The following is a 115,343-nucleotide window of genomic DNA, read 5'->3' on the forward strand; positions in this document are numbered from 1 at the left end:
GTCGCAGGTTCGAATCCTGCACGACCCACCAATGTAAAAAGGCGCCCTAAAGGCGCCTTTTTGCTATGCGCGGAACTCAACGATTCGACAAAATTGTCGGGAACAATTTTGAACAACGCGGCGGCGTTGGCCCGCAGGGCGAGTCTCAGGATGAGACGAGTGTCTCTGCAGCAGGTTCGGGTCGAACGCAGTGAGACAACGGAGCCGCTTGCGGCGACGGCCCGAAGGGCGAGGCGAAGCCGAGTCATCCTGCACGACCCACCAATGTAAAAAGGCGCCCTAAAGGCGCCTTTTTGCTATGCGCGGAACGCACGCTCTGGCCACGAGCCTCCCCGTGGCGATAAACCGCTATCAACGCTGATACAGCGGATCTTCAACCCTGGCGGCGGTGAGATTCTCCCCTTCTTCTCGCACGATTTCCCATAAGGCCTGGGCGGCGGTCGACAGCGAGCGATTTTTCCGGCATGCCAGCATCAGCTGCCGCTCCATTATCGGAGTGAGTCGCTTCACCGCCAGATGGCTTCCCTGCGGTAACGGCAGCGCCAGCGCCGGCAGTACGCTGATGCCAATTCCCGACTCCACCATCGGAAACAGCGTTGCCGGATGGCCAATCTCCTGCACAATGTTCGCCCGCACAGCCAGCCTGCTGAGAGCCGCATCAATCAGCGGACGGCTGCCGGAGGCATAGTCCTGCAGGATCAGTCTCTCATTCTGTAGCGCCTGCCATGGCACTTCAGTCAGGCTGGCAAAAGGATGATCCTCCCGGCAGAGCAGCAAAAAAGGTTCCGCCAGGACCACTTCACATTGCAGGTCCGCCGCCGGGCCAGGGTCAATCACAATGCCGAAATCCACTTCCCCCTGGCGAATACTCTCCAGCACCCACTGCTGGGGCCGGTCGTGCAGGACGAAATCGATATCAGGATAGCGACGATTGCTATGGGCAATACACTGGGGAATAAGGTGGGCGGAAATCGTCTGACTGGCGGCAACCTTGACGGTGCCGCTCAGCTGCTGGCCAACCCGACCGGCATCGCGCAGCGTCACCGCCAGCTCATCGAGCAAACGCTCCAGCCTGCCTGCCAGCTGCTGACCCGCCTCGGTGAGGACCACCTCCCGGGTGGTACGGTCGAGGAGACGGACCCCGGTCTGATGCTCCAGCTCCTTGACGCTGTGGCTGACGGCCGACTGGCTTAAGCCAATCATCTCCCCCGCCCGGCTAAAGCTCCTGGCGCGGGCGACGGTAACAAATACTTTTAACTGACGCAGAGAGTAATTCATCTTTTTTATTCATGAATAGATGCAATAAATCAATTTTATTTCTCAAATCAAAAAAAGCACAATAACGCATCTCTTTTCAGGAGCGTTTATGAAACTTTTCCGCATTCTCGATCCGTTTACGGCAACCCTGGTCACCGTTGTCCTGTTGGCCTCATTCTTCCCGGCCCGTGGCGCTTTCGTCCCCTTCTTTGAACATCTGACCACTGCCGCCATCGCCCTGCTGTTCTTTATGCACGGCGCCAAACTCTCCCGGGAGGCAATTATCGCCGGCGGCAGCCACTGGCGTTTGCATCTGTGGGTGATGTGCAGCACCTTTATTCTCTTTCCGGTGCTGGGGGTTCTGTTTGCCTGGTGGGCGCCGGTGAAGGTCGATCCGATGCTCTACAGCGGCTTTATTTATTTGTGCATTCTGCCGGCCACCGTGCAATCCGCCATCGCCTTCACCTCGCTGGCCGGAGGCAACGTCGCGGCGGCGGTCTGCTCAGCCTCGGCCTCCAGCCTGTTGGGCATCTTTGTTTCACCGCTGCTGGTGGGTGCCCTGATGAACCTTCATGGCGCAGGCGGTAGCCTCGAGCAGGTCGGAAAGATCATGCTGCAGCTGCTGTTGCCTTTCGTGCTCGGCCATTTATCGCGGCCGTGGATCGGCAACTGGGTGGCGAAGCATAAGAAGTGGATTGGTAAGACCGACCAGACCTCGATTCTGCTGGTGGTTTACTCCGCCTTTAGCGAGGCGGTGGTGAACGGCATCTGGCATAAAGTGGGTCTGGGATCGCTACTGTTTATCGTGGTGGTCAGCCTGGTGCTGCTGGCCATCGTCATCGCGGTCAATGTGTTCGTCGCCCGCCGCTGCGGCTTTAACAAAGCCGATGAAATTACCATCGTCTTCTGCGGTTCGAAAAAGAGCCTGGCCAACGGCATCCCGATGGCCAATATTCTCTTTCCGACCTCCATCCTCGGCATCATGGTGCTGCCGCTGATGATCTTCCATCAAATCCAGCTGATGGTCTGCGCGGTGCTGGCGCGGCGCTATAAACAGCAAACCGATGCGCGTCTCGCTCAGGAAAAGGCCAACGCAGCCAAAGCTTAACGCGCTTTCTTCAGGGGCTGGACCAGATCGCTCAGCCCCTCGCTTTTAATCAGCAGGGTCAGCGCCATCAGCTCGCCGAGATGGCCGGCAGGGAATTGATCCTTGCGCGCAAACCACAATAAATACTCCTCCGGGACATCGATTAAACGACGCCCCTTGTATTTACCGAACGGCATCTCAGTATTGGCGATCTCGACCAGCTGCGCTTTATCCACGTTATTCTCCCAGCAGACGCATCATTTCGGCTTCGTCAATCACCTCGATGCCGAGCTCCTGCGCTTTCGCCAGCTTAGAACCCGCCGCTTCGCCAGCAATCACCAGATCGGTCTTCTTCGATACGCTGCCCGCCACCTTCGCCCCCAGCGCCACCAGACGCGCTTTGGCGTCATCCCGTGACAGCTGACTGAGGCTGCCGGTCAGGACGACGGTTTTGCCTGCAAACGGGCTGTCAATCTCTTCCGCCTTCACCACCACCGGCGCCGGCCAGTGAACCCCTTCCGTCAGCAGCTGCGCGATGACATCGCGGTTGCTCTCTTCGGCAAAGAAGTTGAAGGTATGGGTGGCGACCACAATGCCGACATCAGGGACCTTCTGCAGCTCCTCAATGGAAGCCTGCTCCAGGGCCTCGAGGGTGCCGAAATGCGCCGCCAGGCCCGCCGCCGTCGCTTCTCCTACCTCGCGAATGCCTAAGGCGTAGAGGAAACGCGCAAAGGTTGTCTCTTTGGCTTTCTCGAGAGCGTTGACCACGTTTTGCGCGGACTTCGGCCCCATCCGATCCAGCCCGGTCAGTTTCCCTGCGGTCAGTCGGAACAGATCCGCCGGGGTATGGACGTACTCTTTCTCCACCAGCTGGTCGATTATCTTGTCGCCCATGCCGTCAACGTCCAGCGCGCGACGGGAGACAAAGTGCTTGAGCGACTCTTTACGCTGCGCGCCGCAGATAAGGCCGCCGGTACAGCGGGCTACCGCCTCGCCTTCCACTCGCTCAACGTCGGACTGACAGACCGGGCAGTGGGTCGGGAATTCAACATCCCGGGCATCTGCCGGGCGTTCGGAAAGCACCACGTTGACCACCTGAGGGATCACGTCGCCTGCCCGGCGAATCACCACCTTGTCGCCGATTTTCAAGCCTAAGCGTTCGATCTCATCGGCATTATGCAACGTGGCATTACTCACCAGCACGCCGGCGACATGGACCGGCTCCAGGCGCGCCACCGGCGTAATCGCCCCGGTGCGGCCCACCTGGAACTCCACGTCCCGGACGAAAGTCATCTGCTCCTGGGCGGGGAACTTAAAGGCCACTGCCCAGCGCGGCGCGCGGGCCACGAAACCTAACTGCTCCTGCAGCGCCAGCGAATCGACTTTGATCACCACGCCATCAATGTCAAAGCCCAGATGGGGACGATCTTCCTCGACTTTACGATAGTAAGTGAGCACTTCCTCGGGGGTATGACATAGGGTGACGCGATCGCTCACCGGTAATCCCCATGCTTTAAACTGCTGTAAACGGGCCGAGTGGCTGGCCGGCAGCTCACCGCCCTCCAGCACCCCAACGCCGTAGCAGAAGAAAGTAAGCGGTCGCTTCGCGGTGATGCGCGGGTCCAGCTGGCGCAACGAGCCCGCCGCCGCATTGCGCGGGTTAGCAAACACTTTTCCGCCGGTGCGTCGAGCTTCTTCATTGATTTTTTCGAACCCGGCCTGCGGGAGGAACACTTCCCCGCGCACTTCCAGGCGTGCGGGAATATTATCGCCATGCAGCCTGAGCGGGATGGTGCGGATGGTTCGCACGTTAGAGGTAATGTCCTCGCCGGTGGTGCCGTCGCCGCGTGTCGCCGCCTGCACCAGCACGCCGTTTTCGTAGAGAATGCTCACCGCGAGGCCGTCGAGCTTCAGCTCGCAGCAGTAGATGAGAGGGTCAGTGCTTTTCAGGCGATCCTGCACCCGCTTGTTGAAGGCCAGAAAGCTCTCTTCGTCAAACACGTTGTCCAGCGACAGCATCGGCACTTCATGGCGGATCTGGCTGAAGGCGGTCAGCGGCGCCGCCCCCACGCGCTGAGTCGGTGAATCCGGGGTAATCAGCTCCGGATGCTGGCTCTCCAGCTCGCGCAGCTCGCGCATCAGCCGGTCATACTCCGCATCGGGCACTTCCGGTGCGTCCATAACGTGGTACAGGTATTCATGATGGCGAAGCGTGGTTCGCAGTTCAGTCAGTTGTTGTTCGATCGGTTCCATATCACACCATCAATGATAAAAAACCCCCGACAGGCGGGGGTTGTGAAGGAGTTGAGATAACGCGGGACGTCAGGCGTTCGCGTCTTTCACTTCGCGAATACGATCCTGGTATTCACGCAGTTTTTGCGGCGTCATCATGCGACGCTGATCGTCAAGCACCACGCCGCCCACTTCATCGGCGATATACTGCGCAGACTGCAGCATCAGCTTGAAGTTCTGCAGTTCATCACCGTAGGAAGGGACCTGCATAAAGATAGTCACCCCAGGGGTCATCATATCCGCCATGCTGTCCGGATTGAAGGTCCCCGGCTTCACCATGTTGGCCAGGCTGAACAGTACCGGGCCGCTGCCGTCCGGGCTCAGATGGCGGTGGAAAATATTCATTTCACCAAACTTGAACCCGGCCTGCTGGATGCTATTGATAAGCACCTCGCCGTTAAGCTGCGCGCCATGGTGCGCGGCAACGTTCATCACGATGACCGTCTCTTTACGCTCTTTCGGCTGGGGCGCTGCAGGCTGCTGCGGCTCTGTCGGCTGCGGTTCAGCAACCGCGGGCTGCGGCGCGGCAACAGGCTGGGGCGCAGGCTGCTGCGGAGCGGCCGGTTGCGGCTGGGCGACGGTCGGGGTCACCGGCTGCGGCGCGACAGGCTGTTGCACAGCAGGTTGCGGCTGGTGTTGCGGCTGCGCGGGTTGCGGCTGTTGCCAGCCAGGCTGCGGAGCCGCATGCGGCGCAGACGGTTGTCCCTGCGGTTGTGCCGGGGCCTGGCGCGGCGGCGCCTGACGAACCGGTTCCTCAGGACGCACAGGCTGCTGCATCTGGCGCTCGTAAGGCGGCTGGTACTGGTGCTGCGGCGCCTGACGAGGGGCTTCATGCTCCCCATGCGCGCCGTGCGGAGCGTGAGTCACCGGATGAACGCGGACTTCACCTACGCCTTCAACATTATCATCAAAGTCGTCGTTTTCCGACTCATCGTCGCGCGACTTCATACGTTTCAGTGGGCGATCGCGAAACATCGAAGAACGTTCTTTACGGCTGGTCCAGAAACCATGTACCAGTAAAGCGATTATGGCGATCGCGCCAACAATGATTAATATCAGACGCAAATCCTGCATCATTATATTCTCTGTTGTTCTAACACCTTGCCACCACGGCAAACATTTACTCACTAAGAGTATTTGCCGATTACCTCAAGTGCAAGTGCGTCGGTCGCTTTCACCACATAAAGATGAACTAAATCGTGCTTTTTGCTGTTTTTTCGAACATTTCCTAACTGGTTATTGTCTGACGACCCGATAAAATAAGCGAGCATTCACACTGGATGTTCAAAAAGGAGCAATGCCTGGCTATGGTTTCATCATCCGCACCGACCCCGCGTAGCGGCGTATACTACTTTTCGCAGGGCTGGAAACTCATCAGGCTGCCGGGCATACGTCGTTATGTCTTCCTGCCTTTACTGGTTAACGTGCTGCTGATGGGCGGTGCTTTCTGGTGGCTGTTTACCCGTCTCGACAGCTGGATCCCTTCGCTGATGAGCCATGTGCCTGACTGGCTGCAGTGGCTAAACTACCTGCTGTGGCCGGTGGTGGTGCTGTCGATTCTGCTGGTGTTTGGCTATTTCTTTTCTACTATTGCCAACTGGATTGCCGCCCCGTTCAGCGGCCTGCTGGCGGAACAGCTGGAAGCGCGTCTGACTGGCGCCACCCCGCCGGACGTCGGCGTCTTTGGCATCATGAAGGATATTCCGCGCATCATGAAGCGTGAGTGGCAGAAGCTGGCCTGGTACCTGCCCCGCGCCATCGTGCTGTTGCTGCTCTACTTTATACCCGGCGTTGGCCAGACGGTGGCCCCGGTACTCTGGTTCCTGTTCAGCGCATGGATGCTGGCGATTCAATACTGCGATTACCCCTTCGATAACCACAAGGTCCCCTTCAGGACCATGCGCGAAGCGCTGCGCAGCCGCAAGGTGATGAATATGCAGTTTGGCGCGCTCACCAGCCTGTTCACCATGATCCCGGTGTTAAACCTGGTGATCCTCCCGGTGGCTATCTGCGGCGCCACCGCCATGTGGGTCGATTGCTATCGCGACAGACACGCCAGCTGGAAGTAACAGCAGCACCTCCCCTGGAGCGGCGAAAGCCGCTCCTTATATCTCACTTATTCCTTCTTGATCATCATTATTTCCCTTCCGCATATAGATATGCTAAATCCTTACTTCCGCATATTCTTTAAGCGGGTATGCTGATGCCGTACCCCCAAATTTCATACAGTTAAGGACGGGCCATGAGTAAGATTTTTGAAGACAACTCCCTGACTATCGGTCATACGCCGCTGGTACGACTGAACCGCATTGGTAACGGCCGTATCCTGGCAAAGGTAGAATCTCGTAACCCGAGCTTTAGCGTAAAATGCCGTATCGGCGCCAATATGATCTGGGATGCTGAAAAGCGCGGCGTGCTGAAACCTGGCGTGGAACTGGTCGAACCGACCAGCGGCAACACCGGTATCGCCCTCGCCTACGTGGCGGCGGCTCGCGGCTACAAGCTAACGCTAACCATGCCGGAAACCATGAGCATCGAGCGTCGTAAGCTTCTGAAAGCGCTGGGCGCCAACCTGGTGCTGACCGAAGGCGCCAAAGGCATGAAAGGCGCCATTCAGAAAGCGGAAGAGATTGTCGCCAGCAACCCGGAAAAATTCCTGTTGCTACAGCAGTTCAGCAACCCGGCTAACCCGGAAATCCACGAAAAGACCACCGGCCCGGAAATCTGGGAAGACACCGACGGTCAGGTGGATGTCTTCATCTCCGGCGTAGGTACCGGCGGTACGCTGACCGGCGTCAGCCGCTACATTAAAAACACCAAGGGCAAAAAAGATCTATTCACCGTCGCGGTTGAACCGACCGATTCGCCGGTTATCTCCCAGGCGCTGGCGGGTGAAGAGCTCAAGCCGGGCCCGCACAAAATTCAGGGCATCGGCGCCGGCTTCATTCCTGGTAACCTGGATCTGAAGCTGGTGGACAAAGTGATCGGCATCACCAATGATGAAGCGATCTCCACGGCACGCCGCCTGATGGAAGAAGAAGGCATCCTCGCGGGTATCTCTTCCGGGGCCGCCGTTGCCGCGGCGCTGAAGCTGCAGGAAGATGAAGCCTTTACCAATAAGAATATTGTGGTTATCCTGCCTTCCTCGGGTGAGCGTTATTTAAGCACCGCGCTGTTTGCCGATCTCTTCACCGAGAAAGAACTGCAACAGTAGTGCCAGCTTGTAAATAATGTGTAAAAAAGCACCTTTTCAGGTGCTTTTTTGTGGCATACGTCAAAGTTTTACCCCTCCTGGCATTGATTCACCTCGTAGGGTCTGGTATTTAACCAGCACATTTATTTTGATGCGCGAAATTATTCAGAAGAGGATTTCCGCCAGCTGAATCGATTTTATGATTTGGTTCAAGTCTTCCTTTCGCGGCATAATGTTTAATGACGTGCTAGACGTCAATGGCCCGCAGGTCTTCGCAGCGCCAGGCGCTGCCGACGCCAAGGCCGGAAACGTAACGCCGGCGCTAACAATACAGGCTAAAGTCGAGTCGTTAGACTAGACTTTAGGTCCACAACACTAAACCTATAAGTTGGGGAAATATAATGTTCCAGCAAGAAGTTACCATTACCGCTCCGAACGGTCTGCACACCCGCCCTGCTGCTCAGTTTGTTAAAGAAGCTAAAGGCTTCACTTCTGAGATCACTGTAACCTCCAACGGCAAAAGCGCCAGCGCCAAAAGCCTGTTCAAACTGCAGACTCTGGGCCTGACCCAGGGCACCGTAGTAACCCTCTCCGCGGAAGGCGAAGATGAACAGAAAGCGGTTGAGCATCTGGTTAAACTGATGGCTGAACTCGAGTAAGTTCACGGGTTCTTTTTCATATCAGTCACAAGTAAGGTAGGGTTATGATTTCAGGCATTTTAGCATCCCCGGGTATCGCCTTCGGCAAAGCACTGCTGCTGAAGGAAGATGAAATTGTCATCGACCGGAAGAAAATTTCTGCCGATAAGGTTGATCAGGAAGTCGAACGTTTCCTGAGCGGCCGCGCCAAGGCCTCCGCCCAGCTGGAGGTCATCAAAACCAAAGCTGGTGAAACTTTCGGTGAAGAAAAAGAAGCCATCTTCGAAGGGCATATTATGCTGCTGGAAGATGAGGAGCTTGAGCAGGAAATCATAGCCCTGATTAAAGATAAGCATATGACTGCCGACGCGGCAGCCAATGAAGTTATCGACGGTCAGGCCACTGCCCTGGAAGAGCTGGACGATGAATACCTGAAAGAACGTGCGGCTGACGTACGTGATATCGGTAAGCGCCTGCTGCGCAACATCCTTGGTCTGGCCATCATCGATCTGAGCGCGATTCAGGATGAAGTCATTCTCGTCGCCGCCGATCTGACCCCGTCAGAAACCGCACAGCTGAACCTGAAAAAAGTGCTGGGTTTCATCACCGACGCGGGCGGCCGTACCTCCCACACCTCCATCATGGCGCGTTCCCTCGAACTGCCGGCCATCGTGGGCACCGGCAGCATCACGGCGCAGGTGAAAAACGGCGACTATCTGATTCTCGACGCGGTGAACAACCAGGTTCTGATCAACCCGTCCAACGAGCAAATTGAAGCGCTGCGTAATCTGCAGGCTCAGGTTGCGGAAGAAAAAGCCGAACTGGCGAAACTGAAAGATCTGCCGGCGATTACTCTCGACGGCCATCAGGTTGAAGTGTGCGCCAACATTGGTACCGTTCGCGACGTCGAAGGTGCTGAGCGCAACGGCGCCGAAGGCGTAGGCCTGTATCGTACTGAATTCCTGTTCATGGATCGCGACGCGCTGCCAACCGAAGAAGAGCAGTTTGCGGCTTATAAAGCGGTGGCTGAAGCCTGTGGCTCTCAGGCCGTTATCGTGCGTACCATGGACATCGGCGGCGACAAAGAGCTGCCGTACATGAACTTCCCGAAAGAAGAGAACCCGTTCCTCGGCTGGCGTGCTGTGCGTATCGCGATGGATCGTAAAGAGATCCTCCGCGATCAGGTTCGCGCCATCCTGCGTGCCTCCGCTTTCGGTAAGCTGCGCATTATGTTCCCGATGATCATCTCTGTTGAAGAAGTGCGTGCGCTGAAGAAAGAGATCGAAATCTACAAACAGGAACTGCGTGACGAAGGTAAAGCATTTGACGAATCCATTGAGATCGGCGTGATGGTGGAAACACCGGCTGCGGCGACCATTGCTCGTCATCTGGCCAAAGAAGTTGATTTCTTTAGTATCGGCACCAATGATTTAACGCAATATACTCTGGCAGTTGACCGTGGTAATGATATGATTTCACATCTTTACCAGCCGATGTCACCGTCTGTACTGAATCTGATTAAGCAAGTTATTGATGCTTCTCACGCTGAAGGTAAATGGACTGGCATGTGCGGTGAGCTTGCGGGCGATGAACGTGCTACACTTCTGTTGCTGGGTATGGGGCTGGACGAATTCTCTATGAGCGCCATTTCCATCCCGCGCATCAAGAAGATTATTCGTAACACGAACTTCGAAGATGCGAAAGTATTAGCAGAGCAGGCTCTTGCTCAACCGACAACGGACGAGTTAATGACGCTGGTTAACAAGTTCATTGAAGAAAAAACAATCTGCTAATCCACGAGATGCGCGGCCCAAATTACTGCTTAGGAGAAGATCATGGGTTTGTTTGATAAATTGAAATCTCTGGTTTCTGATGACAAGAAAGACACCGGAACTATTGAGATTGTTGCTCCCCTCTCCGGTGAGATCGTCAACATTGAAGACGTGCCGGATGTGGTTTTTGCGGAAAAAATTGTGGGCGATGGGATTGCCATCAAACCGACCGGCAACAAAATGGTCGCGCCGGTAGACGGTACCATTGGTAAAATTTTCGAAACCAACCATGCGTTCTCTATTGAATCTGATAGCGGCATCGAGCTGTTCGTTCACTTCGGTATTGATACCGTTGAACTGAAAGGCGAAGGCTTCAAGCGTATCGCTGAAGAAGGCCAGCGCGTGAAAGTCGGCGACCCGGTTATCGAATTCGATCTGCCGCTGCTGGAAGAGAAAGCCAAGTCGACCCTGACTCCGGTGGTTATCTCCAACATGGACGAGATCAAAGAGCTGATCAAACTGTCCGGTAGCGTGACCGTGGGTGAAACCCCGGTAATCCGCATCAAGAAGTAATATCTGCTGCATAAAAATGGCGCCGAAAGGCGCCATTTTTTTATATCGCGTGGGTCACCGGCTGATAGCATTTTTCGCGGGATAAGATACGCAATCCTTCCGGAGTGCTCTCCAGAATTCGCCGCTCGCTGTCAGAGACCAGCAGTTCACACTGATATCCACCGGCCAGGCCGAACAGCGACCGCGCCACGCAGGCATCCTCCAGCGCCGCCTCCCCTGAAGTATCAAAATGACCAACAATGCGTCCCTGCTGACGGATCACTAACCGATAGCTTTTCATCTCTGTTTCTCCAGCGGCGGCAGGATCAGTTCGTCACATCCCTGCGCGGCAGTCCAGTTCATCACCTCCAGCACGCGCTGGGCGGCTGCCTCCGTCGCAGCCCCCAGCGCCAGGCTGGAAAGCAACCCGCTCACCAGCTCGGCGCAGAACAGATCGCCGGTACCCTTTAAATCCGTCTCCACCCGCGGGTGAACCACCACCTCCACCGCATCGGCCGTCACCACCAGCACATTGATCGTCGAATCAGCTTCTCCCGGCGCGCTGGTGATCACCACCCATTTGAGGCTGTCCGACAGCAGGCTACGCGCCGCGGCGACCGCCTCCGGCTGATTGCGACAGCGCCGGCCGCTCAGCGTCTCCAGCTCAAACAGATTAGGGGTGATCCCTTGCGCCAGCGGCAGCAGGTGCTGACGATAGGCGTCCGGGATCTCGGCCTTGACGTAGATGCCGCTGTCGACATCGCCAATCACCGGATCCACCAGAATACAGAGATCGGGATGGCGGTCGCGGACCCGCGTCAGCCACTGCGCCAGACGTTCAATTTGCACGGCGTTGCCCATATAACCGGTGGTCACCGCGCGCAGTTCGCGCAACGCGTCGCGCTCCTCCAGCGCCTGCAGGTACCCGACAAACCACTCCTCCGGGATAATGCCGCCATAGAACGTCTCATAATGGGGCGTATTGCTGAACAGCACCGTCGGCACCGCCAGCACGCGCAGACCGTGCTGTTTAATCGCCGGTACCGCGATGCTGTTGCCGACGCTGCCGTAGACTACCTGCGACTGCACGGCGACGATATCGACTTCCGACGCCCGGCTTTTGTCGTGAAAGAGCACTGATTGTATGTCATCTTGCTGGCCCATCTTTTCTCCCCCCGCTGGACAGCGGGTCACGCTCTGATTATGATTCGTCCTATGCTAAATTTCATTTTGTCATAGGTCAATAATGTTTGCCGGAAAAACCGCCAGCGATATCTTCGATCATATCCGCCATCTGGTGCAGAGCGGTGGCTTGCAGCCCGGAGAGGTTCTGCCGCCGGTCCGCGAGCTCGCCAGCCAGCTTGCGGTGAATCGCAATACCGTCGCCGCCGCCTATAAACGGCTGGTCACCTCCGGGCTGGCCGTCAGCCAGGGACGAAACGGCACAGCTATCAAAGCACGGGATCCGCTGCCAGCGCTGGAAGGCGGTGACCCCACGACGCCGCTGAACGATCTTTCCAGCGGCAATCCGGATCCCGCCAGGCTGCCTGATTTACCACGCTATCTGGGCCAAATTGCCCGCACGCCCCGCCTGTATGGCGATGCCCCCATCGAGCCGCGGCTAGGAGAATGGGCTGAGGCATGGTTTGCCAGGGAGATAACCGTTCCCTTTGCCCTGAATCTCGCCAGCGGGGCGATTGACGCGCTGGAGCGTCTGCTGTGCGCCTTGCTGCTCCCCGGCGACGGCGTGGTGGTTGAAGATCCCTGTTTTCTCAGCAGCATCAATATGGTGCGTTACGCTGGCTTTACCCCCTGCCCGGTGGCGGTGGATGCCGAGGGGATGGATCCAGACGGGCTGGAGGAGGCGTTACGCAACGGCGCGCGGGCGGTGATCTTGACCCCGCGCGCGCACAATCCTACCGGCTGTAGCCTGACGGAAACCCGGGCGCATGCCCTGCGGGAGGTGCTGGCCCGCTATCCGCAGGTGCTGGCGATCGTCGATGACCATTTTGCCCTGCTGTCGGCCACGCCCTGGTTTTCTCCTCTGCCAGCGAGCACCCAACGCTGGGCGGTGGTGCGTTCGATGTCAAAAACCCTCGGGCCAGACCTGCGGCTGGCTTTTATCGCCAGCGATGTCGACACCTCCTCCGCGCTGCGTCTGCGGCTTAACGCCGGCAGCCAGTGGGTCAGCCATCTGCTGCAGGATCTGACGCTGGCCTGTCTCACCGATAAGGCGTTTATCGCCTCGATGACGGAGACCCGCCGTCACTATCGGCAACAGAATGAGAAACTGGCGGCAGCGCTGGCCCGGCACGGCGACAGTCATGCTGCGCCTGGCGATGGCCTCAATTTCTGGCTGCCGCTGCCAACGGCGAGCCAACCCTACGCCTTACGCCTGGCCCGCGCCGGCTGGCTGGTCCGCGAGGGGGAGGTGTTTGGCATCCGTACGCCCTCCCACGGGCTACGCCTGTCGCTGGGCCGCCTGAGCGACGCTGAAATTGCCCGCCTGGCGGCCGATATAGCCCAGGTCTTAGACGCCCCCTGACGCAGGCAGTGCGCCGAACGCATCGGGGAGTGATGGCAGCTGTCGACAAATTACTGAAAAATTAAACGAAAACAGGCGTAGTCTTACCTGCATGACCGGAACGTCGAGACGGATACAACGCTCTCGGTGGCTGACAAATCGCTCACAATAAGGAGCACCAGAGATGCATCACATTGACCTGACGCTAAAAACAGTCATTGAGGCCTGCGACCGCGCTATCTCGCAGGAAGATTACGATACCCTGATGGGCTATTACGCGGAAGACGCCGCGCTGGTCGTCAAACCAGGCATGGTGGTCAGAGGGAAAGAGAATATCCGCAAAGCGTTTATCGCCATTGCCGACTATTTCCAGCACCGGCTGATCGTGACTCAGGGGAAAATGGAGATCATCGAGGGCGGCGGCAATGCGCTGGTGATTATGGAGACCCGGCTGGATATCCCGACGGCACAGGGGATAACACAGGTTACGCGACGCGCAACCTATGTCTTTCAGAAGCAGGGCGAGCGCTGGCTGTGCACCGTCGATAACTCCTACGGCACCGACCTGCTCGATGATTAAATACCCGCTCCCTGGCTAAAGTGTTCCTCGCCGAACACGCCGGTGGAGAGGTAGCGATCGCCGCGATCGCAGACGATCGCCACCACCACCGCGCCTGGGTTTTCGCGAGCGATACGTAACGCCCCGGCTACCGCGCCGCCAGAGCTGACGCCGCAGAAAATGCCTTCCTGTACCGCCAGTTGACGCATGGTGTTCTCGGCATCCTGCTGATGAATATCCAGCACCGCATCCACCAGCGAAGCGTTAAAGATCCCCGGCATATACTCTGCCGGCCAGCGGCGTATCCCGGGAATACTGCTGCCCTCCTCCGGCTGCAGGCCGACAATGGTCACTGGTTTACTCTGTTCGCGCAGAAAACGTGACACGCCGGTAATGGTGCCGGTGGTCCCCATACTGGAGACAAAGTGGGTCATACGCCCCTCGGTCTGCTGCCAGATTTCCGGCCCGGTGGTAGTGTAGTGGGCGTAGGGGTTGTCCGGGTTGTTGAACTGATCCAGCAGTTTGCCCTCCCCGCGCTGAGCCATCTCCAGGGCCAGGTCGCGGGCCCCCTCCATCCCCTGCTCTTTGGTGACCAGGATCAGCTCGGCGCCATAGGCGCGCATCGCGGCCCGGCGCTCCTGGCTCATGTTGTCGGGCATCAGCAGCTTCATCCGGTAGCCTTTCAGCGCGGCGATCATCGCCAGCGCGATACCGGTGTTGCCGCTGGTCGCTTCAATTAGCACGTCGCCGGGCTGAATTTCGCCCCGCTTTTCCGCTTCAACGATCATCGACAGCGCAGCGCGATCTTTCACCGAACCGGCTGGATTATTGCCTTCAAGTTTGACCCAGATTTCGCTGCCATTGTCCGGCCCCAGACGCTGAAGCCTGACCAGAGGGGTATTGCCGATGGTGTGTTCGAGTGTATTCACGATTTTTACTCAATAAAAAAGCCGGGCGGCGCTTCGCTTACCCGGCCTACCAGACGCGTGATAATTCCAGACCGGGTAAGCACAGCGTCACCCGGCAAAAGCACATGGATTTAAGCTATCAGGCCGACTGCGCCAGAGCAAGCTCGCCGCGCGGCTCGATACGCTCGGTACCGTTGTACAGGCGCGCGTTTTGCAGCCCGACGAACAGCCGTTCGCCGCGGGACGGCGCCTCATCGCCCGTTAACACCACGCTCAGCGGTTCGTCATACCACCCCAGAGGCTGGACGACTAATTGGGTGTAGTGACCTTTCGGGCTGGCCTCCAGGACCTGCACCGGCAGCGGCGAATCCAGGCTGGTTCGGCGGCTGATGTCCACTTCCCACGGACGCAGGAACAGATCCACCGGCCCCTGGTAAGCCGGGGTATAGCCTAACGGCCAGCGGTGAGCGCCAACGTGGAACTGTCCGCCGCGGATAACCCCCTGCAGGCGATTCACTTCCCCCATGAACTCCAGCACGAAGCGGGTCGACGGCTCACGCCACACGCGTTCAGGCGCATCGGCCTGTTCGATGTTGCCCTGGCTCATCACCACCACCCGGTCGGCAACTTCCATCGCCTCTTCCTGATCGTGGGTGACGAACACGCTGGTAAATTTCAGCTCTTCATGCAGCTGACGCAGCCAGCGGCGCAGCTCTTTACGCACCTGCGCATCCAGCGCGCCGAAAGGTTCATCCAGCAGCAGAATTTGCGGCTCTACCGCCAGGGCGCGCGCCAGCGCCACGCGCTGTTTCTGACCACCGGACAGCTGCGCCGGATAGCGATCCGCCAGGTGAGCCAGTTGCACCATCTCCAGCAGTTTGGTCACTTTGGCTTTAATCGCCGCGGCGTTGGGTCGTTCGCGGCGCGGCAGCACGGTCAGGCCAAAGGCGATGTTATCGAACACGGTCATATGGCGGAACAGCGCATAGTGCTGGAAGACGAAGCCCACTTTACGGTCGCGGGCGTGCATCCGGCTGACGTCGGTACCGTGGAAGCGGATATGACCGCTGGTCTGATGCTCCAGCCCGGCGATAATCCGCAGCAGGGTCGTTTTCCCGGAGCCGGAAGGCCCCAGCAGCGCAACCATTTGTCCGGAAGGGATATCCAGCGAGATATCATTCAGCACCTGGGTGCGACCAAACGATTTCTTAATATTGGCAATCTCAATGCTCATGATTTCCCTCCTGTTGCGCGCGTTTTTCCTGATTGGCCAGACGCCATTGCAACATACTCTTTAAAAACAGGGTCAGAATAGCCATTAACGTCAGCAGGGCCGCGGCGGTAAACGAGCCGACGGTGTTGTAATCCTGCTCCAGTAATTCAATTTGCAGCGGCAGTGACAGGGTTTCTCCGCGGATCGAACCGGAGACCACCGACACCGCGCCGAATTCGCCGATGGCGCGGGCGTTGGTCAACACCACGCCGTACAGCAGCGCCCAGCGAATATTGGGCAGCGTCACCCGGCGGAACATCTGCCAGCCGGAAGCGCCCAGCAAGACCGCCGCCTCATCTTCATGACTGCCCTGACTCATCATCACCGGCACCAGCTCACGCACCACAAACGGACAGGTGACAAAGATCGTCGCCAGCACCATGCCCGGCCAGGCGAACATGATTTGCAGGTTATGCGCATCAAGCCAGCCGCCCAGCGGACCGTTAGAGCCGTAGAACAGCAGATAAACCAGACCGGCTACCACCGGCGAGACAGCGAACGGGATATCCAGCATCGTCAATAGCAGCTGGCGTCCCGGGAACGTAAAGCGCGTGACCAGCCAGGCCAGCAAGGTCCCGAACACCAGGTTCACCGGCACGGTAATCAAGGCGATCATCACCGTCAGCCAGATGGCATGGAGCATGTCCGGATTGGCCAGGTTTTCCAGCACCGGCATTAACCCTTTGCTGAAGGCCTGGATAAAGATGTAAAGCATCGGCACCACGAGGATGAAGGCGGAGACCAGCATCCCGACGCCAATCAGAAACCATTTTCCCCAGTTGATGCGGGGCGCGTCGTAGCGTTTCAATTGAGTAACTTCCGCCATTAGTGACCTACCACGCGTCGACCAAAGCGACTCTGCAGGGTATTGATGGAAAACAGCAGCAGCAGTGAGGCGGCCAGGATCACCGAGGCGATGGCGCTCGCCGCCGGATAGTCAAACTCCTGCAGTCGAATAAAGATCATCAGCGACGTCACTTCCGTCTTCCACGCGATGTTGCCGGCGATAAAAATCACCGCGCCAAATTCGCCGAGGCTGCGGGTAAACGACAGGGCAATGCCCGCCAGCAGCGCTGGCGACAGCTCCGGCAGCACCACCTTGCGGAAGCTCTGCCAGCGCGTAGCGCCCAGCGTTTCCGCTGCTTCTTCATATTCCGGTCCCAGCTCTTCCAGCACCGGCTGCACGGTACGTACCACGAAGGGGATGCTGGTGAAGGCCATCGCCACGGCGATACCGAGCCAGGTATAGGTCACTTTAATATCGAACTTCGCCAGCCATTCCCCGTAAATGCCGTTAACCGAAAACAGCGAAGCCAGGGTCAGGCCGGCCACCGCCGTCGGCAGCGCAAACGGCAGATCCATTAAGGCATCCAGCAGCGTGCGGCCCGGAAAACGATAGCGGGTAAGGATCCACGCCATCAGCAGGCCGAAGACGCCGTTAAAAATCGAGGCCACGAACGCCGACAGCAGCGTCACCTTATAGGCCGCCACCACCTGCGGGTTGGTGATCACATCCCAGTACTGCGCCCAGCTCATCTGCGCCAGCTGCATCACCAGCGCGCTGAGCGGTAATAACAGAATCAGACAGACAAACAGCAGGCTGGTGCCGAGGCTCAGGGTAAAGCCCGGCAGCACGCGCTTGGACGACACAGCAAACATTACTTACGCCCCGCCGCCAGCAGTTTGTCCAGTTCGCCGCCGCTGGCGAAGTGGGTTTTCATCACCTCAGGCCAGGAGCCAAACTTGTCCTCCACGCGGAACAGTTCGGTCTGCGGGAATTTATCCTTCAGCGAATCCATCACTTTCGGGTTGTTTACCCGATAGTAGTAGTCGGTAATGATGGTCTGCGCCTGCGGACTGTAGAGCCAGTTCAGGTAGGCCTTCGCCGCCTTTTCCGTGCCGTTGGCTTTGACGTTTTTATCCACCCAGGCCACCGGGAACTCCGCCAGAATGTTGGTTTTCGGGATCACCACTTCAAATCCCTGCGCCTCATACTGCTTGCGAATATTGTTCACTTCCGACTCGAAGCTGATCAGCACATCGCCCAGGCCGCGCTCGGCGAAGGTGGTGGTCGCCCCGCGTCCGCCGGTGTCGAAGACTTCGACGTTCTTCAGGAACTGGGTCATAAACTGTTCGGTTTTGGCTTTATCGCCGCCGTCGGCTTTATCCGCCGCGCCCCAGGCCGCCAGGTAGGTGTACCGCGCGTTGCCCGAGGTTTTCGGGTTCGGGAAGATCAGCTTAACGTCGGAGCGGACCAGGTCGTTCCAGTCATGAATGTTTTTCGGGTTGCCTTTGCGCACCAGGAAGCCCATCGTCGAATAGAACGGCGAGCTGTTGTTCGGCAGGCGGCTTTGCCAGTCGGCCGGGATCAGGTTGCCTTTGTCATGCAGGATCTGCACGTCCGTCACCTGGTTGTAGGTCACCACGTCCGCCTTCAGGCCCTGCAGGATCGCCAGCGCCTGCTTGGACGAGCCAGCGTGCGACTGCTTGATGGTCAGCTTGTCCCCGCCATTGTCCTTCGCCCACTGCTGCTCAAAAGGCGGGTTAAGGGCGGCAAACAGCTCGCGGGAGACATCATAGGAGCTGTTCAGCAGCTCCGTCGCCTGCGCCTGCGCCACCAGCAGCATGGAAGCCGCCAGCGCCAGATATCCTTTTTTCAGTGATTTAACGGCCATTGCGCACCCTTATCAAAAATGATCATTTACTGATGATCATCATATTTATAACGGGTACGAAAGGAGTAACGGTTTTATATACCGTTTGGCGATTTGGAAGTCGAAAAGGGAATAAGCACCTGGCAAAGCTTAGCTGAAAGCGGCTGGCAAATAAGGTGATGAAATCGGACGAGGGGCGAACAGCGTGGCACACTTTGTTAATGGAAAACAGCACAAATTACGCCCGGCAGTTGCGCCGCCACCTGACGCCGCAGGAGCGCCGCCTGTGGCACCAGCTGCGCGATCGCCGTTTTGCCAGCTACAAGTTTCACCGCCAGCATCCCGCTGGACCCTATATTCAAGATTTCGCCTGGTGATTGAGCTCGACGGCGGCCAGGATGACAGCCGGACTGAATACGATGCCCGCCGCACAACATGGCTTAAGCAGCAAGGCTGGACCGTTTACGCTTCTGGAATATCGAGTATGACCGGAACGAAACCGGCGTGCTGCAGGTGATCCTGCGCACGCACGAGCAACTTTCCCCCTCACCCCGGCCCTCTCCCTCACGGAGAGGGTTAGGGTGAAGGGAAAGCATTACAGCGCCTGAATACGCTCCAGGGACGGCGCGAAGTAATAGCCGCCGGTCACCGGTTTGGTGAAGCGCAGCATCGCGTCGCGTTTGCCGTCGGTATCGCCGAACATGCTCAGCAGCTGCTGCTCGATGTTGTACAGACGCGCGCAGTAGGCGCAAAAATAGAGGCCATGGGTACCGCTGGCGGTGCCATACGGCAGGCTCTGGCGGACGATTTTCAGCCCTTTGCCATCTTCTTTTAAGTCAACGCGGCTCAGGTGAGACGTGACCGGACGTGCGTCGCCATCGATCTCTTCGTTGGCATCCTTGGTGCGGCCAATCATCATCTCCTGATCCGGCACGCTCATGCGGTTCAGCTGTTTGAGATTATGCTCCCAGCGCTGGACGAATACGTAGCTGCCGCCCGCGTCCACGCCGTCTTTGATCACCGCCACTTCACGACGGGTTTCTTCCCCCGCCGGGTTTTCGGTGCCGTCGACGAAGCCGCTGAGGTCACGCTCTTCCACCCAGCGGAAGCCGTGGATCTCTTCTTTCACCTCGATAGCGTCGCCAAAGGCGGCCAGCGCGGCCTGCGCCACCGAGAAGTTCACTTCATGGCGGGCGGATAAAATATGAATCAGCAGGTCATACTGGGTGGATGGCGCCAGCCCTTTGCCGTAGACCGGAAAATCTTTTAACTCCTCCGCCCCTTCGCCGCCGCTCAGCTGACGCCAGACGGTATTGCCGAACGCCACCACCGCACCGAGTTTAGCGTCAGGGAATTTAGCCTGGAAGGTGGCCACGTTATCGACAAAATTTTTGCTCGCTTCGCGCAGGGCGTTAACGTCCCCTTTGATATTGGCTTCAATCCAAATCGCCGCGCGGCAATGTTCCGGCAAAATGCCGCTCTGAACCTGAGACATCGCTCCTCCTGAAATGATGCAATTACAACGCTGTCGCGTTGCTAACGCGCCATTGTAACCGTTTTTCAGGGCCGTCGTGTCTCTTCAGATCAATTTAGCGACGCCAGATAATTTTGCTGACCTTCCAGTTTTTCAGCGTATCGTCGGAGGGCATCAGCTCCTCCGGGCCGCTCCAGTGACCGGTGAAGGCGTAACTGATATGCTGGCTCCCCTCGGCCTGACACTCGACGACCGCGCCATTGTCATTGCTGCCTTTCTGGCAGTTGCCGAAGGCTTTGCTGTACAGGTCGCTGAACGGTGTGCCGATTTTCACGCCGCTGGCGGTTTTGATTTCGGCATCGCGCACGTCAATCCGGCTGATGGCGCCGTTGTCGCCATTGATGGTCAGCGCCACGCTGTTGTCTTTCAGCGCTTCAAAGTAGTGGACGATATTCCCCTTATCGGTCTTCATTCCGCTGCGCAAACGGTAGTCGCTCCCCAGCGCATCGCTAATGGCCTGTTCGTTGAGCGGCGTGGACGCCGTCAGTTTCCCCACCCCCTGCTCGGTCACCTCGGTGGAAGAACCAAACCAGTTCCACGGATAGGCCGCCGACCAGTTGACCGCGCTCATCGTTGAACAGCCGGTCAGCGCCAGCGGAAGCGCGCAGAGCATTACACGTAGCGATTTCATATCACAATCCTTTCTGAGTCATTCAACGCATGTTGGAGTTCACGATCGGCAAAAAGTGCCATTAAAAGGTGGTCTGGCGAAAACAGGCGCCGAGGCGACGGCTGGTCGCCAGCCACCACAGGGCATAACCATCCGCCGCCAGCAGTCCGATGGTCAGCGAGGAGGGAGATTCGCCGCTCAGCCATAGCATCGGCTGCCACAGCAACAGCAGCACTTGCGATAACACCAGCAGCCAGCGCATCGCCCGCCACAGGCGCGGCAGGCGCTGACGATAGCCGCTAAGCAGAAAGGCCAGCACCGCCGGCACGCCGGGGAGTAGACCGAGCCAGAAGCGGTCGTGATCGGGATAGAACAGATTTAGAATCGCGTCGCCCTGCTGACGCGACGCGCCGGCCATCAAGAACAGCACCCAGGTGCGGGCCTGTAACAACAGCACGCACCAGAAAAGGAAAGGCAGACGCAGACGGCCATGGGCATCAAAATCGGCGGGGATAAACTCAGTATTCTTCATCTTCAATCAGGCGTTTGCCCAGGGTCAGGACATCGGCGTACTCATAGCCCAGCCGCTCGTACATCCCCTGCACCACGTCGTTGTCCTCGCGGACCATAATATTGATTTTCGGGCAGCCGCGAGCAATCAGCTTTTTCTCCAGACGGTTGAGCAGCGCGTTCGCGATCCCCCGACCGCGATATTCCGGATGGACGCCCAGATAGTAGGCCGACCCGCGATGGCCGTCATATCCGCCCATCACCGTACCGACGACTTCGCCGTTCACTTCCGCCACCAGGAACAGGCTGACATCGTGATTCAGCTTGCGCTCAATATCCATCTCCGGATCGTTCCAGGGACGCAGCAGATCGCAACGCTCCCACAGCGTCACAACCTCTTCGAAATCCTGCTGGCGAAAAACGCGAATCTCCATGGTATTCCCCACCATTGACGGTTAAAAACAGTGATTATGGCGCGAATATGACGGATAGCCAATATCAGGCGAAATCAGCGACAAAAAATGGCATAATATGACTTTGTCATGTATTGAAATGAAAAGTAAAACAATTCTTATTTTGAATGGTCGTAACGGCAAACGCGATACGATATAACATTGGACATCACTTGTTTACAATTCAGGCCGAATGAGCACTTTTAAACCCTTAAAAATACTTGCTTCGCGCCGTCAGGTGCTGAAAGCCGGGCTGGCTGCCATGACGCTGAGCGGCGTCACCGCACAGGTCAGCGCAAAAGAGCAGCCACTGAAAACATCAAATGGACACAGCAAACCCGCCGCCAAAAAGGCCGGCGCACGCCGCATTGTGATGCTCGACCCGGGCCACGGCGGCATCGACACCGGGGCTATCGGCCATAATGGCTCGAAAGAGAAGCATGTGGTGCTGGCGATCGCTAAGAACGTGCGCAGCATCTTGCGCAGCAACGGCATTGATGCCCGCCTGACCCGCACCGGCGATACCTTTATCCCGCTGTATGACCGCGTGGAGATTGCCCATCAGCACGGCGCCGATCTGTTTATGTCGATCCACGCCGATGGCTTCACCAACCCGAGCGCTGCCGGCGCCTCGGTGTTCGCTCTGTCAAACCGCGGCGCCAGTAGCGCCATGGCGAAATACCTCTCCGATCGCGAAAACCGCGCCGACGAGGTCGCCGGTAAGAAAGCGACGGATAAAGACCATCTGCTGCAGCAGGTGCTGTTCGATCTGGTACAGACCGACACCATTAAAAACAGCCTGACGCTGGGCTCGCATATCCTGAAAAAGATCAAGCCGGTGCATAAGCTGCACAGCCGCAATACCGAACAGGCGGCGTTCGTGGTGCTGAAGTCGCCGTCCATACCGTCCGTGCTGGTGGAAACTTCGTTCATTACGAACCCGAACGAGGAAAAACTGCTCGGCACCACCGCCTTCCGGCAGAAAATCGCCACCGCGATTGCCAACGGCATTATCAGCTATTTCCACTGGTTCGATAACCAGAAAGCCCATTCGAAGAGACGTTAATGAAACCCGATGCCGCGCAGGTTAAAACTTTTCTGCTCCAGCTGCAGGACAGCCTCTGTCAGCAGCTAAGCGCCGTGGATGGCGCGCCGTTTATTGAAGACGCCTGGCAGCGGGAAGGCGGCGGCGGCGGACGCAGCCGGGTGCTGCGCGACGGCAATGTGTTCGAGCAGGCGGGGGTCAACTTTTCCCATGTCCATGGCGACGCCATGCCAGCCTCCGCCACCGCCCACCGCCCGGAGCTGGCCGGACGCAGCTTTGAAGCCATGGGCGTCTCGCTGGTGGTCCATCCGCTGAACCCCTATGTGCCCACCAGCCACGCCAACGTGCGGTTCTTTATTGCCGAAAAGCCTGGCGCCGAGCCGGTGTGGTGGTTCGGCGGCGGCTTTGATTTAACCCCTTACTACGGCTTTGAAGAGGATGCCGTCCACTGGCATCGTACCGCCCGCGATCTGTGTCTGCCGTTCGGCGAAGCCGTCTATCCGCGCTATAAAAAATGGTGCGATGATTATTTCTATCTGAAGCACCGCCAGGAACAGCGCGGGATTGGCGGTCTGTTCTTTGACGACCTGAACACCCCGGATTTTGACCACTGCTTCGCCTTTATGCAGGCAGTGGGTAACGGTTACGCTGACGCCTATTTACCCATCGTCGAACGCCGAAAAGCCACGCCGTACGGCGAGCGTGAGCGCCATTTTCAGCTCTATCGCCGCGGCCGCTACGTCGAATTCAATCTGGTCTGGGACCGTGGCACCCTGTTCGGTCTGCAGACCGGCGGTAGGACGGAATCTATTCTGATGTCGATGCCGCCGCTGGTACGCTGGGAATATGATTACCAGCCGGAGGCCGGCAGCCCTGAGGCGGCGCTGAACGAGTTTATTAAAGTGAAAGCCTGGATCTGAGCGACGCCAAATCAGACCAAAAAGCCCCGGAGTACCGGGGCTTTTTTATGACATTTACAGCGGTTCGGTTTGCGCTTCGACAACCGCCAGCGCCACCATATTCACGATGCGACGCACAGAGGCGATCGGCGTCAGGATATGCACCGGCTTCGCTACCCCCATCAGCACCGGCCCGACGGTGACCCCTTCCGAACTGGAGACGCGCAGCAGGTTATAGCTGATCCGGGCGGCTTCCATATTCGGCATCACCAGAATATTGGCCGACCCCTTCAGCGGACTGTCCGGCATGCGATCGTTGCGAATGCTTTCCACCAGCGCGGCGTCGCCATGCATTTCGCCATCGATCATCAGCTCCGGCGCGCGCGCCTTCACCAGCTCAAGGGTTCTGCGCATCTTGCTGGCGGACGGGCAGTCGGCAGAGCCAAAGTTGGAATGCGACAGCAACGCCACCCGCGGTTCGATACCAAAGCGACGCACGCTTTCCGCCGCCATCAGGGTGATCTCCGCCAGCTCTTCCGGCGATGGATCGTGATTGACATAGGTGTCAGCGATAAAGGTGTTGCCGCTCGGCAGCAGCAGCGCGTTCATCGCCCCGGCGGTGCTGACGCCGTCGCGATAGCCGAACAGCGGCTGCACCACGCGGTAGTGGTCATGGTACTCGCCAATGGTGCCGCAGATCATCGCATCCGCTTCGCCACGGTGAACCATGATGGCGCCAATCACCGTGGTGTTGCTAATCACCGCCCGCTGCGCCTGCTCCTGGGTAATGCCGCGGCGTTTCATCAGCTGGTAGTACTCGCTCCAGTACTCTTTAAACCGCGGGTCGGATTCATTATTGACGATCTCGAAGTCAACGCCGGCCTTGATCTGCAGGCCCAGCTTCTGGATGCGCATTTCAATCACGCTCGGGCGCCCCACCAGAATCGGTTTGGCCAGCCCCAGCGACACCAGCTCCTGGGTGGCGTGCAGCACCCGGGTCTCCTCCCCTTCCGCCAGCACCACGCGCTTCGGCTCTTTGCGCGCCTGAGAGAAGATAGGCTTCATAAACAGGTTGGTCTTATAGACGAACTCGCTCAGCTTCTCGATATAGGCGTCAAAATCGGCGATCGGGCGCGTCGCCACGCCGGAGTCCATCGCCGCCTTCGCCACCGCGGGGGCGATCTTGACGATCAGCCGCGGATCGAACGGTTTCGGAATAATATAGTCCGGGCCAAAGCTTAAATCCTGATCGCCGTAGGCGGAGGCCACCACTTCGCTCTGTTCGGCGTGGGCCAGCTCGGCAATGGCATGCACCGCCGCCAGCTTCATCTCTTCGTTGATCGCCGTCGCGCCGACGTCCAGCGCGCCGCGGAAGATGAACGGGAAGCAGAGGACGTTGTTGACCTGGTTAGGGTAGTCGGAGCGGCCGGTGCAGATGATGGCGTCATCGCGGACCTGCTTCGCCAGCGGCGGCAGAATTTCCGGCTCCGGGTTGGCCAGGGCGAGGATCAGCGGCGCGCGCGCCATCTTCTTCACCATCTCCGGGGTCAGCACTTTCGGACCGGAGCAACCGAGGAAAATGTCCGCGCCGTCGATCACGTCATCGAGGGTGCGTTTGCCGTCGTCTTCCACTGCGTAGGCCGCTTTGGTTTCCGCCATGTTCGGCTCACGATCCTTATAGATAACGCCTTTCGAATCGCAGACCACGATGTTGTGCTTTTGCATCCCCAGCGCCACCAGCAGGTTCATGCAGGCGATAGCCGCCGCCCCCGCGCCGGAGACCACCATCCGCACGTCGGACAGATTCTTCTCAACGACGCGCAGGCCGTTGAGGATCGCCGCGGTGCTGATGATCGCCGTGCCGTGCTGATCGTCATGGAACACCGGAATATTCATCCGCTCGCGCAGCTGCTGCTCAATGTAGAAACACTCCGGCGCTTTAATATCTTCGAGGTTGATGCCGCCGAAGGTCGGCTCGAGGGCGGCGACGACGTTAATGAATTTGTCCGGGTCCAGCTCATCGACTTCGATATCAAACACATCGATGCCGGCAAATTTCTTAAACAGGACGCCTTTGCCCTCCATTACCGGTTTGCCGGCCAGGGCGCCGATGTTGCCAAGCCCCAGCACCGCGGTGCCGTTGGAGACGACCGCCACCAGGTTGCCGCGGGCGGTATATTTGTAGGCCGCCAGCGGATCTTTTTCGATTTCCAGACAGGGGGCCGCGACGCCCGGCGAGTAGGCCAGCGCCAGATCGCGCTGGGTGGCGAGAGGTTTGGTCGGCGAGACCTGGATTTTTCCGGGAACCGGAAATTCGTGGAAGTCGAGGGCGCTCTGTTTTAACTGCTCATCCATTTTATATTCCTTTCTTTCACGTATCGTTCGTAGGGAAAAAGCGTGATGACCATCCTGTCGTTCACCTTTCAGTGGCAGACAGTATCCCTCCTGGCGGGGCGATAAACTTTGAACACCGCCAAACTCTGGCCATCGCTATGATCTGGTTGTTATCAATTTATAGCGGTTATGTTACCCGGATTCGCCGCCAATAATAGCCCCGTCTGCTATGCTTTTTGGTTATGTACCTCATCAATATTTATACCGCATACCGGCAAGCACTCATGTAACACCTTGTTCCAGGAGGACTTATCCATGAATCAGCTCGACAGTATTAAGCAGTTCACCACCGTGGTCGCCGACAGCGGCGACATCGAATCCATCCGCCACTACCATCCGGAAGATGCCACCACCAACCCCTCCCTGCTGCTGAAGGCCGCCGGGCTGGCGTCCTATAGCGGACTCATCGACGACGCGATCGCCTGGGCCAAAAAGCAAGGAGGCAGCCGCGAAGCGCAGGTAACTCACGCCTGCGATAAGCTGGCGGTCAATTTTGGCGCGGAGATCCTCAAAAGCATTCCTGGCCGTGTCTCCACCGAGGTGGACGCCCGGCTCTCCTTCAACCGGGAGAAGAGTATCGAGAAGGCGCGCCATCTGGTGGCGCTGTATCAGGAGATGGGCATTGATAAGTCACGGATCCTGATCAAGCTGGCCTCCACCTGGGAGGGGATCCGCGCCGCCGAAACGCTGGAAAAAGAGGGGATCCACTGCAACCTGACGCTGCTGTTTTCCTTCGCCCAGGCCCGGGCCTGCGCCGAAGCCGGTGTCTATCTGATCTCCCCTTTCGTCGGGCGTATTTATGACTGGTATCAGGCGCGCAAACCGCTGGATCCTTACGTGGTTGAGGAAGATCCAGGAGTGAAATCCGTGCGCAATATCTATGACTACTTCAAACAGCATAAATACAACACCATCGTGATGGGCGCCAGCTTCCGCCGCACCGAGCAGATCCTCGCCCTGGTCGGCTGCGACCGCCTGACCATCGCCCCGCCTTTATTAAAAGAGCTGCAGGCCAGCGACGCCCCGGTGGTGCGCAAACTGATCCCTGCCAGCCAGATCCTGCCGCGCCCGGTGCCGCTCAGCGAGGCGGAGTTCCGCTGGGAACATAATCAGGATCCTATGGCGGTCGAAAAGCTGGCGGAGGGTATCCGCCTGTTCGCCGTCGATCAACGCAAACTGGAAGATCTGCTTGCCGCCAAACTGTCACTTTAGTCTCACGGAGAAAACTATGTCCCGAAGAGAGCTTGCCAACGCCATCCGCGCCCTCAGTATGGACGCGGTGCAGAAAGCCAATTCCGGCCACCCCGGTGCGCCAATGGGGATGGCAGATATTGCCGAAGTGCTGTGGAACGATTTTCTCAAGCACAATCCGCAGAACCCTGGCTGGGTGGACCGCGACCGCTTTATTCTGTCCAACGGCCACGCGTCGATGCTGCTCTACAGTCTGCTGCACCTGACCGGCTACGATCTGCCGCTGTCAGAGCTGAAGCAGTTCCGCCAGCTGCACTCTAAAACGCCGGGTCACCCGGAGCATGGCTATACCCCCGGGGTGGAGACCACCACCGGCCCGCTGGGCCAGGGGCTGGCGAACGCCGTCGGTATGGCCATTGCCGAACGCACCCTGGCGGCGCAGTTTAACCGCCCCGGTCACGAGATTATCGACCATCACACCTGGGTTTTCATGGGCGATGGCTGTCTGATGGAGGGGATCTCCCATGAGGCCTGTTCGCTGGCAGGCACGCTCGGACTGGGCAAGCTGATCGGTTTTTACGATCACAACGGCATCTCCATCGACGGCAAAACCGAAGGCTGGTTTTCCGACGATACAGCGGAACGCTTCCGCGCCTACCACTGGCATGTGATCGGCGATATCGACGGCCACGATCCGCAGGCCATCAAACAGGCCATTACGGAAGCGCAGGCGGTGAAAGATAAGCCGTCGCTGATCATCTGTCGGACCATCATCGGCTTCGGTTCGCCCAACAAAGCCGGCTCAGAGGAGTCGCACGGCGCGGCGCTGGGTGAAAAAGAGGTGGCCCTGGCCCGCCAGCAGTTGGGCTGGAAATATCCGCCCTTTGAGATCCCGAAAGAGATCTATCAGGGCTGGGATGCGCGGCCACGCGGCGAAAAAGCCGAGCACGCCTGGAACGAGAAATTCGCCGCCTACCAGCAGCAGTTCCCGGAACTGGCCGCTGAGCTGACCCGTCGCATGGCAGGCGCCCTGCCGGAAGATTTTGCCGCGACGGCGCGTGACTACGTGGCGAAGCTGCAGGCCGAGCCGGCGAAGATCGCCAGCCGTAAAGCCTCGCAGAATGCGCTGAACGCGTACGGGCCGCACCTCCCGGAGCTGCTGGGCGGTTCGGCGGATCTCGCGCCGAGTAACCTGACCATCTGGTCTGGCTCGACATCGATTAAAGAGGATGCCGCCGGCAACTATATCCACTACGGCGTGCGCGAATTCGGCATGACCGCGGTGGCCAACGGCATCGCCCTGCACGGGGGCTTCATTCCCTATACCTCGACCTTTCTGATGTTTGTGGAATACGCCCGCAACGCCGCGCGCATGGCGGCCCTGATGAAGGCCCGGCAGATCATGGTCTATACCCATGACTCCATTGGTCTTGGGGAAGACGGTCCGACCCACCAGGCGGTGGAACAGCTGGCCAGTCTGCGACTGACGCCCAACTTCAGCACCTGGCGCCCTTGCGACCAGGTGGAGACCGCCGTCGCCTGGCAGGCGGCCATCGCGCGTCAGGGCGGACCGACGGCGCTGATCTTGTCGCGACAAAACCTGGCGCAGATGCCGCGTACCCCGCAACAGGTTCAGGATATCGCCCGGGGCGGCTACGTGCTGAAGGATGCCGGCGGCAAACCCGACCTGATCCTTATCGCCACCGGCTCGGAAGTGGAAATCACCGTCCTGGCGGCGGAAAAACTGTTGGCCAACGGAGTGAATGTGCGGGTGGTTTCGCTCCCCTCCACCGACGTGTTTGATGCTCAGGACGAGGCCTGGCGCGAGTCGGTGCTGCCGTCGGACGTCAGCGCCCGGGTGGCCGTCGAGGCCGGGATAGCGGACTACTGGTATAAATATGTCGGCTTAAAAGGCAAGATCGTCGGCATGACCGGCTACGGTGAATCCGCCCCGGCGGAGCAGCTGTTCCCGTTCTTTGGCTTTACGGTCGACCATATCGTCGCCACCGCCGAACAGGTGCTTAACGGGTGATCCACAGCGTGGGCCAGGCATCTGGCCCCTGCCAGTTGTCGCACGTCGGCTGCTGTGCGTAACGGGAGAGGCTGAACCGCTGGCCGTCAAAACGCCAGCGGGTCTGGATCCCGCAATCGCCAGACGCGCGCCCCTTGTCCAGGGTCACCAGCTCATGACGACGGTCATCATAGCTGGCGTTAATCAGCTCAATCTCCCGCGGCGCCTCGCCGGGCGGCTGAAATGGCAGCGTCAGCCGCACCTGACGGGCGACATACGGGCGCTGGCGGGAGACCAGCCAGGCCAGCCAGACGGTGTTGTACGCCCCGGATTCGCAGCTGGTCATCAGCAGCACTTTGTCATCCGTCAGCGCAGTGACGCGAATTTCGCGGCGGAACGGATCGAGGGAGCAGTTGCTGTTGCTCATCCGCTCATTGCCGTAGTCCATCAGATCGTTGAGTTCATCACGTCCCAGCGGCGACTGCGCCGTGACCGCGCTCGCCACCGCGCGCAGCGCCGGCGCCGGCGGTACGCTGAGCGGCGGCTCCTCCCCTTTGCCGACCCAGGCCGTTTCGCTGCCCACCCGCTTTTGCCGGGCGTCGATAAATAACAGGGCCGCTTTCAGCCCCTGCAGGGAGATGGTCTGCAGGCCGTTGGCCAGCGAGAGGGTTTTTCCCTCCTGGACCCGCTGGAGGAAGGCATCGATCGTCACGCTGTCGTCGGTTTTAATGAGTTTATCTTCAATGCGCCAGCGCTTGTCGGTCAGGGACAGCGGTTTACCATCCAGCAGCAGGCGCGGCGCTATCGGCGCGAGCGTCGCCACCGGATTGCCGGTGCCGCCCAGTTCGATACGCAGGCTGGCGTCAGTAGCCGCCCCGGCGCTGCGGCTGAGGGTCATCACCAGACCATAATGCAGCCCCACGTTGCGGGTGACGCAGAAATTTTGGTTATTACAGGTGACCTGCCAGTCGTTGAAGCGCTGCTGCGCCGGTGCCGACCATGCCTGTGAGCAAGGCAGCACCGCCAGAAAGAGGAAAAAAATGATGCGAAAAAGCATGAACCGCCCGACCCCAGATAAACCCGACCACGGCGCCTATCCTGGACAACGGCAGCCGCTGACTCAATCGGATTTGTCAGAGTTCCCCAACATCAGGCCGGAGGTTTGCAGATACTGCAGCAGAATGACCGCTTTCCCGTCGCGGATCTCCCCATCAGCGACCATCTGTAGCGCCTGGCTAAAGGGCAGCTCCAGCACCTCGATGGCTTCGTCATCCACCCCGCCGCCGCTGGTGGTTCGCTGGGCGTCGCTGTACTCGGCGATAAAGAAATGCACCACTTCGGTGACGCCGCCTGGCGACATAAACAGCTCAAACAGCTTTCGCACCTCGCCCACTTCATAGCCGGTCTCTTCCACCGCCTCTTTCCGAATGCAGGCCTCCGGCTCGTCGTTGTCCAGCAGCCCGGCGCAGGTTTCAATCAGCATGCCGTCATGATTGCCATTGACCCAGGTGGCGACCCGGAACTGACGCACCAGGACCACCGTCTGCTTATGGCGGTTATACAGCAGCACGGTGGCGCCATTGCCGCGATCGTAGACCTCGCGTTTGTGGCGCACGACGCTGCCGTCCGCCCGCGTCAGCTCATAGGTCATGTTGCGTAGTACGAACCAGTTCTCAGAGAGGATTTTATCTTTAATGACGTGAATATTGAGTGACATACCGACCCCACAGCGTAAAAGGACGCCCTCATACTACGCTGCGGAGCCGGGTTTGTCGTCAGTGAAGCGGCGTCGTTTTCAGCCCCAGATAGTCAAGGATCCCCTGCGCCGCGTGACGGCCTTCCGCCATCGCCGTTACCACCAGGTCGGCGCCGCGCACGGCATCGCCCCCGGCAAAGATCTTCTCCTGACTGGTCTGATAACGGTAACGGCTCTCCACTCCGGCTTTAATCCGCCCCTGGCTGTCCAGCGCCACCCCGGCCGCTTCCAGCCAGGGCATGCGGTGCGGGTGGAAGCCAAAGGCCATGATCACCGCCTCTGCCGGCATAACAAACTCGCTGCCGGGGATCGGCGTCGGGCGGCGTCTTCCGCCGGCGTCCGGCGCGCCAAGCTCGGTGCGCAAAAAGCGAACCCCGTTCACCCGTCCGTTCTCGTCCAGCTCAAGCGTCACCGGCTGGACGTTAAACTCAAAGAGCGCCCCCTCTTCGCGGGCGTTTTTGACCTCTTTTTTCGAGCCCGGCATGTTGGCTTCATCCCGCCGATAGGCGCAAGTCACCTGGCGGGCGCCATGGCGCAGCGCGGTGCGCACGCAGTCCATCGCCGTATCGCCGCCCCCCAGCACCACCACGTTCAGCCCGGCGGTGTTGACATAAGGCTCCTGCGTCGATTCCGCCAGCCCCATCACCTGTTTGGTGTTGGCGATAAGAAACGGCAGCGCATCGTAGACCCCGGGCGCCTCTTCATTCGGCAGGCCGGCCTTCATGGAGCGATAGGTTCCGGCGCCGACGAACACCGCGTCATACTCAGCCAGCAGCGTCGCCAGGGGGATATCTTTCCCCACCTCGCAGTTGAGCTCAAAGTGGACGCCCATCTCGCAGAAAATCGCCCGCCGCCGGGCCAGCAGTGACTTATCCAGCTTGAACGCCGGAATGCCGAAGGTCAGCAGGCCGCCGATCTCCGGATGACGGTCAAAGACCACCGGCTGTACGCCGTGGCGCACCAGCACATCGGCGCAGGCCAGCCCGGCCGGTCCGGCGCCGATAATCGCCACCCGTTTACCGCTCGGCTTAACCTGCGAGAGGTCCGGACGCCAGCCGCTGGCCAGCGCCTGGTCGGATATAAATCGCTCAATATTGCCGATGGTGACCGCGCCGCTTTCATCGCGCAGGGTGCAGGCGCCCTCACACAGCCGGTCCTGAGGGCAGACGCGGCCGGTGATCTCCGGCAGACAGTTGGTCTGATGGGACAGGGCGACCGCGGCGGCGATATCCCCTGCCTTCACCAGCTCGACCCACTGCGGAATGTGGTTATGCAGTGGACAGGTCCATTCACAGATGCTGTGTTCTCCACATTTCAGGCAGCGGGCGGCCTGCTGCCGGGCCTGCGTCGGGGTGAACGGCTGATAGATCTCCTCAAAGTGGCTCTTACGCGCCTCCGCCGCCAGCTTATCCGGCTCTCCGCGCGGCGGCGTCATCGCCATTTGCCTGGCCTTCTCGCCGGCGTCGGGCTGCCTGGCGGGGGCCGCGCCGCGCTGCCACGGCTGCGCCTCCTGGCAGGCCGATCGCAGACGCCGCTGCCTGGCCTGCGTGGACAATGTCTCATCGTCGGCGAGGGTCAACGCCTGCGCCGGACAGTTTTCCACACAGGCCGGTCCCGCCTCGCGGCCCGCGCACAGATCGCATTTTTGCGCGCTGGCTTTCACCTGGCCTGCGGCCTGTGGCGTGACCACGACCTGCATCACCCCGAACGGGCAGGCCACCATGCAGGATTTACAGCCAATGCATTTCTCCTGACAGACCTGAACGCTGTCGCCAGTCTGGGCGATGGCGCCGTTGGGGCAGCTGCGGAGGCAGGGGGCGTCTTCGCAGTGGCGGCAGGTGATGGCGTTACGCTGCCCTTCTGCTTTAATCACGGTGATACGGGGCAAAAAGCGCTGCGGGGTCAGCGCATGTTGCTCCTCGTTATGCGCCATTACGCAGGCCACTTCGCAGGCCTGGCAACCGATACATTTTCGGCTATCGCTCAATATAAAGTGGTTCATGGCTTCCTTTTGTCTTATTGGTGAATAACCCCTTAATACGCATGCCTATTTATTACCCGACAAGACGAGGCCGGAACAATGTTCATTTGCCCAGGATACCCTTTTTCTGGAAAGAATCCGTTTTGGATCAATTTTTTTGACTTAAATGAAATCAGGTTTCACACCGGCAAGGAATAATGCGTCCCCGGGTGCTGCGGGCGAAGCGGAGTGGCCGACCTGGCGGCAGGAAAGTTCGATGTTTCTTTACGATACGGCAAAAGCAACATGATAAATTACACTATCTCCTTAATTTCTCCACGATTGCCGGAGGCGCTGGGGCTAAAGTGGCACAGGCTGTGCAATAACAAGAACATGTGCATATGAGGTTTTTATTCTGATGGCGAATTTCTTTATCGATCGCCCCATTTTTGCGTGGGTACTGGCAATCCTGTTATGCCTGACGGGCACCCTTGCCATTTTGTCGCTGCCGGTTGAACAGTATCCCGATCTGGCCCCGCCGAATGTGCGGGTCACGGCCAACTATCCCGGCGCCTCCGCGCAAACCCTGGAGAATACCGTCACCCAGGTTATCGAACAGAATATGACCGGCCTCGATAACCTGATGTATATGTCATCCCAGAGCAGCGCCACCGGCCAGGCGACCATCACCCTCAGTTTTACCGCCGGTACCGACCCGGATGAAGCCGTGCAGCAGGTGCAAAACCAGCTGCAGTCGGCGATGCGTAAGCTGCCGCAGGCGGTGCAAAACCAGGGGGTAACGGTGCGCAAGACTGGCGATACCAATATCCTGACCCTCGCCTTCGTCTCCACCGACGGCAGTATGGATAAACAGGATATCGCCGACTACGTCGCCAGTAACATTCAGGACCCGCTCAGCCGCGTCAATGGCGTAGGGGATATCGACGCCTACGGCTCGCAATACTCAATGCGCATCTGGCTCGATCCGGCAAAGCTCAATAGCTTCCAGCTGACCACCAAGGATGTTACCGACGCCATCAGTTCGCAGAACGCCCAGATTGCCGTCGGCCAGCTCGGCGGCACGCCTTCCGTCGATAAGCAGGCGCTGAACGCCACCATCAACTCGCAATCTCTGCTGCAAACCCCGGAACAGTTTCGCAATATCACCCTGCGCGTCAATCAGGATGGTTCAGAGGTGACCCTCGGCGATGTCGCTACCGTGGAGATGGGGGCGGAGAAGTACGACTATCTTAGCCGCTATAACCGCCAGGCCGCCTCTGGCCTGGGAATTAAGCTCGCCTCCGGCGCCAACGAAATGGCCACCGCGGAGCGCGTGATCGCTCGCCTCAATGAGCTGTCGCAGTATTTCCCGCACGGGCTGGAATATAAAGTCGCCTACGAGACCACCTCCTTCGTGAAGGCTTCCATTACCGACGTGGTGAAAACCCTGCTGGAGGCGATCCTGCTGGTTTTCCTCGTGATGTATTTGTTCCTGCAGAACTTCCGCGCCACCCTGATCCCGACCATCGCCGTGCCGGTGGTGCTGATGGGCACCTTCGCGGTGCTTTATGCCTGTGGCTACAGCATCAACACCCTGACGATGTTCGCGATGGTGCTGGCTATCGGCCTGCTGGTGGATGACGCCATCGTGGTGGTGGAAAACGTTGAGCGCATCATGAGCGAGGAAGGCCTGTCGCCGCGGGAAGCCACCCGCAAATCGATGGGACAAATTCAGGGCGCGCTGGTGGGGATCGCGATGGTGCTGTCGGCGGTGTTTGTGCCAATGGCCTTCTTCGGCGGCACCACCGGCGCTATCTATCGCCAGTTCTCAATTACTATCGTCGCGGCGATGGTCCTCTCGGTGCTGGTGGCCATGATCCTCACCCCGGCCCTTTGCGCCACCCTGCTCAAACCGGTTAAGCCAGGTGAATCTCATGAGAGAAAAGGCTTCTTCGGCTGGTTCAACCGCACCTTTAACCGCAGCGCCAGCCGCTATGAAACCTTCGTCGGCAAAATTCTTCATCGCTCGCTGCGCTGGATGCTGATCTACGTCGTTCTGCTCGGCGGGATGGTGTTCCTGTTCCTGCATCTGCCCACCTCATTCCTGCCGCTGGAGGATCGGGGAATGTTCACCACCTCGGTACAGTTGCCGAGCGGCAGCACCCAACAGCAGACGCTGAAAGTGGTGCAGAAAGCGGAAGATTACTTCCTCAATAACGAGAGGCAAAACGTGGAGTCGGTGTTCGCTACCGTTGGCTCCGGCCCCGGCGGCAACGGGCAGAACGTAGCCCGTATGTTCGTGCGCCTCAAAGACTGGGACCAGCGCGATCCGCAAACCGGCTCCTCCTTTGCCATTATTGAACGCGCCACCAAAGCGTTTAATCAGATCAACGAAGCCCGGGTCATCGCCAGCAGCCCGCCGGCGATCAGCGGCCTCGGCAGTTCGGCAGGCTTCGATATGGAGCTGGAAGATCACGCCGGTAAGGGGCACGATGCGCTGATGGCGGCGCGCGATACGCTGCTTGAGCTGGCGGGTAAAAACCCGCTGTTGACCCGCGTCCGGCATAACGGGCTCGACGACAGCCCGCAGCTGCAGGTCGATATCGATCAGCGTAAAGCTCAGGCGCTGGGCGTCTCCATTGACGACATCAACGATACGCTGCAAACCGCGTGGGGGTCGAGCTACGTCAACGACTTTATGGATCGCGGGAGGGTGAAGAAAGTCTACGTCCAGGCGGCGGCGAAATATCGGATGCTGCCTGACGATATCAATCTCTGGTACGTCCGCAACAGCAGCGGCACGATGGTGCCGTTCTCGGCCTTCGCCACCTCGCGCTGGGAGACCGGCTCGCCGCGTCTGGAGCGCTACAATGGCTATTCGGCGGTGGAGATCGTCGGTGAGGCGGCGCCGGGCATCAGTACCGGTACCGCGATGGACATGATGGAGAAACTGGCCGCGCAACTGCCAACCGGCTTTGGCCTCGAATGGACCGCCATGTCCTATCAGGAACGCCTCTCCGGCGCCCAGGCGCCGGCCCTGTACGCGATTTCTCTGCTGGTGGTGTTCCTGTGCCTGGCGGCCCTGTACGAGAGCTGGTCGGTGCCGTTCTCGGTGATGCTGGTGGTCCCGCTCGGGGTGATTGGCGCCCTGCTGGCGACCTGGATGCGCGGCCTGGAGAATGACGTTTACTTCCAGGTGGGCCTGTTGACGGTGATCGGCCTGTCGGCGAAAAACGCCATTCTGATCGTCGAGTTCGCCAATGAGCTCAACGAGAAAGGCCAAGATCTGCTCAGCGCCACGCTGTCGGCCTGCCGTCAGCGCCTGCGCCCCATTCTGATGACCTCGCTGGCGTTTATCTTCGGCGTCCTGCCGATGGCCACCAGCACCGGAGCCGGCTCCGGCAGCCAGCATGCGGTCGGTACCGGGGTGATGGGCGGGATGATCTCCGCCACCGTGCTGGCCATCTTTTTCGTACCGCTGTTCTTTGTGCTGGTGCGCCGCCGCTTTCCGCTGAAGGAGCGTCCGCAATAAACCGTCGGGCGTCGGCGGCGAGCCGGAATAACAGAAAAGGCGACCTGGATGGTCGCCTTCTTTATGTGTTCAGAACCATGACGCGCTTATTTACGTCGCGTTATTCCCCTGCTCACATTGCGGAAATTTATTTACGAAGCATGCCTTCAATAAAATCTTTCCAGTTCCCCAGTTCATGTTCAATCATAATAGCCTCTCTTATTATTATGGTCGATTCTATATAACTTCATTGCTGATGGGAAGTTGAGCTCCCCTATTGCTCTGATTGTCTTGTGGACCGCTGACAGAGATAAAACCTCTGGTTGCCGCCACTATGCCGTCTCGTATGTAAAAATTATGTGATGCAGAGCACCATCAGGCAACATTTTCGTAATATTGTTAGTGCCCTCACATCATGCCCGCGACTGGGCGAATTTTAATCACCCGAAAACATGGCATAAGATACCCGGTAAAAAGTTATATTTATTCATCTGAATCACGTATTATTTCAATAAGGCTTATATATTCGGAAATATCTGAGTTAACCGCTTAATTGAATGTTAAAGGTTTATCTATGCTCACCATGTACGGAATTAAAAACTGCGATACCATTAAAAAAGCCCGCCGCTGGCTGGAAGCACATCAGATTGACTATCGCTTCCATGACTACCGCGCCGATGGCCTCGACCGCGCGCAACTGGATACCTTTATTGCCGAACTGGGCTGGCAGGCGCTGCTGAACACCCGCGGCACCACCTGGCGCAAGCTGGACGAATCGCTGCGCAACAGCATCGATAATGCCGATGCCGCCGCCGCATTGATGCTGGAAATGCCGGCGATTATCAAACGCCCATTGCTCTGCGCGCCCGGTCGTCCTATGCTGCTGGGTTTTAGTGAAGCAAGTTATCAGCAGTTTAACGAGGTATAGTCTATGTCTTGCCCGGTCATTGAGCTGGCTCAGCAGCTTATTCGCCGCCCTTCCCTTAGCCCCGATGATGCGGGATGCCAGGCGTTAATGATTGAACGCCTGCGTGCGATCGGCTTTACCGTTGAACCGATGGATTTCGGCGATACGCAGAACTTCTGGGCCTGGCGCGGCCACGGCGAGACGCTGGCCTTCGCCGGCCACACCGACGTGGTCCCGGCAGGCGACGCCGACCGCTGGATCAATCCGCCGTTCGAACCCACCATCCGCGACGGGATGCTGTTTGGCCGCGGGGCGGCAGATATGAAAGGCTCGCTGGCGGCGATGGTGGTTGCCGCTGAGCGTTTTGTCGCGCAGTACCCGAACCACCGGGGCCGGCTGGCGTTTTTGATTACCTCTGATGAAGAGGCCAGCGCCAAAAACGGCACCGTCAAAGTGGTGGAGACGCTGATGGCGCGTAACGAGCGTCTGGACTACTGTCTGGTCGGCGAACCCTCCAGTACCGAAGTGGTCGGCGATGTGGTGAAAAACGGCCGCCGCGGCTCGCTGACCTGCAATCTGACCATTCACGGCGTACAGGGCCATGTCGCCTATCCGCACCTTGCCGATAACCCCGTCCATCGCGCGGCGCCGATGCTGGCGGAGCTGGTCACTATCGAGTGGGATAAAGGCAATGAATACTTCCCGCCGACCAGCATGCAGATTGCCAACGTGCAGTCCGGCACCGGCAGCAACAACGTGATCCCTGGCGATATGTTCGTCCAGTTCAACTTCCGCTTCAGTACGGAACTGACGGACGAGATGATCAAAGCCCGGGTGGTCGCCCTGCTGGAAAAATACCAGCTGCGTTACAGCGTGGAGTGGCGGCTCTCCGGCCAGCCGTTCCTCACCGGACGGGGCAAGCTGGTGGATGCGGTCGTCAACGCGATTGAGCACTATAATGAGATCAAACCGCAGCTGTTAACCAACGGCGGCACCTCAGACGGACGGTTTATCGCGCGCATGGGGGCGCAGGTGGTAGAGCTGGGCCCGGTGAACGCCACGATTCACAAAATTAATGAATGTGTGAACGCCGCCGACCTGCAGCTGCTGGCGCGGATGTATCAACGCGTAATGGAACAGCTGGTCGCCTGACGTACTGACGTAAAGAGGAAGCGCGCATGGAATGGCTTATTAAACACTGGTGGATTCTGGTGCTGGTCTTTTTGGTGGGGGTAATTATCAACGTGATTAAAGATCTGAACCGCGTTGACCACAAAAAATTCCTCAACAACAAACCCGATCTGCCGCCGCACCGTGATTTTAACGATAAATGGGACGATGACGACGACTGGCCGAAGCACGACCAGTCGAAGAAACCGTAAGTTTGCCTTTATCGCGGTACCGCCCGCCTGTAACCCCGCCCGCCGGGGTTACAGCATTTCGATGATATCGTCCCCTTTCGGCGTACTGCCGCTCAGCGCCTCATCAAAATAGTGCTTCGGCACGGTATAGCGCAGTCGCTCAATCGCGAACTGCATGCTGCGATCGTCAATGGCATGCCCCAGATCGTCAACAATATCTAAGGTCACGTCGCCCCCCGCCTGCAACAACGCCTCCTGAGCCGACACCGCCCATGCCAGATCGATAACCCGATCGTCACCACCGTGGATCAGGTGAATGGTGGTGGCCGTCGTTGCGGTGACCGGCAGCGTCGCGTAGCGGCCATTAAAGGCGATCACCCGCGAAGCCAGATCCGGCGCCGCTTTGATGCTCTCCAGCGACATGATCGCCCCCTGAGAGAAGCCGATCAGCGCGGTGGCCAGCGGGCTGACGCCGCTCTTTTCCTGCCAGTAGCGCACAATGTCAATAAAGGTCGGCATAATGGCGTCGATACGCTGCTGACGATTCTCTTCCGTCACTCCCTGCACCGAAAACCACTGCCGGCCGTTGGGACCGCAAGGCTCCACCCCGCCAATGCTAACGATCAGCGCATCAGGAAACTGCGGCGCGAACCAGCTGCCAATTTGCCCCATGGAGACCGGGTTATCCCCCACGCCATGAAACAGCAGCAACAGCTGTTGCGCAGGCGTCGCAGGGCTTTGAACAATAAAATGATCGTGTTTCATGGCTGTCTCCTTTGTGTATGCGGGCAGTGTACGCCGCTCGCCAGATATGACCATGCCATTTAACTGAATGAGTTAGTTAAAAAAATTGCAGGTGCGCTACCTGCTGACGCAGCGCCTCAGCGCGCGCTGCATCGAGGAAGCGCAAAGCGTCAGCGGCCTCCTGACGCCATCTCGCCAGCAGCGCTTTACGCCCTGTTAGCTGCAGCGCGGCGCAGAGTTCGGCCTCTTCGTCCCCCTGCAGGCGCCCGCGCAGCGCCGGCAACGGCATGTCGACCTGCATCAGCAGACGATTGAGGCAACCCAGCGCCGCGGCCAGCGGGCGATGGGCGAAGGCAAAGCTGGCCGCTTCCAGCCAGTCCTCTTCACTAAGCATAGCCCCTGAAACGGCCGGCAGCGGCGCGGGCGCGTCCCGCCACGGGCGCAGCCAGTATTCATCGCGTTGTAGCCGCTGTGCCTCCCGCTGCGCGAGCTGATGCCCCGCTGCAGTCAGCGGGAACAGAGCCATCGCGGTATAGCATCCGCTGCTGGCCTCGCGATGAGTGCCCAGCCGCACGAGGATAAACCCGCAGCGTTGCCAGAAGCGCCACAGCTCAGGGGTATAGCCAAAGCTGACGGAGAGATAGTCATAACCTGCGGCATCGGTGGCGATATCCGCGATCATCTGCTGCCCCAGCCCTTCGCGCTGGCGGGCGGGGTGGACGGCGATCCGACTGACCCGCAGCCCGCGCAGCGTCGCCGCGAGGGGACTGCCGCCATGCGCCGCCAGCGACTGGGCGACCAGGTTCCCTCGCGGCCGGCGAAAACCCGCCCACACCGCCCGGCTGAGTTCAGGAGAAAGTCCCCCCTCGGCCACCAGCCACAGCGCGCCCGCCACCGCGCCGCCGGCGCGTGCACAGCGGAAAGCCTGGCCCGGCGCGTCCATCATGCGCCGCAGATCGAGAGGAGAAGTGCGGTAATGCGCCCCGGACAACAGCTGGTACATCGCCTCCGGCAGCGCCGGCCGCGTTTGCCAGTTGGACTGATCGACCTCTTCCACGGCAACCTCCCCCGTCGGCGCATCGCGAAATGCCTCATCGCTGAAGATCAGCAGCTGACTGATGGCTGACTCCAGCGGACAGCCCGCGGCCCAGCGGATCGGCGCGCTCAGGCTAAACGACTGCAGATGGGGCAGGCTGGCGCAAAATTTCAGCAGGAACCCGCGCCCGGTGCCTTCATAACCCTGCACCGTCGTGGTGAGTAGCGTGCGGGGAAAACGGCTTACCAGCTGCCGGAGAAGCGGAGCCGGAATGGCCGCGGCCTCATCGACAATCAGCCAGGACGCCGTTTCTTTCGATGACAGCAGCGCATCAGGCGCCATAAAGCGAAACGCCTCGCCGGCAAAGCTCGCCAGCACATCGACGGCGCTGCGGGTCGGGGCGGTAACGATGGCCTCGCCCGCGAGCTGGCGCAGCAACATGCCCGCGAGGGCGGATTTGCCACGCCCTCGTTCAGCCGTCACCGCCGCGATACCGGGCGGTAGACGCAACAATTGCGCAAGGATCGCTGCCTGTTCGGCCAGCGGGTGACCCTCGGCGGGATGCCAGTCAGGGCGCGGGACGGCCAGCGGGAGCCGCGGCGAGTCCGACTGCCGCCAGAGCAGCACATCGGGGTCGGCGATAAACTGCCGACAGCAGCGGAGAACAAAGTGGGGGGTAGAGATCGGGTCGGGCGTATCGCTCCAGCGCAGGGAGTCCTCATCCACCCGGGACGGCCAGTCGGCGAAGGGGGGCGTCAGCAGCACCAGCCAGCTTCCCGCCCGCAGGGTACCGCTCAGGGCCGCCAGGGCGGCTACATCAAATCCGCGCCGGGCATCGAAAAAGGCGTGCATGACTTCCCGCCCCAGCAGCGTCTTCAGGGCGCCAGGCGCCACCCCGGGCGCGAAAACCGGCTCGGGGCCCACCCACAGGCCATCGCCGGCGAGCCTCTCCCGCAGCGCCTGCGCCTGCTGCAGCGTCCAGGCCTCGTCGCCGCTGAGTACCAGCAGGCGGCGAATTCCCTCCCGCGCCATCTGCGCGGTGAGGTCAAGCAGCGCGTCCATCATCGGTGGCGATTACAGGGCGCTGCCGAAGGTGTTGCACTGCGCCGGGTCGCCGCTGTCGAAACCGCGTTTGAACCAGGTGTAGCGCTGTTTTGACGTGCCGTGGGTAAAGCTGTCCGGTACCACCCGCCCCTGGCTCTGCTGCTGCAGACGGTCATCGCCGATCGCCTCGGCGGCGTTCAGCGCCTCCTGCAGATCGCCGGTTTCCAGAATATCCTGCTGCTGCATATTATGGCCCCAGACGCCGGCGAAGCAGTCTGCCTGCAGCTCCATCTTAACCGACAGCCGGTTGGCTTCGGCCTCGGTGGCATGCTGCTGTTGCTGGCGGACTTTCGGCTCAATGCCCAGCAGTTTTTGTACGTGATGACCCACTTCATGGGCAATGACGTACCCCTGGGCAAAGTCGCCGTCGGCGCCCAGTTTATTTTTCATCTCATCGTAGAATGACAGGTCGATATAGACCGTGCTGTCGGCAGGACAGTAGAACGGCCCCATCACCGACTGGCCGGTACCGCAGCCGGTACGGGTCGCGCCGCGGTAGAGCACCAGCTTTGGCTGGGGGTACTGGCGGCCCATCTTTTCAAAGATCGGTCCCCAGGTATCTTCGGTGGTGGCCAGGATCACCGACGTAAACTTCGCCGCTTCATCGTCTTTCGGACTGATGGAGCGCTGCGTGGAGGTCTGCTGCTGCGGCATCGGTTCGCCGGTCAGCATGCCGGTCAAATCCACGCCGTAATAGCCTGCCACCAGCACAATAATCAGCAGCACAATGCCGCCCTTCCCGCTCGGCAGCCGGAAGCCGCCGCCCCCGCCGCCAAACGGCGAGCCCGATTGACCGCGTCGATCTTCAACATTGTCGCTTTCGCGACGCCCTTGCCAGCGCATAAGCACCTCATTCCCTGTTATGTATCAATAGCAGAGATCGTAGGCGGTTCAGCGCAGGATTACCACAGGAAACAGCAAGAGACGCCAGAAGATGAGACCATCTTCTGGCGGCGGGCGGGTTAGTCGAGCTTAACGCCCAGGCGGTGAGCCACTTCTTCGTAGGCTTCGATCAGGCCGCCAAGGCTCTGGCGGAAGCGGTCTTTGTCCATTTTATCAAGGGTGTTTTTGTCCCACAGGCGGCTGCCGTCCGGCGAAAACTCATCGCCCAGCACCACTTCGCCTTTGAACAGACCAAACTCCAGCTTAAAGTCCACCAGAATCAGACCGGCGTCATCGAACAGTTTTTTCAGCACGTCGTTGGCTTTGTAGGTCAGCTCGCGCATCCGCGCCAGATTCTCTTTGCTCACCCAGCCGAAGGTTTCGCAGTAGGAGTCGTTGACCATCGGATCGTGCATGGCATCGTTTTTCAGGAACAGATCGAACAGCGGCGGATTCAGCTCGATACCTTCTTCAATGCCTAAACGTTTTACCAGCGAGCCTGCCGCACGGTTACGCACCACGCACTCCACCGGCACCATATCCAGTTTTTTCACCAGGCATTCGGTATCGGAGAGCAGCGCTTCCATCTGGGTAGGGATGCCCGCTTCTGCCAGTTTGCTCATAATGAAGTGGTTGAACTTGTTATTCACCATGCCTTTACGATCGAACTGCTCGATGCGCGCGCCATCACCTGCTGACGTATCGTTACGGAATTCCAGTACCAGCAGGTCCGGATTATCGGTGCTGTATACTGTCTTCGCCTTACCACGATACAACTCAGCTTGCTTTTTCATCTTTCACTACTCCAGTGATATTGAGCCTAAAAATACGTTTCCACCTATACACAAAATCATTCAAAGTGCATCGAGGCGGCAACTGAGCGAATCCCCAGGGGCTTACAAAAGTAAGTGACTGGGTTGAACGAAGGCGGCCAACAAAGAGGCAATTTGAAGGATGATGTGTATACGCACACGTTTGCGTCACTATATATTAAAAGGGCCGGATTGCTCCAGCCCTTTTGATTACTTGTTAAATGCGGCCTGGAATACGGCTACCAGAGCGTCATTTTGCGACTGCGTCAGGGTGTGGCCTTTCGGGTCGATGAACTGCAGGCTACTGCGGTTATCGAGGTCGCCGACCTGAAGTTTGTAGTCACCGGAGACCAGCTGCGGGTCGCGTGCGCCCAGCTCCTGCCAGCTGCTGTCAGACAGCGGCTTGTAGGTCAGCGCCATGCTGCCCTGAGAGCGCGTGCTGTCGGTCACTTTCATCCCCACTTTCTCGAGGGCGCCCGGCAGACGCTGCCACACCATGTTAAACGGCGCGCGAACGACGAGCATTGGCAGGCCAGTATCGTCGGCAGCGCTCTGCACGTCGAAGGTGGCGCCCGCGCTGCGCTGAGCGGCGTTCTGGGCGCTGGTGGCGTTCATGTCCAGGCCTTCCGAAATGACGTTCAGCATGGCGGTGCTGTAGCGCTGCAGTGACGCCGGATCGGCAACCGGTTTACCCGCCTGCTCCAGATTCACCAGCTTGACCACAACCGCTTGCTGATAGCCCTGCGGTTTGACGGAGATTTGATAACGACCGCGATACTGCTGATCTTCATCAAGACGGTTCCACTCAACCCAGTCGGTGTTCAGCGTCTGGCTCGCATCATCGCGCTTGGCGATAACGTAGTTCTTCGACTGAAGAATGCTGGTAACCTGCGCCCACAGCGAACCGCTGCGGCCGTTTTCGACCATCAGCGTCGCGGTATCGCCGTTGAACTGGGTGCGGGCGCCGCTAACCAATGCCAGCGGCTGCGCCGGCGGGCGAATGTCCAGCGCCTTGCCGACCGCGCCGGTGCTGTTGGCCACCGGAATGTTGTAATCACCTACCTGAATCGGCAGGATCATCCCCGCCGGCGCGTGAAGTTCGCTCAACGGTGACGCCTGTAAATAGGCCTCATCACCGCTCACCTGACGCTTATAGCGCGAGTCGGAACTACAGGCCGCGAGGAGTAGAACCAGCGAAACACCCGCAACCTTCGCCAGGCGCGACTTCTGTACTGAGTAAGCCATCAAATCTCCCTAAACTTTACAGCAAACCGGCATGCTTCAGCGCGGCGGTAACGGCTTCACGACCCTGGTCGGTGATAGGCGTCATCGGCAAGCGCAGCGTATCGGTCGCCACAAGACCCAACGCCTTGCATCCCCATTTCACCGGGATAGGATTGGGTTCGACAAATAATTTTGTATGCAATGGCATCAGACGCTGGTTAATCGCCCGGGCTTCGGCAAATTGACCCGCCAGCGCCAGACGGCACATGTCGGCCATTTCGCGCGCCGCCACGTTGGCGGTAACGGAAATCACGCCCACGCCGCCGAGCTGCATAAAGTCCATACCGGTCGCATCGTCACCGCTCAGCAGAATAAAGTCGTCTGAAACCAGCTCTTTGATCTGGTGAACACGACTTAAGTTCCCTGTTGCTTCCTTAATACCGACAATATTTTTAATTTGCGCCAGACGGCCAACGGTTTCCGGCAGCATATCGCAACCGGTACGGGACGGCACATTATACAGAATTTGCGGCAGGTCAGTATGTTCGGCGATAGCTTTAAAGTGCTGGAACAGGCCTTCCTGGGTCGGACGGTTATAATAAGGAGTGACCGTCAGGCAGCCGACAACGCCGCTGTCGTTAAAACGTTTGGTCAGGCTAATCGCCTCTGCGGTTGCATTGGCTCCCGTTCCCGCGATAACCGGGATACGCCCGTCAGCCAGTTCCAGCGTCATCATCACCACGTCGCCATGCTCTTCATGGCTCAGCGTTGCGGATTCACCGGTAGTCCCTACCGAAACGATCGCCGAGGTTCCGTTGGCGACATGGTAATCAATCAGTTTTTTCAGGCTTGTCCGGCAGACATTACCGTTTTCATCCATCGGCGTGACAAGCGCTACAATACTTCCCGTGAACATGGGCCATCCTCAGAGCAGAAGTGCGACAAGATTCTCAATGTTACGTTTGGAGCTGCAATAAAAGCAAGAGACCCGACGCCATCAGGGATGTTGTATGGCGGTTTTTTTTATGCTTTCCTAATGTTACCTCACCTTTTTAAAGGAAGAACAGGTTTGACAGCCTCATTACAACACTATCTGGTTATTACCGCCCTGGGGGCTGACCGTCCCGGCATCGTGAATACGATCACTCGCCACGTCAGCAGCTGCGGTTGTAATATCGAAGACAGCCGGCTGGCCATGCTCGGTGATGAGTTTACGTTTATCATGCTGCTTTCCGGTTCGTGGAATGCGATTAACCTGATCGAATCAACCCTGCCGCTGAAAGGCGCGGAGCTGGAGCTGTTGATCGTGATGAAACGCACCACCGCGCGCCCGCCGCAGGCCATGCCAAACACCGTCTGGGTCCAGGTTGAGGTGCCGGACTCACCGCATATCATCGAGCGCTTCACTGCCCTGTGCGATACATGGAATATGAATATCGCGGAACTGGTGTCCCGCACGCAGCCGGGAGACGGCGATTCCGCGCAGCTTTTTATCCAGATAACGGCTCACAGCCCTGCGACGCAAAATGCAGCAAATATCGAACAAGCGTTCAAAGCCCTATGTACAGAACTCAACGCACAAGGCAGTATTAACATCGTTAATTATTCACAGCATGATGAACAGGATGGAGTTTAACCCATGACCCCACTGAAAGCCGGTGATCTTGCACCGAAATTTAGCTTACCGGACCAGGACGGCGAGGAAGTAAATTTAACCGACTTCCAGGGACAGCGTGTCCTGGTTTATTTTTACCCGAAAGCCATGACCCCGGGCTGCACCGTCCAGGCGTGCGGCTTGCGCGATAATATGGACGACCTGAAAAAAGCCGGTGTGGAAGTGCTGGGCATCAGCACCGATAAACCGGAAAAGCTCTCCCGTTTCGCCGAAAAAGAGCTGCTGAACTTTACGCTGCTGTCTGATGAAAACCATCAGGTTTGCGAGCAGTTTGGCGTCTGGGGCGAAAAATCCTTTATGGGGAAAACCTACGACGGGATCCACCGTATCAGCTTCCTCGTCGATGCCGATGGCAAAATCGAACACGTCTTTGATGACTTCAAAACCAGCAATCACCACGACGTGGTGTTGAACTGGCTGAAAGAAAACGCCTGATGCAAAGCAAGACGCCGGGAGAGAGAACCTCGCCCGGCGTCTTTTTTTATCCTCAATGCCTTAGTCGTCGTCGACGACCAGGCCATCCGGCCAGGCATGCACCACCGCTTTAATTAACGTGGCCAGCGGAATGGCGAAGAAGACGCCCCAGAATCCCCACAAACCGCCAAAGATCACCACCGACAGGATAATCACCAGCGGGTGCAGATTCACCGCTTCCGAGAACAGCACCGGGACCAGCAGGTTACCGTCCAGTCCCTGAATAATCAGATAGACCGCGAACAGACTCCAGAACTCGGTGCCTGCGCCAAACTGAAACAGCGCCACCCCTACCACCGGAATGGTCACCACAAACGCGCCGATATAGGGGATCAGCACCGAGAAGCCCACCAGCACCGCCAACAGCAGCGAGTAGTTGAGGCCGAAAAGGATAAAGCCTATCCAGGTGGCGACGCTGACGACAATCATCTCCAGCACCTTACCGCGAATGTAGTTGGTGATTTGCTGGTTCATCTCCTTCCATACCTGCCCGGCCAGACCGCGGTTTCGCGGCAGCACGCGGCGTACCGCGTTGAGCATCTGCTCTTTATCCTTCAGCAGGAAGAAGACCATCAGCGGCACCAGCACCAGATAGACCGCCAGCGTGAGCAGCCCCACCAGCGAGGCGAGAGAATACTTGACCACCGAGTCGCCCACCGTCAGCATCCGGGTGCGCATATTTTCCGCCATCGCGTCGATGATGCCGGCATCCATCAACGCCGGATAGCGCCGCGGCAGCGTGGCGGCGAAATCAGAGAGCTTGTTAAGCATGCCCGGCATATCGCGGATAAGGTAGATCCCCTGCTGCCAGGCCACCGGCAGCACCACAAAGGCCAGCAAGAGCAGAATACCCACAAAGAGGATTAGCACCAGCGAGGTCGCCCAGGTGCGCGACAGGCCGATGCGCTCCAGGCGAACGGTCGGCCACTCCAGCAGATAGGCCAGCACGATAGCCACCAGTAACGGGGCCAGCAGGCCGCTGAAAAAGAACATGATGCCGAAACCGGCAAGCAAAATAACCAGCAGCGCTATCGCCTCAGGGTCGCTGAATCGACGGCGGTACCACTGCATTAACATCTCGAGCATAAAACCTTCCCTGAAGCGCAACGCGGCGACAAACGGGGGAATTGTATCGAAATGTCACAAAAAAGACTTCGCTTTTTGATGCGCAGCAGACAAACCCGTCTCCGCCGTGAAGAACCTATTTTCAATGCGTCTAACGCCAGCTAAACTCGCTGGGATGCGGCCAGGGAACATTGCGTCGCACAATCGGTCAAACTGGCACACCCACATTACAGGACAGAGGTTATGTTCAGGCAGTTGAAGAAAACGCTGGTGGCGACCGTGATCGCGTCGCTGACGCTGGGTTCGTTAGGCCCTGCTTTTGCTGACTCCGCAGATACCCTGCCGGACATGGGGACCTCCGCAGGAAGCACGTTGTCGATTGGTCAGGAAATGCAGATGGGGGATTACTACGTCCGCCAGCTGCGCGGCAGCGCGCCGCTGATCAACGACCCTCTGCTGGTGCAATATATCAACGGGCTGGGCATGCGTCTGGTCTCGCATGCGAATTCGGTGCGCACCCCGTTCCACTTCTATTTGATTAATAACGACCAAATTAACGCCTTCGCCTTCTTCGGCGGCAATGTGGTCCTCCACTCCGCCCTGTTCCGCTACTCCGATAACGAGAGCGAACTGGCCTCTGTCATGGCGCACGAAATTTCCCACGTTACGCAGCGGCATCTCGCCCGCGCAATGGAAGATCAGAAACGCAATGCGCCGCTGACCTGGGTCGGCGCGCTGGGTTCAATTCTGCTGGCGATGGCCAGCCCGCAGGCCGGGATGGCGGCGCTGACCGGGACGCTGGCCGGCACCCAACAGGGCATGATCAGCTTCACCCGTCAGAACGAAGAAGAGGCCGACCGGATCGGTATTCAGGTTCTGCAACGCTCGGGATTCGACCCGCAGGCCATGCCGATGTTTATGGGTAAACTGCTTGATGAGTCGCGCTACTCAACGCGGCCGCCGGAAATGCTGCTTACCCACCCCCTGCCGGAAAGCCGGCTTGCCGATGCCCGTAACCGCGCCAACCAGATGCGCCCGGTTGTCGTGCAGTCCTCAGCGGACTTCTATCTGGCGAAGGCGCGTACCCTCGGAATGTACACCAACGGCGACAATAAGCTAGGCACCGATCTGCTCAACGCCTGGGATAAAGGCAATATCCGCCAGCAGCATGCCGCGCAGTATGGCCGCGCTCTGCTGGCGATGGAAAGCAACAACTTTGACCAGGCGCGCAAAACGCTGCAGCCGCTGCTCAGCGCCGATCCGCAAAATCCCTGGTATCTCGATCTGGCCACCGATATCGACCTCGGGCAGAAGAAAACCGGCGACGCCATCAACCGCCTTAAAAACGCTCGTGAACTGCGCACCAATCCGGTGCTGCAGTTGAACCTGGCCAACGCCCTCCTGCAGGGCGGACAGCCCGGGGAAGCGGCGACCATCCTGAATCGTTATACCTTTACCTACAAAGAGGATGGCAACGGCTGGGACCTGCTGGCGCAGGCGGAAGGCGCCCTGGGCAATCGCGACCAGGAGCTGGCGGCGCGGGCAGAAAGCATGGCGCTGGTCGGCCAGCTGGAACAGGCGATTTCCCTGCTCAGCAGCGCCAGCTCGCAAGTGAAACTCGGTAGTCTGCAGCAGGCCCGCTACGATGCCCGCATCGACCAGCTACGTGAGCTACAGGCCCGCTTCCGCCCCTACCAAAAAATGTAAGGAGACCCCATGACCGACGCGGTAAAAATTTACCATAACCCACGCTGCTCGAAGAGCCGCGAAACGCTGAGCCTGTTGAAGAGCCACGGCATCGATCCTGAGGTGGTGCTTTATCTTGAGACGCCACCGGATGCCGGGACGCTGCGTCAACTGCTGCAGCTGCTGGGTATGGAGAGCCCCCGCGAGCTCATGCGCCAGAAAGAGGATCTGTATAAATCGCTCAATCTTGCCGACCCGGCGCTCAGCGACGCCGCGCTGATACAGGCGATGGTCGACAACCCTAAGCTCATCGAACGCCCAATTGTCGTCAGCCGCGGCCAGGCGCGTATTGGCCGACCGCCGGAGCAGGTCCTCGAGATCGTGAGCTAACCCACCCGCGCCGCGCTTACGCGGCGCTTTTTTTACGTAGCTGATTCCAGATCTTCCACGCCAATCCCTCCCGCCCGTCTTGCAGTGCTACTGTTCATCTAACGCTCAATCCACTGGACGGATGAACATGAAAAAACCAACCTCAACGCCTCACGATGCCGTATTTAAGACCTATCTCTCCCACCCTGATACCGCCCGCGATTTTCTGCGGCTGTACCTGCCCGAGACGCTGCTTAAAGTGTGCGATCTGCGTACGCTGCATCTCGAGTCCGGGCATTTTGTCGAAGACGATCTGCGTCCCTTTTACGCCGACATTCTGTATTCCCTGAAAACCACGGCGGGAGACGGCTATATTTATGCGCTTATCGAACACCAGAGCACGCCCGACCGGCATATGGCCTTTCGTCTGATGCGCTACGCCATCGCCGCCATGCAGCGCCACCTTGATGCCGGCCACGATCGGCTGCCGCTGGTGATCCCTGTTCTCTTCTACCACGGTCTGGTAAGCCCCTACCCGTTCTCACTGCGCTGGCTCGATGAATTCGTCGCTCCGGAGCTGGCCGGCCACCTTTATCACGGGGCGTTTCCGCTGGCGGACATTACCGTCATTCCGGATGACGACATTGCCACCCACCAGCGCATGGCGACGCTGGAGTTACTGCAAAAACATATTCGACAACGCGATCTGGCGCAGCTCCTCGACAAACTGAGCGAATTATTATTGACTGGTCTGGCGACGGAATCGCAGGTACAAGCCCTGATGCACTATCTGGTGCAGGCAGGCAACGCGCGAGAGCCGATCAAGTTCATTCGCGAGCTGGCGTTACGTACGCCGCAGCACAAGGAGACGTTGATGACAATTGCGGAATATCTGGAACAGCAGGGTTTGGAGCGGGGCCTGGCGCAGGGCCGTCAGGAAGGCCGGAAAGAAGAGGCGCAGCGTATCGCCGCCGCTATGCTACACAGTGGCCTGGCGCGCGACCTGGTCGCCCGGTTGACCGGGCTGACGGAGGAGGAACTGACTCCGCAGGCGGACTAGAGCTTAAGGATCTCTTTCACGAAGGGGATCGTCAGCTTGCGCTGAGCGGTAATCGAGGCATGATCCAGCTGATCGAGGGTCATAAATAGCGAGCGCATCTCGCGATCCAGCCGCTTCAGCAGGAAGCGGCACACGTCCTCCGGCATCTCAAAGCCGCGCAGTCTGGCGCGCAGCTGCAGGGCCTGCAGTTTGTCTTCATCCGACAGCGGCTGCAGCTTATAGATCTGCCCCCAGTCAAGCCGCGAGGCAAGATCCGGCAGACCAAGATTCAGTTGCCGCGGCGGCCGATCGCCGGTGATCAGCAGCCGGGTTTTACCTGATTCCAGGATCCGGTTGTAGAGATTAAAGATGGCCATTTCCCAGGGCTCATCCCCGGCGACGCACTCGATGTTATCGATGCAGACCAGGGCCAGCTGTTCCATCCCCTCCAGCACCTCCGGCACAAACCAGGTGCGTTTATCCAGCGGCACGTAGCCCACGGCATCCCCGCGCTGGGAAAGCTCGGCGCAGGCGGCGTGTAACAGGTGGCTGCGACCCGCCCCTTCACGTGACCAGATATAAATATACCCGCTGTGTTCCTGGCGCAGTACGTTCTGGAGGGCAGCAAGTAGAGAAGGATTATCACCCGGCCAGAAACTCGCGAAGGTTTCGTCGTCAGGAAGATACAGTGGCAAAGAGAGCTGTGCCGGTGCGTTCAGATGGACCTCAACATAGGCTTACAGAAAAACGCGAAGAGTTTATCACAGATTTAGGTCAGGAGAGAACCGGGCGGGATCGCCGCCCGGTCAGGCGATCGTTATTTAACCTCTTCGCTATCCACGGCGTCGAGAACCACCTCTTCCGGACGCAGGACGCTGATAAGCTTGAAAATCAGGCTGAGCGCGATACCCACGATGGTGGCCAGCGCCATCCCTTTCAGCTCAGCGGCGCCGATGTGCACTTTGGCACCGCTGACGCCGATGATCAGGATCACGGAGGTGAGGATCAGATTCTGCGCTTTGCTGTAATCCACCTTCGATTCAATCAGTACGCGGATCCCCGAGGCGCCGATCACCCCGTACAGCAGCAGCGACACGCCGCCCATCACCGGCACCGGGATGATCTGGATCGCCGCCGCCAGTTTGCCGACGCAGGAGAGCAGAATCGCAATGATCGCCGCGCCGCCGATAACCCAGGTGCTGTAGACGCGGGTAATCGCCATCACGCCGATATTTTCCCCGTAGGTGGTGTTAGGCGTCGAGCCGAAAAAGCCGGAAATGATCGTCGACAGGCCATTGGCAAACATCGAACGATGCAGGCCCGGGTCGCGGATCAGATCGCGTTTGACGATATTGGCCGTCACCACCAGGTGACCGACGTGCTCGGCAATCACCACCAGCGCAGCGGGCAGAATGGTGAAGATGGCGAACCATTCAAAACGCGGCGTGTAGAAGGTTGGCAGCGCGAACCAGTGCGCTTCGGCGATCGGGGTGGTATCAACCACGCCCATCACAAACGACAGCGCATAGCCCACCAGAACGCCAATCAGGATCGGGATAATCGCCAGGAAGCCGCGGAACAGGACCGAACCAAACACCGTCACCGCCAGGGTTACCATCGAGATAATAATGGTTTTGCTGTCCGGTGACTGGCCGTCGGCTGGCAGCAGCCCGGCCATATTGGCCGCCACGCCTGCCAGCTCCAGACCGATAACCGCCACGATGGCCCCCATCGCCGCCGGGGGGAACATCACATCCAGCCAGCCGGTACCGGCTTTTTTGACAATAAAGGAGACGAGGCAGAACAGCACGCCGCACATAATGAAACCGCCCAGCGCCACTTCATAGCCCAGCGGCAGCAGGAGCAGCACCGGAGAGATAAAGGCGAAACTCGATCCCAGATACGCCGGGATTTTGCCTTTACAGATAAAGAGGTACAGCAGCGTACCAATACCGTTGAACAGCAGCACGGTGGCCGGGTTGATGTGGAACAGGATTGGCACCAGCACCGTTGCGCCGAACATGGCAAACAGATGCTGCAAACTAAGCGGGATAGTCTGTAAAAGCGGCGGTCTTTCACTCACCCCGATAGCACGGCGCGTCATAGTGTTTTCCTCTGAGATGGTTAGTTATGTGTGTTTTATTCAAAAAAAAGCCGACTCTCAAAGTCGGCTTATTTATCGTTATTCGATTATTTCGTACCAAAGATCTTGTCGCCGGCATCGCCGAGACCGGGAATGATGTACCCGTGCTCGTTCAGTCCCTTATCGACAGAGGCGGTATACAGCTCAACGTCCGGGTGCGCTTTCTCCAGCGCGGCAATCCCTTCCGGCGCCGCCACCAGCACCAGCACCTTGATGCTGGTGCAGCCGGCGTTTTTCAGCAGATCGATAGTGGCGATCATCGACCCACCGGTGGCCAGCATCGGGTCAACCACCAGCGCCATACGCTCATCGATGTTGGACACCAGCTTCTGGAAGTAAGGTACCGGCTCGAGGGTTTCTTCATTGCGATAAATACCCACCACGCTGATACGCGCGCTTGGCACGTGCTCAAGCACCCCTTCCATCATGCCGAGGCCTGCGCGCAGGATAGGCACGACGGTAATTTTCTTGCCCTTGATCTGCTCAACTTCCACCGGGCCGTTCCAGCCTTCGATGGTCACTTTCTCGGTTGCCAGATCGGCGGTGGCTTCATAAGTCAGTAAGCTGCCCACTTCTGAGGCGAGTTCACGGAAGCGTTTGGTGCTGATGTCGTGCTCGCGCATCAGGCCCAGCTTGTGTTTGACGAGTGGGTGTTTGACTTCCACAATCTTCATTCTCTTTCTCCTCTGAGGGGCAGCCACAAAAAAAATCGCGGGATTATACCGCTTTTTTCGGATTAGGCCATACCCATCTTGCTTGACGTATATCAAGCAAAGTGATTTAGAGACAAAAAAACCGGAGACGAGGCTCCGGTTTTAGCGCGGGGTTCTGCCGGGCGGCGCTAACGCTTACCCGGACTGGAAACCACGCAGGCTCGATAAGCGCAGCGCCATCGGGAAATTATAGCTGCTCCCCGTTGCTGGCAATCACCTTCTTATACCAGTCGAACGACTTCTTCTTACTGCGGTCCAGCGTGCCGTTGCCTTCATTATCTTTATCCACGTAGATAAAGCCGTAGCGTTTTTTCATCTCCCCCGTGCCGGCGGAAACCAGATCGATACAGCCCCACGGGGTATAGCCCATCAGGTCAACACCATCTTCGACCACCGCCTTTTTCATCTCCGCGATATGGGCGGAGAGATAATCGATACGGTACTGGTCATCCACGCTGCCGTCCGCTTCACGAACATCGATCGCGCCAAAACCGTTTTCGACAATAAACAGCGGTAGCTGATAGTGATCCCAGAACCAGTTCAGCGAATAGCGCAGGCCGACCGGATCTATCTGCCAGCCCCAGTCCGACTTTTTCACGTACGGGTTGGAGACCAGGCTGGTGGTTTCATCATAATCGAGCAATGGGTTATCTTCGGTGGCTTTGGTGGCGAAGGACATATAGTAGCTAAAGCCGATGTAGTCGACACAGCCTTCGGTTAACGCCTGACGATCGGCTTCGGTCATGTCCAGGCTAAAGCCGCGGCGGGCAAAATAGTTGAGCAGATGCTGCGGATAGCGGCCGCGCACGTGGACGTCGGTGAACCAGTACCGGCGGTGCATGGCGTTCATCGCCATCATCATATCGTCCGGCGCGCAGGTCAGCGGATAGATGGGACACATGGCGATCATGCAGCCTATCTGCAGAGCAGGGTTGATCTCGCGCGCCGCTTTCACCGCCAGGGCGCTGGCCACCAGCTCATAATGTGCGGCCTGGTACATAACCGGTTCCCGATCTTCACCCGGCACATACTTCAGACCGGAGTTGGTGAAGGGGGCAAAGTCCTCATGGTAGTTGGCCTGGTTGTTGATCTCGTTGAAGGTCATCCAGTACTTCACTTTATGCTGGTAGCGGGTGAAGACGACCCTGGCGAAGCGCACGAAAAAGTCGATCAGCTTGCGGTTACGCCAGCCGCCGTACTCGGTGACCAGGTGATAGGGCATTTCAAAATGCGACAGCGTAATGACCGGTTCAATACCGTGTTTCAGACATTCGTCGAACAGATCGTCATAAAACTGCAGGCCAGCCTCGTTCGGCTCCTGTTCATCGCCCTGCGGGAAAATACGCGTCCAGGCAATCGAGGTGCGGAAACATTTAAAGCCCATTTCGGCAAACAGCGCCAGGTCCTGCGGGTAGCGATGATAAAAATCGATCGCCTCATGGTTCGGGTAGTTTTTCCCCGCTACCACGCCATCGGTGATTTCCCGCGGCACCCCGTGGGCGCCGGCGGTCATGACATCCGCCACGCTGACCCCCTTGCCCCCCTCCTGCCAGCCGCCCTCTAACTGATGCGCCGCCACCGCGCCGCCCCACAGAAAACCTTCTTTAAATCCGGACATAATCTCTCCCTAAGGTCGATCGTCGCCAGGCGAACGATAGTGCTGATTGAAATGGTAAACCGCGCCAATCAGGCCGGCATCATTGCCGTGACTGACGGTATCGAGATAGTCGGCAATGCCGAACCAGGCCAGATGCTGGCGCAGCAGCGTCAGAAATCCTGGGCGTTCCACAATGCCGCCGCCGATAAAAATAGTCTGCGGATCGAAGATATTGACGAGGTTATAAAGGCCATGGCCCAGGCCATTGAAGAACTCGGCGACCAGACGCTGGCAAACCGGGTCGCCGGCGTCGTAGCGGTCAAAAATCATTTCGCCAGTGACGCTATCCAGCGGCGCGCCAATATGTTCCGCATAGCGATGGCGAAGCACCCGCAGGGTGCAGTTTTCATTCATCGAGTAGCGACGGGGATCGCGTCCGCCAGGACGATCGGTAAGCATATAGCCGAACTCACCGGCGCGAAAACGCGCCCCGTGGATCAACTGATGTTGGCAAAAAATCGCTCCACCGATGCCAGTGCCGATAGTGAGCACCAGAAAATTGGCCATTTCCGCCGCTTTGCCCTGCCAGCGCTCGGCCAGCAGCACACAGTTGGCGTCGTTTTCCACCGAGACCGGCAGCCCGGTTCGCGTCTCGAGCCACGATTTCATGGCGAAGTTGTCAAATCGACGGATAGCGCCGCCCATGGTGATAAAGCCGCTGTGCGGATCGACATAGCCCGGCGCGCTGATGGCTATACCTTCGCACGACGGGTGGGCCGCCAGCCACGACAGGATGGTCTGTAAGATATGATCGCCATCGCTGTCATTGATTGACTGCTTCGCGGTTTCCAGCAGCCTGCCGTCGCGGGTCATGACGCCCATCTTTAGCGCGGTGCCGCCGATATCAAATGCCGCAATCTTCATTCATCCCTCCCCTGTCGAGCATAATGCACCGGTGATCCACACGGCGGCCAACCACAGAAACCGGTTTCATTCGTATGATGAGGATTCCCTGGCACTGAGGCAAGCACAAGGCTGTACCCGGTTTCATTTTCGTGAGCAGTATCAAATTTGACCATCCGCCAACGGTTTTACGCCGACTGTAAAGCAGGCTCGCAAACGTTTGCTTTCCCTGTTAGAATTGCGCCGATTTTTCTTGCTTACCGCAAACGCGTGGAGACTTCGCAGTGACCGACAAAACCTCTCTCAGCTATAAAGATGCCGGCGTGGATATTGATGCAGGCAACGCTCTCGTCGACCGTATTAAGGGCGTGGTGAAGAAAACCCGTCGCCCGGAAGTGATGGGTGGACTGGGCGGATTCGGCGCGCTGTGCGCACTGCCGCAGAAATACCGCGAGCCGGTACTGGTCTCCGGCACCGACGGCGTCGGTACCAAGCTGCGTCTGGCAATGGATCTGAAGCGTCACGACACCATCGGCATCGACCTTGTCGCCATGTGCGTGAACGACCTGGTGGTTCAGGGCGCTGAGCCGCTGTTTTTCCTTGATTATTACGCCACCGGTAAACTGGACGTCGATACCGCAGCCAGCGTCATCAACGGCATCGCCGAAGGCTGCCTGCAGTCCGGTTGCGCGCTGGTGGGCGGTGAGACCGCAGAGATGCCGGGGATGTACCACGGCGAAGATTACGACGTGGCGGGTTTTTGCGTCGGGGTGGTGGAAAAATCAGAAATCATCGACGGCAGCAAAGTCGCTGACGGCGACGTGCTGGTGGCGCTGGCCTCCAGCGGCCCGCACTCTAACGGCTATTCGCTGGTGCGTAAGATTATTGAAGTTAGCGGCGTTGACCCGCAGACCACCGACCTTGACGGCAAACCGCTGGCCGACCATCTGCTGGCGCCGACCCGCATCTATGTGAAATCGGTTCTCGACCTGATTGCCAGCGTTGACGTCCACGCCATCGCCCATCTGACCGGCGGCGGCTTCTGGGAAAATATTCCGCGCGTGCTGCCGGACAACACCCAGGCGGTGATTGATGAGTCTTCCTGGCAGTGGCCGTCCGTCTTCAACTGGCTGCAAACCGCCGGTAACGTCAGCCAGCATGAGATGTACCGTACCTTTAACTGCGGCGTGGGGATGGTTATCGCCCTGCCGGCTGCAGAAGCAGACAAGGCCATTGCCCTGCTGAACGAGAAAGGTGAAAACGCGTGGAAAATCGGGTATATCAAAGCCTCCGATTCCGAACAGCGTGTGGTCATTGCATGAAAAACATTGTGGTGCTGATTTCCGGTAGCGGCAGTAATTTGCAGGCGATCATCGACGCCTGCGGCCGGAAACAGATAAACGGCACCCTGCGTGCGGTATTCAGTAACAAGGCCGATGCGTTCGGCCTTGAGCGCGCGCGCGCGGCCGGGATCCCGGCCCACGCGCTGGCGCAAAGTCAGTTTGCCGACCGGGAAACGTTTGATCGTCAGCTGATGCATGAAATTGACGCCTACGCCCCGGATCTGGTGGTGCTGGCGGGCTATATGCGTATCCTTAGCCCCGCCTTCGTCAGCCACTATCAGGGACGTCTGCTAAACATCCACCCTTCGTTACTGCCTAAGTATCCTGGCCTGCATACCCATCGCCAGGTGCTGGAAAACGGTGACGAGGAGCATGGGACCTCGGTGCACTTCGTCACCGACGAGCTGGACGGCGGTCCGGTTATCCTGCAGGCCAAAGTGCCGGTCTTTGCTGGCGACAGCGAGGAAGAGGTCACGGCGCGGGTTCAGACCCAGGAACATGCCATTTATCCGCTGGTGATAAGCTGGTTCGTTGAGGGACGTCTGCGCATGGAGGGCAACCACGCCTGGCTGGATGAACGACAGCTTCCCCCCCAGGGCTATGCCGCTGAAGAATGAACAACAGCCCCGCCTTTCGCCATCGCGGGGCTTTTTTTTAATTAAAATTGTTTATTAATCAAACATCTCACAGAAATAATTCTTCTTACTGTCATATAGTTGTGACACAGTAAATCGCTATGCAGAAAAATTCGTCATAATAGTCTACGTCCTGTGAGTAAAACGGAGTGTGAGCGGTAATGGGCCAGGAAAAGCTATACATCGAAAAAGAACTCAGCTGGTTGTCTTTTAACGAGCGCGTGCTGCAGGAAGCGGCGGACAAGAGTAACCCGCTGATTGAGCGCATGCGCTTCTTAGGGATCTACTCCAACAACCTTGATGAGTTTTACAAAGTGCGCTTCGCTGAGCTTAAGCGCCGGATTATTATCAGTGAAGAACAAGGCAGTACCGCCCATTCTCGCCACCTGTTAGGCAAAATCCAGGCCCGCGTTCTGAAGGCCGATCAGGAATTCGATAGTCTGTATAACGAACTGCTGCTGGAGATGGCGCGCAACCAGATCTTCCTGATCAATGAGCGTCAGCTGTCCGTCAATCAGCAGGCCTGGCTGCGCAACTACTTTAAACAGTATTTGCGCCAGCATATCTCGCCGATCCTGATTAACCGCGAAACGGACCTCGTGCAGTTTCTGAAAGATGATTACACCTATCTGGCGGTGGAGATTATCCGCGGGGAAAACATCAACTATGCCCTGCTGGAAATTCCGTCGGATAAGGTCCCGCGCTTCGTAAACCTGCCGCCGGAAGCGCCTCGTCGCCGTAAGCCAATGATCCTGCTGGATAACATTCTGCGCTATTGCCTGGACGACATCTTTAAAGGCTTCTTTGATTACGATGCGCTGAACGCCTACTCGATGAAAATGACCCGTGACGCCGAATACGATCTGGTGCATGAGATGGAGTCGAGCCTGATGGAGCTGATGTCCTCCAGCCTGAAACAGCGCCTGACCGCCGAGCCGGTTCGCTTCGTCTACCAGCGCGATATGCCGGACGCGATGGTCGAAATGCTGCGCGATAAGCTCTCCATCTCCAACTATGACTCAATGCTGCCGGGCGGCCGCTATCACAACTTTAAAGACTTTATCGGCTTCCCGAACGTGGGTAAGGCCAATCTGGTCAATAAACCTATGCCGCGCCTGCGTCATCTGTGGTTTGATAAATTCCGCAACGGCTTCGACGCCATTCGCGAACGCGATGTGCTGCTCTACTACCCCTATCATACTTTTGAGCATGTGCTGGAGCTGCTTCGCCAGGCCTCGTTCGACCCCAGCGTACTGGCGATCAAAATCAACATCTACCGCGTGGCCAAGGATTCGCGCATCATCGACGCGATGATCCACGCCGCCCACAACGGTAAAAAAGTCACCGTGGTGGTGGAGCTGCAGGCGCGTTTTGACGAAGAGGCCAACATTCACTGGGCGAAGCGCCTGACGGAAGCGGGCGTTCACGTGATCTTCTCCGCGCCGGGCCTGAAGATCCACGCCAAGCTGTTTCTTATCTCGCGTAAAGAAGGCGATGAGGTGGTGCGCTACGCCCACATCGGCACCGGTAACTTCAACGAGAAGACCGCGCGGATCTATACCGACTATTCGCTGTTAACCGCCGATGCGCGCATTACCAATGAAGTCCGCCGGGTGTTTAACTTTATTGAAAACCCCTACCGCCCGGTCAGCTTCGATTACCTGCTGGTGTCGCCGCAGAACTCGCGTCGTCTGCTGTATGAGATGATCGACCGCGAGATCGCTAATGCGCAGAACGGGCAACCGTCCGGTATTACCCTGAAGCTGAACAACCTGGTGGACAAAGGGCTGGTGGACAGACTGTATGCCGCCTCCAGCTCCGGTGTGCCGGTCAACCTGTTGATCCGCGGCATGTGCTCGCTGATCCCCGGTCTGGAAGGCATCAGCGAAAATATTCGCGTCATCAGCATTGTGGACCGTTTCCTCGAGCACGACCGGGTCTACTGTTTTGAAAACGGTGGCGATAAGCAGGTCTGGCTCTCCTCTGCCGACTGGATGACGCGTAATATCGATTATCGTATCGAAGTTGCCGCTCCGCTGCTCGACCCGCGCCTGAAACAGCGGGTGCTGGATATTTTTGATATCCTGTTCAACGATACGGTAAAAGCGCGCTATCTTGATAAAGAACTGAGTAATCGCTATGTGCCGCGCGGCAATCGCCGTAAAGTGCGCGCTCAGATGGCGATTTACGATTATCTCAAATCACTCGAACAACCCGACTAACCTATGCCAATAAACGAAAAAACCCCTCGACCGCAGGAGTTCGCTGCGGTTGACCTTGGTTCGAACAGTTTTCATATGGTGATCGCCCGTGTCGTCGACGGCGCCATGCAGATCATCGGACGCCTGAAACAGCGCGTACATCTGGCCGATGGCCTCGATGAAAACTCGGTGTTGAGCGAAGAAGCCATGACCCGCGGGCTGAACTGCCTGTCGCTGTTTGCCGAACGCCTGCAGGGATTTTCTCCCTCCAGCGTCTGCATCGTCGGGACGCATACGCTGCGTCAGGCGACCAATGCGGCGGAGTTTCTTAAACGCGCGGAAAAAGTGATCCCCTACCCGATCGAGATCATCTCCGGTAATGAAGAAGCGCGCCTGATATTTATGGGCGTGGAGCACACGCAGCCGGAGCGCGGCCGTAAGCTGGTGATTGATATCGGCGGCGGTTCGACTGAGCTGGTCATCGGTGAAGATTTTGAGCCCCGCCTGGTGGAAAGCCGCCGCATGGGGTGCGTGAGTTTCTCCCAGGCCTACTTCCCGGGCGGGACGATCAATAAGGAAAATTTTCAGCGCGCTCGCCTGGCGGCGGTGCAAAAGCTGGAAACCCTGGCCTGGCAGTTCCGTATTCAGGGATGGACCGTGGCGCTGGGCGCCTCCGGCACCATTAAAGCCGCCCAGGAAGTGCTGGTGGCTATGGGCGAGAAGGACGGGTTTATTACGCCGGAACGCCTCGAAATGCTGGTCAGTGAGCTGCTGAAACATAAAAACTTCGACGCGCTCAGCCTGCCCGGCCTCTCGGAAGACCGTAAAGCGGTCTTTGCCCCGGGGCTGGCGATCCTGTGCGGCGTGTTTGACGCATTAGCCATTAAAGAGCTTCGTCTGTCTGATGGCGCGCTGCGTGAAGGCGTGCTGTACGAAATGGAAGGCCGTTTCCGCCACCAGGATATTCGTAGCCGCACGGCGCAGAGTCTGGCGAATCAGTACAACATCGATCGCGAACAGGCGCGCCGGGTGCTGGAAACCACCACCCTTATGCTGGAGCAGTGGCAGGAGCAGAATCCGAAGCTGGCCAATCCACACCTCGCGGCGCTGTTGAAGTGGGCGGTGATGCTCCATGAGGTGGGCCTGAATATTAACCACAGCGGCATGCACCGCCACTCGGCCTACATTCTGCAGAACAGCGACCTGCCGGGCTTCAACCAGGAGCAGCAGATGCTGATGGCCACGCTGGTGCGCTATCATCGCAAAGCGATAAAACTCGACGACCTGCCGCGCTTTACGCTGTTCAGGAAAAAGCAGTTTCTGCCGCTGATCCAGCTGCTGCGCCTCGGCGTGCTGCTGAATAACCAGCGTCAGGCCACCACCACGCCGCCGACGCTACGGCTGCAGACGGAAGCTCACCACTGGACGCTGACCTTCCCGCACAACTGGTTTAGCCAGAATGCGCTGGTGCTGCTGGATCTGGAAAAAGAGCAGCAGTACTGGGAAGGTGTGCCGGAGTGGCTGCTGAAAATTGCGGAAGAAGAGCCAGACGCCTGATCGCCTCTGTGGATAGCATTCGAGCCGGGCCATCGCGCCCGGCTTTTTACCGCTTCAGGCGCTCATCCCCTCCGCCAGCTGCGCCAGAGGTACCGGAACGCCAATATCATAGCCCTGCATATAATCTATCCCCAGCGCGATGACCGCCTGGCGTATCTCCGGCGACTCGACATATTCGGCCACCACTTGCATGTTCTTCATCCGCGCCAGACGACAGATAGAGTCCACCACCTGGTAATCAAGACTGCTGGCGAGCAGATTGCGAATAAAGCTGCCGTCGATTTTAAGAATATCGACGTTCATCGTTTTTAACCGCGCATAGCTGGCGTAGCCGGTACCAAAATCATCGATCGCCACCCGGCAGCCCAGCGCCCGCAGACGCTCTAATGTCTGGCAAACCAGCTCGGGGTTGCTGAGCGCATAGTTTTCGGTCAGCTCGAAGATAATCTGCCATGGCTCAATGTTATAGGCCTGCAGCAGATTTTCCACCTCCTCGGGAAACTGACTGCGGCTCAGCGAGACCGGAGAGAGGTTGATCGCCAGCCGCAGACCGGGCAGCGCCCGCCGGTTGGCATCCATAAAGGCCAGGGTGTGCTCAATGACCCACTGATCCACGCGCGTGGACAGCCCAAACTCGTGCGCCACCGGCAGGAACTCGTTTGGCCCCGTCAGCTCCCCCGACTCCCCTTTCATCCTCAACAACACTTCATGGTAGTTGTCGCCGCGAATGCCCTGGATAGGCTGCGCCATCAGGACAAAATGGTCTTGCTCCAGCGCCTTGAGGATGCGGTTCATCATCACCACTTTGTCTTTCAGATCCTGCTGGACATGCCCGGCGCCGCGGCGCTGCAAATTCTCCGGATGGCCGCTGGCCAGCGACATGTCGGCAATCGTGTTCAGCTCGCCAAGCAGCAAATACAGATGCTTCACCGGCGAGCGGACGTTGCAATAGCTCATGCCGATCCGCGGCTGCAGGGGGACCCCGTCCCAGTAAAAACGGAACTGTCGCAGGGAGCGCTCAATTAAGTGAATGCGCGCCTGGTGCCCTTCGCTGTTGAGACGAAACACTAAATCGTGACCGGCAAGATGATATACCGCTTCGTTCGGCTGCAGCAGCGCACGCAGGTGATTCGCCAGCATTTGCTTATACTGAATGCGCAACAGCACCCCATAGTGGCGGCCCAGCAGCTCAAGCTCAGGAATACGCAAAAAACAGAGCGTCGACCAGCTCGCGCCGTTCAGCGCCCGGCTCAGCGCCCGCAAATTCGGCATATGTACCACCGGGTCGAGGAAGGCCATCTGTCGGACGCGGGCGTAGATCAGCCGCTGCTGTGTCGCCAGCATCGCCGTATAGGCGACAATAAACGAGAACACCAGATAGCTTGACGAAGTGATCGCCAGCTGAGTGTTATAACTTGGATAAATGGGTAAATAACGGTAATGAAAATGGATCACGGCGATCAGTACCGGCGTCCAAATCAGCGAGATAAAGCGATAGCCAAAACGCATCGCCCCCCACAGCATCACCGGCATCAGTAAGGATAATGTATAATTTGTACTGAATATAGTGCTGCTATCATTAAGCGGCATCAATAATAGCCCCAGCAGCAGGATTAATATCGCCACCCAGCTGATGATTTCAATTTTTTTTATTTTTGGATCAATTTGTAAGCGAACCTGAGAAATAAATCCGCGTAAATAAAAAGGATTACGAATTACCCGCAGCAGTAAATAACATAAGGGCACGCCGGTCAGGCACCCTACCATCAGCGCCTGAAAGGTGATTAACGACCGTAAACTAAATGGCGAGACGCCGGTCATCTCCGTTGTGCGCGGATGCAGCCCCAGAAACTCGGCGATCTGCGACAGAATCAGAAAAATGACCGAAGGGAGCAGCATTTGCCAGAACAAACGATGCGGCATCAGTCTGACGTTACCGTGCGATACCTGCTGCCGTTGGGGAACAAAGATGCGGTATCCGCCCCAGCAGAGTACGCAGGGGATCAGAAAATGGAACAGTACGCCAAAGGCCTGTTCCGGCGTCATGCCCCGGGCCAGCGTAAGCAGCAGGCCAACGATAATACCGGGGATCGCCGCCCAGCCGAAAAACATCATCAGGCTGAGCACCAGCGCCAGGGGAAGATAATAAAGATAAACCATGTGACCATTCAGCACGGTATATGTATTCATCCCTCTGGCAAGGGGTAATAACAGCACAGGCAGGAGAAGCGGTAAGGCCCACCATTTGTCGCGATATTGTTGATAGTATTTTAATAAATTCATAGGTGCTCTACAGAGAGCCTCTGATCCTGCGAGGCATATTCAGGCAGGCATCCAACCACCCCATGCTGACCGCATAAGTAATTACGATACGGTAACGTCCGCTGATTTTAGTGGCCAAGAGAATGAGGCTGTTGATATAAATCAACAAATGCTGACACCAACATTAATAAAACTTATTTTTTCACCTTTCCCTGGCTAATAAAGTGAGCATGTAAATACGCCGATTATCTTATATAACATTAATTAATGTTTTCACTGCCGCACTTTTACATCTGCATCAATTGACCCCACCTCGTTCCTGTGCCTTAATACCCCCATCGCCCATCTTCGGGTATACTTCAAGGAACCTTTTGTGAGTCAGGCACCCAGTATGCGTAAACGACATCGATTTAACCGTCGCATGACCCGTATCGTACTGCTTATCAGCTTTCTCTTCTTCTTTGGACGCTTTGTCTACTCCTCCATTGGCGCCTGGTACCATCACCAGGATAAAAAAGCGTCGCAGGAGTCAACGCTCACCGTCGAGCCTTCCGCCCGCGAGTAACCCGTTGAGCCCGATGCCGGGTGCGCCCCCAACCGCTGTCAGAGACGCCCGTTTTCGAGACTCTATCCCTGACGAGGCATATGTTGCTGCTGGCGATTTATAAGCGCACGGCCTGTAGCAGTCGCAGCATTTCCGCCATTCCTTTGGTAATCACTTTATCCTGACGCATGACAACCGCCAGCTGACGGTACAGCGACGGGGCCAGAGAATGTACCGTTAAGCCACAGCGATCCTCCGCCTGCTCCACCGCCATGCGGGGCACAATACTGTAGCCCAGCCCGGCCCGCACCATGCGTTTGATCGCCTCGATGCTTCCCAGCTGCATCACCGGCGTGACCGCCAGGCCCGCCGAACGGAACCAGCGGTCAATCAGATCCCGCGTGCCGCTGCCCGCCTCGAAGGCAATGAGCGGCAGCGCCTGCAGCGCTTCAGGGGTGCACACCGCCGGGATCCCCGCCTCGTGGCTGGGATGAATGACCACGAACTCCTCGTCAACCACTGCGGTCACTGCCAGACTGCGCCCCTGCACGGGCAGGGTAACCAGTCCAAGATCGAGCCGGTTTTCCTCCACCGCCCGGACGATATCCAGCGTGTTGCCGGTGGTCACCCCCACCGTCAGCAGCGGGTGCTGCTGACGAAGATGCTGCAGAAGCGGCGGAAGAAGATGAATGCAGGCCGTCGCGCCGGTCCCCAGCGTCAACGAGCCATTAACTTCCTGGCTAAATGCGCTGACCGACTGCACCGCGCTATTCACCGCCCGATCGATCTGCTCGCTGTGGGCCAGCAGCGCCATTCCCGCCGCCGTCGCCTTGATCCCACGCCCGGTGCGCTCCAGCAGCCGAGTCTGTAAAAATTGCTCCAGCTGACGCACCTGCAGGCTAACGGCAGGCTGGGAGATCCCCAGCGCGTCGGCGGCGGCGGAGAAGCTGCCGCGCTGTACGACCAGCCGGAAGGTCGCCAGGTTTCCCAGGTTCAGTGTTGTCATGCAAAGTTTCTCTTATACCGCGCATAAGGTGGCCGCTCTGCCAGAACAATAGCCTGCCGGGTATGCTCAGGACAACTGTCTTAACGGAATGAAATACCATGGAAACACCGGCTATTCCCCGACGCCTCGCCTTCACGGCGGGCGCTCAGCAACTGATCAACTGGGGTATCTCTTTTTATATGCCCGGCACCTTTGCCGGGGCGATGTCGGCAGATACCGGCTGGTCATCCCCACAAATCTACTCAGGCCTGACGCTCGCCATGCTGGTGATGGCCACCCTCTCGCCGTTTGTCGCCCGGCTGCTGTCGCGTGCTGGCGGGCAACGCGTGGTGATGGCAGGCTCCCTGCTGCTCGCCGTCGGTTGTCTGCTTATGGCTGACGCACACTCACTTGTCGCCTGGTACAGCGCCTGGCTGTTGACCGGCATCGGCATGCGTTTGTCGCTGTATGACGCGCTGTTTGCCGCGCTGGTTAATCTCTACGGCAAGCAGGCGCGACGGACGATCTCCCGCATAACCCTGACGGGTGGGCTGGCCTCGGTGGTGTTCTGGCCGCTGGGGGAGGCTCTGCTCGCGGCCATGAGCTGGCGGGAAGCACTGCTGATCTATGCCCTGTTCGGCTTGCTAAGCGCCGCGTTAACCCTGTCGCTACCCAATAAAACAGGCTTTATCGTCAATAAACCCGCCGCCCCTGCCGCGGTACGGGATCGGCGAAACGGCTGGCTGTACGCCGCGTTTATCGCGCTGATCACCTTTGTCTCTAATGGCACTTCCACCCATCTGCCGGAATTTATCATAAGCGTCGGTCTGCCGGTTGCCGTCGGCATGTTATGGGGCGTTGGACAGACTGGTGCACGGTTTCTGGAGGTGGTGGCCGGGGCGGGGCTCACCCCGCTTCGCCTGACGCTGCTTACCGCGCTGGCTATGCCGGTGTGCTTTATGCTCGGCCTGAGTAGCTCGCTTTTTCTCTGGTCAGCCGCCGGTTTTGTGCTGGGCTACGGGGCGATTAACGGGCTGGTGACCATCGTCAAAGCCACGCTGCCGCTGCAGTTGTTTGCCCCTGAAGCGTACGCCAGACGCACCGGGGTGCTGCTGATCCCGGCCCAGCTGATGGCGGCGGCCTCCCCGCTGGCCTATGCGTGGCTGAACCGGGCTTTAGGGACGATCGGGGCGATGTGGCTGTCGTGGGGGTTAACGCTGCTGATTGCCGTACTGGCGGTGGCTATCGTCAAGGGGCAGGCATCGCACCAGGCTGAGGGTATCCCTGCCCTTAGCGACTAGAGCACAAAGCCGCCGTCGATGGTCAGGCTTGTACCCGTCATGTAGCCGGACGATTCACCGGCAAGCCAGGCCGCCAGCGAGGCGATTTCGTCCGGTTCGCCCATACGCTGCAAGGGAATGCGCCCGACGATCTGCTCCGCCATTCCGGCAGTCATATCGGTGGCGATGGGCCCCGGCTGGATGTTGTTAATCGTGATGCGCCGTGGCGCCAGATCCAGCGCAAGGTTCTGCACCATTGAGGCGACAGCCGCTTTACTCATGGCATACACGCTACTGCCCACATGGCCGGTACGCACCGCGGTATTACTGCCGATGGTGATCACACGCCCCCCTTCCGCCATCGGCTTAACCGCCGCCTGAATGGCAAGGAAGACACCACGCACGTTGACGGCCAGGGTGGTATCCAGATCGTCCAGCGAATAGGCCTCAAGGGTACCGAGACGCAGCACGCCCGCATTTACCACCGCGACATCCAGCCTGCCGTAGTGCCGTAATGTCTTATCCACCGCGGCCTGGATAGCCCTGGGGTCTGCGCTGTCGGCTTCAATGGCTATCGCCTGACCGCCCCGTTGCTCAATCGTTGAGACCAGCGCCTGCGCCCGATCCGGGCGTGATACCCAGGTGATGGCAACCCGATAGCCCTCGTGCGCCAGTCGCGCCGCAATGGCCGCCCCGATACCGCGCGCGCCGCCGAAAATCAACGCTACCTTTTCGTGATTCATGATGGTCATTCTCCTGTTTGCTGTAGCACCCACCCGGGTGCCTCTGCAGACACCATGCCAGCAGATACAGCCCTTCGCATGCGCGGAATGTATCGCACTGTATCCACGCCGCCCTGCTTACGCAGCCATACAAAAAAGCCGCCCACAGCAAACAGACCCGATACATAAAAATGGTTTTATGAGGCTGTCGCCATTGATGACCCGATGAGGAGATACCCCGATGATACGTCCACATTTACTCTTCACGCTGTTCGCGCTGACATCAGGCTGCGCCTGGGCTGCACCGCTTAGCGGACTCAGCGCCGCGGATGTTAACGGCCCCGCCGCCGTTGCACCGCCCGAACAGCCCCAGCCACCGGCAACACTGATTGTGGATCCGCCGCTGGCGGGCCCGCTGAGTAAAGGTGCGGTCTTTATTCAATACCGCGCCGAGAACATGCGTATTGAACCGGTGTTCGGGCCCGAGGCGCTGAAAGTGGCGCCGCGCATCGGCCATATCCACGTCATCGTGGATGACAACCCCTGGCACTGGGCCGACGCCAGCGGCGAGCCGGTTATTCTGGTGGGCCTGCCTGCCGGTCATCACAAGGTGACCCTTATTCTCGCCGATCCAACCCATAAACCTGTTGATCGCAAGACCGTCGAATTCATCGTACCGCCGCATGCTGCGGTTATGCACTGAACGCCACCAGTCATTTATTTTTGAGGATCTTAACCATGAAAGCATTACTGATTGCTGTTCTGACCTTCTCCGCCGCAATGGCGTCTTCCGCTTTCGCTGCCCGGGAAATTAACCAGCCTCAGGGGCTGCAAAAAATTGGCACCGTTTCCGACAGCAGCGGCGCAACGTCGCTGGCGGATCTGGAGGCGAAACTGCAGGCCAAAGCCGTTAAAGCGGGCGCCGGTGCGTTTCGCATTACCTCCGCCGGGGGGAACAACACCCTGTCGGGCACCGCAGATATTTACCGTTGAGGCGTCACCATGAAAAAACAGTCTCTTCATACCTTCGCGGTGGGCCTGCTGCTGGCCGCCGCCAGCGGTACCGCACTGGCGAGTAGCAATAAAACCGTGGTGCTGGTGCACGGCGCTTTTGCCGACGGCAGCAGCTGGAACCAGGTGATCGACAGACTGCAACGCCAGCATACCGAGGTCATTGCCGTTCAGCTGCCGCTCAACTCGCTGAAAGAGGATGTCGCCGCAACCCAGCGCGCCATCGCCCGGGCCCACGGGGATGTGGTGCTGGTAGGCCACTCCTGGGGCGGGACGGTGATCAGCGAGGCGGGTAACGCTGCGCGGGTCAAATCGCTGGTTTACGTGGCGGCGTTTGCCCCGGACTCGGGCCAGTCGACTGCGGATCTGGCGGGGAGCTACCCTGCCCCACCGGGCAGCGCAGGTATTGCTAAAACCGCAGAGGGTTTTCTCTGGTTACCTGAAAAATCGGTACGCCAGGACTTTGCGCCAGATATTAAGGCTGCTGAGCAAAACAGGCTGATCGCCACCCAGGGCCCGATCCGCGCGGAGGCCTTTACCGAAAAGGTCACGCATGCGGCCTGGCATGATAAGCCGAGCTGGTATGTGGTCAGCAAGAATGACCGGATGATCAATCCGGATCTGGAGCGTTCGATGGCGAAGGCGATTGATGCGAAAACCACTGAGGTGGCGGCAAGCCATGTGTCGATGGTGAGCCAACCGGAGGAGATTGCCCGGGTGATTGAGCAAGCGGTGAAATGAGACAGGCAATAAAAAGCCCGCAGGATGCGGGCTTAGATCAAAAACGATTAACGGGCGGGCGTTATTCCCACTCGAATATCAATGATAAGAAAATATACCTACATAACAGCTAGTTAGAAAGGTTGGCATTATCGATACCATCATCTATACCATGCACAGAATTTTTTTGATTTTTTGCGGCTCGTCGACGTTTTAGTTCAGCTCTGGCCCAGGCGGAGGATTCTGCCATATCACGCCGAAGCTCTTGTTTCTCTTCAGCAGTGAGCACTCTCGGACTCGATGTAGTTCTATCCACCTTGTACCTCCAACTCAACTGGCCGCCATAGATTTTAAGTTGTTCGTCAAAAAGTTAGTTACCAGATTGAAGACCTGATGGACAGAACAGCAACTAAATTGCTTTCAAACTTTCGAGGACAATCTGGCGCGGATCTCATTGTAGAGCTGAGGCTAACTAATTGGCGTCCCAATAAAACTCTTAATACATTAGTGCAAACCAACTCTGTTATTTGGATTTTTCACTTGCAAATGTGGGGCGTATCATACATTAACTCTTAAAGCGGTGAACAGCGCTTCATACGACTTCACGTCGCACGTCCAAAAGTGATTTAGGAAAGGACGAAATGACTGAATAATCAAAATTTCATTCAAAGAGCAATGTACAATCAGCTAAAATGCAGAAAAGTTATATTTACTTTATTCTTCTCCTACACTTGGCTAGATCAGCAGTTGAACGAGACAGCATAGGATTTAACCTAGTACCCTGGCGGTCGGTAATTGAACTGCGGCTGATGCAGCAGCTCTCTGCGATGGTGTCTACGTGGGATTTCGATTTAACAGGTCGGCAGGCAGTATAGCGACGAATAGAGTTGCTGAAGTAAAGACTAGGGGATGGGATGTCATTGATGGTTACTGACATTCGGTACATGATGCTGCATCAGCTCAATGATCCAATCAATAAAAGCTCGCAGTTTGGCACTGACATGGCGGTTCGGTGGAAATGCCAAGTACAGCGGCATGGGATTAAACCGCCATTGTTCGAATAGCGGAATCAAAGCGCCACATGCCTGATATACTGCCGCCATATAAGTGGGTAGTGCAACCACCCCCATCCCTGCTAAACCCGCTTCGAGATAGGCATTGCCATCATCAACTGCGAGCACGTAGCTACTCCGAATTTCAATACGCTCACTATCACGGTACATTTCCCAAGGAGCAATCTTACCGGTACGTGAGGACAGGAATCCCACAATGCGATGGCCGGTATTTACCAGCTCTTGCGGATTCGTAGGAGTGCCGAGGCGTTTCACATAATTTGGTGCGGCGTAGGCGGCGATTTGCAAATCGCCGACATGCCGTGCGATCAGGGATTGATCGCTGATTTCACCACCACGCAAGACGCAATCCACGTTGTCGCTGATCAGATCCACCGCTCGGTCGCTCACGCCCATCTCCAACTGGATATCAGGGTAGCGTGCGTGAAAATCTGGCAGCGCCGGCACTAGTATGAGACGGGCCAGCGGACTAGGCACATCCACACGGAGGCGCCCTCTGGGCGTGATCGTTGCACTGGACAAGCTGGTTTCGGCATCCTCAATGTCTGCCAAAAGGCGGACAACACGCTCGTAATACACCACGCCATCGGGAGTAACACCGAGCTTACGGGTGGTGCGATGGAGCAACTTGACGCGCAGGCGTGCTTCCAATTGTTGGATGAGCTGCGTCACTGTAGTTTTGCTCATATGCAGTGTTTGGGCAGCCTTTGTGAAGCTACCCGCCTCCACCACACGAGCAAAAGCTCGCATCGCGTCGAATCGATCCATTTTTCATCCCTTCTTTCAGCAGATTGTTTGTATTTTACAAACAGTGATGAACAAAGTCTCCTGTTTATTCGTAGGCCCAGCGCATATAAACTGCCTCTTTATTAATTGGCCAGAGTTCACCATTGAAAAGGAACAAAAATGACAACACGCGAAGCAGTTTTTCCCCTCGGTCGGCAGGCGCTTTATGAGCGCAACCGGTATTCACCAGCCATAAAATCCAGCGGATTCTTGTTTGTTTCGGGTCAAGTTGGCAGCCGCGAGGACGGTTCTCCTGAACCTGACCTCAAAGCGCAGGTCCGGTCGGCATTCGATAACCTAAATGCTGTTCTTATGGCAGCGGGCTGCACATTCAGTGATGTGGTTGACACCACCCTCTTTATCGTCGATCCGGAATCAAACCTCGACACGGTCTGGAGTGTCCTTCCAGAATACTGGGGGGAAGCGCCTTATCCTACTTTGACAGGAGTTGGTGTGACATGGCTATACGGATTCCAGTTCGAGATTAAGGTCATTGCCAAACTACCTTAACTCCCATATCCGTATGCCAGGCTGCCCAGGTATGCATCAACGCTTTTTGGTATCGTAGGTTTGACGCAATAGCTCTACATGCGGAAGGTTTTCTCTGATCCACATATTGATACCTTCCAGCGCATGAAACATACTTTTCCCCATCTCCGTGATCTCATATTCCACACGCGGAGGCACTTCGGGAAAATAGTGGCGTTCGACCAAACCATCTCGTTCCAAGTTTCTCAATGTCAACGTCAGCATGCGCTGTGTGATGCCTTCCACCTCACGTTTGATCTCTGAAAACCGCAGGCGACGATCATCTGCGATGGCCAGACGCCAGATAACCTGTACGGTCCATTTATCACCGAGTCGTGTGCAGATTCCGTTAGAGGGAATTAGCTGGAATGATGAATCGTCTTCAAGACTTTCACTGAGGGAGTCCGGCCCTGCTTGGTCCAAGAGTTTCATTTTTGTGCCTTGGGTTAAAAAAAGTGCCGTCTTACGCCATTCGTAGATAGAGGATAGAGTAAGACATTCTCATTTTTTTTGGAACTGAATCATGAACAAAGTACATCGCCCTATTCTGATTTTCGGAGCCACCGGCCGGCAAGGCGGATCAGTGGCCAAGGCTCTGTTGAAGGTCCGCTGGCCTATTCGAGCTCTTGTGCAAGACCCGTTCGAGCCTGCCTCAGTTGCGCTGCGTGAGGCTGGCGCCGAGCTCGTGCAAGGATCATTGGAAGATGCCGAAGTCATCGCAGGAGCTATGAAGGATACCTACGGCGTTTTCAGTGTGATGCCAGCCAACCTGTCGGCAGAAGATGAAGTCCGTTACGGAACACGCGTCGCAGATCTGGCACTAAGAAGCCACGTTGATCATTTCATCTACTCTTCGGGCGCAAGTGCTGGTGACGAACTGACAGGCGTCCCGCGCTTCGACGCCAAACCCCGTATCGAAGCATATATCCGCGAACTGCCGCTGGCTGCCACCATAATCCGTCCCATGATCTTCATGGATATGCTTGTTCGACCTGGCTTTGGCCTTGATGAGGGGCGGTTGGTTTCCCTGATCCATCGCAATCATTCGATCCAGCTCACTGCCGTACAAGATATCGGGAAGATCGTTGCAGCGATGTTCTTAGACAAGGCGCGGTTTGCCGGCAAGACGCTGAAGATCGCCAGCGATCGTGTGACGGGCCGTGAACTGGAAGCTGTGTTCTCGGAAGCAGCAGGTCTACCCATCAAATATTTTCGTTTCCCAGATGAAGTTCTGTCCTCCAACGCCGACCTAGCCCATATGGCATCTAGTCTGCAAGATGGCCCTCTATCAGAGCAAGTAGATCTCGATTTGATGCGAGAGATCAATCCTGAACTTGTCTCGTTGCGTACATGGTTAATGGGGGTGGGACGGGACAAACTTGAAGAATCGCTACGCAGGAAACATACATAGATAAGCAGCAAAAATGCGGAGAAAAGAATGAATCAAGACGAAATTAAGGCAGTATTCGATCAACAGGCCGCCAACTATGATATGCAATGGGCCAAAACGGAAGCAATCAAAGATTGCTTGCACCTCCTTCTTGAATCGTTGTTTGCCGAGTTGCCTGCGGACGCACGAATTATCTGTGTCGGAGTAGGAACAGGAGCAGAGTTGGCTCACCTTGCTTGGAAGAATCCTGAGTGGAGGTTTACAGCAGTAGAGCCTTCCGGCCCTATGCTTGATGGTTGCCGACAACGAGCAGAGGAGGACGGATTTACTTCTCGTTGTTATTTCCACGAAGGTTATCTTGATTCGCTCCCAACCATTGAGCTTCATGACGCGGCCACTTGCTTTCTAGTGTCTCAATTCATTCTCGACCACCAAGAGCGATCAGGGTTCTTTCGAGAAATATCTAGCAAACTCAAGCCTGGAGGGATTCTTGTTAGTTCTGATTTGGCTTCGGATGTGGCATCACCAGAATATGAAGTGTTGCTTCGCGCCTGGATAAGCATGATGGCATCGTCAGATATTTCACCAGAGGGGATAGACCGCATACGCAAAGTGTATTCCAATGATGTCAGCGTTCTTCCGCCAATTAAAATTGCATCAATAATTGAGGCTGGAGGTTTCGAACCTTCCGTGCAATTTTTTCAGGCCGGATTGATTCATGCGTGGCTGTCAAAACGCGCTCCGAGCAATTTTTCCATCAATTCAACTGTTTGATCACTATTGTTCAAACGAATCAACGACAGAGATAAACCAAGATGAAAGCAGCAGTTTATGACGCGCCTGGATCTCCCGGCGTTTTAAGGTATGCCGACATACCAGCCCCAACCTTTGGGCCTAATGACGTACTGATTTCCGTTGAGGCGATATCAGTTGAAGGTGGTGACCTGATTAATCGCCGTTTGACTCTACCACCTCAGCCTTCCTGGGTAGTCGGATACGCGGCGGCGGGAACAGTGGTGGCAGTCGGGTCGAATATCACAAGCCGCCAAGTCGGCGATCGCGTCACGGCGTTTGATATGCAGGGCTCGCATGCTGCCCTCTGGGCTGTGCCAGCGAGTCGTACATGGCGCATACCCGATGGAGTGGATGCAACAGACGCAGCTGTATTACCGATCTCGTTCGGGACGGCGCATCACTGCCTTTTCGCTCGTGGCGAACTCGCACACGGCGACACTGTCCTCATCCAAGCGGCAGCGGGCGGCGTGGGCCTTGCCGCCGTTCAACTTGCCGCGCAGGTCGGTGCCACTGTCATCGCTGTGACAAGTGGAACTCAGCGGAGCAGTAAGCTGATTGAAGTCGGCGCCAACCATGTCGTGGATCGGTCTGCACATGACATCGTGGACGCCGTTCGGCAGATCACCCATGGAGCTGGCACCAATCTCGTCATCGATCCGGTGGGTACGACGCTGCAAAGTTCTCTTGCTGCGCTGGCTCCAGAAGGTCGTCTTATTTTCGTCGGCAATGCCGGTGGCGGCGATTTGGTCGTCGATCTGTGGCCAGCCATGCAGGCCAACCAGACGCTCTCGGGCGTATTCATGGGACCGCTATTTGAGACCCCTGCGGTCCGCTCAACCGTAGATGATTTGTTGCAAGCTGTTGCTGACGGACGCATACGCACCATCGTTGACCGAATATTCCCTCTGGCAGAGGCTGCGGCGGCCCATACCTATGCGGAAACGGCCAAGCCGCTGGGTCGCGTTGTCATGAGACCGTGAAATTTGTCCATAACATATGCCACGCATGACGAAGCACTAGTTCTTATCGACCCTGGAATGCTGTCGACGCGAGTTGTGCTTCGTCAACTTGTAGGTAAATCAATCTCCTGTTGCCCACTCGTCCGGCTGAAACGACCTCCCAGTTCATCAAGCTGGTGAGCTCATCGATGTAACTCTGCAACACTCATCGTGAATACTATCTCCGAATTAGCTTGGTTTGAATAGCTATGAGTGGGCATCCGTTTGAACTATAGTGATTAACCTTCAAGTAGTTCTATTGTTTGCACATCAATATTCAAAGTGTGTGATCCAGTGTCCGATGCTGTGCAGCCACTGCCCCCAAATATAAAAGGCTAGCATCACAATGAACATCACTGCGAAGAAACTAAATACCTCCGCAAGGTTTTGAGGTGGAAAGTTAAACTCCATAATCAGAGAAATCATAAAAAAGCCAGTCAGACTGACAGGTATTTCATTTATTTACTAAAGGCTTATTAGCTATTTATGGCCAGCCCTACTCCCACTCGATGATCAATGCTGTCTTAAAACACTATAAAATCAATAAAATAGCATTATATCTGCATGTCGATACCATACAAAATACCATGGTAAGAAAACTTGGAGACTGTACTGATCGTGTCGCCCGACGCAAAACGCTTTTAGACTGACAACTTGCACACCACAAAGGATATTCGTCCAAAAGCAGTTATTCAAAGAAGTCAACGCCCTGGGTTGGATCTTCCGCTTGCCTCCACCAGACTTACATCATCACGAAGCAATGTCACCATCGCTTCATGATGTGCTGTTATCTGCTGATCATCCCAGTTTGTATTTCGGGTGATTTCCGCCATTCTCTTGAGCTTGGGACTTTGAAGTTCAATTGTATCCTTGAAGTTTTCGGCCTTTGCTCTGGGGAGGCTATTGCTGAATTTTGAGTTCGCGCTGACGCTTACGAGCGCGAGGTTGCCAAGCAGGTTAAGGCTAGAACCTGAAACAACCGCGCCCGACTGTTCTTTGTCAGGATGCTGTGGATAGAAGTGCTCAATGGAAGTTCTGAACTGAAATTTGAAATCTCGTTTTGAGGAGTCACTCAACAGAAGATAGTCGAGATACGAAAAGACGATACGGCTGATACCAAACCCTTGTGGTTGCTGATCTTTCTCAAAGGAGAATGTCTCTTTAACCTTGCTGCGGGCATATCCCTTCAACAAATCGGCAAGATCCGCATGTTTCACGTCTCGAGGGGCTTTAACGGAGAGCCAGCGAAGAACTTTGGTAATCCAGTGCATCGTTCGCGGAGAAGTGTAGGTAATCCGAAGCATGGACTGAAGCAGCAATACATCTCGGGTATGTGGGTCAGCACTCCCGTCCTCCTCTATGCTTCCATTGCTGGCCGAGAAAACATGGATGTACGTCGGGGTTGGCTTCTTGTCCCCACCTCCTTTTTTCAGTCGCTGGAGAGACCAATCGCCATCGTCACCGATGTTTGCCGTGAATTGACGCTTCAAGATGAAGCCATCGAAGAGGTTGCGGCACTTGAGAAGCATAAATGCAAAACTACGCACCCAATCGGCTTTAGCATCGGGTACATTATTTACGGCGTCGTCAAATGACTTGATGAGGCGCTTGTCGTCAAGCAGGCCTTCGTCTTCGACCTCATCGCCTTTCATAATTCTTAGAACGTGTAGCAGAAAGGCCGGAAACTCAATAGTTGAACGAAACCGCTCGTTGCCCTCGTCTTCAGTGGAATTTGACTCGAGCTCTTTAGCGTATTTTGACAACGCCTCATCCAAGGACAACGATACCCCTTCGGAGGATTGCCTTGATGAATTGATGCCGGATTGCGGACGACTTTCCATTAGCGAAGAGAAGCTGGTCACCTCCAGCCAGGACCATTCATCACCAAATACTTTGTTTCGCAAACTTGTGTCACCACGGGTCAGAGACATCTGGACATAAGAATCCATGTCAGCACAGGAATCCCAAACCCACGCAAAGCATTCGCGTTCATATTGATTGGGCAGTTTGCTCATCAGGCGAGCCTTAACAATATCAACCTGCTTGAGTTGCTGCCCACGAGTGTTCATGATCTCGAAGTAGCGATTGAGGTCGGTATTGGGTGGCAGCGAGGCACGGACGACAGTCACCTTCGTTAGCAAGAAATCGGAGAATTTTTCGCGTGAGCGATTAAGGTTTTCATTTTGTTTGAAGAACTGATTGATGATGCTGTAGCCTTCATGAATGCCAGCATCTGCATTACTCGTGGAGCCCTGCGGTCGAACGTGCTCCTTAGCCGCCTCCTGTGCTACTCGCAGCAGGGCCTCAGTTGCCCGTGCGCGCGACTCATATTGCAAGTGGCCTGCATGGCCAACCGACGGCTTCTCACCCTCACCGTCTTGCTCCAGGAAGGTAAGAAGCAGATAGAGGGTTGTAAGTCGTTGTTGTCCATCTATGACCTCGAACTCATCCTCTCTACCCCGCTTGATTACAACAAGGTTCCCAAGAAAATAGTTGTCCTGGCCCCCTACCACCGAGTCTTGAATATCGCTAATAAGTTGCTCAATCTGTTCGGCCCGCCAAGCATAGTTCCGTTGATAAATAGGAATCAGATAATTGTCAGTGAATAACTTGCCTACTGTTAACAGTTCAGGTTTCAACTCCTTCTTGCTCATTGCAGCCCCTTGATAAAAGCAACGAGTTCCTTTTCGTGGTTATCGCTGTATGGCTTACTTGTTATTGGAAGTTTGCGGACAACACTTCCAGTCATCGCATTACGTAGCAAAACAAAAGGCGATTTATTTGCATCGTTTTTACCTCGCGCTCGGTTGTCAGCAGATACAAATTGCACACGAAGTAACTCGACCCGCAAGGCATATGCCCATGCGAATAACCTATTTCGCACTTCATCTACATCTTCATCGCCAAACTTGTTTGTATAGCAAAGCAGCGCGGCAATGAACAATTCGTACACGTAGCGGTAGCGACTTTGAGATGGGCCAAAGTTTTTGAAACCTCTGTCAATAACCTCTTGTTCCAGTATCTTCAATTCGTCAAGCATGAATGTCACCATCTCGAAAAATGAGCGTCCTGCGATTATCGGGGCATCAAGCTGAAAGCGGCTGCGCCCGGCATTTCGTGCATCATGTGTAGAGGATACCGACCATGCACTTAGAAGTGGCATAGCGGCTTGTGCTGCAAGGTGATATCGCAGATTTGGCGAAAATGACCTGTGGGATCGTGATGAAATGCCCTTGAACATGCCGATGTCCCGAATAGTAAATTCGAGCGAGCTTTCGCCTCGTGACCACTTGGATATCCGGTATAAAAAAGTAGAAAAAAGCCTGTCCAGATCCTCATCGTTTACGGCTTCCCAAGCCTCAACGACAGCCACTTTCATAGCAGCGGACTCATCGTGCATTTCGCGCAGGTGGTGTGCTTTGAGCAAGTCGTGAGGGGCAAGCGGTTTGCCGCGATAGTTCTGGGAATCAAAGACACGAAATGCCTCATCAATATCGTCCGTCACAATACGCACCAACTGACATTTGTGACAGATAAAATCCAAAAACTCTTTTTTATCTTCCAACTGCGACAGGCGCCTTTGAAGCTCTATCCAAACTAGGGAGACAGGAGTTTCGCTGTTACCAGACATCGAAATTTGATGATTTATCGGATCTAAGGCCGCAAGAATCATTCGCAAAGTCAGCAGGCGCTGCTGCCCGTCGACTACATTGAGATACTCACCATCATCGTGAAGAATGATTGCACCCAAAACATAGGGAATATCTTTTCGTTCGGTATCTCGAAGAGCTTCGCTGATATCATCCACCAGTTGTAGAGCAGTCGATACATCCCAACTGTATGGGCGTTGATAGTTCGGTATCCGAAGGCCTTGCTTGAGTAGTTCATCCACGGTGACTGCACTAACACCGTTCTCTCCGTTAATCGCCATTCCTATGTCCCTTCATTGACGCTTTTCTATTTTCTCAGCGTATTTTCCGCAAACTTTATTCACCTATATGGATACTTCGATTCCGAGTGGCGGCTGTCTTGTTCACAATTTCTATCACGAGGTGCTCCTCTGGCGCATATTTAACGATCTGGGGCATGGGTCGAGAGAGCGGTTCTGATCAAAGCGAGCATCGATGGCATCAGCACAGCGCTGCAATGCACCCGGTTGTCGATACCATGGCATTTGCTGATACGGTCACATGGTATTTGCTATATCTTCGATTCAGCGTCGGCCTTAAACCATAAAAAATGCCATTGATAATGCAGTCATATCATCAATGGCACTCACTAAATCAAATAAAACAATAGGCTAAATAATAGCCTCACTCCCACTCAATTATCAATAATCGAAAAAATGCCTTTAACTACAAATGGTTGAATAAGAAAACCATAGCAATACCACGGATAATACCATTCTCAGTTGATCCAACTGAAAAAGGTATGATTTGCCAACACTCACGCATCTCGGCCGATCGTGACAGATATTACTCGTACCCATTACCAAATGATGCAGGCACCCCATTCATGCAATGCACAGAGGCTCCAGCTCTTAGCCACCCGCCGATCATTTCAGCCGTAACCTCCTCGGTAATGAAAAGCGACTCGGTTCGAGTCGTCCTGAGTATCGTCATGCCTCTCTTTTCACGGCAATGCTTAGCCTACGACTATGGTTATTTATACCTATGCCTTCACCAGCTTCGCAGACATGGGGTCATAGACATACTCGATAATGCTACCATCCTTGATACGTGCAACAGCCTCATCAATAACAAATAACGGAACGAGAAACCATTCTTCGGGCTGCACAGGGTGACCGAAACGGTCGTTAATGGTGATGTTAAGCCGAGCGGGTGCGAACAACCTGTGAAACAGGTTTTCCATCCGAGTGCGGTTGATGCCTGCGAGCTTGTATGAAGCGACCACCTCGACCTTCGCCAACAGATAGGTGGAATCGTGCTCAGCATTGGCAATACGAGTCTCTACCTTGCCACCAGTAACACCAATCTTATGAATGACATCACGATGTTCGGCCACATAAGGGTTATCAGATAGCGAACGCAATACATAAATGGTGCCACTTTCTAGATCGCTCTCTTCTAGAGCATCGCTGAATAAAGGCCCCATGTCTGGATCGGTAATTCGACGTGCTGTTTCGTCTTTATACAAAGCACGAACCAATGACAGCCGAAGTAGGTTGCTTTCTGTGCCATTCGAGTAAATGACACGCAGCCGAGCATCTTTCTTCCCCTGTGGCGAATCGAACTCTTCACCTTCCTCAGCCACATAAGCTGTTTGACCATCCAGAATGAACCAATGGCCCACTTCAATCGTTGCATACTGCCCGAATGGTCGGGTCACTCGTAACCCTGAACTTAGATCACTGCGCACCTGCTCAAATAGCGGTTTGAACGCATCAAAATCCTCGCACGGCTTGCGATCCGCGATCCCTTGTACAACACGCTTTTCGGCGCTAGCACGAACATGACGCAAGACTGTGATATCGTCCTCGCTGGTAACATCAGCCAGTTCGGCAGCCAAATTATCGATATCAATGATTTCGTCCGCAGACTCCGCTACTTCGCCCCCTCCAGCCAATAAGCCCTGATGATCCAGAGGCTCAAGCAAGGCACGGCATTCTGGGAGATTGCGTAGACGGTCGAGCCGCACTGCATAGAGACGCTCGAAGATATCACGATCTTCGCCGTGTTGCGGGACACGCCCATATTGCTCAGTAAAGCGCTGGATTTCTTCAAAACCGGCTATGATGCGTTCCTCGCTGGCTGGACGTCCTTTTTTCTTCTCAGGTGGTGCAAACTCGGCAAGTTCTGCTGCCAAATCGTCTAAATCAGAATTACTCATAACGTCCCTCCGCCCTGAAACGCATAAACGCAGCTGCGCCCTCGGCAAGGTGCTTCTCCCAGGCATCCGGTGAAGTTAACGATGGGAGGCGCCCACGTTCACGTTTGAATTCAGCGGCACGCTTGGCGATCACCTTGGCATCTTCAGGTGTGATCGAGGTACGCTTGGCCGAGATGGCCGCCGCGACCTGCTTCAAACTGTCTTCACTCATCGTCTTAGCAAGGATAGCGTAGGCTTCACCAAAGGGATTGATACGGTCGATAAGGTCTATATCTAAATCGCGCACGTCCATCGCAAAGCGACGCACTCCGTCAATCAGAGCAGTATTGAGCGTCCCATCGTTCTCGTCTATGGCAAGACGCTTAGCCTGCTGCGTGAGGTTAAGAGCAGCGATAGCATGCTGACGTATAGCCTCCTGATCTTCCGCATCAAGTTCAGGATACTTTTCTTTGATAATCTTCCCCATACGAACCTGTGTTAACTCTTCAGGGAGCAGTTCTTCATCGAACAGACCTCGTTCGATGGCGGGCTTATCCTGCACAAAGGCCGCGATCACTTCGTTTAAATCTTCCTGGCAGATGCGTGCCGCCTCTTTGCTCCTGGGCTCGGCAAGTCCTTTAATCTCGATTTGATACGTCCCTGTCTGCTCATTAACACCAAAATTGCAGTTATCCGGGTCATACCCTCCATCACCATAGTCAAAACCTGGAGTAGGGCTGCTTTCTGGGTTTTTGGGTTTGAACTCGAAGCGCGGAGCCAGTACCTGCTCCATCAGCAGACTTGCCGCGATGGCTTTCAAGGTATCGTTGACTGCCTCGGTGACAGCCCCCTCTACAGCATCCGGCTCGGCGATCAGGTTAGTAAACCTTGCCCGGGGTTTACCTGGCGCGTCGCGAGTGGCGCGGCCGATGATCTGCACGATCTCAGTCAGGCTGGCTCGGTAACCAACGGTCAACGCATGTTCGCACCAGATCCAGTCGAAACCTTCCTTCGCCATACCAAGTGCAATAATGATGTCCACATAATCACGGTCTGTCTTCATTTCTGCAGCACGGAGGCTTTCCTGAATCTTGCCTTGGCTGGTTGGGTCCACCAGGTCAGCAATCCGTAGCACGCGTCCATCGAGGCATTTGACTAGCTGAAAACCAGTCACAGGATCCGCTCCTTGCCAATCGCCAAGCTCGCCGAGAATGTGCTCCACCTCTTTGATTTTATCCTTCGTGCTCTCTCGCGAATTGACGTTGGGAATATGGATAATGGTCTTCTTGTCAGGATCGAGGACATTAAGGATGTCATGGACGTAGGAGCCACTGTAGAAGAAGTAGCCGATGTCGAGTTGCTTGAGGTATTCGTAACCGTTGAGTTGTTCGTAGTAGGTATAGGTGACGGTATCGAACCTGGACTCATCCTGAGGAGCCAAAACGGCCTCCGCATCACCCCGGAAGTAGGAGCCGGTCATGGCAACGATGTGTGTCTTGTCACGCGCGATGAACTGCCCCAAATGCTGACCAAGCTTGTTATCCGGGTTAGCTGACACATGGTGGAATTCATCGACCGCGATCAGGCGATCGTCAAACGCTTCTATGCCGTAGGCATCGACCGCGAAGCGAAAGGTTGCGTGTGTGCAAACAAGCACCTTGTCGCTACTTTCGAGAAAAGAGCCGAAAGATCTTACCTTACCACCGTTGTCGTTACCGGGCGCATTGCACAGGTTCCACTTAGGTTCGACATGCCAATCAGCCCAAAATCCAAACTGCGATAGTAGTTCATCGTTGAAGCTAGCACCGATGGATTTCTCTGGAACGACGATGATGGCCTGTTTGATCCCCTGATTTTCGAGTTTGTCGAGTGCAATGAACATCAGGGCACGACTCTTACCGGAGGCGGGCGGCGACTTAATGAGAAGATATTGTTCTCCACGTTTCTCATAGGCGCGCTCTTGCATAGGGCGCATTCCAAGGGCATTAGACTTAGTCGATGCTCCGTTGCGTGCATAAGTAACGGAAACGGACGGTACTGACTTGATCTTGACGCTCATGCGTTGGCTCCTGCTTTACGCTTCTTGCTTTTGGCCGGTGTAGTTGAGGTGGCCATCTTAGTATAGAGGTCGAACAGCTTCTCAAGCCGCTCTGTATCATTCTTAAAGCGGCGACCAATGTAAATGCGCTCAAGCACTTCGTCATTGCGCTCGTGTGCTCCCCGCAGATCGGCAGGCATGTTCGCGGGATCGTATAGTTCCGCGATGGTCGCAGGAAAATGATGCTCACGCACCAGAAGTATGTCCTCTGCGCAACGCGTGAGGTCAGCCTTATTTTTTTCGGTGAGAGTTGGTACTGGGAACGTATTCCACCCCAAGGTATTAGAGTACCGAAAATCTGTTTTCAGCTTGCCGCAGACGGTGGCAATCCAGACCAAGTGCAAACGAGATGCAATGAGTGCAAGGTTCCAGATTGGGGCGTCGTAGAGAGCAAAGGCGAGGTTACTAACTACTGAATGATTATCAATCAGTCCAACAGGAAGATACTCGCGCCCTTCCGATGAAACCCCCGGTAAAATCAGCGTGTGCTTGCCACCATGATACATCTCGCGAAACTGATGAGATCGTGATGCCAACTCATTCGTACCAGCATCTTTACTTTTGAGCCGCATTTCCCGAACGCCATCAATGCGAACCCGAATAGACGCAATCTCCAAAGCTTGCGGTAATTTTACATCAGGAATCCAGAGGCACTTACGTACAACTCCGCGAATAAACTCGGCCGAGCCATAGATGCGTCGAAGAAATTCCTCTTCATCCTGCTTGCTCAAACCGAGCGAAACCGCGTCATCCGCCGATAACAAAAGATTTCCCCCATCGACGGGCATGTTGCCAAAAGACATATCCGGCAGACCAGATATGCTCTTGCGCTGGCCCTCGACTACAACATCCTCACCAACACTCAGATAGGGTGTGATGTTTGCCGCCTCGCGTACAGTAGTTTGGCCATTGCGGTCCAAGTCGTAAAGTAGCCTTGTCTTACTCACATCCGTAGACAGGCCGACGATAGCGACTGTTACACCCGCGTTATGTGCAGCAAGGTTCGTCCATTTGAAGCTGGAGTGCGCGAAGCGAATATGGGAGCCACATTTGAAAATTGCTGGCCACAGGATAGGAACAATTCGGCCTTGACAGATAGAGTTGGTGCTAACAAAAGCCGAATCCGTTGGGGTGGATTGCGCGTAGGCAGCAGCTTTCATGAACCAACCACCAACATAATCGATTTGTTTAGACGAAATACCGTAAGGTTCAAATACCGAAGCCAAATCCGCCTTCTGCTCTTTAGTCTGCGTTTGGCTACCTTTGTAAGGCGGGTTACCACAGATGTATGTCTCCCCACCTTCGTTCTGAAAGCCAATCTCTGCTTGACCGAGAGGCGTCTCAAAGAGGTTATCTGCCTGCAACTTCACTTCAATTCCGGACGGAGGGCAAACACTCAACCAATCAATCCGCAATGCGTTGCCACATGTAATCCAATTATCATTACGCAGAGGAAGAAACTCGGCCAGCGCAAGTTTTAGTCCCCGGTACACCACATCGCACTGATACTCAGCAATAACTAGCGCGAGACGGGCAATCTCCGCAGGAAAGTCTCGTATTTCGATACCGCGAAAGTTGGTAAGAGGGATGTCAGAGGCATTATCCATCTCGCCACGTCGTCGATTAATCTCGGCCTCGATGGCTCGCATTTCTTTGTACGCAATCACTAAGAAGTTGCCAGATCCACATGCTGGGTCGAATACGCGGATTCGGGCCATACGCTTGCGCAGATTGAGCAGCATGCGCGGATTGTCACCGGCTTCATCCAGTTTCGCCCGCAGTTCGTCGAGGAATAGTGGGTTAAGCACCTTGAGTATATTGGGGACACTAGTGTAATGCATTCCCAACTCACCACGCTCTTCGTCTTCGGTAATGGCCTGAATCATCGAGCCGAATATGTCTGGGTTGATTTTGGTCCAATCCAGATTGCCAACGTGTAGAAGATAGGATCGCGCAATACGGCTGAAGCGCGGTACCTCCTCACTTCCCGAGAAAAGAGCGCCGTTTACATAAGGAAACTCAGCAGCCCAACGCGGAATACCGACAACACTTCGCTCATCGCGTGGAGTGTTCATTGCACGAAACAACGTGGCGATGACCTCGTGCAAATTAGAAGCGTCGCGCTCACTCATCTGCGCAATAGTGTCAGTAAAGCGCCCCTTGCCTATAAATATGTCAGTGTCTTCGGCGAAAAAGCAGAAAATTAGACGCGCCATGAACTTGTTCATGTCATGACGACGCCCCGAAGTACCCCATTCAGGATTGTCTTTTAACAGTTCGACGTACAGGCGGTTCAAACGGCTAGTAGCACGGATGTCAAAGGCGTCTTCGCTGATCTGCCGAATAGTGCTGATACCTGCCAATGGCAAAAAGAAGCCGAAGTGATCGGGAAAGTCTTTAAAGGCACAAGCCACAGTCTGACCACTGTTGAGGTCTTCGGCTTCAAAGTATTTGCCGTCCGTGGCAAGGATGAATTTCGCCTTGGCCTTGCCTGTTGCCGGGCTGGCCTTAAGTGCAGCCAGCATCTGTGTGACTTGGCCCCCTTCACTGGCCAGAATGTGGATGTTGTTTGTCTGAAGAACACCACCCAAGTCGGACTTATTCGATGCCCCGGCGCGCAGACGTTTGATGGTCGTTTCCTTGTTACCAAAGGCTTCAAGAAAAGCATAAGGAAACTCTATAGGATCAAAGGGTTGCTCTGCAAGATCCGTGATGGCTTGTTCAATTTCTACGGCGTTCATTTGCGTACAGCTCTCCATTGGCATGCGACCGCCCTACTGCTACTGGTGTGCAGTGAACTCATGTCATATCCGAGGTTTTCTTGAAAATTTTTGGCAGCAAGTTTAACAGATTAGACCCGGCTTTGTAGCGGATTAAGTCTCCTGTTCAGCGTTTCACAAAGCACTGTTACTTGTTAGAGCGAGAATTGTAGCTTCGAGAAAAACTGCGAGCCGACGTTGAAACTTTCATGACACTTGAGGGGCGGCTGTACCATGACATATGAGATAGCAGGGGATAGATTATTTCCTTCGTCGTTCCTGAAAATCTTGTAACGTCTCAAGATTGCTCCAGAAGTCCTCATCAGTCCCAAATATCTCAGCAAGAGCGCGGGCTTCATCATCGCTAAGACGACGCATACCGCAGATAATATCTTCAACATCTTGTCGAGAAATACCCATAGCTTGCGCCAGTTCATCATGAGACATGTTCAGCGGTTTTAAAAATTCCTCTGTCAGAATTTCTCCCACTGTGACAGGCCCGGCGGCATCTGCTTTTGTGTAGTAAGCAAGAATCTCTGAACGCCCCTGCTCATACGTCAGCTCACCTGAAATAATACGTGCCTTAACGGACTCGTACAGTGGCTTACCACTGGGGTCCATTCCTTCAAGTCTCAGGGAAGCCTCTGCTTTGCGAAAGCCCTCAATACGTAACAGTGAATCGGGAGTCCTGGACATTTTTCTCCTTTGAGTTCCGGGAGTTAGGCTCGCTCAGTGAAAGCGTCAGCTCACGCTACCTCGTTAACTGACGCGCGTGATTCAAGATTTATTATTGCCGGATAAGCTATCTCCGGCAAAATCATCATGTTCGCGGTTATCCCGACGAGTAGCTGTTTGTTTACGTATCTGAGTCGCCAACTCCCCTCCAAAAGTCTGTTGAGCTTGGGAAGAATTGCTACTTCGCTTCATTCTCTGGTACTCAGCAGCTCCGTTAATCATACTGCTTCCCATATGGCTTGCCATGCGGCCAGCTCGTGAGAATGAAGCAAACCCCTGACTTCCTCCGCTGGCGCTACCTGAACTGCTCCCAGCAGACGAACCATCGGAACCGCCTGAGGGTTGGCCGCCAGAAGTATCTACGGAACCGGTATCTTCCCCGCCGCCAAATCCTCCACCGGAACCGCCTCCACCGCCTGAACCAGATTCTTCAGCCACGGCAGCTTGCGCAGACTCGAACGCTGCCTTTAATGCAGAGGCTCCTCCGCTGACTTGAGCTGATGCCCCCATTGCCATTGCTCCAGCACCGCTGATGGCAGTAGCGGCAGCGCCGGTAATCATACCCGCCCCAAATCCACCAATCCCTTGTAAAGAAGCCCCTCCTACAACACCTGATAACAACAGTGGTAGCTTATTCGTTAATACTAATAGGATAATTGACGCCAGAAGCAAAACGATAAGACTATTAAGATCAGGAACATCATCTTTAATAAGAGAAAAATATTGATCTATAAATGATTGTCCAATCCCAATAATTAATGTCATTGTGAATAATTGAATGCCAATCGATAAAACAGTCCGTAAGTAATTAATTGCTATATCAGAGGTCCATTTCGAACCACCAAACCCAAGCAATATAACTCCTGCATAACATAATACCCATACAGAAACCAACATGATTAGCATATTTATCGCTATAAGGGACATCACTACCAAAACGATTATCGCGACTGTTATCATAATGGTGGATATCATTGGCGACCAAATTGATGCGGCTGAACTGACCTTTGTTAATATTGCAAACCCCATATCAACTATGCTTGAGGGTGAAATACCAGTACTTATTCCTAAAGCGTTTGCTGCAAGTTGTCTCATTGAGTTAATTATGGATTGCGATATGGCTGGGCCGTTGATTAAAAGGTAATAAAAAAAACCAATGACGGCAAAAAAGCGAACTATTTCAGCAAGTACGCCTGTCAACCCTTCCCCTTGCATCGCCATCATACCAAATGTCCAAACCATACTTATTAATACCAGCCCCCAGAAGAGCCAATTTGCATAGTCAGCAATTACTGTTGTCCATGTGCTGGCTACTTGTTGAAACCTATCTAACAAAGTATCAAGTAGCCCGCTACTATCTAATTGACCAGCATAGGCATTTATAGAAAAGAAAAGTATGATACCTAAAAAGGTGAGCTTACTTACTATTTTCATGATTACCACTCTCGTTTAGGGCTCGGATTATTATTACTCCGTAGAGCACATTTATCGTATTTATGTTCATCTAATTTATTATCTTGCGTCGATAAACAATCTTTATCATTTTTGTCGCAAGAACATAGGGTCAATAAACTGATTAGAATAAACACAATCAAAAGATTATCTTTCATTATGCTTTTCCTCACCAAATTCTCTTCGGGCTTGGTGTATTCTCTCCAGCTAACGCTTTTTCATCAGCGGCTATCTGTTGTGATTCTTTATCTGCCTGAGCCTGTGCCAGCGTTGCAGCAGCGTTTTGCTGTGTTACCAGAAGCGAGCGGATTTGCAGTAACTGGTTTGTCTGTGCGCTGGCAAGCTGGTTTGCCGCCTGAATAGCTTCCATTTGCCCTTGTGCACTGCTTGCCTGAGTTTGTAATTCGGCAAGGTTATCAGCATCGCTCTGCAGGGTGTTCTGCTGTTCGTCAATTACCTTAAATACTGCGTCATTGGCCTTTTTACGTGCCTCTGAGCTGTTCTGTTCAGCTTCACGCAGTGCGCTAATTTCAGACGCGGTACATTCAACATTGCTGTTAAAGCAAGGTGATGACCTGTAGTAGTTAACATCCTGATATCGTTTCAGGTACGAATCGAGACTCCCGGTCTGATTCTTATAGTAATTAAGGGTATCCTGCGCCTGCAGCAATTTATTAATTGTTGAATTTGCCTGGTCCCATATATAGGCCGAAGGTGCTACCGTATTTTTAAGCATGTTTTCATACTGCTGCAGCTGCGTCTGATACTGCTGGATTTGTTTTGCTACGGCTTGAACGTTGTTAACTGCGCTGATTGTGGTCTGAACCACATTAGTTCCATCAATAACAGGAATGCCGGCTGTCACCGGTAATACCATGATGGACGCCAGGAAGGAAGCTACTAAGACTTTTTTAGCGGCTAAAATCCCTCTCGGTGATGAAAGTACTCGGAGCATTAACTTCATTTACCTACCTCAATTTCAACTTATTATTAATATTGAAAACTCGGATTTTTAACAGATGCAGATATTTAGGAAGCCATAAATTTATTTTTCCAAAATTCTATCCATAATATTTCTTAGTTCTTGTCTGGTTGATTCTATTTTAGCAAGCAACGTTTTAATCAATGTGGGTGAGAAATCAACCGTGCGAGGATCGTTAACTAACCACAGTTTAAGTAACCCACCAAGTCGACCAAGATCAGCATTTACCCGGCTAAGCTCTATAACCTGTTTAATATCTACAATAGATTCAACTTGATAACCCATTGCGACTTTACGAATAAAACTCGCTACACTTAAGCCAGATGCTTCCGCATTTTCCTGGATTCGCGCTTTTTCCTCTGGCAAACAATAAACTTTTATTGGCGTACTATTTTTTCTAGTCTGAGTAACTTTCATATAGCTCTCCATACAGGCGGTAGCCTGGTAGCCTCGCAGAGCAGGACGCCCTTGAGCCGCGATGCGGCGAATAGGGAGTGGTAAAGTTGGAACACCGTAGCGGTGGGCCTACTTTACATGTCCTGCCCTGCAGTTGCCGTTGTATATCTGTGCACGACAATGTGTATTTCGGTGTACATGTTGTGTTTCCTTAGAGTATTGATGCAGGATTCCTCGAGTAAAATTATTCGATATATAGTGCGCCTCGGTCACCGTCTCAGTGGTTATAAACTCAGCCATAACTGATTTCATCGCCCCTAACTCTCAAGAAAAATTATCGGATTTTAGCGGCTAAAATTTTTAAAGCCCCCCAACAACAGCTAACAAATTGTTTTATATGCAAAAAAAATAATCTACCTCATGTGTCAATAATACAAATACAAGCTATAAATGCTTACAAAACAAATCGTTTTCAAAAGAAACAGATGACATTTAGAAAAATGTATTTTTTAGCTAAGCAAATCTCAATAAAAAATTAACATTAAAAATTGAACAGTGATAATCAGGAAAGTAATTAGAGACCCCATCGAGTTCATCCACAATATCTATCCCTTAACTACAGGTTAATTTTTATATAGGTTAAACCTACAGGAAAACACTACAGGGTGCTCTATAACCCTTTGTTATAAATTGATTTTACAACCATCCAAGCGACAAAACATGCGCACCCCGAGACAAAACATGCGTAAACTGAGACAGAATATGCGCAGAATACTTTGTTTGAAGCGGGACAGAATATGCGTGGATAACTTTCTTCATCCCCAAGCTTACACACACTTATAAAGTGTCAGTTGATAGAGGTTCATAACGTTTCAATATCCCTCAGTTCTGTGTTTTTTCCTTCGTGGTACTTGAGGAGCACTTGGTTTTATAAGAAGTCCTTTTTCAGTTGGTGTAGCGTCTAGCCCCGGCCATGCCTGCTGTACCTTTTCAAGCCCATCATTAAACCGTCGCTTAAAGTCTTTGACATCGGCATAATTAGATCCCATTTGCTCCATCAAACCTGACCAAGGGATAACTGTGACTCGCTTTAAATAACTCACCCGATAAGTCGCCCAGCAATATATATCTAAGGCCATCGGAGAACGTTTAATCAGCCGCAGAACCCTCATATCCAACGGAACAGGTTTATCTATTATTAGTTGAAAAAATTTAGGCGAAAGTTCTACCCAAGATTGACTCAATAAATTTCGTTCAGGATAATCTGTACTCCACCAAATATGTGAAATATCGGCGACCCTAGCTCCCATTTCATCTTCACAAATATATCCATTTTCCTCATTTATCTCTGCTGACATAATACTAATCGTCGTTTTGAATAATCTCCGCATCTGTTCACGAAGCGGGACAATAGAGCCATTTTTACCACCGCTTGAACGTAGCCCCAGTGCTTCCATAAAACGTCGCTGAGATCGTCCTAATTCAAGCTTACGAACTTCCTGTTCAGTGATAATACCTTTGTCTAATTTTGATTTATTTCTAATTGCCTGAGTACTAATCCAAACCAATAGTAATCGAGCATAACAACCGTAAGGCAAACCTACTGCTGATGGTGCCATCATATGCATGGTTAAATTACCATTTTTACGGCTCCACTCATTCAATCTTGGCTTGCTGTGTGGCAGGGTTGCCTTAATTAAAAACCGAGCAATGAAACCAATTTCATTAGCCTCCAGAGCACTGCACTCATGTATAGCGATGAGTTTATCTACATATCTTGTATTTAACTTTACCTTATCGTTTGTCACAGAGACGTTTTTTTTCTGAGTCGTTTCCCAAGACTGAACATCTATTACATTTTTAATCGTCATGATGCTTCACACTGACCACATAAAACCGGGTCTTGCTGCCTTTAAAGCAGATCTGCGCTTTGCTTCTATCCAGTTTTCAACCTCCGCTAAATCCCACGCAACACTTCGGCTCGTCAAAACAATACGCTGAGGAAACTCACCACGTTGTTCCAGGTTATAGATCGTTCGATCAGACAAAGGAATCATGCTGAGTAGGGTCTTACGATTAATTAGGGTCTTATGTGCTAGTTCTTGCATGTGTTGGTCTCCTGTTAGTTGCTGAGACCTGACTATGCCAATATTTTTTAGACATTGAATTGGACGTTTTGGCAGATTAGGTTGATTCTTTAATTTATTTTCAAATTAACAAAGAACAGCTGCCTGCCATTACAAGTAGTTGCCAATAGACTCATTACTTAACCAGTAGTAACATAACCCCAATCTGTATATGAGGGATGTGGCAAATGGCATATATCGAAAGTGAAAAGAATGTAAGTGATCGCTTAGGTATGTACTTTATCTCTGTCTGGGAAGATTGCGATACCGTTGTTGCCGCTGGCATACGGGAATTTCGAGAGCGATGGGCAAACTACACCGTACATTCAAAAAGAAAGGACCCACGAAGCCATTTGAAGGATATTTTATCCTACGACAAACGAGAAGCGGATAAGCGTCCTATTGGAGAACTTATCTTAGAGGTTATTGATCCTAAGGTATCAGCATTCCTTAACTCTCTTCCTGAGAGTCATTTTCAATTCTTTCCTATCCCCTATACGAATATTGCTCACTCTCCCTTACCACGTTCAAATGATAAATTTACCAGTACTGAAAGCGTCCTTAGTTGTTCGCCTATTAAATATGGTTCTAAATTTAAAGAAGATACTCCGATAACCAATCTAGTGATGGTTATGGGTATCAAAAATGCTCATGATGTTATTAAACAGCAACTAAGGCGTTTTGAAAAAACGGAACATCAATATCGACCTATTGATCTTAAGTTTCAAGCAACCGTGGATAATCTGCTTGAGCTATTATGGCAGCTTCACCTTACACCGACGCGCTTCAAGCAACACAGTGCAGACACAAAACTCAATGCGCGACGAAAGCAAACTTTCTGCGAGCTGTGTGGCCAAAGAAATGAACTTGCAGAATATTTCTATAAACTAGATAACAATATGCTAGAACTGGAAGATGAGATAGAAAGTCACAACGAACAGAATCCTGATAATCAGAAAAAACTACAACTCAGCCACAGGTATTGCTCTTACCATAAACCGAAACACAAAAATGGTTGTACGTGGAACTCCGCTTACAAGAGTGCTCTGCACTCAAAAGACCAATTCGAGAATGAATTTCAGAGATTGCAACTTCACATTGTCAGAGTCGAAGAGCTTAAAGTCATTTCAAGAGATGAACTAGTTGACCTTTATTTCTATCATTTCCTCCAAGATAAATGCGTCACTCAGGAACAAAGTGACGCATTTTTCCATTACGTTAGGGATAATTTTAATTACCCAATCGTACTTAAGGAAGAAACAGAAAGACTCATTCATGAAGCAGCCGTGCGCTTGACTGGAGCTGGTACGACTCTTGGAGCTGATGATATCGGAAAACTGCGAGATATCGCTCGCCACATGGTTGACTCACGATTAACAGATAGTAAGAAACGAATGCTCGTTCTTAAGAAACAAGGATTCAATCAGAGGCAAATTGCAGATAAATTAACGGAAATTGAGGGAAGAACTATTTCATCCCAGGCTGTTTCTAAGGCTTTGAAAAGTGTAGATAGTGATTTTAACATTTAAAACCATGGACCCTATCCGACCACAGATGGATTGACCTGCTCCCCATGAGCAACATATCTCAATGTTATCAATGTCGTTATCATTGTCCGCTCCTAACAGGCAGGAGATGTTCGTGGCCCAGCAGAACGCCCCTGTTTGATGGCCTTCATTCTGCAGCAACCGGACGGCTGCTTAGAGCGAGAATCAGACATTAGCTTAATTTCAGAAATGACGATTTGTGATTGAACCTCATTATTATGAAATCTATACAAAAGCAAGCATAAAAACTCCACTGGTGTAGAATCGAATTCGGTTAAACCCGCTCTCACCGGAGTTTTACAGAACGGAGCCGCGGGAAAACAAGCTTGTTCTACCTTGGTGTGGGATCATCAGTTCGCACGCATCCGCTATAAGTGGTATCAGCATCGGTTGGGGAAACCACAACATTTAGAGTTATCCACTGAAACGGAGGATAAGTCGCCAGGGCTGGGCGGCAGTTCGGTAATATACGCTCAGTGCTTATATGCGCTCAGTGTTTAAATGAGAAAATCAAAACTTGAAGGGGGTTGCGCTGTCCGTAAGCATGCGCTGTAATCTGTTCATACTGGCAGGCACTGTCCGTCGCTGATACGGTGAGTGAAATCAGTCAGGCACGGCGTCACTTCCTGTGACAGCGTCTGTAACTTTTTTTGCTGGGAGAAGGATGGCCAGCACTATTACCATCTCTTGCGTGGCATTGACTTAATTTCCGTGTTTAACGTTTAATAAAAAGGATGCGATATGTTACATAAAAAAGCCAGTCAGGATAACGTTTCCTTCGGGCTTGCAGTACTGAAATATTACCTCCGTTTCAATTCGAAAAACAACCTGCAGGATGCAAACGTGACCGCTGAAGAACTTGTCAGTGAACTGGTCAATATACTCAAAGACACAAAATTCCTATGCACGGGTGAAATAAAATCCAACTTCCCAGGGATCGATGCTCTAGATGAAAATAAAAGGCTGGGACTTCAGATATCCCATGAAAATACAAGTAAAAAAATAAATGAAACTATCGATGTCATCAGGAATAATAATGTCAATAAAGCGATTGACGTTCTTTATTTCTTCATCACCTCCAGGAAACAAAAAAAATACACCATTAAAGCGCAGTGCCCTGGATTGTGCACGGTGGTGAAAAACATACTGGATTTTGACGATCTTGCAAGACTGCTGTCTAAAGATGCAGACAGACTGTCCCGCGCTGAAACACTGCTCAAAAAGGCGATGCCGCGTCTTTATACTGATGTAAAAGCAAAGCATCAGGCAATGCTTGACTGTATTCTTGTCTCAAGAAATGAACTTGATCGTCAGGTTTTCCACGCCAACAGGGTTTTAGAAACACCTGAAGACATGCTGAATTCGCTCAGGGAAATAAGGATAGCCATTCAGAAAGGAGGCGTCATGAATAAGGCTGATGTCATTGTTTCTGAAGCCTTCATGGAAATAATAAAACTGATCATGGCTGCTGAAACCGATATAGCTGAAAAATATAACATGGGTTTCAGGAAGTACAAGGCAGGAGTCATACCGGCATGGGATTACCCTGAGGCTGGGAACTGTATTGATATTTTAATGAGCATACGTGATGGTATCAGTCACCAGATAAGTATAATAGATCATGAAATCAGAAAGTTAGAAATCCTTGCAAGCTGAAGATACTGTTTTTTTACGGCTCTATTGTATAATCTGGCAATAGAGCTGACCCGCTTTATCCTAGTGTCTTGATACGCGTACGGCAGGGGCCGGATGACAGTCTGGCGGCAAGAGCAGAATTATTATTTATTCGATGATGTGCAGAGAGTTATCTGTAGTGTTTAACTAAAACTGGTCACCACTGTGGTAACCCACTGTTATACTCATGTGGCCTGAGCGTGCTGTAATACCTAACGATATAGTCCATTATTGCGTGAGCGGGTTGCAGGCAGCTGACCAGTCCCAGTTCTTTCATGAGTCTGCCAGCAGCCAGCGCCACATCTGATATCCTCTCCGGGTTGCCATGGTGGCGATGCTCTCTGCCCCAGCCGAACCGTGACTTGGCCAGCACCCCCCGTTGATTGACACAGATTGTTCTCAGTAACTTCCACTTTTAGCACAGAGCTGCCTGTCAAATTTAGTTTAGCTCTCTCCGTAGTGTGTCAGATTAAGTCTAAGCTCACACATTACGCAACCCACTCATCTATCATATCAGCCCAATCCTGTAGCATTGATGCTCTTTGCTCTCGATATTCAGCTTTGTTGTAGACTGCCCTCACCCCTTTCTGTTCATGTGCCAGGCATTTTTCGATCCAGTCAGTATTGTACCCGGCCTCATGCAGCAGAGTGCTCGCAGTTCTACGGAGATCATGAGGTCCAAATTTAACGAGTGACTGGCCTTCTTTCTGCGCTGCCTTGTATGTTAAAGTCATTACGCGGTTCATCGTCGCACTGCTCATTGGAGCATCGGAATCATAACGAGAAGGAAGAATGTAGTCAGAACCACCGGCAAATGTTTTCAAAGCAATCAGAATATCCATAGCCTGGCGAGACAAAAATACCAAGTGTGGGTTACGCCGTTTCATTCGCTCCTTAGGGATCGTCCACAACGCTTCAGTAAAGTTAATTTCATTCCAGGTTGCATTAGTTAATTCGCTTTTACGTACCATAGTCAACAAGAGAAGCTTTACCGCAGCACGAATCTGAGGCGTTGTTCCTACTTTTTCCATGTACCGGTACATCAAACCGATCTCAGCCGGCGTTAATGTTCGGTCTCTCGGCTCAAATCGAGCGATACTTGCAGGCCGAACCAAATCAGCGGGATTCTCGACTTTCTGCCCTCTTTCTATTGCCCATCGATATACCTGGAGCACAATATCACGCGTATGCACTGCTGTTGCAGGTGCCCCTCTCTCCACTATCGCATCAGTAAGCGCTCTTAAGTCTTCATGGGTAATTTCTGTTAGCTTTTGGTTGCCAAATTTTCCCTCTAACTCTCGGGCATAGACTGAGCGACGCATATCCCGGGTGGAGTCGGCCATCTGATAGCCACGCAGCCATTTCTGAGCCCAGGCACCAAAAGTTTCAGCATCTTTCGTTCTCGCCTTAGCTCGGGCTTTCTCTTTGGCCGGAGACTTTCCATCAGTAACCATTCGCTTCGCTTCATTGAGACGCTCACGTGCTTCAGCTAACGTTATGCCTCCTACTCCGTAGCGGCCAAAGGTAATGGTTTCTTGCCTGCCATTGATCGAGTAGTTGTAGCGAAAGGAGATTGACCCTGCGGTTGTGACGGCAACATAGAGGCCATCACGGTCATTGACTTTGTAAAGTTTATCTTTGGGTTTGAGATTGCGTAGCTTAGTATCAGTCAGCATGTTTCAACCTATTATTCTTGTTTGATACCATGCTGAAAAACCTCTAAATAACTGGAGTTTTATACTTATAAAACAAATATATATAAAAAATTAATACCATGCCCCATCAAAAACTCTCAGCATGGTATCGGGCGTAATCCATGGCATTACCAATGAATCATACCCATCAAAATACCACGGTCAAACCGTGCTTGGCGTTGCCAGACATTGCCAAAAATGACTAAGCCAAAAACAAAAAAAGTCCGCAATTACGCGGACTTAAGTATGGTTTAGTGCCTGTTAGTGCCAGACGTTTCTGGTTGGGGAATCATTCCCACTCGATCGTTGCTGGCGGCTTACCGCTGATGTCATACACCACGCGGGAGATACCGTTCACTTCATTGATAATGCGGTTAGAGACGCGGCCGAGGAAATCATACGGCAGGTGCGCCCAGTGCGCGGTCATGAAGTCGATGGTTTCCACCGCACGCAGGGAAACCACCCAGTCGTATTTACGGCCATCGCCCATCACGCCGACGGAGCGAACCGGCAGGAACACGGTGAACGCCTGGCTCACTTTGTTGTACAGGTCAGCTTTGTGCAACTCTTCGATGAAGATAGCGTCGGCGCGACGCAGCAGGTCGCAGTACTCTTTCTTCACTTCGCCCAGCACGCGCACGCCGAGGCCCGGACCCGGGAACGGATGACGGTAGAGCATATCGTACGGCAGACCCAGCTCCAGACCGATCTTACGCACTTCGTCTTTGAACAGCTCGCGCAGCGGCTCAACCAGCCCCATCTTCATCTCTTTCGGCAGGCCGCCCACGTTGTGGTGAGATTTGATGACGTGCGCTTTACCGGTAGCGGAAGCGGCAGATTCGATAACGTCAGGGTAGATGGTGCCCTGCGCCAGCCATTTGACGTCGTCCAGTTTCAGCGCTTCTTCGTCGAACACTTCCACGAAGACGCGGCCGATAATCTTACGTTTCGCTTCTGGATCGTTCTCGCCTTTCAGCGCGTCGAGGAAGCGCTGCTCGCCTTCGACGTGAACAATGTTCAGGCCAAAGTGGTCGCCGAACATGTCCATCACCTGCTGGGCTTCGTTCAGACGCAGGAGACCGTTATCCACGAATACGCAGGTCAGGTTTTTGCCGATGGCGCGGTGCAGCAGCATCGCGGTCACCGAAGAGTCCACGCCGCCGGAGAGGCCGAGGATCACTTTGTCATCGCCAACCTGCTGGCGGATACGCTCAACGGCGTCGTCGATGATTTTCGCCGGGGTCCACAGGGCTTCGCACTGGCAGATGTCGCGCACGAAGCGCTCCAGCATACGCATCCCCTGACGGGTATGGGTCACTTCCGGGTGGAACTGCACGCCGTAGAAGCGTTTTTCTTCGTTGGCCATAATGGCGAACGGGCAATTGTCGGTGCTGGCGACGGTGACGAAGTCAGACGGGATGGCGGTGACTTTGTCGCCGTGGCTCATCCACACGTCCAGCAACGGTTTGCCGTCCGCGGTCAGAGAGTCTTCGATACCGCGCACCAGCGCGCTGTCGTTAACCACTTCAACCTGCGCGTAGCCAAACTCACGCTCGTTAGAGCCTTCTACATGGCCGCCCAACTGCATCGCCATGGTCTGCATACCGTAGCAGACGCCAAATACCGGCACGCCGGCTTCGAACACATACTGCGGCGCGCGCGGGCTGTTCTCTTCGGTGGTGCTTTCCGGGCCGCCGGAAAGAATGATGCCGCTTGGATTAAATTCGCGGATCTGTGCTTCCGTGACATCCCATGCCCACAGCTCACAGTAGACGCCCAGCTCACGCACGCGACGCGCCACCAGCTGAGTATACTGTGACCCGAAGTCGAGAATGAGAATGCGATGTTTATGAATATTTTCCGTCATTGACGCTAATTCCGAGGCAAGTGAAACAGAGTAAATAAATCGCCCGACGCAAGGTCGGGCGAAGAAATCAGGAGCCCAGACGGTAGTTCGGGGACTCTTTGGTGATGGTCACGTCGTGAACGTGGCTTTCCTGAATGCCCGCACCGCTGATGCGTACGAATTCAGCTTTGGTACGCAGCAGGTCAATGGTACCACAGCCGGTCAGCCCCATACAGGAGCGCAGGCCGCCCATCTGCTGGTGAATGATCTCTTTCAGGCGGCCTTTATAGGCCACGCGGCCTTCGATACCTTCCGGCACCAGTTTGTCAGCGGCGTTATCGCTCTGGAAGTAGCGGTCAGAGGAGCCTTTCGACATCGCGCCGAGGGAGCCCATCCCGCGATAGGATTTGTAAGAGCGGCCCTGGTAGAGTTCGATTTCGCCCGGGGATTCTTCGGTACCGGCCAGCATGGAGCCGACCATCACTGCCGCCGCACCGGCCGCGATCGCTTTAGCGATGTCGCCGGAGAAACGGATACCGCCGTCGGCGATAACCGGAATACCGGTGCCTTCCAGTGCTTCCACCGCGTCGGAAACCGCGGTGATCTGCGGCACGCCTACGCCAGTCACGATACGGGTAGTACAGATGGAGCCCGGGCCGATGCCCACTTTCACCGCGCTGCAGCCGGCTTCCGCCAGCGCGCGCGCGCCTGCGCCAGTGGCGACGTTGCCGCCGATGATTTGCAGGTCCGGGTATTTCGCGCGCGTTTCACGAATACGTTGCAGAACGCCTTCGGAGTGGCCGTGAGAGGAGTCGATCAGCAGGACGTCAACGCCCGCAGCCACCAGCGCGTCAACGCGCTCTTCGTTGCCCGCGCCGGCGCCGACCGCAGCGCCTACGCGCAGACGGCCCTGCTCATCTTTACAGGCATTCGGTTTACGTTCCGCTTTCTGGAAGTCTTTTACGGTGATCATCCCTCGCAGGTGGAAGCTTTCATCCACAACCAGCGCCTTCTCAACGCGTTTTTCGTGCATCTTCGCAAAGACCACTTCACGGCTTTCACCTTCACGAACGGTAACCAGACGCTCTTTCGGGGTCATGTAGACGCTGACCGGCTGGTTCAGATCGGTGACGAAACGCACGTCGCGGCCAGTGATGATGCCGACCAGCTCGTTCTCTTCGGTAACCACCGGGTAGCCGGCGAAGCCGTTACGCTCGGTCAGCTCTTTCACTTCACGCAGGGTGGTGGTCGGCAGAACGGTCTGCGGGTCGGTGACCACGCCGGACTCATGTTTCTTCACGCGGCGAACTTCTTCCGCCTGGCGCTCGATGGACATGTTTTTGTGAATAAAGCCGATGCCGCCTTCCTGTGCCAGGGCAATAGCCAGACGCGCTTCCGTTACGGTATCCATGGCTGCGGAGAGCATAGGAATATTCAGACGAATGGTTTTCGTCAGCTGAGTGCTGAGATCGGCTGTATTCGGCAGAACGGTAGAATGAGCGGGAACGAGGAGGACGTCGTCAAACGTCAGGGCTTCTTTAGCGATACGTAGCATGGGCAATATCTCGACCAGGGTGGATAAATATTGCCGTGGCATTATACAGAGCGTAACCGATTGCATCTACCCTTTTTTGCAAATAATACTTGCCATCCCCTCTGAGCGCGTTACTATCGACTGAATAACCTGCTGATTTAAAGTTTGATCTTGCTCACATGTTACCCTCTCAATCCCCCGCAATTTTTACCGTTAGCCGCCTCAATCAGACGGTGCGTCTGCTGCTTGAGCGCGAAATGGGCCAGGTCTGGATCAGCGGCGAGATCTCTAACTTCAGCCAGCCTTCTTCCGGCCACTGGTACTTCACCTTAAAAGACGATAACGCCCAGGTGCGCTGCGCGATGTTTCGCAACAGCAACCGCCGGGTCACGTTTCGCCCACAGCATGGGCAGCAGGTGCTGGTTCGCGCCAACATCACCCTGTATGAGCCGCGCGGCGACTACCAGATTATCGTCGAAAGCATGCAGCCCGCCGGCGAAGGGTTGCTGCAGCAGAAGTATGAGCAGCTGAAAGCGCAGTTAACCGCGGAAGGGCTGTTCGATCAAAAACATAAGCAGGCGCTCCCCTCCCCCGCCCGCTGCGTCGGGGTCATCACCTCGAAAACCGGCGCCGCGCTGCACGATATTCTTCATGTCCTCAGACGCCGCGACCCCGGGCTGCCGGTGATCGTCTACCCGACCGCGGTCCAGGGTGACGATGCCCCCGGGCAGATTGTGCGCGCCATCGCGCTGGCGAACGCGCGTCAGGAGTGTGACGTGCTGATTGTCGGACGCGGCGGCGGTTCGCTGGAGGATCTGTGGAGTTTTAACGATGAGCGGGTGGCGCGCGCTATCTTCGCCAGCCAGATCCCTATCGTCAGCGCCGTCGGCCATGAAACCGACGTCACTATCGCTGATTTTGTTGCCGACCTGCGAGCGCCGACCCCTTCTGCCGCCGCGGAGATCGTCAGCCGTAATCAGCAGGAGCTGCTGCGCCAGCTACAGGCCGGGCAGCAGCGGCTGGAGATGGCGATGGACTATTTCCTCGCCAGTCGCCAGCGCCGTTTTACCCAGTTGTTCCATCGTCTGCAGCAGCAGCACCCGCAGCTGCGGCTGGCTCGCCAGCAGACCGCACTGGAACGCCTGCGCCAGCGGATGCGCATCGCCGTGGAATCGCAGCTTAAACGCGCCGAGCAGCGGCAAAAGCGCACTGTTCAGCGCCTGAATCACTATAACCCGCAGCCGCGTATCCACCGGGCGCAATCGCGCGTCCAGCAGCTGGAATACCGGCTGGCGGAAACGATGCGTGGCCGCCTCAGCGAGCGGCGTGAACGGTTTGGTCACGCGGTGACCCATCTGGAGGCGGTGAGTCCCTTAGCCACCCTGGCGCGCGGCTATAGCGTCACTTCGGTGAGCGACGGCACGGTGTTGAAGCAGACAAAACAGGTCAAAACCGGCGATCTGCTCACCACCCGCCTGAAAGACGGCTGGGTCGAAAGCGAAGTGAGGCAGATTGCGCCGGTGAAAAAAACGCGGGCCAGAAAGCCATCGCCGCCTAAACCAGCGGAATAAACTCCACCCGTTTTTTCGAGATCAGGCCGTGCCCGTGCTGGCAAAAGTAATCCACCGCGCCGCACGCCTTCAGCACCTCCAGCGGCTGGTGGCATTCCGGGCAGCGCGCCTCAAGGGCAAATACCCTTTCGCACTGAGCGCAATGCGCGCTGCTGCCTTTGACATCTAACGGCGCGTGGCACAGAGGGCAATCAAGTTCCATAACCATTCCTTTCAACGTTTATCTGCACCTATTTTATCATGTTCCGGGTTTAATGAGGGCCGCGTAATTCCTGCTGCAACCTGAGCAGCCATTCCACTTCCTCAAGCCGACGCCGCGTCAGCCCGGCCACGCTTTCGGGCGCCCGGGTAAACACATTCTCCGCGCCAAGGATCTGCTCATCGAGACAGTGCGCATAGATCGCTCCGGGCCGGGTCCAGCGCTGGATCCGCTCGCCGTCCTGTAGCGTCGCCACCTCGCCATCAGGGGCGCGATCGAGGGCAAGCAGTCGCCCGTCCCGCAGCCCTATCCGCATTCCCTTTTGCCCGCCCGCGGGACCGGCATATTTGTTAAGCCAGATATTCAGCGGGATATCGCCCAGCCGTCCCTGCAGATGCGCCTCTCCCTCGGCAGTGACCGTATCCCCATGAGCAATATCTCGGCCGAGAGGGTCTTTCGCCGCCCGAACGGCGAGGTCCAGCGTCACATCGCCCCCGCAGTCGAGCAGCGTTTCCCGCAGCATCGCCAAGACATGGGTACCGATATCGAGGATCACGCCGTCAGGATGACGCAGCCGCCGGCTATCCAGCTCGCCGGTGGCAAAGTTAAGCGCGACCGGTTCTCCGGCAGCGTTAAAGCCGCTTGGCTCCTGCAAATAGCCTTCTATCCAGGCGATATCCTGCGCTGAAAGGTGCGGCGGCGGCAGGCCGCTGCCCTCCTCTTCCGCCTGCCACGGCGGAGCAAGAGCGTTCAGGGCTAACCCACGCGCCATCCAGTGGTCGAGGGCCAGCACCCGACCGGCCTCCCCCGCCGGCGCCAGCAGCGCCCGCAGCCGCGCGGCCTGCTCAAGGTTGGCCACTATCGGTTTCTCCACCACGATGCGGGGAATGGCGCTGGCTAACGCCCTCTCCAGCACGGGCAGGTGCTGGAGGGATGACGTGGTGATAAAGAGCGTATCCAGGGGTTTGGCCAGCAACGCCGACAGCGAACTGCAGCGCTGGATCCCCGGCAGCGCTCTGCTGCTGTCCAGGTCATAGCCCTGGCAGCTGTCAATACGGTATCCGAGGCGACGCAGCGCGGGTAAATAGGCGGTTTCCACCACCGCGCCGAGGCCGATAAATCCTATTTGCATGTTTAGTCCACCCCTGAGCCGATCTGTTCCCGGCGAAGTATCGCGGGATTATGGCGGATGGTTTTGACATTTACCGGCATGGCGGCCACAAAAAAACCCGCCGAAGCGGGTTTAATGATTATTTGCTTTTCTTGATGTGCTTGATCAGGCGCTTACGTTTCCGCATCTGGTTCGGCGTCAGGGTGTTGCGCTTGTTGGCGAACGGGTTTTCCCCTTCCTTGAACTGGATACGGATTGGCGTACCCATCACGTCCAGGGATTTACGGAAATAGTTCATCAGATAGCGCTTGTAGGAATCCGGCAGATCCTTCACCTGGTTACCGTGGATCACCACGATAGGCGGGTTGTAGCCCCCGGCGTGGGCATATTTCAGCTTCACGCGACGGCCGCGAACCAGCGGTGGCTGATGATCTTCCGCCGCCATGTTCATGATCCGGGTGAGCATCGCGGTGCTTACGCGGCGGGTTGCGCTATCGTAGGCTTCACGTACCGATTCAAACAGGTTGCCGACGCCGCTGCCGTGCAGAGCGGAGATGAAGTGCACCCGGGCAAAGTCGATAAAGCCCAGACGATAGTCGAGAGTCTCTTTCACCTGCTCCTTCACTTCCTGGCTCAGGCCGTCCCATTTGTTGACGACGATCACCAGGGAGCGGCCGCTGTTGAGGATAAAGCCCAGCAGCGACAGATCCTGATCGGAGATGCCTTCGCGGGCATCAATCACCAGCAGCACGACGTTGGCGTCTTCAATCGCCTGCAGCGTCTTGATGACCGAGAATTTCTCCACCACGTCAGTAATTTTACCGCGCTTGCGCACCCCGGCGGTATCGATGAGCACGTATTCGCGCTCGTCACGCTGCATCGGGATGTAAATGCTGTCGCGGGTGGTGCCCGGCATATCATAGACCACCACGCGATCTTCGCCGAGGATGCGGTTGGTGAGCGTCGATTTACCGACGTTAGGACGTCCGACAATCGCCAGCTTGATCGGCAGATCCTGCGGATTGAAATCGTCTTCCGGTTCTTCTTCCGCTTCACCGTTCTGCTCAGCTTCGAATTTTGCCCAGTATTCGGCGTCTTCATCCACTTCTTCCTGAGGATTAACCTCATCGACCCATGGCAGCAGGGCCTGCTCAAGCAGGCTGGTCACGCCGCGGCCGTGCGAAGCGGCAATAGGATAGATATCGCCCAGGCCGAGCGACCAGAAGTCCGCCATCGCCTGGTCGACGTCGATGCCGTCGGTTTTGTTAGCCACCAGGAAGGTGGGCTTTTCACGAGAGCGCAGGTGTTTAGCGATCGCGATGTCCGCCGGCATCAGGCCCGCGCGCGCATCGACCATAAACAGCACCACATCGGCCTCTTCGATTGCCAGCAGCGACTGCTCCGCCATCCGGGTTTCCACGCCCTCTTCCGTACCATCAATACCACCGGTATCGATACAGATGAATTCGCGGCCTTCGACTTCGGCCCGACCGTACTTACGGTCACGAGTCAGCCCCGGGAAATCCGCAACCAGCGCATCACGAGTGCGCGTCAGGCGGTTAAAGAGCGTGGATTTTCCAACGTTAGGGCGCCCGACAAGCGCGACCACAGGTATCATGTTAAATGCCTCATACAATCACTAAGCAACATCGTCATAACGACGTTTTTAAAAAAGTCAAAACGGCCCCTGTCTGCCAGGGGCCGTTTCTTAATCACTCACGACAGCGGTAATTAACGCGTAATCGCGTACAGCGTACCGTCTTTCGCCTGGATCAGCAGTCGACCATCGGCCACAACCGGGTCGGTCAGGAAACCGGAGCTGTCCACTTTCTGCTGCGCCACAAAATGGCCATCTTCCGGGTTCACCCAGTGCATATAGCCTTCGCTATCGCCGACCACCAGATTGCCATTATACAACACCGGCGCGGTCAGCAAACGGTGCAGCAGATCGCTTTGTGTCCACAGGGTCACGCCGCCATCGGTAGTCAGCGCCAGCAGGCGGTCATTCTGGTCAACCAGATAGATACGGTTGCCATCGACGATAAAATCATTCACCGAACCCAGCTCGCGTTTCCACATAATCTGGCCGCTGCGCAGATCCAGCGCGGTCAGGTTACCGTTGTAAGCCAGCGCATAGACAACGCCGTTGACGATAATCGGCGTGGTGTCGACGTCGCTCAGACGGTCGATTTCCGTCGGCCCGGTGGCCGTGGAAATACGCTGCTGCCAAATCATCTGCCCCTGCTGCATCAATACCGCGCTGACGCGGCCATTGTCGCCGCCCACGATCGCCGCGCCGTAGGCGGTGGCCGGAGCGGATTCGCCGCGCAGGGAGAGCGCAGGCATATCCAGGTTAACCGTCCACTTCACGGCGCCATCGGTCTCATTCAGCGCCTGCAGCTGGCCGTTACTGGTGTGGACCAGCACCATGCCATCGCTCACCACCGGGCGCGACAGCGCTTCGCCGGCGACGCGGGTTTGCCAGGCCACGGTACCATCGCTGGTATTCAGCGCATACAGCTGCGCTTTCTCACTGCCGATATAAACATGGCCGCCCGAGACGGTCACACCGCCGGAAAGCAGCGCCGGGGTGCGCGAGAACCAGCCATCTTTCTCCGCCAGATTCACCGACCACACCTCTTTGCCGTCGTCAGCGCTCAGCGCTTTGACGGTGCCTTTACGGTCAGCGGCATAGACTACGCCGTCGGCGAAGGCCGGATGAAGGTTAGAGTAAAATTCGCCGATACCATCGCCAACCGAGGTGCTCCAGGACGTGGACGGCGTAAACTGGTTTTCTACCGTCGGCAGCGGTGACATTTTCACCACATCTTCTTCGCTATTAAACAGCGAACACCCGCTCAGCAAGGTAACGGAAAGCAGCCCTGGCAAAAGTAATTTACGCAATTGCATCGAGTCCCTCTCAGATGGACAAATTATTCATTTTCATACGCATCATTTCGCTGAGCGCAGGAGAAGCATCGCTTTTCACGCCAGCTTCCCACGCCGCACGGGCCCCTTGCTTATCGCCTTTGCTCAACAGAATTTCGCCGCGCAAATCAGCCACAATCGCGGTCCAACCTTCGCCTTTAATGCTGTCGAGGGTTTTCAGCGCCGCATCAGCCTGCTTCATCTGCAGCTGAACGCGGGCAAGACGCATACTGATAACCGATTTCAGGTTATCATCAGACGCGGCCGCCAGCCCCTGCTGAAGCTGCTTTTCGGCGTTCGGCAGATCGTTCTGTTCAACAAAATGCTGTGCCAGCTCGAGAGAGGCGAAGGCGCCGTAGGTATTTTTATTGTCAGCCGCGAACTTCTCCGCCCCTGACAGCACGTCTGGCGTATTTGATTTCAGCGCGGAAGTCGCCTTTTCGTAAGCCAGCGACGCGTCTCTGGCGGTATCCTGCTGATGGGAGGTCCAGTAGCGCCAGCCAACCAGCGCGCCAATCCCTAAAATCACCCCGACCGCCAGCGCTTTGCCGTTTTCGGCAAAGAAGCGCTTCAGCGCATCGACCTGATCGTTCTCGTTGTTAAAAGTTTCCACGCAGTCCTTCTCCTGACTAATAATTCCCGGGAGATTAACCCAGAAGTGTGCGCAAATGCGCGGCAACGCTCTCCTGCGTTACGGTAGTTTGCTCACCTGAGCGTAAATCCTTCACTACCACGTTTCCGTCAGCGATCTCTGACTCACCCACCACCAGGGCGATACGTGCGCCCCATTTATCGGCACGGGCGAACTGCTTCTTAAAGTTGCCGCCGCCGTGGTTGGTCATCAGTTTCACGCCGGGCAGCGCATCGCGAACCTGCTCAGCCAGACGCATGGCGGCGGACTGAGTATCGGTCCCGGAGGCTACCAGGTATATATCGACAACAGGATCGGCTTTAAATTCCGGATTCACTGCCTGGACCAGTAAAACAAGACGTTCCAGACCCATGGCGAAGCCCACGCCCGGGGTGGCACGACCGCCAAGCTGCTCAACCAGGCCGTCGTAGCGGCCGCCGGCGCAGACGGTGCCCTGAGAACCGAGGCTGGTGGTCACCCACTCAAACACGGTGCGGTTATAGTAGTCGAGGCCGCGCACCAGGCGCTGGTTGACGGTATAGCGGATCCCGGCATCGTCAAGCAACGCGCACAGGCCGGCAAAGTGGGCTTTCGACTCTTCGTCGAGATAATCGCCGAGCGCCGGCGCGTCGTTCAGCAGCGCCTGCACGTCCGGGTTTTTGGAGTCCAGCACCCGCAGCGGATTGGTATACATCCGGCGTTTGCTGTCTTCATCAAGCTTATCGGTAAACTGCTCGAGATAAGCCACCAGCGCGTCGCGGTAGTTGGCGCGGGCTTCAAGAGAACCGATGGAGTTCAGCTCAAGGCTGACATGATCGGAGATGCCCAGCTCACGCCACCAGCGCGCGGTCAGCATGATCAGCTCCGCATCGATGTCCGGCCCCTGCAGGCCGAAAACTTCAGCGCCGATCTGATGGAACTGGCGGTAACGGCCTTTCTGCGGACGCTCGTGGCGGAACATCGGCCCGACGTACCACAGGCGCTGTTCTTGATTGTACAGCAGACCATGTTCGATGCCGGCTCGTACGCAGCCCGCCGTCCCTTCCGGACGCAGCGTCAGGCTGTCGCCGTTGCGGTCCTCAAAGGTGTACATCTCTTTTTCAACCACGTCGGTCACTTCGCCGATCGCGCGTTTGAATAACGGGGTCTGCTCTACAATCGGCAAACGGATTTCGCTGTAACCGTAGCTACCGAGCACCTGCTTCAGTGAGCCTTCAATGCGCTGCCAGAGAGCGGTTTCGCCCGGCAGATAATCGTTCATGCCACGGATGGCTTGAATGTTCTTTGCCACGTTTATTCTCTTTATATATACAAAAATGAACCCCGGCGCCTCGCGCCCGCAGGTTCAATCATACACGGGAAGCGTATCGCTTCCCAACACGTTATTTTGCTTCAAGCTGTTGAACGTCAATCCGACGGGCTTCATCGAGCATCGAGGCTTTGGCGCGGATCCGCGCTTCCAGCTGGTCGATCATGTCGTTGTTGTCCAGGCGATCTTTACGCACGCCGTCTTCATACAGGCCGCTTTTCTTGTTGCCGCCGGTCACGCCGAGGGTGGAAACCAGCGCTTCGCCCGGGCCGTTCACCACGCAGCCGATGATCGAAACATCCATCGGAGTGATGATATCTTCCAGACGTTGCTCCAGGGCGTTCACCGTCCCGATAACGTCAAACTCCTGACGCGAACAGGTCGGGCAGGCGATGAAATTAATACCGCGGGAACGAATACGCAGCGATTTGAGGATATCGAAGCCGACCTTGATCTCCTCCACCGGATCCGCCGCCAGCGAGACGCGCAGCGTATCGCCGATCCCTTCGGACAACAGCAGCCCAAGACCGATCGCCGATTTCACCGCGCCGCTGCGCGCGCCGCCCGCTTCGGTGATCCCGAGGTGCAGCGGTTGATCGATCTGTTTCGCCAGCAGGCGATAAGACTCTACCGCCAGGAAGACGTCGGAGGCTTTAACGCTGACTTTAAACTGATCGAAATTGAGGCGATCGAGATGATCGACGTGGCGCATGGCGGATTCGAGCAGCGCCTGCGGCGTCGGCTCGCCATATTTTTCCTGCAGATCTTTTTCCAGCGAGCCGGCGTTAACGCCGATGCGGATCGGGATATTTTTATCGCGCGCGCAATCTACGACCATGCGGATGCGCTCTTCGTTGCCGATGTTGCCCGGGTTGATACGCAGGCAGTCGACGCCGTATTCCGCGACTTTCAGCGCAATACGGTAGTCAAAGTGGATATCGGCGACCAGCGGGACGTTGACCTGCTGTTTGATCAGTTTGAACGCCTCGGCGGCGTCCATCGTCGGAACAGAGACGCGGACAATATCCGCGCCCACGCGCTCTAACGCTTTGATTTGATTTACGGTTGCCGCCACATCAGTGGTGCGCGTATTAGTCATTGACTGAACGGCGATGGGAGCCCCATCGCCAATTGGCACATTACCAACGTAAATACGTTTAGATTTTCTACGTTGAATCGGAGCCTGGTTATGCATGAAAAATCTCCCGCGTTACCCGTCTGTTACTGCGCCGGTGATGATTCGGCATTAAGGGTCAGACGCGCAACCTGGTTAGTTCTGATAAAACGACTTAAATCGACAGGCTTGCCCAGATACTGGATCTCTACCGCAGCCGGGGCGCCAATTTTCAGCTTATACGGCGCCTGACCGCTCAGGTTCAGGTTGCCGCCTTTACGCTGCAGGCCGCTGAACAGTTTTTTGCCGGTGGCATCGCTCACTTCCAGCCAGCAATCGGCGGAAAAGTTCATCACCAGATCCTGCGCCGCCGCCGGGTTCGTCACGTTCGCCTGATCGGTCGGCAATGGCGAGGCCGGGGTAGCCGGCGCCGTCGGCGCCGCGCCTGCGGTATCGACATTGGCCTGGGAAGGCGCGACAACGGCGTTATTGTCCGCCGGCGTCTGGGCCGGGGCGCTGGTGGTCGGGGCGCTGGCGGTATCGGTTGGCGCGCTGTTCGCAGCGCTATCGGCGGTCGGGGCTGCCGGGGCGCTGGTATCCAGCGGCACGCTCTGGCTGCTGGTGTCGCCGCTGTTCAGCTCAGCGGAAGACTGATCGGCCATGGTGGAGATCTCTTCCTGCTGCGCCTTATGGTCTTGCCACCACCAGGCGCCGCTCAGGCCGATAACCACAAACAGCACCAGCCAGGTGAAGCTCATCAGCCAGCCGTCGCGTTTTTTGCGACGTTTACCTAAAGAGAAGCTCTGCATTGGCGCGACTTTCGCCGCGCGGATGGGCGCTTGCTTAGCCATCATCGGCAGCAGCTCGTCTTCCGGGATATGTACGAGGCGAGCATAGGAGCGGATGTACCCGCGCAGGAAGGTGGAAGCGAGGTCGGCAGGCGCCTTATCGTCTTCAATATCACGAACCGTGGACACCTTCAGGCATAAGCGTTCTGCCACCGCTTGCTGGCTAAGTCCGAGTTGTTCGCGGGCGTGACGCAGACGCGCGCCCGTGGTGTTTGCTTCTTGATGATCTTGAGTGGCTTCAGTATTCATTCGCTACAACTACTGGTACGTGAAATTTAAAGTTCAGCGCGGGAAAAAGCCGGCGCCGCGGGACATCTGTGGTATGTCAGCCTCACAGTATAGGACTGTCAGCCGCGCGATCACAGAGACGAATCAAAATTGAATGCTAAGCGGTTGTTGTGCCGCTACATACTGCCTCAAAGTCGACAAAAACGCACCGTAATTATTAACCGAATCAGCGTATTTCGCCTGGCTATTGGTCATAAATATGACCCGTGCCGCCTGCGCTGCACGGGCCATCATTTGTCAGACCGCTTTTACGTCAATCGCTTCGCCCTGCATCCGCTTACGCAGCGTGCGCTTGGTACGGTCGATGACGTCGCCCGCCAGCTGACCGCAGGCGGCATCGATATCGTCGCCGCGCGTTTTACGCACGATGGTCGTAAAGCCGTACTCCATCAGGACTTTGGAGAAACGGTCGATGCGGCTGTTGGAGCTGCGGCCATACGGCGCGCCCGGGAACGGGTTCCATGGGATCAGGTTGATCTTGCACGGCGTATCTTTCAGCAGCGCCGCCAGTTCGTGGGCGTGCTCGGTGCCGTCGTTGACATGATCCAGCATCACGTACTCGATGGTCACCCGGCCCTGGTTGGCGTTGGACTTCGAAATATAGCTGCGCACCGAGTTGAGGAAGGTCTCGATGTTGTACTTTTTGTTGATCGGGACGATTTCGTCACGAATGGTGTCGTTCGGCGCGTGCAGGGAGATGGCCAGCGCGACGTCGATCATATCGCCGAGTTTATCCAGCGCCGGCACCACGCCGGAAGTCGACAGGGTGACGCGACGTTTGGAGAGGCCAAAGCCGAAATCGTCGAGCATGATTTCCATTGCCGGAACGACATTGTTGAGGTTCAGCAGCGGCTCGCCCATGCCCATCATCACCACGTTGGTGATCGGACGTACGCCGGTGGTCTTCACCGCGCCGACGATTTTCGCCGCGCGCCAGACCTGGCCGATAATTTCGGAAACCCGCAGGTTGCGGTTAAAGCCCTGCTGGGCGGTGGAGCAGAATTTACACTCCAGCGCGCAGCCTACCTGGGAGGAGACGCACAGGGTGGCGCGGTCTTCTTCCGGGATATAGACGGTCTCGACGCGCTGATCGCCAACGGCAATCGCCCATTTAATGGTCCCGTCGGTTGAGCGTTGCTCTTCAACCACTTCCGGGGCGCGGATCTCCGCCACTTCTTTCAGTTTACTGCGCAGGACTTTGTTGATGTCAGTCATCTCATCAAAGTCGTCGCAGCAGTAGTGATACATCCATTTCATCACCTGATCGGCGCGGAAAGGCTTCTCGCCCATGTTTTTGAAAAACTCGCGCATCTGCTGACGGTTTAAATCCAGCAGGTTGATTTTGGCATCTTTGTTCGGCACCGTCAGAGCGGCGGTATCAGGCGTGACAATTTGTTCAGACATAATGTTTTCCGGCCTCGTTATTACACGTTATGGCCCCAGGTGGGTTGAAAAAGAAACGCCCCGGAGAGCGACAGCTCGTCCAGGGGCGCTATATTCTACAAATTCTGGCGGATCATTGCCACGTTTGCACAAAGCAATGATAAAAAATCTGTTACTGCGTACATAATCCTCTATGGCTTTTCGATTGTCGCAAGGCGGCAAGCAAGTGAATCCCCGGGAGCATAGATAACTATGTGACCGGGGTGAACGCGCGTAGCCAACGCCGCGACGGTCGAAAAGACGACGAGGATTAGCGAGTGCGTGGGCAAACCTCGCCTTCAGCAAAGAAGAACGCGATTTCGCGTGCAGCGGATTCTACAGAGTCGGAACCGTGGGTGCCGTTCTCGGTGAAGCTGTCAGCGTAGTCAGCGCGCAGGGTACCCGCCAGGGCGTTTGCCGGGTTGGTGGCGCCCAGCAGGTCACGGTGACGCTGAACGGCGTTTTCGCCTTCCAGGACGGAAACCACGATCGGGCCGGAGGTCATGAACTCAACCAGACCGTCGAAGAACGGGCGACCTTCGTGTTCAGCATAGAAACCACGAGCCTGCTCTACGGTCAGGTGCAGCATTTTGGTGCCGACGATTTTGAACCCTGCAGCTTCAAAGCGGGAAAAGATGCTGCCAATAACGTTTTTTGCCACCGCGTTTGGTTTGATGATGGAAAAAGTACGTTCAATAGCCATGATTACCTCTAATTAAATGTTCTGTTGTTGCGCATACGATCGTATGGCCTGGCGCGCATTATAATGAGCATCCCCGCCCCTGCCTACGGCTGAAGGTAACATTTTGTTAAAATAAGATGAGTATTGAAAACACAAACCGCCAACAACAAATTTACCCTGGTTATTGCAGGGTAAAACGCGCGGCCGCCGTTTGTCCTGCCTCATCCATCACCACCAGCTGCCACTCACCGGGCTTATCCAGAGTTAGCGTGGTTCTCGCGCCGGCGGCATCTATCGGCTGGCCGTTGATAAACCACCAGCGCCGCCCTTCACCACCGCTGGTTTGCAGGGGCAACATCACCCGCGCCTCCCCCGGCAGACGTTTAATCACCGCCCCCTCGCGAATCCCGGAGAGCACCAGCGGCGCGGCATCCTGAGTTTGCAACGGCGGGCATGCCTTCGATGCCGGCCCCAGACGCGCGGAGCGACGTTCCCCCGGCGGTAGCCAGGGATCCAGCGGCAGCGGCCAGACCTCCACCACACTTTCGCGCGCCCCGGGACAATCCGCCGCCACCCGTTCGCCGTGTTCATTGCGCCACACCGGGAAGCGGATCCCGCGCACGCCCTCCTGCCCCGGCAACAGCAGGGTCGGCGGCTGGCTGTCTTCCAGCAGCCAGCTGGCCAGGCGACGACGGCAGTTGCTGTCGCCCGCCGGCAGCGCCTGGCCGCCGGGCCAGCAGAGCGTCCCGCGGCTGACCGTTGCCGGTCGCGGATCGACCGGCAGGCCGCCGCGGCTCATCGCCGGGCGGGCGAGCAGCAGATTATTGACCTGATTGAGCAACGGCACCGCGCTGGCGAAGCCAAACTGCCCCACCACCGGCGTACCGTCCGGACGCCCGGTCCAGATGCCAATCAGATAACGCGCATTGAGGCCCACCGCCCACGCATCGCGATACCCGTAGCTGGTGCCGGTCTTCCAGGCCAGCGGCACTACTTGTGGGAGTGAGGCATCGGGAACCGGCTGCGCTTCGCCGGCCAGGATGCGCCGGACGATCCACGCCGCCCCCGGGGATATCAGCGCCCTTTCCACCAGCGGGTCTCCGGGCGTCATGCGCAGCCGCGCCGCCTTCCCGTGGCGGGCAAAGGCGCTGTACGCCGCGACGATATCTTCCAGCCTCGCCCCGGCGCCGCCGAGGATCAACGACAGATTCGGCTCGGCGCCGGCGGGCAGCATCAGGGGCAACCCGGCATTGCGCAAATTCGCCGCGAAACGTTTGGGCCCGTAGGCTTCGAGCACCTGGACCGCCGGCAGATTCAGGGAGCGCACCAGCGCGTCGCTGGCGCTCACCGGGCCGTGAAAGCCGCTGTCAAAGTTACCGGGGCGATAATCGCTAAAGCGCCGCGGCACATCCTGCAATAACGACGCCGGATGGATCAGCCCTTCATCCATCGCCAGCGCATAAATAAAGGGTTTCAGCACCGACCCAGGCGAACGGACCGCCGACGCCATATCAATGTGGCCAAAGCGACTGTCGTCCGTAATATCCGCCGACCCCACCCAGCCGCGGACTTTCATATCCGTGTGGTCGACGACAACCATCGCCAGCGAACTGCGCGGCGGCAGGCGCGACTTCCAGTTCAGCGCCAGATCCTCGAGCTGCCGCTGCAGTCCGGCATCGAGGGTCGTCACCACTTTTTCCTCACGACTGGTCGCCAGCGTCCGGCGGGCGAAGAGCGGCGCCAGCTGCGGCATCTGCCGCGGAAACAGCCACACCGGCTCCTCCATCGCCTCCTTTACCGCCAGCCTCGGCCAGACGCCCTGGCTGACCATGCGCGCAAGGACTTTATCCCGCGCCGCCTGGGCCCGCTGCGGCCAGCGGTCCGGACGTAAACGGCTGGGCGCCTGGGGCAGCACCGCCAGCAGCGCCGCCTCGCCGTAGCTGAGCTGCGCGGGCGGCTTGCCGAGATAAGCCCAACTGGCCGCGCCGATCCCCTGCAGGGTGCCGCCAAAGGGCGCACGATTCAGATACAGGGTCAGGATTTCGCTCTTTGACAGATGCCACTCCAGCTGCAGCGCCCGCCACAGCTGGCGCAGCTTGCCGCCGAAAGTGCGGGGGTGGGGATCGAGCAGGCGCGCCACCTGCATGGTGAGGGTACTGCCGCCGGAAATGACCCGCCCGGAGGTGAGATCCTGCCAGGCGGCGCGCACTACAGCGAAGGGATTGACCCCCGGATGGCGCCAGAACCAGCGGTCCTCATACTGAATAAGCGCCTGCAGATAGCGCGGCGACACGTCGGCGAGAGTCACCGGATAACGCCAGACGCCCTGCGCGTCGGCAAACCGCCACAGGGGGGTCCCGTCCTCCGCCACGACCACCCGGGCAGGCGTGACGTCATGCAGCGGCAGCGGCCACAGGCGATCGGCGGTCAGAACCGCCAGCCACAGCAGAAAAATAAACGCCGCCAGCCAGCGCCAGCGGCGTTTTACCCGATGCACTACGCGCATTTACGGCGTCACGATGAGCGGACCGCTGGCGGTCCCGGTCGCCCGCCACCGCGGCACATACATCGATTCCACCTGCGGCTGCGGGACCTGGTAGGTGCCCGGCGTGACCGCCCGCGCCAGGTAGACCAGCGTCACCGGCTGACCTTCATTGACCGCGACAGCGGCGACGAAGCGGTCGTCGCGGAACTCGATATGCTGAATATCGGCCTGCTGCATCTGGTTAAGAAGGTTTTGCACCGCTTCGCCATTCTCCTGCAGGCTGGCGCTACTGTTGGCCAGATTCTGGTTTTCCAGCTCGAGACCCGCCGGCAGCAGGTCAACCACCAGCGCGTCAGGCACGTTGCGTCTGGCGGTCACCTCCAGCTTGACCAGCACCAGTTCGCCGCTGCGCAGCGACGACAGCGACTTCTGCCGACCCTGGGTATCGAAAACGGCGCGTTCAATCCCCAGGACGTTGCCGCCCGGCTGCGGCGCGCTTTGCGGATAGCCGCTGCTGTCCAGACGCAGCCACAGCGGTTGACTGCCGGTATTGCTCACCTGCAACGTCGCCAGCCGATCGCCGTCGAGGTTACGGGTTTGCGCTTTATCGCCAGCGAGCGGCTCGGCCTGCAGCGAGGTTTGCGCCTGCCAGTCGCCCGGCAGGTCGGCCAGCGTGCGCCCGGCAAGGAACAGAGCGTTGGTTTCCTGGGTCGACAGCCAGCGCTGGCCGTAGGCCTCTTCCGACAGCGTGCTCAACAGCGTGTTTTGCGCCTCCGGCAGCAGCTTGTTCTCTTCCAGCAGCGCCAGCTTCAGCGCGTCATCGCGAAGCGAGCTGCCGTAATCGCCCAGCCAGCGATTCTCATCATGGCGCGGCGTGGCAACCGCCAGCTTCATGGCCTCATCGCCGCGCGGCGCATCGCCCATGGTTTTCAGCGCA

General features: G+C 56.0%; 100 protein-coding genes, 1 other RNA gene and 3 pseudogenes (1 of these 104 running past the window's edge). 39 read left to right on the plus strand and 65 right to left on the minus strand.

What is annotated here, in order from left to right:
- The first annotated feature begins 126 nt into the window (after window positions 1-126).
- Window positions 127-264, plus strand: a non-coding RNA gene (locus L2I46_RS11195) — RtT sRNA.
- Between the two features lie 87 nt (window positions 265-351).
- On the opposite strand, the gene L2I46_RS11200 is transcribed toward L2I46_RS11195, so the two are convergent.
- Window positions 352-1,278, minus strand: coding sequence for a LysR family transcriptional regulator (locus L2I46_RS11200; RefSeq protein WP_060590115.1), 927 nt, complete (start codon window positions 1,276-1,278; stop codon window positions 352-354).
- Between the two features lie 88 nt (window positions 1,279-1,366).
- Here L2I46_RS11200 and L2I46_RS11205 point away from each other — a divergent pair, with 88 nt between their 5' ends.
- Complete coding sequence (locus L2I46_RS11205; RefSeq protein ID WP_023290588.1) at window positions 1,367-2,365, plus strand: bile acid:sodium symporter family protein; 999 nt, start codon at window positions 1,367-1,369, stop codon at window positions 2,363-2,365.
- Here the strand turns inward: L2I46_RS11205 and L2I46_RS11210 are convergent.
- The 3 genes from L2I46_RS11210 to zipA form a co-directional block, all read right to left on the minus strand.
- Window positions 2,362-2,580 (minus strand): DUF3820 family protein, encoded by a 219-nt coding sequence (locus tag L2I46_RS11210; RefSeq protein WP_004202007.1) that lies wholly within the window; start codon window positions 2,578-2,580, stop codon window positions 2,362-2,364. The two genes, L2I46_RS11205 and L2I46_RS11210, sit on opposite strands and share 4 nt — an antisense overlap.
- 1 nt (window position 2,581) lies before the next feature.
- Complete coding sequence (gene ligA, locus L2I46_RS11215; protein WP_049013914.1) at window positions 2,582-4,597, minus strand: NAD-dependent DNA ligase LigA; 2,016 nt, start codon at window positions 4,595-4,597, stop codon at window positions 2,582-2,584.
- Between the two features lie 69 nt (window positions 4,598-4,666).
- The gene (gene zipA, locus L2I46_RS11220; RefSeq protein ID WP_023290590.1) at window positions 4,667-5,713 is read right to left on the minus strand and encodes a cell division protein ZipA; all 1,047 of its coding nucleotides are present in this window, start codon (window positions 5,711-5,713) and stop codon (window positions 4,667-4,669) included.
- A 230-nt stretch (window positions 5,714-5,943) separates the two neighbouring features.
- Here zipA and cysZ point away from each other — a divergent pair, with 230 nt between their 5' ends.
- The 5 genes from cysZ to crr all read left to right on the plus strand — a co-directional run bounded on the left by cysZ (window position 5,944) and on the right by crr (window position 10,812).
- On the plus strand, window positions 5,944-6,705 hold the full coding sequence (gene cysZ, locus L2I46_RS11225; protein WP_023290591.1) for a sulfate transporter CysZ: 762 nt from the start codon (window positions 5,944-5,946) through the stop codon (window positions 6,703-6,705).
- Window positions 6,706-6,878: 173 nt separating this feature from the next.
- The gene (gene cysK, locus L2I46_RS11230) at window positions 6,879-7,850 is read left to right on the plus strand and encodes a cysteine synthase A (RefSeq protein ID WP_023290592.1); all 972 of its coding nucleotides are present in this window, start codon (window positions 6,879-6,881) and stop codon (window positions 7,848-7,850) included.
- A 380-nt stretch (window positions 7,851-8,230) separates the two neighbouring features.
- Window positions 8,231-8,488, plus strand: coding sequence for a phosphocarrier protein Hpr (ptsH, locus tag L2I46_RS11235; protein ID WP_002913505.1), 258 nt, complete (start codon window positions 8,231-8,233; stop codon window positions 8,486-8,488).
- 44 nt (window positions 8,489-8,532) lie between these two features.
- Complete coding sequence (gene ptsI / locus L2I46_RS11240; RefSeq protein WP_004201998.1) at window positions 8,533-10,260, plus strand: phosphoenolpyruvate-protein phosphotransferase PtsI; 1,728 nt, start codon at window positions 8,533-8,535, stop codon at window positions 10,258-10,260.
- Between the two features lie 42 nt (window positions 10,261-10,302).
- The gene (gene crr, locus L2I46_RS11245; protein ID WP_000522253.1) at window positions 10,303-10,812 is read left to right on the plus strand and encodes a PTS glucose transporter subunit IIA; all 510 of its coding nucleotides are present in this window, start codon (window positions 10,303-10,305) and stop codon (window positions 10,810-10,812) included.
- A 40-nt stretch (window positions 10,813-10,852) separates the two neighbouring features.
- On the opposite strand, the gene L2I46_RS11250 is transcribed toward crr, so the two are convergent.
- A complete protein-coding gene (locus L2I46_RS11250; RefSeq protein ID WP_044524307.1) occupies window positions 10,853-11,092 on the minus strand; it encodes a hypothetical protein in 240 nt (79 codons plus the stop codon).
- Window positions 11,089-11,955 (minus strand): pyridoxine/pyridoxal/pyridoxamine kinase, encoded by an 867-nt coding sequence (gene pdxK / locus L2I46_RS11255; RefSeq protein WP_236947869.1) that lies wholly within the window; start codon window positions 11,953-11,955, stop codon window positions 11,089-11,091. The genes L2I46_RS11250 and pdxK overlap by 4 nt, the downstream gene beginning before the upstream one ends.
- Window positions 11,956-12,037: 82 nt before the next feature.
- Here pdxK and ptsJ point away from each other — a divergent pair, with 82 nt between their 5' ends.
- Together ptsJ and L2I46_RS11265 are read left to right on the plus strand one after the other, a co-directional pair.
- Entirely contained in the window at window positions 12,038-13,336 is a 1,299-nt protein-coding gene (gene ptsJ, locus L2I46_RS11260) for a MocR-like B6 salvage transcription factor PtsJ (protein ID WP_064157295.1), read from the plus strand.
- A gap of 163 nt (window positions 13,337-13,499) precedes the next feature.
- On the plus strand, window positions 13,500-13,895 hold the full coding sequence (locus L2I46_RS11265; protein WP_049013912.1) for a YybH family protein: 396 nt from the start codon (window positions 13,500-13,502) through the stop codon (window positions 13,893-13,895).
- On the opposite strand, the gene cysM is transcribed toward L2I46_RS11265, so the two are convergent.
- The 5 genes from cysM to cysP all read right to left on the minus strand — a co-directional run bounded on the left by cysM (window position 13,892) and on the right by cysP (window position 18,730).
- Entirely contained in the window at window positions 13,892-14,803 is a 912-nt protein-coding gene (gene cysM, locus L2I46_RS11270; RefSeq protein ID WP_236947870.1) for a cysteine synthase CysM, read from the minus strand. The genes L2I46_RS11265 and cysM overlap by 4 nt on opposite strands.
- Before the next feature lie 118 nt (window positions 14,804-14,921).
- Window positions 14,922-16,016, minus strand: coding sequence for a sulfate/thiosulfate ABC transporter ATP-binding protein CysA (cysA, locus tag L2I46_RS11275; RefSeq protein WP_004201991.1), 1,095 nt, complete (start codon window positions 16,014-16,016; stop codon window positions 14,922-14,924).
- Window positions 16,006-16,881 carry a sulfate/thiosulfate ABC transporter permease CysW gene (cysW, locus tag L2I46_RS11280; protein ID WP_004201990.1) on the minus strand — a complete coding sequence of 292 codons (876 nt, stop codon included), beginning with the start codon at window positions 16,879-16,881 and terminating at the stop codon, window positions 16,006-16,008. The genes cysA and cysW overlap by 11 nt, the downstream gene beginning before the upstream one ends.
- Window positions 16,881-17,714, minus strand: coding sequence for a sulfate/thiosulfate ABC transporter permease CysT (cysT, locus tag L2I46_RS11285; RefSeq protein WP_002913626.1), 834 nt, complete (start codon window positions 17,712-17,714; stop codon window positions 16,881-16,883). Before cysT ends, cysW begins: the two co-directional genes overlap by 1 nt.
- Window positions 17,714-18,730 (minus strand): thiosulfate/sulfate ABC transporter substrate-binding protein CysP, encoded by a 1,017-nt coding sequence (gene cysP, locus L2I46_RS11290; RefSeq protein WP_032444750.1) that lies wholly within the window; start codon window positions 18,728-18,730, stop codon window positions 17,714-17,716. The genes cysT and cysP overlap by 1 nt, the downstream gene beginning before the upstream one ends.
- A gap of 200 nt (window positions 18,731-18,930) precedes the next feature.
- Here cysP and L2I46_RS11295 point away from each other — a divergent pair.
- Window positions 18,931-19,294 (plus strand): annotated as a pseudogene (locus L2I46_RS11295) (endonuclease domain-containing protein).
- A 10-nt stretch (window positions 19,295-19,304) separates the two neighbouring features.
- On the opposite strand, the gene L2I46_RS11300 reads toward L2I46_RS11295, so the two are convergent.
- From L2I46_RS11300 to L2I46_RS11315, 4 genes are all read right to left on the minus strand, one after another.
- The gene (locus L2I46_RS11300) at window positions 19,305-20,204 is read right to left on the minus strand and encodes a Dyp-type peroxidase (RefSeq protein WP_023290600.1); all 900 of its coding nucleotides are present in this window, start codon (window positions 20,202-20,204) and stop codon (window positions 19,305-19,307) included.
- A gap of 94 nt (window positions 20,205-20,298) precedes the next feature.
- Window positions 20,299-20,874 (minus strand): RpoE-regulated lipoprotein, encoded by a 576-nt coding sequence (locus L2I46_RS11305; RefSeq protein WP_032453689.1) that lies wholly within the window; start codon window positions 20,872-20,874, stop codon window positions 20,299-20,301.
- A gap of 61 nt (window positions 20,875-20,935) precedes the next feature.
- Window positions 20,936-21,385, minus strand: a complete 450-nt coding sequence (locus L2I46_RS11310) for a DUF2919 domain-containing protein (protein ID WP_032453690.1) — start codon at window positions 21,383-21,385, stop codon at window positions 20,936-20,938.
- Window positions 21,372-21,797, minus strand: coding sequence for a GNAT family acetyltransferase (locus L2I46_RS11315; RefSeq protein WP_002913637.1), 426 nt, complete (start codon window positions 21,795-21,797; stop codon window positions 21,372-21,374). The genes L2I46_RS11310 and L2I46_RS11315 overlap by 14 nt, the downstream gene beginning before the upstream one ends.
- 211 nt (window positions 21,798-22,008) lie before the next feature.
- Here L2I46_RS11315 and amiA point away from each other — a divergent pair, with 211 nt between their 5' ends.
- Together amiA and hemF are read left to right on the plus strand one after the other, a co-directional pair.
- Window positions 22,009-22,881 carry an N-acetylmuramoyl-L-alanine amidase AmiA gene (gene amiA, locus L2I46_RS11320; RefSeq protein ID WP_004201984.1) on the plus strand — a complete coding sequence of 291 codons (873 nt, stop codon included), beginning with the start codon at window positions 22,009-22,011 and terminating at the stop codon, window positions 22,879-22,881.
- Complete coding sequence (gene hemF, locus L2I46_RS11325) at window positions 22,881-23,780, plus strand: oxygen-dependent coproporphyrinogen oxidase (RefSeq protein WP_032453691.1); 900 nt, start codon at window positions 22,881-22,883, stop codon at window positions 23,778-23,780. The genes amiA and hemF overlap by 1 nt, the downstream gene beginning before the upstream one ends.
- 54 nt (window positions 23,781-23,834) lie before the next feature.
- On the opposite strand, the gene maeB is transcribed toward hemF, so the two are convergent.
- Window positions 23,835-26,114 carry an NADP-dependent oxaloacetate-decarboxylating malate dehydrogenase gene (gene maeB, locus L2I46_RS11330; protein ID WP_023290604.1) on the minus strand — a complete coding sequence of 760 codons (2,280 nt, stop codon included), beginning with the start codon at window positions 26,112-26,114 and terminating at the stop codon, window positions 23,835-23,837.
- Window positions 26,115-26,408: 294 nt separating this feature from the next.
- Here maeB and tal point away from each other — a divergent pair, with 294 nt between their 5' ends.
- Window positions 26,409-27,365 (plus strand): transaldolase, encoded by a 957-nt coding sequence (tal, locus tag L2I46_RS11335; protein ID WP_023290605.1) that lies wholly within the window; start codon window positions 26,409-26,411, stop codon window positions 27,363-27,365.
- 16 nt (window positions 27,366-27,381) lie between these two features.
- Window positions 27,382-29,376: a transketolase gene (gene tkt, locus L2I46_RS11340; RefSeq protein ID WP_023290606.1), complete on the plus strand. Its 1,995-nt coding sequence runs from the start codon at window positions 27,382-27,384 to the stop codon at window positions 29,374-29,376.
- Here the strand turns inward: tkt and L2I46_RS11345 are convergent.
- The 3 genes from L2I46_RS11345 to aegA all read right to left on the minus strand — a co-directional run bounded on the left by L2I46_RS11345 (window position 29,366) and on the right by aegA (window position 33,113).
- Window positions 29,366-30,412, minus strand: a complete 1,047-nt coding sequence (locus L2I46_RS11345; protein ID WP_023290607.1) for a DUF1176 domain-containing protein — start codon at window positions 30,410-30,412, stop codon at window positions 29,366-29,368. The genes tkt and L2I46_RS11345 overlap by 11 nt on opposite strands.
- 63 nt (window positions 30,413-30,475) lie before the next feature.
- The gene (gene nudK / locus L2I46_RS11350; RefSeq protein WP_032453697.1) at window positions 30,476-31,072 is read right to left on the minus strand and encodes a GDP-mannose pyrophosphatase NudK; all 597 of its coding nucleotides are present in this window, start codon (window positions 31,070-31,072) and stop codon (window positions 30,476-30,478) included.
- A gap of 58 nt (window positions 31,073-31,130) precedes the next feature.
- The gene (gene aegA, locus L2I46_RS11355) at window positions 31,131-33,113 is read right to left on the minus strand and encodes a formate-dependent uric acid utilization protein AegA (protein WP_236947871.1); all 1,983 of its coding nucleotides are present in this window, start codon (window positions 33,111-33,113) and stop codon (window positions 31,131-31,133) included.
- Between the two features lie 376 nt (window positions 33,114-33,489).
- Here aegA and acrD point away from each other — a divergent pair, with 376 nt between their 5' ends.
- Window positions 33,490-36,603, plus strand: a complete 3,114-nt coding sequence (gene acrD, locus L2I46_RS11360) for a multidrug efflux RND transporter permease AcrD (RefSeq protein WP_023290609.1) — start codon at window positions 33,490-33,492, stop codon at window positions 36,601-36,603.
- A gap of 127 nt (window positions 36,604-36,730) precedes the next feature.
- Here the strand turns inward: acrD and ypfM are convergent, their stop codons facing one another.
- Entirely contained in the window at window positions 36,731-36,790 is a 60-nt protein-coding gene (ypfM, locus tag L2I46_RS11365; RefSeq protein ID WP_100181659.1) for a protein YpfM, read from the minus strand.
- Window positions 36,791-37,156: 366 nt separating this feature from the next.
- Between ypfM and L2I46_RS11370 the strand changes: the two genes are divergently transcribed.
- Genes L2I46_RS11370 through L2I46_RS11380 form a run of 3 tightly spaced genes read left to right on the plus strand, consistent with a single transcriptional unit; the run spans window position 37,157 to window position 38,871 of the window.
- A complete protein-coding gene (locus L2I46_RS11370; RefSeq protein ID WP_023290610.1) occupies window positions 37,157-37,510 on the plus strand; it encodes an ArsC family reductase in 354 nt (117 codons plus the stop codon).
- A gap of 3 nt (window positions 37,511-37,513) precedes the next feature.
- Window positions 37,514-38,641 (plus strand): succinyl-diaminopimelate desuccinylase, encoded by a 1,128-nt coding sequence (gene dapE, locus L2I46_RS11375; RefSeq protein ID WP_236947872.1) that lies wholly within the window; start codon window positions 37,514-37,516, stop codon window positions 38,639-38,641.
- Window positions 38,642-38,667: 26 nt separating this feature from the next.
- Complete coding sequence (locus L2I46_RS11380) at window positions 38,668-38,871, plus strand: YpfN family protein (RefSeq protein ID WP_002913768.1); 204 nt, start codon at window positions 38,668-38,670, stop codon at window positions 38,869-38,871.
- Between the two features lie 48 nt (window positions 38,872-38,919).
- Here L2I46_RS11380 and ypfH read toward each other — a convergent pair whose 3' ends face one another.
- From ypfH to dapA, 6 genes are all read right to left on the minus strand, one after another.
- The gene (ypfH, locus tag L2I46_RS11385; protein WP_023290612.1) at window positions 38,920-39,615 is read right to left on the minus strand and encodes an esterase; all 696 of its coding nucleotides are present in this window, start codon (window positions 39,613-39,615) and stop codon (window positions 38,920-38,922) included.
- A 76-nt stretch (window positions 39,616-39,691) separates the two neighbouring features.
- Window positions 39,692-41,695: a tRNA(Met) cytidine acetyltransferase TmcA gene (locus tag L2I46_RS11390; RefSeq protein WP_236947873.1), complete on the minus strand. Its 2,004-nt coding sequence runs from the start codon at window positions 41,693-41,695 to the stop codon at window positions 39,692-39,694.
- Window positions 41,696-41,704: 9 nt separating this feature from the next.
- Complete coding sequence (gene ypfJ / locus L2I46_RS11395) at window positions 41,705-42,577, minus strand: KPN_02809 family neutral zinc metallopeptidase (protein WP_023290614.1); 873 nt, start codon at window positions 42,575-42,577, stop codon at window positions 41,705-41,707.
- Between the two features lie 119 nt (window positions 42,578-42,696).
- A complete protein-coding gene (purC, locus tag L2I46_RS11400; protein ID WP_002913801.1) occupies window positions 42,697-43,410 on the minus strand; it encodes a phosphoribosylaminoimidazolesuccinocarboxamide synthase in 714 nt (237 codons plus the stop codon).
- 228 nt (window positions 43,411-43,638) lie between these two features.
- Window positions 43,639-44,673 (minus strand): outer membrane protein assembly factor BamC, encoded by a 1,035-nt coding sequence (bamC, locus tag L2I46_RS11405; protein WP_023290615.1) that lies wholly within the window; start codon window positions 44,671-44,673, stop codon window positions 43,639-43,641.
- A gap of 16 nt (window positions 44,674-44,689) precedes the next feature.
- Complete coding sequence (gene dapA / locus L2I46_RS11410) at window positions 44,690-45,568, minus strand: 4-hydroxy-tetrahydrodipicolinate synthase (RefSeq protein ID WP_023290616.1); 879 nt, start codon at window positions 45,566-45,568, stop codon at window positions 44,690-44,692.
- Window positions 45,569-45,721: 153 nt separating this feature from the next.
- Between dapA and L2I46_RS11415 the strand changes: the two genes are divergently transcribed.
- Together L2I46_RS11415 and bcp are read left to right on the plus strand one after the other, a co-directional pair.
- Window positions 45,722-46,288 (plus strand): glycine cleavage system transcriptional repressor, encoded by a 567-nt coding sequence (locus L2I46_RS11415; protein WP_002913804.1) that lies wholly within the window; start codon window positions 45,722-45,724, stop codon window positions 46,286-46,288.
- Between the two features lie 3 nt (window positions 46,289-46,291).
- A complete protein-coding gene (bcp, locus tag L2I46_RS11420) occupies window positions 46,292-46,762 on the plus strand; it encodes a thioredoxin-dependent thiol peroxidase (protein WP_004201935.1) in 471 nt (156 codons plus the stop codon).
- Between the two features lie 60 nt (window positions 46,763-46,822).
- Here bcp and L2I46_RS11425 read toward each other — a convergent pair whose 3' ends face one another.
- Both L2I46_RS11425 and L2I46_RS11430 read right to left on the minus strand, forming a co-directional pair.
- Complete coding sequence (locus tag L2I46_RS11425) at window positions 46,823-47,887, minus strand: AI-2E family transporter (RefSeq protein WP_004201933.1); 1,065 nt, start codon at window positions 47,885-47,887, stop codon at window positions 46,823-46,825.
- Window positions 47,888-47,941: 54 nt separating this feature from the next.
- Entirely contained in the window at window positions 47,942-48,058 is a 117-nt protein-coding gene (locus tag L2I46_RS11430; RefSeq protein ID WP_032429201.1) for a hypothetical protein, read from the minus strand.
- A 51-nt stretch (window positions 48,059-48,109) separates the two neighbouring features.
- Between L2I46_RS11430 and bepA the strand changes: the two genes are divergently transcribed.
- The 3 genes from bepA to L2I46_RS11445 all read left to right on the plus strand — a co-directional run bounded on the left by bepA (window position 48,110) and on the right by L2I46_RS11445 (window position 50,981).
- A complete protein-coding gene (gene bepA / locus L2I46_RS11435) occupies window positions 48,110-49,573 on the plus strand; it encodes a beta-barrel assembly-enhancing protease (protein ID WP_004201932.1) in 1,464 nt (487 codons plus the stop codon).
- A 9-nt stretch (window positions 49,574-49,582) separates the two neighbouring features.
- Window positions 49,583-49,942 carry an arsenate reductase (glutaredoxin) gene (gene arsC, locus L2I46_RS11440; protein ID WP_048297992.1) on the plus strand — a complete coding sequence of 120 codons (360 nt, stop codon included), beginning with the start codon at window positions 49,583-49,585 and terminating at the stop codon, window positions 49,940-49,942.
- A 127-nt stretch (window positions 49,943-50,069) separates the two neighbouring features.
- Window positions 50,070-50,981, plus strand: coding sequence for an Rpn family recombination-promoting nuclease/putative transposase (locus tag L2I46_RS11445; RefSeq protein WP_057216576.1), 912 nt, complete (start codon window positions 50,070-50,072; stop codon window positions 50,979-50,981).
- On the opposite strand, the gene L2I46_RS11450 is transcribed toward L2I46_RS11445, so the two are convergent.
- From L2I46_RS11450 to bglK, 5 genes are all read right to left on the minus strand, one after another.
- Complete coding sequence (locus L2I46_RS11450) at window positions 50,978-51,679, minus strand: DnaA inactivator Hda (protein ID WP_020947395.1); 702 nt, start codon at window positions 51,677-51,679, stop codon at window positions 50,978-50,980. The genes L2I46_RS11445 and L2I46_RS11450 overlap by 4 nt on opposite strands.
- Before the next feature lie 98 nt (window positions 51,680-51,777).
- Window positions 51,778-53,064 carry a uracil permease gene (gene uraA, locus L2I46_RS11455; protein WP_023290621.1) on the minus strand — a complete coding sequence of 429 codons (1,287 nt, stop codon included), beginning with the start codon at window positions 53,062-53,064 and terminating at the stop codon, window positions 51,778-51,780.
- A gap of 86 nt (window positions 53,065-53,150) precedes the next feature.
- Window positions 53,151-53,777 carry a uracil phosphoribosyltransferase gene (gene upp, locus L2I46_RS11460; RefSeq protein ID WP_004201927.1) on the minus strand — a complete coding sequence of 209 codons (627 nt, stop codon included), beginning with the start codon at window positions 53,775-53,777 and terminating at the stop codon, window positions 53,151-53,153.
- A 226-nt stretch (window positions 53,778-54,003) separates the two neighbouring features.
- Window positions 54,004-55,434 carry a 6-phospho-beta-glucosidase gene (locus tag L2I46_RS11465; protein WP_023290622.1) on the minus strand — a complete coding sequence of 477 codons (1,431 nt, stop codon included), beginning with the start codon at window positions 55,432-55,434 and terminating at the stop codon, window positions 54,004-54,006.
- A gap of 9 nt (window positions 55,435-55,443) precedes the next feature.
- Window positions 55,444-56,337 (minus strand): beta-glucoside kinase BglK, encoded by an 894-nt coding sequence (gene bglK / locus L2I46_RS11470; RefSeq protein ID WP_023290623.1) that lies wholly within the window; start codon window positions 56,335-56,337, stop codon window positions 55,444-55,446.
- A gap of 263 nt (window positions 56,338-56,600) precedes the next feature.
- Between bglK and purM the strand changes: the two genes are divergently transcribed.
- The 4 genes from purM to ppx all read left to right on the plus strand — a co-directional run bounded on the left by purM (window position 56,601) and on the right by ppx (window position 62,052).
- A complete protein-coding gene (gene purM / locus L2I46_RS11475) occupies window positions 56,601-57,638 on the plus strand; it encodes a phosphoribosylformylglycinamidine cyclo-ligase (RefSeq protein ID WP_004201922.1) in 1,038 nt (345 codons plus the stop codon).
- Window positions 57,635-58,276: a phosphoribosylglycinamide formyltransferase gene (purN, locus tag L2I46_RS11480; protein ID WP_032453705.1), complete on the plus strand. Its 642-nt coding sequence runs from the start codon at window positions 57,635-57,637 to the stop codon at window positions 58,274-58,276. The genes purM and purN overlap by 4 nt, the downstream gene beginning before the upstream one ends.
- Before the next feature lie 179 nt (window positions 58,277-58,455).
- Window positions 58,456-60,516 (plus strand): polyphosphate kinase 1, encoded by a 2,061-nt coding sequence (ppk1, locus tag L2I46_RS11485; RefSeq protein ID WP_002913838.1) that lies wholly within the window; start codon window positions 58,456-58,458, stop codon window positions 60,514-60,516.
- A 3-nt stretch (window positions 60,517-60,519) separates the two neighbouring features.
- Window positions 60,520-62,052, plus strand: a complete 1,533-nt coding sequence (ppx, locus tag L2I46_RS11490; RefSeq protein WP_004201914.1) for an exopolyphosphatase — start codon at window positions 60,520-60,522, stop codon at window positions 62,050-62,052.
- Between the two features lie 54 nt (window positions 62,053-62,106).
- On the opposite strand, the gene L2I46_RS11495 is transcribed toward ppx, so the two are convergent.
- The gene (locus L2I46_RS11495) at window positions 62,107-64,335 is read right to left on the minus strand and encodes a sensor domain-containing phosphodiesterase (protein WP_236947874.1); all 2,229 of its coding nucleotides are present in this window, start codon (window positions 64,333-64,335) and stop codon (window positions 62,107-62,109) included.
- A 370-nt stretch (window positions 64,336-64,705) separates the two neighbouring features.
- Here L2I46_RS11495 and L2I46_RS11500 point away from each other — a divergent pair, with 370 nt between their 5' ends.
- On the plus strand, window positions 64,706-64,879 hold the full coding sequence (locus L2I46_RS11500) for a YfgG family protein (RefSeq protein ID WP_017900441.1): 174 nt from the start codon (window positions 64,706-64,708) through the stop codon (window positions 64,877-64,879).
- Window positions 64,880-64,976: 97 nt separating this feature from the next.
- On the opposite strand, the pseudogene L2I46_RS11505 reads toward L2I46_RS11500, so the two are convergent.
- Window positions 64,977-65,889, minus strand: a pseudogene (locus tag L2I46_RS11505) (LysR family transcriptional regulator).
- Between the two features lie 73 nt (window positions 65,890-65,962).
- On the opposite strand from L2I46_RS11505, the gene L2I46_RS11510 reads away from it, so the two are divergent.
- On the plus strand, window positions 65,963-67,144 hold the full coding sequence (locus L2I46_RS11510) for an MFS transporter (protein ID WP_044524332.1): 1,182 nt from the start codon (window positions 65,963-65,965) through the stop codon (window positions 67,142-67,144).
- Here the strand turns inward: L2I46_RS11510 and L2I46_RS11515 are convergent.
- The gene (locus L2I46_RS11515) at window positions 67,141-67,866 is read right to left on the minus strand and encodes an SDR family oxidoreductase (RefSeq protein WP_077255383.1); all 726 of its coding nucleotides are present in this window, start codon (window positions 67,864-67,866) and stop codon (window positions 67,141-67,143) included. The two genes, L2I46_RS11510 and L2I46_RS11515, sit on opposite strands and share 4 nt — an antisense overlap.
- A 220-nt stretch (window positions 67,867-68,086) precedes the next feature.
- Here L2I46_RS11515 and L2I46_RS11520 point away from each other — a divergent pair, with 220 nt between their 5' ends.
- From L2I46_RS11520 to L2I46_RS11530, 3 genes are read left to right on the plus strand one after another with little or no spacing between them, the layout of a single operon-like run.
- Complete coding sequence (locus L2I46_RS11520) at window positions 68,087-68,548, plus strand: DUF6130 family protein (protein ID WP_032453709.1); 462 nt, start codon at window positions 68,087-68,089, stop codon at window positions 68,546-68,548.
- A 35-nt stretch (window positions 68,549-68,583) separates the two neighbouring features.
- Window positions 68,584-68,838 carry a YdgH/BhsA/McbA-like domain containing protein gene (locus L2I46_RS11525; protein WP_044524334.1) on the plus strand — a complete coding sequence of 85 codons (255 nt, stop codon included), beginning with the start codon at window positions 68,584-68,586 and terminating at the stop codon, window positions 68,836-68,838.
- Window positions 68,839-68,847: 9 nt separating this feature from the next.
- On the plus strand, window positions 68,848-69,597 hold the full coding sequence (locus L2I46_RS11530) for an alpha/beta fold hydrolase (RefSeq protein WP_032453711.1): 750 nt from the start codon (window positions 68,848-68,850) through the stop codon (window positions 69,595-69,597).
- An 896-nt stretch (window positions 69,598-70,493) separates the two neighbouring features.
- Here the strand turns inward: L2I46_RS11530 and L2I46_RS11535 are convergent.
- Window positions 70,494-71,417: a LysR family transcriptional regulator gene (locus tag L2I46_RS11535; RefSeq protein ID WP_154978537.1), complete on the minus strand. Its 924-nt coding sequence runs from the start codon at window positions 71,415-71,417 to the stop codon at window positions 70,494-70,496.
- 138 nt (window positions 71,418-71,555) lie between these two features.
- On the opposite strand from L2I46_RS11535, the gene L2I46_RS11540 reads away from it, so the two are divergent.
- Window positions 71,556-71,945: a RidA family protein gene (locus L2I46_RS11540; RefSeq protein ID WP_154978539.1), complete on the plus strand. Its 390-nt coding sequence runs from the start codon at window positions 71,556-71,558 to the stop codon at window positions 71,943-71,945.
- Between the two features lie 36 nt (window positions 71,946-71,981).
- Here the strand turns inward: L2I46_RS11540 and L2I46_RS11545 are convergent, their stop codons facing one another.
- On the minus strand, window positions 71,982-72,395 hold the full coding sequence (locus L2I46_RS11545; RefSeq protein WP_154978541.1) for a winged helix-turn-helix transcriptional regulator: 414 nt from the start codon (window positions 72,393-72,395) through the stop codon (window positions 71,982-71,984).
- A gap of 91 nt (window positions 72,396-72,486) precedes the next feature.
- Here L2I46_RS11545 and L2I46_RS11550 point away from each other — a divergent pair, with 91 nt between their 5' ends.
- The 3 genes from L2I46_RS11550 to L2I46_RS11560 are packed head-to-tail and all read left to right on the plus strand — an operon-like array spanning window position 72,487 to window position 75,128.
- Window positions 72,487-73,374 (plus strand): NmrA/HSCARG family protein, encoded by an 888-nt coding sequence (locus L2I46_RS11550; protein WP_154978543.1) that lies wholly within the window; start codon window positions 72,487-72,489, stop codon window positions 73,372-73,374.
- A gap of 27 nt (window positions 73,375-73,401) precedes the next feature.
- Window positions 73,402-74,127 (plus strand): class I SAM-dependent methyltransferase, encoded by a 726-nt coding sequence (locus L2I46_RS11555; RefSeq protein ID WP_154978545.1) that lies wholly within the window; start codon window positions 73,402-73,404, stop codon window positions 74,125-74,127.
- A gap of 41 nt (window positions 74,128-74,168) precedes the next feature.
- Window positions 74,169-75,128: a quinone oxidoreductase family protein gene (locus L2I46_RS11560; protein WP_154978547.1), complete on the plus strand. Its 960-nt coding sequence runs from the start codon at window positions 74,169-74,171 to the stop codon at window positions 75,126-75,128.
- 719 nt (window positions 75,129-75,847) lie between these two features.
- On the opposite strand, the gene L2I46_RS11565 is transcribed toward L2I46_RS11560, so the two are convergent.
- The 11 genes from L2I46_RS11565 to L2I46_RS11615 form a co-directional block, all read right to left on the minus strand.
- Window positions 75,848-77,800, minus strand: coding sequence for a DUF262 domain-containing protein (locus L2I46_RS11565; protein WP_236947875.1), 1,953 nt, complete (start codon window positions 77,798-77,800; stop codon window positions 75,848-75,850).
- Window positions 77,797-79,077, minus strand: coding sequence for a DUF262 domain-containing protein (locus tag L2I46_RS11570; protein ID WP_016246209.1), 1,281 nt, complete (start codon window positions 79,075-79,077; stop codon window positions 77,797-77,799). The genes L2I46_RS11565 and L2I46_RS11570 overlap by 4 nt, the downstream gene beginning before the upstream one ends.
- Window positions 79,078-79,817: 740 nt before the next feature.
- Window positions 79,818-80,996, minus strand: coding sequence for a GIY-YIG nuclease family protein (locus L2I46_RS11575; RefSeq protein ID WP_053273113.1), 1,179 nt, complete (start codon window positions 80,994-80,996; stop codon window positions 79,818-79,820).
- Window positions 80,989-83,034, minus strand: a complete 2,046-nt coding sequence (locus tag L2I46_RS11580; RefSeq protein WP_089537297.1) for a DEAD/DEAH box helicase — start codon at window positions 83,032-83,034, stop codon at window positions 80,989-80,991. Before L2I46_RS11580 ends, L2I46_RS11575 begins: the two co-directional genes overlap by 8 nt.
- A complete protein-coding gene (locus L2I46_RS11585; RefSeq protein WP_166479609.1) occupies window positions 83,031-85,814 on the minus strand; it encodes a class I SAM-dependent DNA methyltransferase in 2,784 nt (927 codons plus the stop codon). The genes L2I46_RS11580 and L2I46_RS11585 overlap by 4 nt, the downstream gene beginning before the upstream one ends.
- Window positions 85,815-86,093: 279 nt before the next feature.
- Entirely contained in the window at window positions 86,094-86,528 is a 435-nt protein-coding gene (locus L2I46_RS11590; RefSeq protein ID WP_001618753.1) for a HigA family addiction module antitoxin, read from the minus strand.
- Window positions 86,529-86,609: 81 nt separating this feature from the next.
- Complete coding sequence (gene trbL / locus L2I46_RS11595; protein WP_236947876.1) at window positions 86,610-88,001, minus strand: P-type conjugative transfer protein TrbL; 1,392 nt, start codon at window positions 87,999-88,001, stop codon at window positions 86,610-86,612.
- Window positions 88,002-88,188: 187 nt separating this feature from the next.
- On the minus strand, window positions 88,189-88,983 hold the full coding sequence (trbJ, locus tag L2I46_RS11600; RefSeq protein WP_236947877.1) for a P-type conjugative transfer protein TrbJ: 795 nt from the start codon (window positions 88,981-88,983) through the stop codon (window positions 88,189-88,191).
- A gap of 81 nt (window positions 88,984-89,064) precedes the next feature.
- Window positions 89,065-89,418 (minus strand): conjugal transfer transcriptional regulator TraJ, encoded by a 354-nt coding sequence (gene traJ / locus L2I46_RS11605; protein ID WP_001618758.1) that lies wholly within the window; start codon window positions 89,416-89,418, stop codon window positions 89,065-89,067.
- 851 nt (window positions 89,419-90,269) lie between these two features.
- Entirely contained in the window at window positions 90,270-91,268 is a 999-nt protein-coding gene (locus tag L2I46_RS11610) for a replication protein RepA (protein ID WP_001618759.1), read from the minus strand.
- Window positions 91,269-91,274: 6 nt separating this feature from the next.
- Entirely contained in the window at window positions 91,275-91,505 is a 231-nt protein-coding gene (locus L2I46_RS11615; protein ID WP_001156855.1) for a helix-turn-helix transcriptional regulator, read from the minus strand.
- Between the two features lie 206 nt (window positions 91,506-91,711).
- Here L2I46_RS11615 and L2I46_RS11620 point away from each other — a divergent pair, with 206 nt between their 5' ends.
- Both L2I46_RS11620 and L2I46_RS11625 read left to right on the plus strand, forming a co-directional pair.
- Window positions 91,712-93,052, plus strand: a complete 1,341-nt coding sequence (locus L2I46_RS11620; protein WP_236947878.1) for a hypothetical protein — start codon at window positions 91,712-91,714, stop codon at window positions 93,050-93,052.
- A 759-nt stretch (window positions 93,053-93,811) separates the two neighbouring features.
- Window positions 93,812-94,726 (plus strand): SMEK domain-containing protein, encoded by a 915-nt coding sequence (locus tag L2I46_RS11625; RefSeq protein WP_236947879.1) that lies wholly within the window; start codon window positions 93,812-93,814, stop codon window positions 94,724-94,726.
- A 259-nt stretch (window positions 94,727-94,985) separates the two neighbouring features.
- Here L2I46_RS11625 and L2I46_RS11630 read toward each other — a convergent pair.
- From L2I46_RS11630 to guaB, 4 genes and pseudogenes are all read right to left on the minus strand, one after another.
- A pseudogene (locus L2I46_RS11630) lies at window positions 94,986-95,107 on the minus strand (IS3 family transposase); the annotation flags it as partial.
- A 125-nt stretch (window positions 95,108-95,232) separates the two neighbouring features.
- Window positions 95,233-96,420 carry a tyrosine-type recombinase/integrase gene (locus L2I46_RS11635; RefSeq protein WP_001618762.1) on the minus strand — a complete coding sequence of 396 codons (1,188 nt, stop codon included), beginning with the start codon at window positions 96,418-96,420 and terminating at the stop codon, window positions 95,233-95,235.
- A gap of 307 nt (window positions 96,421-96,727) precedes the next feature.
- Complete coding sequence (guaA, locus tag L2I46_RS11640; protein ID WP_008803811.1) at window positions 96,728-98,305, minus strand: glutamine-hydrolyzing GMP synthase; 1,578 nt, start codon at window positions 98,303-98,305, stop codon at window positions 96,728-96,730.
- A gap of 67 nt (window positions 98,306-98,372) precedes the next feature.
- Entirely contained in the window at window positions 98,373-99,839 is a 1,467-nt protein-coding gene (gene guaB / locus L2I46_RS11645) for an IMP dehydrogenase (RefSeq protein ID WP_004151980.1), read from the minus strand.
- A 158-nt stretch (window positions 99,840-99,997) separates the two neighbouring features.
- Between guaB and xseA the strand changes: the two genes are divergently transcribed.
- Window positions 99,998-101,389, plus strand: a complete 1,392-nt coding sequence (gene xseA, locus L2I46_RS11650; protein WP_065883055.1) for an exodeoxyribonuclease VII large subunit — start codon at window positions 99,998-100,000, stop codon at window positions 101,387-101,389.
- On the opposite strand, the gene L2I46_RS11655 is transcribed toward xseA, so the two are convergent.
- The 12 genes from L2I46_RS11655 to L2I46_RS11710 all read right to left on the minus strand — a co-directional run.
- Window positions 101,373-101,591 carry a zinc ribbon domain-containing protein gene (locus tag L2I46_RS11655; protein WP_004201901.1) on the minus strand — a complete coding sequence of 73 codons (219 nt, stop codon included), beginning with the start codon at window positions 101,589-101,591 and terminating at the stop codon, window positions 101,373-101,375. The genes xseA and L2I46_RS11655 overlap by 17 nt on opposite strands.
- Before the next feature lie 49 nt (window positions 101,592-101,640).
- Window positions 101,641-102,720, minus strand: coding sequence for a Gfo/Idh/MocA family oxidoreductase (locus L2I46_RS11660; RefSeq protein ID WP_065883056.1), 1,080 nt, complete (start codon window positions 102,718-102,720; stop codon window positions 101,641-101,643).
- A gap of 118 nt (window positions 102,721-102,838) precedes the next feature.
- Window positions 102,839-104,317, minus strand: a complete 1,479-nt coding sequence (der, locus tag L2I46_RS11665) for a ribosome biogenesis GTPase Der (protein WP_004144309.1) — start codon at window positions 104,315-104,317, stop codon at window positions 102,839-102,841.
- Window positions 104,318-104,430: 113 nt separating this feature from the next.
- Window positions 104,431-105,609, minus strand: coding sequence for an outer membrane protein assembly factor BamB (bamB, locus tag L2I46_RS11670; protein ID WP_023290632.1), 1,179 nt, complete (start codon window positions 105,607-105,609; stop codon window positions 104,431-104,433).
- A 10-nt stretch (window positions 105,610-105,619) separates the two neighbouring features.
- Window positions 105,620-106,240, minus strand: coding sequence for a YfgM family protein (locus L2I46_RS11675; protein ID WP_023290633.1), 621 nt, complete (start codon window positions 106,238-106,240; stop codon window positions 105,620-105,622).
- Between the two features lie 34 nt (window positions 106,241-106,274).
- A complete protein-coding gene (gene hisS, locus L2I46_RS11680; protein WP_012540880.1) occupies window positions 106,275-107,549 on the minus strand; it encodes a histidine--tRNA ligase in 1,275 nt (424 codons plus the stop codon).
- 91 nt (window positions 107,550-107,640) lie between these two features.
- Window positions 107,641-108,762 (minus strand): flavodoxin-dependent (E)-4-hydroxy-3-methylbut-2-enyl-diphosphate synthase, encoded by a 1,122-nt coding sequence (gene ispG / locus L2I46_RS11685; RefSeq protein ID WP_004201890.1) that lies wholly within the window; start codon window positions 108,760-108,762, stop codon window positions 107,641-107,643.
- Window positions 108,763-108,788: 26 nt separating this feature from the next.
- A complete protein-coding gene (rodZ, locus tag L2I46_RS11690) occupies window positions 108,789-109,778 on the minus strand; it encodes a cytoskeleton protein RodZ (protein ID WP_049013894.1) in 990 nt (329 codons plus the stop codon).
- A 276-nt stretch (window positions 109,779-110,054) separates the two neighbouring features.
- Window positions 110,055-111,221, minus strand: coding sequence for a bifunctional tRNA (adenosine(37)-C2)-methyltransferase TrmG/ribosomal RNA large subunit methyltransferase RlmN (locus L2I46_RS11695; protein WP_236947880.1), 1,167 nt, complete (start codon window positions 111,219-111,221; stop codon window positions 110,055-110,057).
- 289 nt (window positions 111,222-111,510) lie between these two features.
- The gene (ndk, locus tag L2I46_RS11700; RefSeq protein ID WP_004144312.1) at window positions 111,511-111,942 is read right to left on the minus strand and encodes a nucleoside-diphosphate kinase; all 432 of its coding nucleotides are present in this window, start codon (window positions 111,940-111,942) and stop codon (window positions 111,511-111,513) included.
- 160 nt (window positions 111,943-112,102) lie between these two features.
- The gene (gene pbpC / locus L2I46_RS11705; RefSeq protein ID WP_236947881.1) at window positions 112,103-114,427 is read right to left on the minus strand and encodes a peptidoglycan glycosyltransferase PbpC; all 2,325 of its coding nucleotides are present in this window, start codon (window positions 114,425-114,427) and stop codon (window positions 112,103-112,105) included.
- On the minus strand, window positions 114,428-115,343 hold the end of the coding sequence (locus L2I46_RS11710; RefSeq protein WP_236947882.1) for an alpha-2-macroglobulin family protein. The gene runs 4,034 nt beyond the window's last position; 916 of the gene's 4,950 nt are visible here — the last part of the coding sequence; its start codon lies beyond the right edge, outside the window; it ends in the stop codon at window positions 114,428-114,430.

The organism is Klebsiella sp. 2019SCSN059, from assembly GCF_021739525.1.
GTDB lineage: Bacteria > Pseudomonadota > Gammaproteobacteria > Enterobacterales > Enterobacteriaceae > Klebsiella > Klebsiella quasipneumoniae.

What these genes read in the sequence shown, in the direction of transcription:
- L2I46_RS11200 (WP_060590115.1), bottom strand. Translation starts at nt 1,278, where the DNA reads ATGAATTACTCTCTGCGTCAGTTAAAAGTATTTGTTACCGTCGCCCGC.
- L2I46_RS11205 (WP_023290588.1), top strand. Translation starts at nt 1,367, where the DNA reads ATGAAACTTTTCCGCATTCTCGATCCGTTTACGGCAACCCTGGTCACC.
- ligA (WP_049013914.1), bottom strand. Translation starts at nt 4,597, where the DNA reads ATGGAACCGATCGAACAACAACTGACTGAACTGCGAACCACGCTTCGC.
- zipA (WP_023290590.1), bottom strand. Translation starts at nt 5,713, where the DNA reads ATGATGCAGGATTTGCGTCTGATATTAATCATTGTTGGCGCGATCGCC.
- cysZ (WP_023290591.1), top strand. Translation starts at nt 5,944, where the DNA reads ATGGTTTCATCATCCGCACCGACCCCGCGTAGCGGCGTATACTACTTT.
- cysK (WP_023290592.1), top strand. Translation starts at nt 6,879, where the DNA reads ATGAGTAAGATTTTTGAAGACAACTCCCTGACTATCGGTCATACGCCG.
- ptsH (WP_002913505.1), top strand. Translation starts at nt 8,231, where the DNA reads ATGTTCCAGCAAGAAGTTACCATTACCGCTCCGAACGGTCTGCACACC.
- ptsI (WP_004201998.1), top strand. Translation starts at nt 8,533, where the DNA reads ATGATTTCAGGCATTTTAGCATCCCCGGGTATCGCCTTCGGCAAAGCA.
- crr (WP_000522253.1), top strand. Translation starts at nt 10,303, where the DNA reads ATGGGTTTGTTTGATAAATTGAAATCTCTGGTTTCTGATGACAAGAAA.
- L2I46_RS11250 (WP_044524307.1), bottom strand. Translation starts at nt 11,092, where the DNA reads ATGAAAAGCTATCGGTTAGTGATCCGTCAGCAGGGACGCATTGTTGGT.
- pdxK (WP_236947869.1), bottom strand. Translation starts at nt 11,955, where the DNA reads ATGGGCCAGCAAGATGACATACAATCAGTGCTCTTTCACGACAAAAGC.
- ptsJ (WP_064157295.1), top strand. Translation starts at nt 12,038, where the DNA reads ATGTTTGCCGGAAAAACCGCCAGCGATATCTTCGATCATATCCGCCAT.
- L2I46_RS11265 (WP_049013912.1), top strand. Translation starts at nt 13,500, where the DNA reads ATGCATCACATTGACCTGACGCTAAAAACAGTCATTGAGGCCTGCGAC.
- cysA (WP_004201991.1), bottom strand. Translation starts at nt 16,016, where the DNA reads ATGAGCATTGAGATTGCCAATATTAAGAAATCGTTTGGTCGCACCCAG.
- cysW (WP_004201990.1), bottom strand. Translation starts at nt 16,881, where the DNA reads ATGGCGGAAGTTACTCAATTGAAACGCTACGACGCGCCCCGCATCAAC.
- cysT (WP_002913626.1), bottom strand. Translation starts at nt 17,714, where the DNA reads ATGTTTGCTGTGTCGTCCAAGCGCGTGCTGCCGGGCTTTACCCTGAGC.
- cysP (WP_032444750.1), bottom strand. Translation starts at nt 18,730, where the DNA reads ATGGCCGTTAAATCACTGAAAAAAGGATATCTGGCGCTGGCGGCTTCC.
- L2I46_RS11300 (WP_023290600.1), bottom strand. Translation starts at nt 20,204, where the DNA reads ATGTCTCAGGTTCAGAGCGGCATTTTGCCGGAACATTGCCGCGCGGCG.
- L2I46_RS11305 (WP_032453689.1), bottom strand. Translation starts at nt 20,874, where the DNA reads ATGAAATCGCTACGTGTAATGCTCTGCGCGCTTCCGCTGGCGCTGACC.
- L2I46_RS11310 (WP_032453690.1), bottom strand. Translation starts at nt 21,385, where the DNA reads ATGAAGAATACTGAGTTTATCCCCGCCGATTTTGATGCCCATGGCCGT.
- L2I46_RS11315 (WP_002913637.1), bottom strand. Translation starts at nt 21,797, where the DNA reads ATGGAGATTCGCGTTTTTCGCCAGCAGGATTTCGAAGAGGTTGTGACG.
- amiA (WP_004201984.1), top strand. Translation starts at nt 22,009, where the DNA reads ATGAGCACTTTTAAACCCTTAAAAATACTTGCTTCGCGCCGTCAGGTG.
- hemF (WP_032453691.1), top strand. Translation starts at nt 22,881, where the DNA reads ATGAAACCCGATGCCGCGCAGGTTAAAACTTTTCTGCTCCAGCTGCAG.
- maeB (WP_023290604.1), bottom strand. Translation starts at nt 26,114, where the DNA reads ATGGATGAGCAGTTAAAACAGAGCGCCCTCGACTTCCACGAATTTCCG.
- tal (WP_023290605.1), top strand. Translation starts at nt 26,409, where the DNA reads ATGAATCAGCTCGACAGTATTAAGCAGTTCACCACCGTGGTCGCCGAC.
- tkt (WP_023290606.1), top strand. Translation starts at nt 27,382, where the DNA reads ATGTCCCGAAGAGAGCTTGCCAACGCCATCCGCGCCCTCAGTATGGAC.
- L2I46_RS11345 (WP_023290607.1), bottom strand. Translation starts at nt 30,412, where the DNA reads ATGCTTTTTCGCATCATTTTTTTCCTCTTTCTGGCGGTGCTGCCTTGC.
- nudK (WP_032453697.1), bottom strand. Translation starts at nt 31,072, where the DNA reads ATGTCACTCAATATTCACGTCATTAAAGATAAAATCCTCTCTGAGAAC.
- aegA (WP_236947871.1), bottom strand. Translation starts at nt 33,113, where the DNA reads ATGAACCACTTTATATTGAGCGATAGCCGAAAATGTATCGGTTGCCAG.
- acrD (WP_023290609.1), top strand. Translation starts at nt 33,490, where the DNA reads ATGGCGAATTTCTTTATCGATCGCCCCATTTTTGCGTGGGTACTGGCA.
- L2I46_RS11370 (WP_023290610.1), top strand. Translation starts at nt 37,157, where the DNA reads ATGCTCACCATGTACGGAATTAAAAACTGCGATACCATTAAAAAAGCC.
- dapE (WP_236947872.1), top strand. Translation starts at nt 37,514, where the DNA reads ATGTCTTGCCCGGTCATTGAGCTGGCTCAGCAGCTTATTCGCCGCCCT.
- L2I46_RS11380 (WP_002913768.1), top strand. Translation starts at nt 38,668, where the DNA reads ATGGAATGGCTTATTAAACACTGGTGGATTCTGGTGCTGGTCTTTTTG.
- ypfH (WP_023290612.1), bottom strand. Translation starts at nt 39,615, where the DNA reads ATGAAACACGATCATTTTATTGTTCAAAGCCCTGCGACGCCTGCGCAA.
- L2I46_RS11390 (WP_236947873.1), bottom strand. Translation starts at nt 41,695, where the DNA reads ATGATGGACGCGCTGCTTGACCTCACCGCGCAGATGGCGCGGGAGGGA.
- ypfJ (WP_023290614.1), bottom strand. Translation starts at nt 42,577, where the DNA reads ATGCGCTGGCAAGGGCGTCGCGAAAGCGACAATGTTGAAGATCGACGC.
- purC (WP_002913801.1), bottom strand. Translation starts at nt 43,410, where the DNA reads ATGAAAAAGCAAGCTGAGTTGTATCGTGGTAAGGCGAAGACAGTATAC.
- bamC (WP_023290615.1), bottom strand. Translation starts at nt 44,673, where the DNA reads ATGGCTTACTCAGTACAGAAGTCGCGCCTGGCGAAGGTTGCGGGTGTT.
- dapA (WP_023290616.1), bottom strand. Translation starts at nt 45,568, where the DNA reads ATGTTCACGGGAAGTATTGTAGCGCTTGTCACGCCGATGGATGAAAAC.
- bcp (WP_004201935.1), top strand. Translation starts at nt 46,292, where the DNA reads ATGACCCCACTGAAAGCCGGTGATCTTGCACCGAAATTTAGCTTACCG.
- L2I46_RS11425 (WP_004201933.1), bottom strand. Translation starts at nt 47,887, where the DNA reads ATGCTCGAGATGTTAATGCAGTGGTACCGCCGTCGATTCAGCGACCCT.
- L2I46_RS11430 (WP_032429201.1), bottom strand. Translation starts at nt 48,058, where the DNA reads ATGTTCCCTGGCCGCATCCCAGCGAGTTTAGCTGGCGTTAGACGCATT.
- bepA (WP_004201932.1), top strand. Translation starts at nt 48,110, where the DNA reads ATGTTCAGGCAGTTGAAGAAAACGCTGGTGGCGACCGTGATCGCGTCG.
- arsC (WP_048297992.1), top strand. Translation starts at nt 49,583, where the DNA reads ATGACCGACGCGGTAAAAATTTACCATAACCCACGCTGCTCGAAGAGC.
- L2I46_RS11445 (WP_057216576.1), top strand. Translation starts at nt 50,070, where the DNA reads ATGAAAAAACCAACCTCAACGCCTCACGATGCCGTATTTAAGACCTAT.
- uraA (WP_023290621.1), bottom strand. Translation starts at nt 53,064, where the DNA reads ATGACGCGCCGTGCTATCGGGGTGAGTGAAAGACCGCCGCTTTTACAG.
- upp (WP_004201927.1), bottom strand. Translation starts at nt 53,777, where the DNA reads ATGAAGATTGTGGAAGTCAAACACCCACTCGTCAAACACAAGCTGGGC.
- L2I46_RS11465 (WP_023290622.1), bottom strand. Translation starts at nt 55,434, where the DNA reads ATGTCCGGATTTAAAGAAGGTTTTCTGTGGGGCGGCGCGGTGGCGGCG.
- bglK (WP_023290623.1), bottom strand. Translation starts at nt 56,337, where the DNA reads ATGAAGATTGCGGCATTTGATATCGGCGGCACCGCGCTAAAGATGGGC.
- purN (WP_032453705.1), top strand. Translation starts at nt 57,635, where the DNA reads ATGAAAAACATTGTGGTGCTGATTTCCGGTAGCGGCAGTAATTTGCAG.
- ppk1 (WP_002913838.1), top strand. Translation starts at nt 58,456, where the DNA reads ATGGGCCAGGAAAAGCTATACATCGAAAAAGAACTCAGCTGGTTGTCT.
- ppx (WP_004201914.1), top strand. Translation starts at nt 60,520, where the DNA reads ATGCCAATAAACGAAAAAACCCCTCGACCGCAGGAGTTCGCTGCGGTT.
- L2I46_RS11495 (WP_236947874.1), bottom strand. Translation starts at nt 64,335, where the DNA reads ATGAATTTATTAAAATACTATCAACAATATCGCGACAAATGGTGGGCC.
- L2I46_RS11500 (WP_017900441.1), top strand. Translation starts at nt 64,706, where the DNA reads ATGCGTAAACGACATCGATTTAACCGTCGCATGACCCGTATCGTACTG.
- L2I46_RS11510 (WP_044524332.1), top strand. Translation starts at nt 65,963, where the DNA reads ATGGAAACACCGGCTATTCCCCGACGCCTCGCCTTCACGGCGGGCGCT.
- L2I46_RS11515 (WP_077255383.1), bottom strand. Translation starts at nt 67,866, where the DNA reads ATGAATCACGAAAAGGTAGCGTTGATTTTCGGCGGCGCGCGCGGTATC.
- L2I46_RS11520 (WP_032453709.1), top strand. Translation starts at nt 68,087, where the DNA reads ATGATACGTCCACATTTACTCTTCACGCTGTTCGCGCTGACATCAGGC.
- L2I46_RS11525 (WP_044524334.1), top strand. Translation starts at nt 68,584, where the DNA reads ATGAAAGCATTACTGATTGCTGTTCTGACCTTCTCCGCCGCAATGGCG.
- L2I46_RS11530 (WP_032453711.1), top strand. Translation starts at nt 68,848, where the DNA reads ATGAAAAAACAGTCTCTTCATACCTTCGCGGTGGGCCTGCTGCTGGCC.
- L2I46_RS11535 (WP_154978537.1), bottom strand. Translation starts at nt 71,417, where the DNA reads ATGGATCGATTCGACGCGATGCGAGCTTTTGCTCGTGTGGTGGAGGCG.
- L2I46_RS11540 (WP_154978539.1), top strand. Translation starts at nt 71,556, where the DNA reads ATGACAACACGCGAAGCAGTTTTTCCCCTCGGTCGGCAGGCGCTTTAT.
- L2I46_RS11545 (WP_154978541.1), bottom strand. Translation starts at nt 72,395, where the DNA reads ATGAAACTCTTGGACCAAGCAGGGCCGGACTCCCTCAGTGAAAGTCTT.
- L2I46_RS11550 (WP_154978543.1), top strand. Translation starts at nt 72,487, where the DNA reads ATGAACAAAGTACATCGCCCTATTCTGATTTTCGGAGCCACCGGCCGG.
- L2I46_RS11555 (WP_154978545.1), top strand. Translation starts at nt 73,402, where the DNA reads ATGAATCAAGACGAAATTAAGGCAGTATTCGATCAACAGGCCGCCAAC.
- L2I46_RS11560 (WP_154978547.1), top strand. Translation starts at nt 74,169, where the DNA reads ATGAAAGCAGCAGTTTATGACGCGCCTGGATCTCCCGGCGTTTTAAGG.
- L2I46_RS11565 (WP_236947875.1), bottom strand. Translation starts at nt 77,800, where the DNA reads ATGAGCAAGAAGGAGTTGAAACCTGAACTGTTAACAGTAGGCAAGTTA.
- L2I46_RS11570 (WP_016246209.1), bottom strand. Translation starts at nt 79,077, where the DNA reads ATGGCGATTAACGGAGAGAACGGTGTTAGTGCAGTCACCGTGGATGAA.
- L2I46_RS11575 (WP_053273113.1), bottom strand. Translation starts at nt 80,996, where the DNA reads ATGAGTAATTCTGATTTAGACGATTTGGCAGCAGAACTTGCCGAGTTT.
- L2I46_RS11580 (WP_089537297.1), bottom strand. Translation starts at nt 83,034, where the DNA reads ATGAGCGTCAAGATCAAGTCAGTACCGTCCGTTTCCGTTACTTATGCA.
- L2I46_RS11585 (WP_166479609.1), bottom strand. Translation starts at nt 85,814, where the DNA reads ATGAACGCCGTAGAAATTGAACAAGCCATCACGGATCTTGCAGAGCAA.
- L2I46_RS11590 (WP_001618753.1), bottom strand. Translation starts at nt 86,528, where the DNA reads ATGTCCAGGACTCCCGATTCACTGTTACGTATTGAGGGCTTTCGCAAA.
- trbL (WP_236947876.1), bottom strand. Translation starts at nt 88,001, where the DNA reads ATGAAAATAGTAAGTAAGCTCACCTTTTTAGGTATCATACTTTTCTTT.
- trbJ (WP_236947877.1), bottom strand. Translation starts at nt 88,983, where the DNA reads ATGAAGTTAATGCTCCGAGTACTTTCATCACCGAGAGGGATTTTAGCC.
- traJ (WP_001618758.1), bottom strand. Translation starts at nt 89,418, where the DNA reads ATGAAAGTTACTCAGACTAGAAAAAATAGTACGCCAATAAAAGTTTAT.
- L2I46_RS11610 (WP_001618759.1), bottom strand. Translation starts at nt 91,268, where the DNA reads ATGACGATTAAAAATGTAATAGATGTTCAGTCTTGGGAAACGACTCAG.
- L2I46_RS11615 (WP_001156855.1), bottom strand. Translation starts at nt 91,505, where the DNA reads ATGCAAGAACTAGCACATAAGACCCTAATTAATCGTAAGACCCTACTC.
- L2I46_RS11620 (WP_236947878.1), top strand. Translation starts at nt 91,712, where the DNA reads ATGGCATATATCGAAAGTGAAAAGAATGTAAGTGATCGCTTAGGTATG.
- L2I46_RS11625 (WP_236947879.1), top strand. Translation starts at nt 93,812, where the DNA reads ATGTTACATAAAAAAGCCAGTCAGGATAACGTTTCCTTCGGGCTTGCA.
- L2I46_RS11635 (WP_001618762.1), bottom strand. Translation starts at nt 96,420, where the DNA reads ATGCTGACTGATACTAAGCTACGCAATCTCAAACCCAAAGATAAACTT.
- guaA (WP_008803811.1), bottom strand. Translation starts at nt 98,305, where the DNA reads ATGACGGAAAATATTCATAAACATCGCATTCTCATTCTCGACTTCGGG.
- guaB (WP_004151980.1), bottom strand. Translation starts at nt 99,839, where the DNA reads ATGCTACGTATCGCTAAAGAAGCCCTGACGTTTGACGACGTCCTCCTC.
- xseA (WP_065883055.1), top strand. Translation starts at nt 99,998, where the DNA reads ATGTTACCCTCTCAATCCCCCGCAATTTTTACCGTTAGCCGCCTCAAT.
- L2I46_RS11655 (WP_004201901.1), bottom strand. Translation starts at nt 101,591, where the DNA reads ATGGAACTTGATTGCCCTCTGTGCCACGCGCCGTTAGATGTCAAAGGC.
- L2I46_RS11660 (WP_065883056.1), bottom strand. Translation starts at nt 102,720, where the DNA reads ATGCAAATAGGATTTATCGGCCTCGGCGCGGTGGTGGAAACCGCCTAT.
- der (WP_004144309.1), bottom strand. Translation starts at nt 104,317, where the DNA reads ATGATACCTGTGGTCGCGCTTGTCGGGCGCCCTAACGTTGGAAAATCC.
- bamB (WP_023290632.1), bottom strand. Translation starts at nt 105,609, where the DNA reads ATGCAATTGCGTAAATTACTTTTGCCAGGGCTGCTTTCCGTTACCTTG.
- ispG (WP_004201890.1), bottom strand. Translation starts at nt 108,762, where the DNA reads ATGCATAACCAGGCTCCGATTCAACGTAGAAAATCTAAACGTATTTAC.
- rodZ (WP_049013894.1), bottom strand. Translation starts at nt 109,778, where the DNA reads ATGAATACTGAAGCCACTCAAGATCATCAAGAAGCAAACACCACGGGC.
- L2I46_RS11695 (WP_236947880.1), bottom strand. Translation starts at nt 111,221, where the DNA reads ATGTCTGAACAAATTGTCACGCCTGATACCGCCGCTCTGACGGTGCCG.
- ndk (WP_004144312.1), bottom strand. Translation starts at nt 111,942, where the DNA reads ATGGCTATTGAACGTACTTTTTCCATCATCAAACCAAACGCGGTGGCA.
- pbpC (WP_236947881.1), bottom strand. Translation starts at nt 114,427, where the DNA reads ATGCGCGTAGTGCATCGGGTAAAACGCCGCTGGCGCTGGCTGGCGGCG.